The organism is Stenotrophomonas sp. P2112 (genome assembly GCF_041897515.1).
Taxonomy (GTDB): Bacteria; Pseudomonadota; Gammaproteobacteria; order Xanthomonadales; family Xanthomonadaceae; genus Stenotrophomonas; species Stenotrophomonas sepilia.
Genome location: NZ_CP169216.1, coordinates 1 through 114156, shown reverse-complemented (window position 1 = coordinate 114156; position 114156 = coordinate 1). Strand labels below are relative to the sequence as shown.

General features: G+C 67.3%; 95 protein-coding genes (1 of these 95 only partly in view). 37 read left to right on the top strand and 58 right to left on the bottom strand.

All coding sequences use genetic code 11. The annotated features are described in order from the left end of the window. The 7 genes from ACEPA4_RS00475 to ACEPA4_RS00445 form a co-directional block, all read right to left on the bottom strand. Window positions 1-786: the 5' portion of a YheT family hydrolase gene (locus ACEPA4_RS00475; RefSeq protein WP_050562730.1), read on the bottom strand. The gene continues 204 nt to the left of window position 1, outside the view; only the first 786 of its 990 coding nucleotides appear in the window; the start codon lies at window positions 784-786; its stop codon lies off the left edge, out of view. Between the two features lie 52 nt (window positions 787-838). Further along, window positions 839-1630 carry a 1-acyl-sn-glycerol-3-phosphate acyltransferase gene (locus ACEPA4_RS00470; protein WP_065185546.1) on the bottom strand — a complete coding sequence of 264 codons (792 nt, stop codon included), beginning with the start codon at window positions 1628-1630 and terminating at the stop codon, window positions 839-841. A 118-nt stretch (window positions 1631-1748) separates the two neighbouring features. Beyond that, window positions 1749-2183, bottom strand: coding sequence for a hotdog fold thioesterase (locus ACEPA4_RS00465; protein WP_049414459.1), 435 nt, complete (start codon window positions 2181-2183; stop codon window positions 1749-1751). Window positions 2184-2193: 10 nt separating this feature from the next. Next, window positions 2194-4251, bottom strand: coding sequence for a phospholipase D family protein (locus ACEPA4_RS00460; RefSeq protein ID WP_262090518.1), 2058 nt, complete (start codon window positions 4249-4251; stop codon window positions 2194-2196). Continuing rightward, complete coding sequence (locus ACEPA4_RS00455; RefSeq protein ID WP_005420984.1) at window positions 4248-4865, bottom strand: YceI family protein; 618 nt, start codon at window positions 4863-4865, stop codon at window positions 4248-4250. Before ACEPA4_RS00455 ends, ACEPA4_RS00460 begins: the two co-directional genes overlap by 4 nt. Before the next feature lie 4 nt (window positions 4866-4869). Next, the gene (locus ACEPA4_RS00450) at window positions 4870-5346 is read right to left on the bottom strand and encodes a histidine phosphatase family protein (protein WP_005420985.1); all 477 of its coding nucleotides are present in this window, start codon (window positions 5344-5346) and stop codon (window positions 4870-4872) included. Window positions 5347-5395: 49 nt separating this feature from the next. Further along, window positions 5396-6025 (bottom strand): ParA family protein, encoded by a 630-nt coding sequence (locus ACEPA4_RS00445; RefSeq protein ID WP_005420986.1) that lies wholly within the window; start codon window positions 6023-6025, stop codon window positions 5396-5398. 123 nt (window positions 6026-6148) lie between these two features. On the opposite strand from ACEPA4_RS00445, the gene ACEPA4_RS00440 reads away from it, so the two are divergent. Continuing rightward, window positions 6149-7633: an AAA family ATPase gene (locus ACEPA4_RS00440; RefSeq protein WP_005420987.1), complete on the top strand. Its 1485-nt coding sequence runs from the start codon at window positions 6149-6151 to the stop codon at window positions 7631-7633. A gap of 624 nt (window positions 7634-8257) precedes the next feature. On the opposite strand, the gene ACEPA4_RS00435 is transcribed toward ACEPA4_RS00440, so the two are convergent. Next, window positions 8258-8893 carry a tetratricopeptide repeat protein gene (locus ACEPA4_RS00435; protein WP_139726577.1) on the bottom strand — a complete coding sequence of 212 codons (636 nt, stop codon included), beginning with the start codon at window positions 8891-8893 and terminating at the stop codon, window positions 8258-8260. Between the two features lie 170 nt (window positions 8894-9063). On the opposite strand from ACEPA4_RS00435, the gene ACEPA4_RS00430 reads away from it, so the two are divergent. Beyond that, window positions 9064-12750 (top strand): indolepyruvate ferredoxin oxidoreductase family protein, encoded by a 3687-nt coding sequence (locus ACEPA4_RS00430; RefSeq protein ID WP_139726576.1) that lies wholly within the window; start codon window positions 9064-9066, stop codon window positions 12748-12750. 72 nt (window positions 12751-12822) lie between these two features. Here the strand turns inward: ACEPA4_RS00430 and ACEPA4_RS00425 are convergent, their stop codons facing one another. Next, window positions 12823-13437: a DUF938 domain-containing protein gene (locus ACEPA4_RS00425; RefSeq protein ID WP_005420993.1), complete on the bottom strand. Its 615-nt coding sequence runs from the start codon at window positions 13435-13437 to the stop codon at window positions 12823-12825. Between the two features lie 713 nt (window positions 13438-14150). Between ACEPA4_RS00425 and ACEPA4_RS00420 the strand changes: the two genes are divergently transcribed. Genes ACEPA4_RS00420 through ACEPA4_RS00380 form a run of 9 tightly spaced genes read left to right on the top strand, consistent with a single transcriptional unit; the run spans window position 14151 to window position 26501 of the window. Continuing rightward, window positions 14151-15782, top strand: a complete 1632-nt coding sequence (locus ACEPA4_RS00420) for a TldD/PmbA family protein (protein WP_164093493.1) — start codon at window positions 14151-14153, stop codon at window positions 15780-15782. A gap of 30 nt (window positions 15783-15812) precedes the next feature. Further along, the gene (locus ACEPA4_RS00415; RefSeq protein WP_164093492.1) at window positions 15813-17447 is read left to right on the top strand and encodes a TldD/PmbA family protein; all 1635 of its coding nucleotides are present in this window, start codon (window positions 15813-15815) and stop codon (window positions 17445-17447) included. 20 nt (window positions 17448-17467) lie between these two features. Continuing rightward, entirely contained in the window at window positions 17468-18802 is a 1335-nt protein-coding gene (locus tag ACEPA4_RS00410; RefSeq protein ID WP_065178690.1) for a TldD/PmbA family protein, read from the top strand. After that, window positions 18802-19509, top strand: coding sequence for a DUF4159 domain-containing protein (locus ACEPA4_RS00405; protein ID WP_005421001.1), 708 nt, complete (start codon window positions 18802-18804; stop codon window positions 19507-19509). The genes ACEPA4_RS00410 and ACEPA4_RS00405 overlap by 1 nt, the downstream gene beginning before the upstream one ends. 16 nt (window positions 19510-19525) lie before the next feature. After that, entirely contained in the window at window positions 19526-20509 is a 984-nt protein-coding gene (locus tag ACEPA4_RS00400; RefSeq protein ID WP_235646189.1) for a MoxR family ATPase, read from the top strand. 7 nt (window positions 20510-20516) lie between these two features. After that, a complete protein-coding gene (locus ACEPA4_RS00395; RefSeq protein ID WP_065178688.1) occupies window positions 20517-21413 on the top strand; it encodes a DUF58 domain-containing protein in 897 nt (298 codons plus the stop codon). Beyond that, window positions 21410-22531: a BatA domain-containing protein gene (locus ACEPA4_RS00390; protein ID WP_164093490.1), complete on the top strand. Its 1122-nt coding sequence runs from the start codon at window positions 21410-21412 to the stop codon at window positions 22529-22531. Before ACEPA4_RS00395 ends, ACEPA4_RS00390 begins: the two co-directional genes overlap by 4 nt. After that, window positions 22528-24696: a hypothetical protein gene (locus ACEPA4_RS00385; RefSeq protein WP_164093489.1), complete on the top strand. Its 2169-nt coding sequence runs from the start codon at window positions 22528-22530 to the stop codon at window positions 24694-24696. The genes ACEPA4_RS00390 and ACEPA4_RS00385 overlap by 4 nt, the downstream gene beginning before the upstream one ends. Continuing rightward, window positions 24693-26501: a hypothetical protein gene (locus tag ACEPA4_RS00380; RefSeq protein ID WP_139726571.1), complete on the top strand. Its 1809-nt coding sequence runs from the start codon at window positions 24693-24695 to the stop codon at window positions 26499-26501. Before ACEPA4_RS00385 ends, ACEPA4_RS00380 begins: the two co-directional genes overlap by 4 nt. Before the next feature lie 110 nt (window positions 26502-26611). On the opposite strand, the gene ACEPA4_RS00375 is transcribed toward ACEPA4_RS00380, so the two are convergent. Further along, entirely contained in the window at window positions 26612-27286 is a 675-nt protein-coding gene (locus ACEPA4_RS00375) for a hypothetical protein (protein ID WP_065178684.1), read from the bottom strand. Window positions 27287-27326: 40 nt separating this feature from the next. Continuing rightward, on the bottom strand, window positions 27327-27845 hold the full coding sequence (locus ACEPA4_RS00370) for a hypothetical protein (RefSeq protein ID WP_065178683.1): 519 nt from the start codon (window positions 27843-27845) through the stop codon (window positions 27327-27329). A gap of 215 nt (window positions 27846-28060) precedes the next feature. Between ACEPA4_RS00370 and ACEPA4_RS00365 the strand changes: the two genes are divergently transcribed. The 3 genes from ACEPA4_RS00365 to ACEPA4_RS00355 all read left to right on the top strand — a co-directional run bounded on the left by ACEPA4_RS00365 (window position 28061) and on the right by ACEPA4_RS00355 (window position 31968). Next, window positions 28061-30550, top strand: coding sequence for a DEAD/DEAH box helicase (locus ACEPA4_RS00365; protein ID WP_139726570.1), 2490 nt, complete (start codon window positions 28061-28063; stop codon window positions 30548-30550). Then, window positions 30547-31575, top strand: a complete 1029-nt coding sequence (locus tag ACEPA4_RS00360; RefSeq protein ID WP_164230192.1) for a ribonuclease H-like domain-containing protein — start codon at window positions 30547-30549, stop codon at window positions 31573-31575. Before ACEPA4_RS00365 ends, ACEPA4_RS00360 begins: the two co-directional genes overlap by 4 nt. A 78-nt stretch (window positions 31576-31653) precedes the next feature. Further along, entirely contained in the window at window positions 31654-31968 is a 315-nt protein-coding gene (locus ACEPA4_RS00355; protein WP_065197273.1) for an I78 family peptidase inhibitor, read from the top strand. Window positions 31969-32035: 67 nt separating this feature from the next. Here the strand turns inward: ACEPA4_RS00355 and ACEPA4_RS00350 are convergent, their stop codons facing one another. After that, a complete protein-coding gene (locus ACEPA4_RS00350) occupies window positions 32036-34027 on the bottom strand; it encodes a M56 family metallopeptidase (protein ID WP_262090513.1) in 1992 nt (663 codons plus the stop codon). Between the two features lie 3 nt (window positions 34028-34030). After that, entirely contained in the window at window positions 34031-34417 is a 387-nt protein-coding gene (locus ACEPA4_RS00345) for a BlaI/MecI/CopY family transcriptional regulator (protein WP_005421039.1), read from the bottom strand. A gap of 188 nt (window positions 34418-34605) precedes the next feature. Here ACEPA4_RS00345 and ACEPA4_RS00340 point away from each other — a divergent pair, with 188 nt between their 5' ends. Next, a complete protein-coding gene (locus ACEPA4_RS00340; RefSeq protein WP_005421041.1) occupies window positions 34606-35703 on the top strand; it encodes a serine hydrolase in 1098 nt (365 codons plus the stop codon). On the opposite strand, the gene ACEPA4_RS00335 is transcribed toward ACEPA4_RS00340, so the two are convergent. From ACEPA4_RS00335 to ACEPA4_RS00325, 3 genes are all read right to left on the bottom strand, one after another. Further along, window positions 35662-36474, bottom strand: coding sequence for a hypothetical protein (locus ACEPA4_RS00335; RefSeq protein WP_139726568.1), 813 nt, complete (start codon window positions 36472-36474; stop codon window positions 35662-35664). The two genes, ACEPA4_RS00340 and ACEPA4_RS00335, sit on opposite strands and share 42 nt — an antisense overlap. A gap of 3 nt (window positions 36475-36477) precedes the next feature. Then, window positions 36478-37893: an XVIPCD domain-containing protein gene (locus ACEPA4_RS00330; RefSeq protein ID WP_139726567.1), complete on the bottom strand. Its 1416-nt coding sequence runs from the start codon at window positions 37891-37893 to the stop codon at window positions 36478-36480. A 117-nt stretch (window positions 37894-38010) separates the two neighbouring features. Continuing rightward, window positions 38011-39117 (bottom strand): SDR family oxidoreductase, encoded by a 1107-nt coding sequence (locus ACEPA4_RS00325; protein WP_139726566.1) that lies wholly within the window; start codon window positions 39115-39117, stop codon window positions 38011-38013. Between the two features lie 196 nt (window positions 39118-39313). Between ACEPA4_RS00325 and ACEPA4_RS00320 the strand changes: the two genes are divergently transcribed. Continuing rightward, the gene (locus tag ACEPA4_RS00320; RefSeq protein ID WP_139726565.1) at window positions 39314-39622 is read left to right on the top strand and encodes a hypothetical protein; all 309 of its coding nucleotides are present in this window, start codon (window positions 39314-39316) and stop codon (window positions 39620-39622) included. Here the strand turns inward: ACEPA4_RS00320 and ACEPA4_RS00315 are convergent. Further along, on the bottom strand, window positions 39610-40668 hold the full coding sequence (locus tag ACEPA4_RS00315; protein WP_164093485.1) for a DNA topoisomerase IB: 1059 nt from the start codon (window positions 40666-40668) through the stop codon (window positions 39610-39612). The genes ACEPA4_RS00320 and ACEPA4_RS00315 overlap by 13 nt on opposite strands. Window positions 40669-40779: 111 nt before the next feature. Here ACEPA4_RS00315 and ACEPA4_RS00310 point away from each other — a divergent pair, with 111 nt between their 5' ends. The 3 genes from ACEPA4_RS00310 to ACEPA4_RS00300 all read left to right on the top strand — a co-directional run bounded on the left by ACEPA4_RS00310 (window position 40780) and on the right by ACEPA4_RS00300 (window position 47398). Then, window positions 40780-41169, top strand: coding sequence for an I78 family peptidase inhibitor (locus tag ACEPA4_RS00310; RefSeq protein ID WP_032954733.1), 390 nt, complete (start codon window positions 40780-40782; stop codon window positions 41167-41169). 173 nt (window positions 41170-41342) lie between these two features. After that, window positions 41343-45797, top strand: a complete 4455-nt coding sequence (gene gltB, locus ACEPA4_RS00305; RefSeq protein WP_235646186.1) for a glutamate synthase large subunit — start codon at window positions 41343-41345, stop codon at window positions 45795-45797. A gap of 155 nt (window positions 45798-45952) precedes the next feature. After that, a complete protein-coding gene (locus tag ACEPA4_RS00300; RefSeq protein ID WP_235649674.1) occupies window positions 45953-47398 on the top strand; it encodes an FAD-dependent oxidoreductase in 1446 nt (481 codons plus the stop codon). Here ACEPA4_RS00300 and ACEPA4_RS00295 read toward each other — a convergent pair. Beyond that, window positions 47384-49792, bottom strand: a complete 2409-nt coding sequence (locus tag ACEPA4_RS00295; protein WP_065185526.1) for an ATP-binding protein — start codon at window positions 49790-49792, stop codon at window positions 47384-47386. The genes ACEPA4_RS00300 and ACEPA4_RS00295 overlap by 15 nt on opposite strands. Before the next feature lie 167 nt (window positions 49793-49959). Here ACEPA4_RS00295 and ACEPA4_RS00290 point away from each other — a divergent pair, with 167 nt between their 5' ends. Further along, complete coding sequence (locus ACEPA4_RS00290; RefSeq protein WP_065178669.1) at window positions 49960-50826, top strand: methylglyoxal synthase; 867 nt, start codon at window positions 49960-49962, stop codon at window positions 50824-50826. 297 nt (window positions 50827-51123) lie between these two features. Here ACEPA4_RS00290 and ACEPA4_RS00285 read toward each other — a convergent pair whose 3' ends face one another. From ACEPA4_RS00285 to ttcA, 3 genes are read right to left on the bottom strand one after another with little or no spacing between them, the layout of a single operon-like run. Then, entirely contained in the window at window positions 51124-51903 is a 780-nt protein-coding gene (locus ACEPA4_RS00285) for a M48 family metallopeptidase (protein WP_065185525.1), read from the bottom strand. A 59-nt stretch (window positions 51904-51962) separates the two neighbouring features. Further along, complete coding sequence (locus ACEPA4_RS00280) at window positions 51963-52868, bottom strand: recombination-associated protein RdgC (protein ID WP_005421064.1); 906 nt, start codon at window positions 52866-52868, stop codon at window positions 51963-51965. A 36-nt stretch (window positions 52869-52904) separates the two neighbouring features. Then, window positions 52905-53825, bottom strand: a complete 921-nt coding sequence (gene ttcA, locus ACEPA4_RS00275; protein WP_170944947.1) for a tRNA 2-thiocytidine(32) synthetase TtcA — start codon at window positions 53823-53825, stop codon at window positions 52905-52907. Between the two features lie 91 nt (window positions 53826-53916). Between ttcA and ACEPA4_RS00270 the strand changes: the two genes are divergently transcribed. Next, entirely contained in the window at window positions 53917-54120 is a 204-nt protein-coding gene (locus ACEPA4_RS00270) for a YdcH family protein (RefSeq protein ID WP_005421068.1), read from the top strand. Window positions 54121-54242: 122 nt separating this feature from the next. On the opposite strand, the gene plsB is transcribed toward ACEPA4_RS00270, so the two are convergent. From plsB to ACEPA4_RS00245, 5 genes are all read right to left on the bottom strand, one after another. Next, a complete protein-coding gene (gene plsB / locus ACEPA4_RS00265) occupies window positions 54243-56879 on the bottom strand; it encodes a glycerol-3-phosphate 1-O-acyltransferase PlsB (protein WP_262090505.1) in 2637 nt (878 codons plus the stop codon). Continuing rightward, on the bottom strand, window positions 56879-57832 hold the full coding sequence (locus tag ACEPA4_RS00260; RefSeq protein WP_032954728.1) for a hypothetical protein: 954 nt from the start codon (window positions 57830-57832) through the stop codon (window positions 56879-56881). The genes plsB and ACEPA4_RS00260 overlap by 1 nt, the downstream gene beginning before the upstream one ends. A gap of 316 nt (window positions 57833-58148) precedes the next feature. Next, the gene (locus ACEPA4_RS00255) at window positions 58149-58970 is read right to left on the bottom strand and encodes a trypsin-like serine protease (RefSeq protein ID WP_065185523.1); all 822 of its coding nucleotides are present in this window, start codon (window positions 58968-58970) and stop codon (window positions 58149-58151) included. Window positions 58971-59188: 218 nt separating this feature from the next. Next, a complete protein-coding gene (pyrF, locus tag ACEPA4_RS00250; protein WP_005421084.1) occupies window positions 59189-59914 on the bottom strand; it encodes an orotidine-5'-phosphate decarboxylase in 726 nt (241 codons plus the stop codon). Continuing rightward, on the bottom strand, window positions 59911-60834 hold the full coding sequence (locus tag ACEPA4_RS00245; RefSeq protein WP_005421086.1) for a 5'-nucleotidase, lipoprotein e(P4) family: 924 nt from the start codon (window positions 60832-60834) through the stop codon (window positions 59911-59913). The genes pyrF and ACEPA4_RS00245 overlap by 4 nt, the downstream gene beginning before the upstream one ends. 101 nt (window positions 60835-60935) lie before the next feature. On the opposite strand from ACEPA4_RS00245, the gene ACEPA4_RS00240 reads away from it, so the two are divergent. Next, window positions 60936-61589, top strand: a complete 654-nt coding sequence (locus ACEPA4_RS00240; RefSeq protein WP_164093077.1) for a YceH family protein — start codon at window positions 60936-60938, stop codon at window positions 61587-61589. A gap of 88 nt (window positions 61590-61677) precedes the next feature. Here the strand turns inward: ACEPA4_RS00240 and ACEPA4_RS00235 are convergent, their stop codons facing one another. The 4 genes from ACEPA4_RS00235 to ACEPA4_RS00220 form a co-directional block, all read right to left on the bottom strand. Next, complete coding sequence (locus tag ACEPA4_RS00235; RefSeq protein WP_139726561.1) at window positions 61678-62202, bottom strand: GNAT family N-acetyltransferase; 525 nt, start codon at window positions 62200-62202, stop codon at window positions 61678-61680. A 91-nt stretch (window positions 62203-62293) separates the two neighbouring features. Further along, window positions 62294-62779: a DUF3592 domain-containing protein gene (locus ACEPA4_RS00230; protein WP_095378490.1), complete on the bottom strand. Its 486-nt coding sequence runs from the start codon at window positions 62777-62779 to the stop codon at window positions 62294-62296. Between the two features lie 20 nt (window positions 62780-62799). Then, on the bottom strand, window positions 62800-63564 hold the full coding sequence (locus ACEPA4_RS00225; RefSeq protein WP_164214006.1) for a DUF3592 domain-containing protein: 765 nt from the start codon (window positions 63562-63564) through the stop codon (window positions 62800-62802). Window positions 63565-63647: 83 nt separating this feature from the next. Beyond that, window positions 63648-65624 (bottom strand): UvrD-helicase domain-containing protein, encoded by a 1977-nt coding sequence (locus tag ACEPA4_RS00220; RefSeq protein WP_095378496.1) that lies wholly within the window; start codon window positions 65622-65624, stop codon window positions 63648-63650. Between the two features lie 99 nt (window positions 65625-65723). Here ACEPA4_RS00220 and ACEPA4_RS00215 point away from each other — a divergent pair, with 99 nt between their 5' ends. Both ACEPA4_RS00215 and ACEPA4_RS00210 read left to right on the top strand, forming a co-directional pair. Further along, window positions 65724-66395 carry an SEL1-like repeat protein gene (locus ACEPA4_RS00215; protein ID WP_005421099.1) on the top strand — a complete coding sequence of 224 codons (672 nt, stop codon included), beginning with the start codon at window positions 65724-65726 and terminating at the stop codon, window positions 66393-66395. A 124-nt stretch (window positions 66396-66519) separates the two neighbouring features. Continuing rightward, window positions 66520-67140 (top strand): thymidine kinase, encoded by a 621-nt coding sequence (locus ACEPA4_RS00210; RefSeq protein WP_005421101.1) that lies wholly within the window; start codon window positions 66520-66522, stop codon window positions 67138-67140. A 520-nt stretch (window positions 67141-67660) separates the two neighbouring features. Here the strand turns inward: ACEPA4_RS00210 and ACEPA4_RS00205 are convergent. The 4 genes from ACEPA4_RS00205 to ACEPA4_RS00190 all read right to left on the bottom strand — a co-directional run bounded on the left by ACEPA4_RS00205 (window position 67661) and on the right by ACEPA4_RS00190 (window position 71734). Next, entirely contained in the window at window positions 67661-69265 is a 1605-nt protein-coding gene (locus ACEPA4_RS00205) for a glucan biosynthesis protein (RefSeq protein WP_262090500.1), read from the bottom strand. A 105-nt stretch (window positions 69266-69370) separates the two neighbouring features. After that, window positions 69371-70183: a bifunctional DNA-formamidopyrimidine glycosylase/DNA-(apurinic or apyrimidinic site) lyase gene (mutM, locus tag ACEPA4_RS00200; RefSeq protein WP_005421105.1), complete on the bottom strand. Its 813-nt coding sequence runs from the start codon at window positions 70181-70183 to the stop codon at window positions 69371-69373. Between the two features lie 19 nt (window positions 70184-70202). Next, window positions 70203-70535, bottom strand: coding sequence for a hypothetical protein (locus ACEPA4_RS00195; RefSeq protein ID WP_005421108.1), 333 nt, complete (start codon window positions 70533-70535; stop codon window positions 70203-70205). After that, a complete protein-coding gene (locus ACEPA4_RS00190) occupies window positions 70532-71734 on the bottom strand; it encodes an acyl-CoA desaturase (RefSeq protein WP_072167421.1) in 1203 nt (400 codons plus the stop codon). The genes ACEPA4_RS00195 and ACEPA4_RS00190 overlap by 4 nt, the downstream gene beginning before the upstream one ends. A gap of 151 nt (window positions 71735-71885) precedes the next feature. Between ACEPA4_RS00190 and ACEPA4_RS00185 the strand changes: the two genes are divergently transcribed. Then, entirely contained in the window at window positions 71886-72707 is an 822-nt protein-coding gene (locus tag ACEPA4_RS00185) for an ABC transporter ATP-binding protein (RefSeq protein WP_053496707.1), read from the top strand. Between the two features lie 128 nt (window positions 72708-72835). Here ACEPA4_RS00185 and ACEPA4_RS00180 read toward each other — a convergent pair whose 3' ends face one another. Then, window positions 72836-74038: a DUF4785 domain-containing protein gene (locus ACEPA4_RS00180; RefSeq protein WP_164093675.1), complete on the bottom strand. Its 1203-nt coding sequence runs from the start codon at window positions 74036-74038 to the stop codon at window positions 72836-72838. 11 nt (window positions 74039-74049) lie between these two features. Beyond that, window positions 74050-74928 (bottom strand): hypothetical protein, encoded by an 879-nt coding sequence (locus tag ACEPA4_RS00175; protein ID WP_164263817.1) that lies wholly within the window; start codon window positions 74926-74928, stop codon window positions 74050-74052. 261 nt (window positions 74929-75189) lie between these two features. Between ACEPA4_RS00175 and ACEPA4_RS00170 the strand changes: the two genes are divergently transcribed. Further along, window positions 75190-76029, top strand: a complete 840-nt coding sequence (locus ACEPA4_RS00170; RefSeq protein WP_005421113.1) for a phosphatase PAP2 family protein — start codon at window positions 75190-75192, stop codon at window positions 76027-76029. Window positions 76030-76141: 112 nt separating this feature from the next. Here the strand turns inward: ACEPA4_RS00170 and ACEPA4_RS00165 are convergent, their stop codons facing one another. Beyond that, entirely contained in the window at window positions 76142-78412 is a 2271-nt protein-coding gene (locus tag ACEPA4_RS00165) for a TonB-dependent receptor (RefSeq protein WP_262090498.1), read from the bottom strand. 159 nt (window positions 78413-78571) lie between these two features. On the opposite strand from ACEPA4_RS00165, the gene ACEPA4_RS00160 reads away from it, so the two are divergent. Both ACEPA4_RS00160 and ACEPA4_RS00155 read left to right on the top strand, forming a co-directional pair. Beyond that, window positions 78572-79588 (top strand): TIGR00266 family protein, encoded by a 1017-nt coding sequence (locus ACEPA4_RS00160; RefSeq protein WP_171956344.1) that lies wholly within the window; start codon window positions 78572-78574, stop codon window positions 79586-79588. 234 nt (window positions 79589-79822) lie between these two features. Then, window positions 79823-80815 carry a patatin-like phospholipase family protein gene (locus tag ACEPA4_RS00155; protein ID WP_053496711.1) on the top strand — a complete coding sequence of 331 codons (993 nt, stop codon included), beginning with the start codon at window positions 79823-79825 and terminating at the stop codon, window positions 80813-80815. A gap of 39 nt (window positions 80816-80854) precedes the next feature. On the opposite strand, the gene ACEPA4_RS00150 is transcribed toward ACEPA4_RS00155, so the two are convergent. Continuing rightward, window positions 80855-81340, bottom strand: a complete 486-nt coding sequence (locus ACEPA4_RS00150; protein WP_262090495.1) for an Lrp/AsnC family transcriptional regulator — start codon at window positions 81338-81340, stop codon at window positions 80855-80857. Between the two features lie 125 nt (window positions 81341-81465). On the opposite strand from ACEPA4_RS00150, the gene phhA reads away from it, so the two are divergent. Then, complete coding sequence (gene phhA, locus ACEPA4_RS00145; RefSeq protein ID WP_053496712.1) at window positions 81466-82359, top strand: phenylalanine 4-monooxygenase; 894 nt, start codon at window positions 81466-81468, stop codon at window positions 82357-82359. A gap of 105 nt (window positions 82360-82464) precedes the next feature. Here the strand turns inward: phhA and ACEPA4_RS00140 are convergent, their stop codons facing one another. Continuing rightward, window positions 82465-83520: a LacI family DNA-binding transcriptional regulator gene (locus tag ACEPA4_RS00140; RefSeq protein ID WP_262090494.1), complete on the bottom strand. Its 1056-nt coding sequence runs from the start codon at window positions 83518-83520 to the stop codon at window positions 82465-82467. A gap of 239 nt (window positions 83521-83759) precedes the next feature. Between ACEPA4_RS00140 and ACEPA4_RS00135 the strand changes: the two genes are divergently transcribed. From ACEPA4_RS00135 to ACEPA4_RS00120, 4 genes are all read left to right on the top strand, one after another. After that, a complete protein-coding gene (locus ACEPA4_RS00135) occupies window positions 83760-84350 on the top strand; it encodes a cysteine dioxygenase family protein (RefSeq protein ID WP_065179059.1) in 591 nt (196 codons plus the stop codon). 111 nt (window positions 84351-84461) lie between these two features. Further along, window positions 84462-85100: a bifunctional 4-hydroxy-2-oxoglutarate aldolase/2-dehydro-3-deoxy-phosphogluconate aldolase gene (gene eda, locus ACEPA4_RS00130; RefSeq protein ID WP_065186797.1), complete on the top strand. Its 639-nt coding sequence runs from the start codon at window positions 84462-84464 to the stop codon at window positions 85098-85100. A gap of 96 nt (window positions 85101-85196) precedes the next feature. Next, window positions 85197-86225: an alcohol dehydrogenase AdhP gene (gene adhP / locus ACEPA4_RS00125; protein WP_262090493.1), complete on the top strand. Its 1029-nt coding sequence runs from the start codon at window positions 85197-85199 to the stop codon at window positions 86223-86225. A 149-nt stretch (window positions 86226-86374) separates the two neighbouring features. Continuing rightward, complete coding sequence (locus ACEPA4_RS00120; protein ID WP_188239568.1) at window positions 86375-86767, top strand: hypothetical protein; 393 nt, start codon at window positions 86375-86377, stop codon at window positions 86765-86767. Between the two features lie 71 nt (window positions 86768-86838). Here the strand turns inward: ACEPA4_RS00120 and ligD are convergent, their stop codons facing one another. From ligD to ACEPA4_RS00105, 3 genes are all read right to left on the bottom strand, one after another. Continuing rightward, window positions 86839-89325, bottom strand: a complete 2487-nt coding sequence (gene ligD / locus ACEPA4_RS00115) for a DNA ligase D (protein WP_262090441.1) — start codon at window positions 89323-89325, stop codon at window positions 86839-86841. 3 nt (window positions 89326-89328) lie between these two features. Then, window positions 89329-90249 (bottom strand): Ku protein, encoded by a 921-nt coding sequence (locus ACEPA4_RS00110; protein WP_065186799.1) that lies wholly within the window; start codon window positions 90247-90249, stop codon window positions 89329-89331. Window positions 90250-90412: 163 nt separating this feature from the next. Continuing rightward, on the bottom strand, window positions 90413-90811 hold the full coding sequence (locus ACEPA4_RS00105; RefSeq protein ID WP_032954739.1) for a hypothetical protein: 399 nt from the start codon (window positions 90809-90811) through the stop codon (window positions 90413-90415). A gap of 146 nt (window positions 90812-90957) precedes the next feature. On the opposite strand from ACEPA4_RS00105, the gene ACEPA4_RS00100 reads away from it, so the two are divergent. Next, a complete protein-coding gene (locus ACEPA4_RS00100) occupies window positions 90958-91302 on the top strand; it encodes a hypothetical protein (RefSeq protein WP_053496719.1) in 345 nt (114 codons plus the stop codon). 156 nt (window positions 91303-91458) lie between these two features. Here ACEPA4_RS00100 and ACEPA4_RS00095 read toward each other — a convergent pair whose 3' ends face one another. Continuing rightward, a complete protein-coding gene (locus ACEPA4_RS00095) occupies window positions 91459-93552 on the bottom strand; it encodes a TonB-dependent receptor domain-containing protein (protein ID WP_262090443.1) in 2094 nt (697 codons plus the stop codon). 171 nt (window positions 93553-93723) lie between these two features. Between ACEPA4_RS00095 and ACEPA4_RS00090 the strand changes: the two genes are divergently transcribed. From ACEPA4_RS00090 to ACEPA4_RS00080, 3 genes are all read left to right on the top strand, one after another. Next, on the top strand, window positions 93724-94926 hold the full coding sequence (locus ACEPA4_RS00090) for an amino acid aminotransferase (RefSeq protein ID WP_053496721.1): 1203 nt from the start codon (window positions 93724-93726) through the stop codon (window positions 94924-94926). A gap of 345 nt (window positions 94927-95271) precedes the next feature. Next, window positions 95272-96288, top strand: coding sequence for a class 1 fructose-bisphosphatase (locus ACEPA4_RS00085; protein ID WP_065186803.1), 1017 nt, complete (start codon window positions 95272-95274; stop codon window positions 96286-96288). Window positions 96289-96396: 108 nt separating this feature from the next. Further along, complete coding sequence (locus ACEPA4_RS00080; RefSeq protein WP_032957940.1) at window positions 96397-97104, top strand: 2OG-Fe(II) oxygenase; 708 nt, start codon at window positions 96397-96399, stop codon at window positions 97102-97104. 55 nt (window positions 97105-97159) lie between these two features. Here ACEPA4_RS00080 and ACEPA4_RS00075 read toward each other — a convergent pair whose 3' ends face one another. The 15 genes from ACEPA4_RS00075 to dnaA all read right to left on the bottom strand — a co-directional run bounded on the left by ACEPA4_RS00075 (window position 97160) and on the right by dnaA (window position 114150). Continuing rightward, a complete protein-coding gene (locus ACEPA4_RS00075; protein ID WP_262090445.1) occupies window positions 97160-98251 on the bottom strand; it encodes a PA0069 family radical SAM protein in 1092 nt (363 codons plus the stop codon). Between the two features lie 142 nt (window positions 98252-98393). After that, window positions 98394-99137, bottom strand: a complete 744-nt coding sequence (locus ACEPA4_RS00070) for a pyridoxine 5'-phosphate synthase (RefSeq protein WP_005421190.1) — start codon at window positions 99135-99137, stop codon at window positions 98394-98396. Window positions 99138-99146: 9 nt separating this feature from the next. After that, window positions 99147-99416: a hypothetical protein gene (locus ACEPA4_RS00065; protein WP_005421192.1), complete on the bottom strand. Its 270-nt coding sequence runs from the start codon at window positions 99414-99416 to the stop codon at window positions 99147-99149. Between the two features lie 40 nt (window positions 99417-99456). Further along, window positions 99457-100917, bottom strand: coding sequence for a cardiolipin synthase (gene cls, locus ACEPA4_RS00060; protein ID WP_065179064.1), 1461 nt, complete (start codon window positions 100915-100917; stop codon window positions 99457-99459). Window positions 100918-101099: 182 nt separating this feature from the next. Next, on the bottom strand, window positions 101100-101513 hold the full coding sequence (locus ACEPA4_RS00055; RefSeq protein ID WP_005411740.1) for a biopolymer transporter ExbD: 414 nt from the start codon (window positions 101511-101513) through the stop codon (window positions 101100-101102). A 3-nt stretch (window positions 101514-101516) separates the two neighbouring features. After that, window positions 101517-101942, bottom strand: coding sequence for a biopolymer transporter ExbD (locus ACEPA4_RS00050; protein WP_005421196.1), 426 nt, complete (start codon window positions 101940-101942; stop codon window positions 101517-101519). A 61-nt stretch (window positions 101943-102003) separates the two neighbouring features. Continuing rightward, the gene (exbB, locus tag ACEPA4_RS00045) at window positions 102004-102765 is read right to left on the bottom strand and encodes a TonB-system energizer ExbB (RefSeq protein WP_005411738.1); all 762 of its coding nucleotides are present in this window, start codon (window positions 102763-102765) and stop codon (window positions 102004-102006) included. Window positions 102766-102859: 94 nt separating this feature from the next. Further along, a complete protein-coding gene (locus ACEPA4_RS00040; RefSeq protein ID WP_171956535.1) occupies window positions 102860-103417 on the bottom strand; it encodes an energy transducer TonB in 558 nt (185 codons plus the stop codon). A 254-nt stretch (window positions 103418-103671) separates the two neighbouring features. Beyond that, a complete protein-coding gene (locus tag ACEPA4_RS00035; protein ID WP_005421200.1) occupies window positions 103672-104865 on the bottom strand; it encodes a lipopolysaccharide assembly protein LapB in 1194 nt (397 codons plus the stop codon). A 132-nt stretch (window positions 104866-104997) separates the two neighbouring features. Beyond that, a complete protein-coding gene (locus tag ACEPA4_RS00030) occupies window positions 104998-105804 on the bottom strand; it encodes a M48 family metallopeptidase (RefSeq protein ID WP_005421202.1) in 807 nt (268 codons plus the stop codon). 71 nt (window positions 105805-105875) lie between these two features. After that, on the bottom strand, window positions 105876-106721 hold the full coding sequence (locus ACEPA4_RS00025) for a CPBP family intramembrane glutamic endopeptidase (protein WP_032954741.1): 846 nt from the start codon (window positions 106719-106721) through the stop codon (window positions 105876-105878). Window positions 106722-106788: 67 nt separating this feature from the next. Continuing rightward, window positions 106789-109248 (bottom strand): DNA topoisomerase (ATP-hydrolyzing) subunit B, encoded by a 2460-nt coding sequence (gene gyrB, locus ACEPA4_RS00020; RefSeq protein WP_005421206.1) that lies wholly within the window; start codon window positions 109246-109248, stop codon window positions 106789-106791. A gap of 112 nt (window positions 109249-109360) precedes the next feature. Beyond that, complete coding sequence (gene recF / locus ACEPA4_RS00015; protein ID WP_005421208.1) at window positions 109361-110455, bottom strand: DNA replication/repair protein RecF; 1095 nt, start codon at window positions 110453-110455, stop codon at window positions 109361-109363. A gap of 987 nt (window positions 110456-111442) precedes the next feature. Further along, the gene (gene dnaN, locus ACEPA4_RS00010; RefSeq protein WP_005411731.1) at window positions 111443-112543 is read right to left on the bottom strand and encodes a DNA polymerase III subunit beta; all 1101 of its coding nucleotides are present in this window, start codon (window positions 112541-112543) and stop codon (window positions 111443-111445) included. 275 nt (window positions 112544-112818) lie between these two features. Continuing rightward, window positions 112819-114150, bottom strand: coding sequence for a chromosomal replication initiator protein DnaA (gene dnaA / locus ACEPA4_RS00005; RefSeq protein ID WP_014645405.1), 1332 nt, complete (start codon window positions 114148-114150; stop codon window positions 112819-112821). Window positions 114151-114156 lie beyond the last annotated feature (6 nt).

Sequence of the window (114156 nt, the reverse complement as noted above, 5' to 3'; positions counted from 1 at the left end):
CGTGGACAGGCGATCACCGGCAATCGAGTAGCCATCGAAATAGGCCTGCAACGAACCGAAACTGGTGTGGCGCTCGACCAGCCAGGCGGTCAGCGCGCGGATGTCCAGTTTCAGTACGCGGTCGTCGCAGTCGCTCAGTTCGGGGAACAGGTCGCGCTTGCGCCGCAGCGAACCGGCCCACTTGCGGCGGAAGTACCAGTCGTACATCGCCGGGCCGTTCTCGATGCTCTCCATGGTCAGCGCCGGGTCCAACACCGGGCATACCGAGGCCACGCGCAGCAGCGGCACGCCGGCCGCTGGCGCGCGCAGGGCCAGGCGCAGCACGAAGTTGCCGCCCAGCGAGTAACCGGCGGCCACCAGCGGCAACTGCGGCCAGCGCTGGGCGATATCGCCCGCGGCATGCACCACTTCGTCGATCAGGTTGGAGTGGAAGATGCCAGGGTTGAGATGATGGGTATTGCCGTGGTCGCGGAAATTCAGCCGCACCACGTCGAAGCCCTGTTCGAGCATGCGCGCGGCCGCCATGCGCATGTAGCTGGATTCGGCGCTGCCTTCCCAGCCGTGCAGCAGCAGGGCCATGCCTTTGGGTTCGCGGCCTTCGATGTGGCTGTGCCAGCCTTGCAGGCGCACGCCATCACCGCCGTCGAGGATCAGTTCTTCGCTGATCGCACCGGTCGCGGCCAGCAGCAGCAGGCCGCGCTGCAGGCGCATGCGGCTGGAGCTGAGCATCGACTGCAGGTGCGGATTGCGCAGCCAGCGCGGGGGCTGGTAGTCAGCCGCGTGCAGCGTCGGCGTGCCGGCGTCCAGGACGGGTGGCGGGATCAGGGCCACCGCACCCTCACTCGGTGCTCATGGCCGCCACGATGCGCGCGCGCGACGTCTCCGCGATGCGCCGACGGCCTTCCAGGTCCTGCGCACCGATCGGTGTCAGGAAGTGCACTTCTGCACGCCGCGCCGGCTCACCGAGCAGGCGCAGGAAATTGGCGAAGAAACTCTCGCCGGGGCCGAACGCGACAATGGTCTGCGCATCGCCCTTGAGCCCGTACACCAGTGCCACCGGCTGCACCGGCACGCCGGTTTCAACCGCAGCCTGGAAGATGCGGGCATGGAACGGGCCTACTTCGTGGCCGCCGCGGGTGCGCCCTTCCGGGAACACGCCCACCGCCTTGCCTTCGCGCAGGCGGTCAGCCATCACCTGCATCACGCCACCGAGCGATTCGGTGTTGCCGCGCTGGTGGAAGATGGTCTGGCCACGCGCGGCCAGCCAGCCGACCAGCGGCCAGCTGGCGATCTCGCGCTTGGCGACGAAGCCCATCATGCGCTGGCTGTGCAGGATGCAGATGTCGACCCAGCTGACGTGGTTGGCGACGAACAGCACGGCGCCGGGCAGCGGCGTGCCGATCTGCACCAGGCGGAAGCCGAAGATCCACATCAGCCCGCCCTGCCACCAGTTGACCACTTTGGCCCCCAGGGTCGCCTCGCCCACGCGCAGTTCGCCCCACGGCCGAAGCATGCCGATCAGGATGAGCGGCAGGAACACGATGATGTGGACCAACAGCAGCGGTACGCGGTACAGGTAACGGCACACACGCGCCACGCCGCCGCGGGGGGCCGGAGTGGGGGAAGTCATCCGCGCACGATACCGGAGGGCCGTCATCGCTGCCAGCCGATTTAGGCCATAACACCCATCGACCGGGGCAATCGGCGGGGAACGCTGGGTTCCGCTGCCGTCACCGGCCGTCCGGGACTCAGCCGTGGCCGGCCGCCACCACCGCCAGGGTCAGCCGCGAGATGCACACCAGGCGGCCCTGCTCGTCCTCGATGCGGATCTCCCACAGCTGGGTGCTGCGGCCGACGTGCAGTGCACGAGCGGTGCCGGTCACGGTGCCCGAGCGCACGGCGCGTACATGGTTGGCGTTGATCTCCAGCCCTACGCAGATCTGTTTGGCCGTATCCACGCACAGGTTGCCGGCGCTGCTGCCCAGGGTCTCGGCCAGCACCACCGACGCGCCGCCATGCAGGATGCCGTAGGGCTGGCGGGTGCGCTCGTCCACCGGCATGGTGGCCTGCAGCCAATCGTCGCCGGCCGCGCTGAAGACGATGCCCAGCGACTCGATCGCGGTGTTGCGGCTGAGCGTGTTGAGCTGCTCGAGGGAAACGGCTTCGCGGAACACCAGGGTCATGCGGGCACCTTCAGAGGATGGGAACGAGGCCGGCGCCGAATGCGGTCAGCATTCGGACCAGCAGCCATTTCGGGCCGACATTGACCTCGGGGAAATCGCCCACGGCGACATAGCAGCGGTGGAAGTCCGGGTCCTGCCGGGGCAGCGGCTGCGGGCAGTCCGGGCCGGGCTTGAACTCGTAGTCGGTGGCATAGCGCCACGGCCAGAAGTCGAGGATCGGCAGTGCCTCGGAGGCCTTGCCGACGCTGTAGTTGAGCCCGGACAGCACCGGCGGCTTGGCCCGCGGCGCCACCGTCCACGAGTTCTGCGGGTGGGTATCGCGCAGGATGCTCTCGGCCAGCTGCTCGGCGAAGGCCGGGTCGTCGATGATCACCGCACCTTCGGTGTTGTAGTTCTCGCTGCGCGGATCGAAGTTGTGGGTGCCGACCACGCCGATGCGGCGGTCGACCACCAGCGACTTGGCATGCAGGCCCATGCGCGCGCCCTTGCGGGTGACCGGCAACGGCTTGTTGACCGCCTTGCTGCCCAGGAAGGAGGGCCGGGTCTCGGTGCGCAGCAGGCGGGTCTCGACCTCGCTGCCGGCCGCGCGGCGGCGCTCGCGCGCGTTCTGGTAGGCACTGCCGGTGCGCGGGTGGTTCACCGGCCCCTGCTTGCCGGTGGGTGCCGGATGCTCATCGCGATCGCGGCTGTCGCCGGCATTGCTGCCCGCGGCGCTGCCGCCAATCAGCGGATTGCGCCCGCCGTCGTCGTCACCTCCGGGCGCGGCGATCGGATCTGGCAACAGGTTGCGGTAGTCGACCGGTGCATCCAGCGGGAACGGCTTGTATTCGAAGATGTTGAAGCCCAGTTCGCGCATGTTGCGCCGCTTGTACTTGTACGACAGCGCATACACGATCGGGTTGTCGGTGGCCGCCAGGCTGTTGCTGGACACCACCACCCGCGGCGGCTGCGGGCGCTTGCGCAGCTCGCGGAACAGCTTCTGCGCCGGCTTGGACAACACCAGGTACGGCGTCTGCAGGATCACCTCCTCCTGCGCGCCGGCGATCAGCGCATCCAGCTGCGGCTCGGTCACGTGCTGGCCCGCCAGTGGCGCATCGGCCTTCTCGCGCCGGTGCTTGCGTGGCAGGTCGGCGACATAGCGCACCGAGGCCACCGGCAACGCGGTATCGACGAAGGAACGGCTGACGAAGTCCATGTCATTGGCTTCGGCACTGACCCGCTGCACCCGCTCGGGGCGGCGGAAGCTGGCCGGCGGCAGGGTCGGCACGCCCTCGCGCAGCAGGGTGCGGCCGACATCGTTCAGGCGCTCGGCCGGCACGCTGCGCCTGGCATGCCAGAAGGCATCGAAGTTGGCGGCCATCGCCCGCGCCTCCGGGCCGGCGATCAGCACGTCGCGGTCGCGGAAGTTGTACTCGCGGTCCCAGTCGTAATAGTCGTCCTGGTAGTTGCGGCCACCGACCACGCCGATCGCATCGTCGATCACCAGCAGCTTGTTGTGCATGCGCTGGTTGAAGCGGCGGAAGCAGCACAGCACGCTGCCGGCATAGTCGAAGTAGTTCAGCCGGGCCTTGCCGAAGGTCGGGTTGTAGACCCGCAGCTGGAAGTTCTGGTGCGCGCTGGACAGCGCGCCGAGGATCTGCAGGTCGGAGATCGCCGAGAGCTGATCGATCAGCACGCGCACCTTCACCCCGCGCCGCGATGCAGCCAGCAGCTCGTCGATGACCAGCCGGGCGCTGTCGTCCTTGTCGAAGATGTAGGTCTGCAGGTCGATGCTGCGGGTGGCGCTGCGCAGCAGGTTCAGGCGCGCCACCAGCGCACCTTCGCCCTCGTCGAGCAGGGTGGCGTAGTGGCGCGGCTGTTCCGGGGTGGATTCGGTGAACGCCCGGCCGGCCAGCGCACGCAGCGGTGAGTCCTGCGCGCAGCGGTCGGCGCGCTGGCAGCCGACCACGGTCGAGCGCGCCTGCACGGCGATCGCTTCGGCGCGGTCGCGCTCGGCATGCGAAAGCGATGCACAACCGCTGCCCAGCAACACCGTTGCCAGCGCCAGTAAACGCAGCAGGAGGTTCACGGTTTCGGCGCCTCGCTCAGGCGCGCACGCAATACGAAGGTCACTCGGTCACTCAGGGCTAGCTGCCAGCTGTCCATTCCATACCGGCCTCGCTGCACGGTACCGCGGCTGACGACATCGCAATCATAGCCGGGTCGGGCGCACTCCGCCTTCTCGACCCGCAGCGACTCGGGATGGCTGACGCCGCGCAGGGTCAGCCGGCCGTTGATGTCGCCCCCCTGTTCCACCGTCTCCGGCCAGTACGGCAGCGAGTCGAACTCGACCACCGGATGGCGCCCTGCATCGAAGAACTCTTCGCCGCGCATCCAGCCGGTGTAGCGCGCCTTGCCAGGGATCTCCACCGAACGGGTGAACATCTTCAGGTGCACCTGGTGGCGCCCGTCGGACAGGATCTCGATGCGCCCCTCGAAGTGCGGGAATACGCCTTCGATGCGCTGGCCGAAACGGGTCCGCACCTCGAAACCGATCCGCGAGCGCTGGGTATCCAGGCGCAGTACCCGCGGCGCTTCGGCGGACACCGGCGGCAACGGGGTTGGTGGGGGCACAGCCGCCCAGGCCGGGCCAAGCGCCAGCAACGCGGGCAGCAGGAAGCGGCTGCGCCGCGCCTGGCTCATCGGATCACGGCCACCAGAACGCGTTCAGGCTGGCCACGCCCGGCTCGATCGAGACCTCGCGCGGGAAGCCGAGGACGGCCACGCCGCCCGGCGGCATGCCCCGGTAGTCGCTGCTGGTGCCGTCGGTCATCAGGGCCACCAGCTGCTCCAGGCCCGGGTTGTGGCCCACGATCAGCACCCGGTCCAGGTCGCGACGTTCGTCCACCAGCGCCGCCAGGGTGCCCGGGGTGGCTTCGTAGATCCGGTCTTCCAGGCGCTTCTCGACATAGCCGATGGCCGTCATCACCGCTTCCAGGGTCTCACGGGTACGTCGCGACGGCGAGCACAGCACGCAGTCCGGCAGCAGGTTGTTTTCCTTCAACCACTTGCCGGCGGCTTCAGCTTCGGCCAGCCCCACCGGCGACAGCGGCCGGTCGAGGTCGGCCTGGCCGGAAACGGCGGGTTCGGCATGGGCATGGCGCAGCAGGATCAGTTCACGCATCGCGGGTTTCCATGGAGAAGAGGATGCAGCAGGAGAAGTGAGGCAGGCATCAAAGCTTGAGCCAGGACAGCAGCGGTTCCCAGTCCGCCTGGTGTTCGCGCACCTGGGCGGAGCGATAGTCGAACAGGCTGCGGCCCAGGCCGGTCATGACCACGTAGCTCTGGCTGTCACGCAGCTGCGCGACCACCGGGTACGGCCATTCGGCCAGCATCTGCAATGCCTGCTGCGAGGTCTGGGTCCAGGGTTTGGTGCGGTTGAGGACCAGCCCTACCGGCAGCTTGCGGCTGTGCACGCGCGGGTTCTGGGCCAGGCTGTTGAGGAAGCCGACGATGGCTTCGATATCCAGCGCCGAGGGCAGCACCGGCACCACCACGGCGTCGGCCGCGTCCAGGAAATGGGGGATATCGTCGGCCAGCGCACCGGCGGGTGCATCAATGATGACGGTATCGGTACCGTCGGGCAGCTTCTGCGCCCACTGCTTCTTCCGATACACATCGATGGGGAGCACCGCGCTTTCCAGCCCGGCACGCCGTTGTGCCCAGCGGGTGCTGGAGCCCTGCGGGTCGGCATCGGCGATCACCGTGGCCTTGCCCTGCAATGCCGCGTACGCGGCCAGGTGGGTGGCGACGGTGGTCTTGCCCACCCCGCCCTTGGAACCGGCCACCAGGATCGTCTTCATGCCAGCCTCGCTTCCGGGTACGTGCCCCGAGCGTACACCGGCGGTGGTGACGGGAGGTAGCGCCGTGCTGAACCCGTGGCCATCGCCTTTGCTATCGTGGCGCCCCCGAAGGATCGAACCGGCATGAGCGAACTGCAGGACCTGAGCGCACTGATCCGCGCCAATACCCCCCTGATCGTGATCGAGACCCAGGATGAGGGGCGCATCGTTGAACTGTTCCGGCAGACGCTGATGCACGTGTGGCGGGCCCTGCACCGCTGGTCCATCACCGAGGGCCTGCGCCGCATCGACCTGGACCGCGAGGATCCGCCGGTCGGCCCGCCCGATGCCAGCGCCGCGCTGCAGATGATCCGCCAGGCTGATCAGCGCGGTGTCTACCTGCTGCTCGATTTCCACCCCTACCTGGGCTATGCCAGCCACCAGCGCGCACTGCGCGACCTGATCCAGCGCCGCCACAGCGAACCGCACGTGCTGGTGCTGATCGGCGCCAAGGTCGAGCTGCCGGCCGAGCTGGAAGCACTGGCGGTGCGCTTCAACCCGCGCCTGCCCGATGCCAACGCCCTGCTGAAGATGCTGCGCGAGGAGGCCGACGCCTATGCGCGCGAACACGGCGGCCGCCGCGTCGAGGTCGACAGCGAGGCGGTGAAGAAGATCCTGAAGAACCTGCAGGGCCTGAGCCTGGTCGATGCCCGCCGCATCGCCCGCCAGCTGATCTACGCCGATGGCGCGCTGCGCGACGACGACCTGCCGCAGCTGGCACGGCTGAAGTTCGAGCTGCTCAACCGCAGCGGCCACCTGTTCTTCGAGCACGACAGCGCACGCTTCGGCGACGTGGCCGGCGCCAACCGGCTCAAGCGCTGGATCAGCCAGCGCCGGGTGGCCTTCATCGCCGGCTCGGCACCGGCCGGCCTGGACCCGCCGCGCGGCATGTTGCTGCTGGGCGTGCAGGGCTGCGGCAAATCGATGCTGGCCAAGGCCACCGCCGCCGGCTTCGGTGTACCGCTGCTGCGCCTGGACGTGGGTGCGCTGTACAACAAGTACCACGGCGAGACCGAGGCCAACCTGCGCCAGGCGCTGGCCTCGGCCGAGCAGCTGGCGCCCTGCGTGTTGTGGATGGACGAGATCGAGAAGGGCCTGGCCAGTGGTGGCGAGGACGGTGGCGTATCGCGCCGCGTGCTCGGCTACCTGCTGACCTGGATGGCCGAACGCAAGGCGCCGGTCTTCATCGTCGCCACCGCCAACCAGGTGCACGAACTGCCGGCCGAGCTGCTGCGCAAGGGCCGTTTCGACGAGATCTTCTTCGTCGACCTGCCCACCCCCGAAGTGCGCGTGGAACTGCTGCGGCTGCATCTGGGGCGACGCCAGCTCAATGGGGACGACTTTGCACTGCCGGCGTTGGCGGCCGCGGCGAATGGTTTCTCCGGCGCGGAGATCGAGCAGGCGATCGTGGCCGGACTGTACGCAGCGCACGCCGAAGGCCGGCCGCTGGACACCGAGCTGCTGATGAACGAGATCCGCGCGACGAGGCCGCTGTCGGTGCTGATGGCCGAGCAGGTCGAGGCCTTGCGCGCGTGGGCGTCGGGGCGGACGGTTTCCGCGGACGATTGAGGTTTCCCGCGAACGGCGCAGCCCCTCGTGGTTGGTCGCTCAAAGCGACAGTCGTGGTTGGCCGGGTGGGTAGGCTGCGCAGGGGGCGCTGCAAGTACGTCCCTGTAAGCTCGGTCGCCGCATCCATGCGGCTCACGCCCCTGCGCAGCCTACCCACCCGCCCCCTGACAGTTTCCGGGGGCGTCCGCCACGGAGAAGAAAAAAGATGATCAAAAGCAAAAGCCGGTCGGCTGGCCGCTTTCTGTAGAGCCGAGCCCACGCTCGGCTGCATTTCGATCAGATATCGAATAGTTGATTCCGATGCGGATTCATCCACGCATGGCGTGGATCTACCCACCGCCGCCGATAACCTGTCGGGGTCGACGCGGTCTGGGGCTGCAGGACCGATGGCGCCATGGATGGCGCCATTGAGCCCCCATGGGTGAGGGCGCTTTGCTTGCGAAGCACTGCTTCGCAAGCGCCCGAACGCCCAGCCTCCAGCGGCTGGGCCGGGCCGCGGAGCGGGGTTTACGGCGTGTCCTGCCAACCCACACCACCCCGCCATCCCGCGGATTGCCCGCTGTTGCTGTTGCTTCGGCTGTTGCCTCTGCGGGTGCCGGGTGCAACCCGGCGCAACCCCCTCCCTCAGGGCCAGGCCGGCGGCGCGGCCGCCCAGGCCTGCTGCACTTCGGCCAGCGAGGCACGCTCGTCGTCGCGCCACAACGGCAGCAACTGCGCATAGCGGCTGCTGTCGCTCCATTGCGTCGGCTCGGTACGCACTGCGGCGGCATACCACTGCACCGCCTCCTGCTTCTGCCCGGCCCGCCACAGCGCCAGCGCATAGGTCGGTGGCAACCAGCCCGGCTTGCTCAGCGAACCACCGGCAGCGGCCTGCCATTGCTCCAGGGCGGCTTCGGGCTGGCCCTGACGCAGCAGGTCCCAGCCGTAGTTCCAGCGCACGCCACGGCCCAGGCTGCCCTGCACCGGCGCATCCTTCAGCGCTTCGCGATACAGCTGTTCACCCAGTTCGGTACGGCCCTGGGCAATGGCCACCGACGCCAGCTGCACGGTGGCCTCCACGGTCCGCCGGCCGCGCTCGCGCTGCTTGAGCAGCTGCGCCACCAGCTCATCCCCGTCGGACTGGACCACGATCATGGGCACGGCGGCCGCATCGCTGTCGAAATAGAACTCCTGTGGTGCCGGCACCGCCGGCGCGGCCCACACCGGGGCCGTTCCCGAGACCAGCAACATGCTGCCCAGGATCTTTCCTGCAACTGACATCCCTTCTCCCCAGGCCGCAACCGCAGCCCCCTCTCTCTCTCCCCGATCCTAACCCCAGCATGGCCGCCGGCGCGAGTGCCGGGGCGGCCGGGCCTCGCTGCTACAATTCGCGCCTTTCCCGTCGCGTGCCTGCACGCGGCCGGTGCCAGCCGATCCTGACCGGGCCAGCCATGACCAGTACCGCGCAACTCACGTCGCCCTCCTCCACCGACCTGATCGACCGTGACTACACGCTCGACCACAAGTACACCCGCAACGAGGGGCGGATCTATCTGAGTGGCGTGCAGGCGCTGGTGAAGCTGCCGCTGATGCAGCGGCTGCGCGACGCACACGAAGGCATCGACAGCGCCGGCTTCGTCAGCGGCTACCGCGGCAGCCCGCTGGGCGGCTTCGACCTGGAGCTGTGGCGCGCACGCAAACACCTCGACGCGGCCAAGGTGAAGTTCACCCCCGGCCTGAACGAGGACCTGGGCGCCACCATGGTGTGGGGCACCCAGCAGACCAACCTGTTCCCCGGCGCCAACGTGCAGGGCGTGTTCGGCATGTGGTACGGCAAGGGCCCGGGCGTGGACCGCTGCGGCGACGTGTTCAAGCACGCCAATGCCGCCGGCACCTCGCGCTACGGCGGGGTGCTGGCACTGGCCGCCGATGACCATGCCTGCCGCAGTTCAACCCTGCCGCATGGCAGCGAGGACGAGTTCGTCAGCGCGATGATGCCGGTACTGAATCCGGCCGGTGTGCAGGACATCCTCGACATGGGCCTGCTGGGCTGGGCGATGAGCCGCTATACCGGGCGCTGGGTCGGCTTCAAGACGATCGCCGAGACAGTCGAATCGTCGGCCTCGGTCGAGGTCGACCCGATGGCGCGCCGCATCGTGCTGCCGGAAGACTTCGAGATGCCGACCGGCGGGCTCAACATCCGCTGGCCGGACCCGCCGCTGGACCAGGAAATGCGCCTGCACCGCTATGCGGTGAAGGCCGCACAGGCGTTCGCCCGCGCCAACGGCATCGACAAGGTGGTGATGGACGCGCCGCGCGCGCGGCTGGGCATCGTCACCACCGGCAAGAGCTACCTGGACGTGCTGCAGGCGCTGGAATACCTGGGCCTGGACGAAGCCGCCTGCGCCGACATCGGCATCCGCGTGTACAAGGTCGGCATGACCTGGCCGCTGGAGCCGCAGGGCATCGCGCGCTTCGCGCAGGGCCTGGAAGACATCATCGTGGTGGAGGAAAAGCGTGCCTTCATCGAGCGTCAGATGAAGGAACAGTTCTTCAACTGGCCGGCCAGCTGGGGCCAGCGCCCGTCCATCGTCGGCAAGTATGACGAGACTGGCGAATGGATCCTGCCGTCCACCGGCGAGCTGACCCCGGCCACCATCGCCGGCGTGATCGGCCGCCGCATCCAGAAGTTCTTCAACAACGCATCGATCGAGCAGCGGCTGCAGTGGATGCAGGAGAAGGAAGCCGAGCTTGCGTTGCCGCGCGCCAGCTTCCCGCGCGTACCGCATTACTGCTCGGGCTGCCCGCACAACACCTCCACCAACGTGCCGGAAGGCTCGCGTGCGCTGGCCGGCATTGGTTGCCATTACATGGTGACCTGGATGGACCGCAGCACCGACACCTTCACCCACATGGGCGGCGAAGGCGTGACCTGGGCCGGGCAGGCGCCGTTCACCGATACCCCGCACGTGTTCCAGAACCTCGGCGACGGCACCTACTTCCACAGCGGCTCGCTGGCGATCCGCCAGGCGGTCGCCGCCGGCGTCAACATCACCTACAAGATCCTCTACAACGATGCGGTGGCGATGACCGGCGGCCAGCCGGTGGACGGTCCGCTGAGCGTGCCGGACATTGCAAAGCAGATGCGCGCCGAAGGCATCCACACCATCGTGGTGCTGTCGGACAACATCGGCAAGTGGACCGGCCAGCGCGAGCACTTCCCCAGCGACGTCGAGTTCCATGACCGCAGCGAACTGGACGAAGTGCAGAAGCGCCTGCGCGAAGTAAAGGGTGTGTCGATCCTGATCTACGAACAGACCTGCGCCACCGAGAAGCGTCGCCGCCGCAAGCGAGGCAAGCTGGAAGACCCGCAGAAGCGGGTGATGATCAACTCGCTGGTCTGCGAAGGCTGCGGTGACTGCGGGAAGAAGAGCTTCTGCGTGTCGGTGCTGCCGAAGGAAACCGAGTTCGGGCGCAAGCGCGAGATCGACCAGTCCAACTGCAACAAGGACTATTCCTGCGTGAACGGCTTCTGCCCCAGCTTCGTCACCGTGCACGGTGGCCAGCCGCGCAAAGGCAGCAAGCGCGATGCGTCCACGCTGCTGGACAACCTGCCGGCGCCGACCCTCCGCGGCAGCCTGGAACAGCCCTGGAACATCCTGATCACCGGCGTCGGCGGTACCGGCGTGGTGACCATCGGTGCGCTGCTGGGCATGGCCGGCCACCTGGAAGGCAAGGGTGCAACCGTGCTCGACCAGACCGGCCTGGCGCAGAAGGGCGGCGCGGTGACCACGCATATCCGCATTGCCCGTCGCCCTGAAGACATCCATGCCGTGCGTATCGCCGCTGGCGAGGCCGACCTGGTGCTGGGCTGCGACATGGTGGTGGTCAATGACTACTGGGCACTGTCGAAGGTGCGTGCCGGCCGTTCGCAGGTGGTGCTGAACACCTACGAAGCGATGCCGGGCACCTTCACCACCCGCCCGGACATGCAGTTCCCCGCCGCCGACATCATCGCCGGCGTGCGCGTGGCACTGGGCGGCCAGGAGCCGCTGCTGCTCGATGCCACCCAGCTGGCCACCGCGCTGCTGGGCGATGCCATTGCCGCCAACCTGTTCATCCTCGGCTACGCCTGGCAGCAGGGCCTGGTGCCGCTGTCGTTCGATTCACTGATGCGCGCCATCGAGCTCAATGGCGCCGCCGTGGCGATGAACCAGCAGGCCTTCGCCTGGGGCCGCCTGGCCGTGGTCGATCCGCAGGCCGTGCAGCAGGCGGCCGGCCTGGTGCGCAACCGCCATACCGATACCGAATCCACCCCGGGCCCGCTGCATCCGCTGCCGCCAGGCGAGTGGGAGGGCAATGAATGGGGTGCCACTGCGGCACCGCGCAACACCGGCGACGAACGCGAACTGCGTGGCCTGCCCTCGCACGGTGGCGACGTGGCGTTCCTGCCGCTGGACGACGCCCGCCTGTCGCGCTCGCTGGATGAAATGATCGAGCGCCGCGCCGCGTTCCTGGTCGAGTACCAGGATGCCGCCTACGCCAAGCGCTACCGTGACCTGGTAGCGCGCGTACGCGCCACCGAAGCCGACCGCATCGGCGGTTCCACTGCGCTGACCGAGACCGTGGCGCGCTACCTGTTCAAGCTGATGGCCTACAAGGACGAGTACGAAGTGGCGCGCCTGTACACCAGCGGTGACTTCCAGCGCCGCCTGCAGCAGCAGTTCGAGGGCGACTACCAGCTGCGCTTCCATCTGGCACCGCCGCTGTTCGCGAAGAAGGACGAGCAGGGACGGCTGTTGAAGAAGGAATACGGCCCGTGGATGTTCAAGGTCTTCGGTCTGTTGGCGAAGCTGAAGTTCCTGCGTGGCGGCCGCTTCGATGTGTTCGGACGCACCGAGGAGCGCCGCATGGAGCGCAAGCTGATTGCTGATTACGAGGCGACGGTGCAGATGCTGCTGGACGGGCTGGAGGATGACCGTCTGTCGCTGGCGGTGGAGATTGCCAGCATTCCCGAGCACATCCGCGGCTTCGGCCATGTCAAGGAAGCGCATTTCGAGCAGGCCAAGGCGCGCGAAGCGGCCCTGCTGGCGCAGTGGCGCAATCCGAAGGCGCTGCATATCGTGCAGGTGGCCTGAAGGTGGTGCCGGCCGCTGGCCGGCATCTTCCTGGCAATCGGTTGCCGGCCAACGGCCGGCACTGCCGGTGGTTCACCCCAACCGCCACAGCAATAGCCGGTTATTGGCCGGCATCGCCACGTCACCCAACCGGGTAAACCCGTTGTCCGCCGCCAGCGCCTGCACCGCTTCGCTGTCACGGATACCGCTGCGCGGGTCGCGCGCCTTCAGCCAGGCATCGAACTGCGCATTGCTGTCACTGGTATAGCGGCCGCCATAGTTGAACGGACCGTAGATCGCCAGCAGCGCACCGTGACGCAACAGTGGCGGCAGCGCGCCGAACAGCACCTGCACGTACTCCCAGCCCATGATGTGCAGCGTGTTGGCGCTGAATGCGGCGTCGAACGTGCTGCTTTCTGGAAGGTCCAGGCCCGTTGCCGGTGGCAGCTCCACCTGCAGCGCCACCGGCGGCAGCAGGTTCAGCAGCGCGGCCTCCGCACGCCAGGCTTCGATGCCGGGCAGATGGTCCGGATGGTCGCTGGGCTGCCAGCGCAGCCATGGCCAGCGCTCGGCGAAGAAGGCTGCGTGCTGGCCGGTACCACTGCCGATCTCCAGCACCCGATGGCGGTCGCCCATCCACGGGTCGAGTGCGGTGGCGATGGGTTCGCGGTTGCGCTCGCAGGCTTCTGAATACGGCTTGCTCGACATCAGGACGGTGTCCAGGCGGGGTCGGCCCCATTGTGCACGAGGGGGTGTCTGCAGGGCTTGCAGCCCTGCACCCGCCGGAGCCAGAGCCAGAGCCAGAGCAACGTCAAAAGCTGGCATTCCGTGGGATGGCAGGGTTGGTCCGGTTGCGGGGGACGCCGTAAACCCGTCCTTGGGGGCTTGGCCGCGGCATCCATGCCGCAGCCAAGCCCGCAGCCGGACCCACCCCGCCTTCGACAGTTTCCAGCGATCTGTTGGAACGGCTCTTGGGGTCAGATCCGTTTTCCGCAGGAAAACGGATCTGACCCCGGATTCATTTCGATATCTGACAGAAAAATCGTGTCGACCAAGGTCGACACCTACCAACAGCCGCAGGAATCTGTCAGAGCTGGGGCGGTGTCGGATTGCGGGGTGTCAGCCGCATGGATGCGGCTGCCAAGCCTCCATGGACGGATTCACGGCGTCCCCGCAATCCGACACCGCCCCGCCCACCCACGGAATGCCGCTCTGGCTCTGGCTTTGGCTCTGGCTCTGGCTCTGGCTCTGGCTTTGGCCGTTGCCGTTGCATTGAGCAGGTGCAGGGCTGCAAGCCCTGCCGAAACCCTCCCCAACCATGACTGCAGTCACTTGCCCGGTTGCGCCGCGCTGGCGAAAGTCGAGGAGTGGACGTGATCGGTCCGGCGCGTTGCCGACCGCAAGCGAGAGAGAGAAACGCTGTGCAACGACGTGAGTTCCTGGCTTTTTCCGGCCTGGGCCTGGCCGGCCTGCTGCTGCCGCATTCCCGTGCCATCGCCGCCGAGCAGCTGCTGGCGCCGGTCGATACCGCCCAGCGCCGGCGCTTGGCCGAGGTCGCGCTGGCCACCGCACGCACGGCCAAGGCCAGCTACTGCGATGTGCGCATCGGCCGCTACCTCAACCAGTCGGTCATCACCCGCGAGCACCAGGTCGGCAATGTGACCAACCGAGAATCGTCCGGCGTGGGCGTGCGGGTGATCGTCAACGGTGCCTGGGGCTTTGCTGCAACCCATCAGCAGACCGAGGCCGCCGTGCGCGCGGCAGTCGAGCAGGCGGCGGCAATCGCCCGCGCCAACGCCAGCATCCAGACCCGGCCGGTGCAACTGGCGCCGACGCCGTCGGTCGGCGAGGTGCGCTGGCAGACCCCGATCCGCAGGAACGCAATGGCGGTGCCGATCCAGGACAAGGTCGAACTGCTGCTGGCGCTCAACGCCGCCGCGCTGAATGCGGGTGCCGACTACATCAATTCCACCCTGTTCCTGGTCAACGAACAGAAGTACTTCGCCTCCAGCGATGGCTCGTTCATCGACCAGGACATCCACCGCATCTGGCTGCCGTTCACCGCCACCGCCATCGACAAGGCCAGCGGCAAGTTCCGCACCCGCGCCGGTCTGTCCTCGCCGATGGGCATGGGCTATGAGTTCCTTGATGGCGATGCGCGCGGCAAGGTGCATCTGCCGGGTGGCATCACCGCCTACCGCGATTCCTACGACCCGGTCGAGGACGCCATCGCCGCTGCCCGCCACGCCCGCGAGAAGCTGAAGGCGCCGTCGGTAAAGCCCGGCAAGTACGACCTGGTGCTGGACCCATCCAACCTGTTCCTGACCATCCACGAGAACGTCGGCCACCCGCTGGAGCTGGACCGCGTGCTCGGCTACGAAGCCAACTACGCCGGAACCAGCTTCGCCACGCTGGACAAGCGAGATGCCGGTTTCCGCTGGGGCAGCGACATCGTCACCTTCTTCGCCGACAAGACCCAGCCGGGCAGCCTCGGTGCGGTCGGCTACGACGACGAGGGCGTCAAGACCCAGCGCTGGGACCTGGTGCGCGACGGCATCCTGGTCGACTACCAGGCCACCCGCGATGAAGCCCACATCCTCGGCCGCGATGCATCGCATGGCTGCAGCTATGCCGATTCCTGGTCCAGCGTGCAGTTCCAGCGCATGGCCAATGTCTCGCTGGCGCCGGGCAAGCAACCGCTCAGCGTCGCGGACATGATCAAGGACGTGGAGAACGGCATCTACATCCACGGCCGCGGTTCGTATTCGATCGACCAGCAGCGCTACAACGCGCAGTTCGGCGGCCAGCTGTACTACCAGATCAAGGACGGAAAGATCGCCGGCATGGTAGAGGATGCGGCCTACCAGATCCGCACGCCGGAATTCTGGAATGCCTGCACGGCCATCTGCGATGAACGCGACTTCCGCCTGGGCGGTTCGTTCTTCGACGGCAAGGGCCAGCCTGGCCAGGTCTCGGCGGTCTCGCACGGTTCGTCCACCACCCGCTTCAACGGCATCAACATCATCAACACCGCGCGCAGTCTCGGCGCTTGAGCCACCCATCCTTCGATATGGAGAGCAGCCTTGCAAAGACGTGACTTCCTGGCCCTGACCGGGCTTACCGCGGGCGGGCTGATCATGCCCTCCTTCTTCGGCAAGGTGATCGCCGCCGAGCAGCTGCAGAGCACGCTGGACCTGGGGCTGAAGAAGCGCCTGGCCGATGCGGCGCTGGCTGCCGCCCGCCAGGCCGGTGCCACCTACTGCGACGTGCGCATCGGCCGCTACCTGCGGCAGTTCGTGATCACCCGCGAAGACAAAGTGCAGAACGTGGTGAACACCGAGTCCACCGGCGTGGGCATCCGCGTGATCGTCAATGGTGCGTGGGGCTTTGCCGCCACCAATGCGCTGGGCACCGCCGACGTGGCCAAGGCGGCGCAGCAGGCGGCCGCGATCGCCAAGGCCAATGCCGGCGTGCAGACCGCACCGGTGCAGCTGGCCAAGGCACCGGGCGTGGGTGAGGTGAGCTGGCGCACGCCGATCCACAAGAATGCGATGGAGGTGCCGATCAAGGACAAGGTCGGCCTGCTGCTGGACGTCAACGCCGCCGCAATGGGCGCCGGTGCCAGCTTCGTCAACTCGATGCTGTTCCTGGTCAACGAGCAGAAGTACTTCGCCTCCACCGATGGCTCCTACATCGACCAGGACGTGCACCGCATCTGGGCGCCGATGACGGTCACCGCCATCGACAAGAGCAGCGGCAAGTTCCGCACCCGATCGGGCCTGTCCTCGCCGATGGGCCTGGGCTACGAATACCTGGACGGCGCCGCCGCGGGCAAGGTGGTCAGCCCGAATGGCGTGGTCAACTACAGTTCTTCCTACGACATGAAGGAAGACGCCATCGCCGCCGCCCGGCAGGCGCAGGAAAAGCTGAAAGCACCGTCGGTGAAGCCGGGCAAGTACGACCTGGTGCTCGACCCGTCGCACACCTGGCTGACCATCCACGAGTCGATTGGGCACCCGCTGGAACTGGACCGCGTGCTCGGCTACGAAGCCAACTACGCCGGCACCAGCTTCGCCACCCTGGACAAGCGCGAACAGCGTTTCCAGTATGGCAGCGAGCTGGTCAACATCTTCGCCGACAAGACCCAGCCAGGCAGCCTCGGCGCAGTGGCATACGACGACGAAGGCGTGAAGTGCAAGCGCTGGGACCTGATCAGCAACGGCAAGCTGGTGGACTACCAGACCATCCGCGACCAGGCCCACATCCTCGGCAAGACCGAGTCCGACGGCTGCTGCTATGCCGACTCGTGGTCCAGCGTGCAGTTCCAGCGCATGGCCAACGTGTCGATGGCACCGGGCAAGAAGCCGCTGAGCGTGCCGGACCTGATCAAGGACGTGGAGAACGGCATCTACATCATCGGTGACGGTTCGTTCTCGATCGACCAGCAGCGCTACAACGCGCAGTTCGGCGGCCAGCTGTTCTACGAGATCAAGAACGGCCAGATCACCCGCATGCTGGAAGACGTGGCCTACCAGATCCGCACGCCGGAATTCTGGAACGCCTGTACCGCCGTGGCCGACGAGCGCGACTACCGCCTGGGCGGTTCGTTCTTCGACGGCAAGGGCCAGCCGGGACAGGTCTCGGCGGTCTCGCACGGCTCGTCCACCGCGCGCTTCAACGGCATCAACGTCATCAACACCGCACGCAGCCTCGGCTGACCGGTCAGGAGCCCTTACACATGAGTATCTTCACCGAAGCCCAGGCCAAGGCCATCCTCGACAAGGTCATCGCCCTGTCCAAGGCCGACGAGTGCACCGCCGTGCTGGCCGGTGCAATCAGCGGCAACATCCGTTTCGCGCTGAACAATGTCTCCACCAGCGGCATCGTCGACAACACCGAACTGGCGGTCACCGTCGCCTTCGGCAAGCGCGTCGGCACTGCCTCGATCAACGAGTTCGACGACGCCGCGCTGGAACGCGTGGTACGCCGTGCCGAAGACCTGGCCCGCCTGGCCCCGGAGAACCCGGAGTTCATGCCGGCCATCGGCAAGCAGAGCTACCGCGCCAGCCCGACCTTCAGCGAATCCACCGCCGCGATCGATCCGGCCTTCCGTGCCAAGGTTGCTGCCGATTCGATCGCCCCGTGCCGCGGCCACGGCCTGGTCGCCGCCGGCTTCCTGGAGGACGGCCAGGGCTTCCAGGCCACCGCCAACAGCAACGGCAACTTCGCTTACCAGCGCACCACCAACTTCGATTACACCTGCACTGTGCGCACCGAAGATGGCCGCGGTTCGGGCTGGGTCGGCCGCAACCTGAAGGACGCGGCGGACTTCAAGGCTGACCAGGACATCCGCATCGCCATGCGCAAGGCCACCGAATCGGCCGAAGCCAAGGCACTGGAACCGGGCAAGTACACGGTCATCCTGGAGCCGGCCGCAGCGGCAGGCCTGATCAGCTTCATGATGAATTTCTTCAGTGCACGCTCGGCCGATGAAGGCCGCAGCTTCCTGTCGAAGAAGGGCGGCGGCAACAAGCTGGGCGAGCAGGTCTACGATCCGCGCGTGACCATGATCGCCGACCCGTGGCATCCGGATGCACCGGTGCTGCCGTGGGACAACGAAGGGCTGCCGCGCGAACGCATGGCCATCATCGAGAACGGCAGGATCGCCAATCTGGACTACTCGCGCTTCTGGGCGCAGAAGCAGGGCAAGACCGCCAAGGCCTCGCCGGGCAACCTGCTGATGAGCGGTGGCGACAAGAGCACCGCCGAGCTGGTGCGCGGCACCCAGAAGGGCATCCTGGTCACGCGTACCTGGTACATCCGCATGGTCGATCCGCAGACCGTGCTGCTGACCGGCCTGACCCGCGACGGCACCTTCTACATCGAGAACGGCCAGATCAAGTACCCGGTGAAGAACTTCCGCTTCAACGAGTCGCCGGTGATCATGCTCAACAACATCGAAGAGCTGGGCAAGCCGGTGCGGGTGGCCGGTGATGAATCCAGCTACGTGATGATGATCCCGCCGATGAAGCTGCGCGATTTCACCTTCACCTCGCTGTCCGACGCGGTCTGATGGATCGCCGGGCCTGCCTGCGCTGGTTGGCCGCTGCCGCTTCGGCGGCGGCGCTGCCGGCCTGGGCACAGGCAGGCCCGCGCAGTTCGCGCTATGACTTCTGGTTCACCCGCCTGCAGTACGACTCCGGTGACTGGGACGTGGACGCGCGCATGCCATCCAACCTGATCACCTCGCTGATCGACTACACATCGCTGCGCGTGGACCCGCAGGAACACGTGGTGGCCCTGGCCGACCCGCGCATGCTGGAAGCGCCGTTCTGCTACCTGGCCGGGCACACGCTGGTGGAGTTCAACGCCGCCGAACGGCAGAACTTCGTGCGCTACGTGCGAAATGGCGGCTTCGTCTTCGTCGATGACTGCAACCATGACATCGACGGGCTGTTCGCCACCTCGTTCGAGGCACAGATGGGCCGCCTGTTCGGTCCGAAGGCATTGCAGAAACTGCCCAACAGCCACGCGCTGTACCGCAGTTTCTTCCGCTTCCCGGACGGTCCGCCCGCCACCAGCTTCGAACTCAACGGCTGGGGCGACGACCTGGTGCACGACTATCTGAAGGGCATCGAGGTCGATGGTCGGCTGGGCCTGCTCTACAGCAACAAGGACTATGGCTGCGAGTGGGACTACGACTGGCGCAACAAGCGCTTCCTGGCCGAAGACAACACCCGCTTTGGCGTCAACATCGTGATGTACGCGTTGAACAATTGACAGGACCTGCACGCCCATGAATTCCTCCGACCTCGATTCCCTGCTGCCGCGCCTGGATGAACTGCGCGCCGCGCTCGCACGCGCGGTGGTGGGCCAGCACACCGTGGTCGAGCAGCTGCTGATCGGCCTGCTGGCCGGCGGCCACTGCCTGCTGGAAGGTGCGCCCGGGCTCGGCAAGACCCTGCTGGTACGCTCGCTCGGCCAGGCATTGGAACTGCAGTTCCGGCGCGTGCAGTTCACCCCCGACCTGATGCCCAGTGACATCCTCGGCACCGAGCTGCTGGAGGAAGACCATGGCACCGGCCATCGCCATTTCCGCTTCCAGCAGGGCCCGATCTTCACCCACCTGCTGCTGGCCGACGAACTCAACCGCACCCCGCCCAAGACCCAGGCCGCACTGCTGGAGGCAATGCAGGAACGCACCGTCAGCTACGCCGGAACCACCTACGCGCTTCCCGCTCCGTTCTTCGTGCTGGCCACGCAGAACCCGATCGAGCAGGCCGGCACGTACCCGCTGCCAGAGGCACAGCTGGACCGCTTCCTGCTGCACGTGCTGGTGGATTACCCCAGCGAAGACGAGGAGCGGCGGATCCTGGAACAGACCACCGGCGGTGCCACCGACGCGGTGCCGAAAGTGATGGATGCCGAGGCGGTGATCGCCCTGCAGGGGGCTGTGCGGCAGGTGCATGTCAGCCCCGACGTGCTGGCCTGGATCACCCGCCTGGTGCGCGCCAGCCGCCCAGGCGAAGGCGCCCCGGCGGCGATCAACCAATGGGTGAAGTGGGGCGCCGGTCCGCGCGCCGGCCAGTCGCTGGTGCTCGCGGCAAAAGCGCGCGCACTGCTGCAGGGCCGCTTCGCCGCCACCCGCGAGGACGTGCAGGCGCTGGCCGCACCGGTGATGCGCCATCGCCTGCTTCTGTCGTTCGCCGCCGAGGCCGAGCAGAAGCGTGCCGACGACGTGGTCGCCGCCCTGCTGCAGGCCGTGCCGTTCCCGGGTTGAGCCACGCGTGAACGCCGGTACCCCGCTGACCTTGCCTCCGGAACTGCGTGCGCGCCTGCGCCTGCTGCGGCTGCGGCCGCGCCTGGCCAGCGGCGCCAGTGGCATCGGCCAGCACGCCAGCCGCAGCCGCGGTGCCGGCCTCGAATTCGCCCAGTACCGGGCCTACGAACCGGGCGACGAGCTGCGCCAGATCGACTGGAAGCTGTACGCGCGTTCGGACCGCTTCTTCGTGCGCGAATCCGAACGCGAAAGCCCGATCACGGTCTGGCTGCTGCTCGATGCCACCGCCTCGGCCGGCCAGGCCGATCGCGCGGCACCGCAGCGCACGCGCCTGGATCACATGCGCGGCGTGGCCGCCTGCGTGGTGGAACTGGCGCTGCAGCAGGGCGACCGTTTCGGCCTGCTGGCGATCAATGGCGATGGACTGCAGTTGGTGCCCGCAGCGAACGGCGCACGCCAGCGTGACCGCGTGCATCTGCAACTGCATGCCCTTCAGGCACGCGGCGGCTGGCCCGTGGCCGATCGCCTGCGCCCGCTGTGGGAGCGTGTGCGTCCGGGCGACCTGCTGCTGGCGATGGGTGATGGCTTCGACGCGGCCTGCATCGTGCTGCTGGAGCAACTGGCCAGCGCACGCCGTGAAGTGGCACTGCTGCAGATCCTCACCGCCGACGAGCGCGATTTCCCGTTCGACGCCGGCCATCGCTTCCGCGATCCGGAAACGGGCGAGGAACTGCTGGGCGATGGCGCGGCGATCCGCGCCGATTACCTGCAGCGCTTCGCCGACGCACGCAACGCATTGCAGTCGCGCCTGCAGGCCAGCGGCATCGCCAGTGCCACCGGCTGGCTCGACCAGCCGCTGGATCATCCACTGCAGGTGCTGTTCGGTCGTGGGGGCGGTGCATGACCCTGCTGTTCCCGTTGGGCCTGGCCGCGCTCGCTGCGTGGTTGCTGCCGCTGCTGATCCATCTGGCCCGGCGCCATCCGTACACGCCGCTGGATTTCGCCGCGCTGCGCTGGCTGCGTGCACAGATCCGCCCGCGCCAGCGCATCCGTTTCGATGACTGGCCGTTGCTGCTGGTGCGCCTGTTGCTGCTGGCTGCATTGGCCATGCTGCTGGCGCGCCCTGCGTTGGTCGGCCCTGCCCCGGTCCCCACTGCCTGGACGGTAGTGGCTCCCGGACTGGACGCGACCGCACTGCGCGGCACCGCCGAAGAGGGCAACTGGCACTGGCTGGCACCCGGCTTCCCCAGCATCGATCAGGCACCGCCGGCATCCAGCACATCGCTGCCCAGCCTGTTGCGTGAGCTGGATGCACAGCTGCCCGCCGGCACCGCGTTGACCGTGCACGTTCCCGATCCCCTGCCCGGTCTGGATGGCGCCCGCGTGCAGCTGTCGCGCGAAGTGCAGTGGCGGCCGCAACCGATACCGGCCACTCCGCAACCGAGTGCCGCGACGATGCCGCGTCTGCGCGTGCACAGCGATGCGCCGGCCGCCGCCCAGCACTGGGTGAACGCACTGCAGCGCGCGTGGGGCATGCAGGCGCCGCTCGCTCCTCTGTCGGCCGATGCCCTGCCCGAACGCGGCGAGATCGGCGTATGGAGCCGCAGCGATGCACTGCCGGCGAGCTGGCAGGCATGGCTGCGCCACGGCGGTCGTGCAGTGAGCGCCGGCAAGCCTGCTGGCGACGCCGGCATCCTGCTGCGCAACGCCGACGGCTCACCAGTGCTGTGGCAACAGCGCATCGGCCACGGCGTCCTGTTGTCACTGCCGGGCGACTGGGATGCCTCAGGCAACGCTGCGCTGCGCGACCCGCGGTTGCCGCGTGCCCTGCTGCTGGCGCTGCAACCGCCAGCGTCACCGCGCCTCGGCGATGCACAGGACCAGGCACCACGCCGGGCCGCACTGCCCGCCATAGCGCCCCCAGCGCGTGAGCCAACCACGTGGTTGCTGCTGGCCATCGTGCTGCTGTTCGCGCTGGAGCGCTGGATGGCCAGCAGTCGCCGGCGCAGGGGGGCCGCATGAACACCCTGCAGTACGCCTGGCAACGCGCACGCCGTCGCCGTGCACTCGTTACCCTGCTGCTGGGCCTGCCGTGGGCGCTGGCCGCGACGACGCTGGCGCTGCGCCTGGCGGGCTTCGATATCGCCTGCGTGGTCGGCACGGTCAGCGTGCTCGCCTGCGCAGCGCTCGCCACGGCACGTGCCCGCCAGCTGGACCCACAGTGGGTGCAGCGTCAGCTCGATGCCGGCGGTGCCAGCGAGGACAGTGCCGACCTGCTGTTCGCCGATATGGCAACGCTCAATCCGCTGCAGCAGCGCCAGCGCGCGCATGTGCTGGCCACGCTGGAGCGCGCGACACCGGACCTGCGTCCGCGCTGGCCGCGCAGGGCGTTGGCCCTGAGCTGGGTCGCAGGCCTGGCGATCACTGCGCTGGCATTCGGCTGGCCACGTTCCGGCCCCGGCTCCGCACCGGCGCGCACATCGGCGCCTGTCAGCATGGCTGCCGCCGGCCCGCTGCACCTTCAGTCCACCCGCCTGCGGATCGACGCGCCGGCCTATACCGGCCAAGCCACGCGCACCCAGAACGCGTTGGATGCCAAGGTCGCCGCGGACAGCCGGCTGTCGTGGTCGTTGCGCTTCGATCGCGCGCCGGACAAGGCATGGCTTCAGTTCCACGACGGCCGCCGGCTGCCGCTGAGCGAGCAGGATGGGCAGTGGCTGGCGCAGGATGTGGCGCGCGTGCCTGTGCTGTACCGCGTGGTGAGCGAACCTGCACTGGCCCAAACCCACCTGCATCGCCTGGATGTGGTCGCTGATCGTGCGCCCAGCGTGCGCGTGCTGGAGCCCGCCGCGACCCTGGTGCTGGGCACGCCCGGGCAACGCCAGTGGTCGTTGCGCTTCGAAGCCAGCGATGACTACGCCGTGGCCACGCAGGCAACGCTGTCGATCACCATTACCCAGGGCAGCGGCGAGAACATCACCTTCGTTCGCCGCAGTGTCGGCCTCACCGGCAGCGGCGAAGCGACTGCACGGCGTTTCGCGTACACCCTCGACCTGGCTGCGCTGGGCGCGCAGCCCGGCAGCGATGTCATCGCCCAGCTGGAAGTACGCGACAACCACGCGCCAACACCGCAGGCTGGGCGCAGCAGCAGCGTGATCCTGCGCCTGCCCAGCGCCGAGGTTGCACTCGGTGCCGAACTGGAAGGCCGCATCAAGAAGACGCTGCCGGCCTACTTCCGCAGCCAGCGGCAGATCATCATCGATGCCGAAGCGCTGATCCGGCAGCGACGCAGCCTCACTGCCGAGGACTTCGTGAAGCGCAGCGATGCGATCGGTGTCGACCAGCGCATCCTGCGCCTGCGCTACGGCCAGTTCCTGGGTGAGGAAAGCGAAGGCGCACCGAAGCCGCCGCCGACCAGCGACCTGCCCACCAGCGATGCGCCAGCTGCAGGCAGCCACGACACCGAGCACGAGCACAACCATGGCACCGAGGCCGGGGCACACGATGAGCATGGCCACGATCACGGCGGCAAGGCGTCCAATGCCGATTCGCCACCGGTGTTCGGCAGCGCCACCGATGTGCTCTCCGAATACGGCCACACCCATGACCATGCCGAGGCCGCGACCCTGCTCGACCCGCAGACCCGGGCCACGCTGAAGGCCGCGCTGGACCAGATGTGGTCGGCCGAAGGCGAGCTGCGCCAGGGCCGGCCAGAGCAGGCGTTGCCGTTTGCCTACAAGGCGCTGGGTTTCATCAAGCAGGTGCAGCAGGCCGAACGCATCTATCTGGCGCGGGTCGGGCCAGAGCTACCACCGATCGATGAAGGCCGTCGCCTCGGCGGTGATCGCGCCGGACTGGCCAGTCGTGAACTGCCGTTGGCCGCCCGAACCCCGCCCGACCGGGCCATCGTTGAAGCCTGGCAGCGCCTCGGTGATGACACCAGCGTGCCCGACCTCAATGCACTCGCTGCCTGGCAGCAGCACAATGCCGCCTACCTGCCCGATGCACTGGATCTGGCCGCCGCCATCGAGCAGCTGCGCATCGAGCCCGGTTGCCACGACTGCCGCCTGCGCCTGCGCGCACAGCTGTGGCGGGCACTGCAACGTCCACTGCCACAGGCGATGCGGCGCAGTGCGGCCGATGCGATGGGCCAGCGCTACCTCGATGCGCTGGAGGCGCAGCCATGACCCCCTCCAGCCCGAACCTGTGGATTGCGCTGGCACTTGCTGTGGTCGTGGTCATCGCCAGCGTGCGCCAGTTGCGTGGAAGCACAGCGCACCGAGGTCGCCGCTGGATCGGCATTGCGCTGCAGATCGCCGCTGCCATGCTGCTGTATGTCTGCCTCGTACCCCTCAATCGCCAGCAGCCCGCAGGCGAGTTGGTCGTGCTGGGAATCGATGCCGACCGGGCTGGCGCACTCCCGGCCAGCGAAGGCCCACTGTTGCTGTTGCCCGAAGCTGCCGATGTGCCCGGCGCACAGCGCGTACCCGACCTGGCCACCGCGCTGCGCCAGCATCCAGCCTCCACGCTGACGCTGGTCGGTGCGGGCCTGGCCGCGCGTGACCGCGACGCAGTACTGCCACGCGACGTACGTTGGCAGCCGACAGCACCGCCGCGCGGCTGGGTCGCCTTGCAGCCACCGGCCGACGCCGCGCCCGGCGCACGCTTCGAGGTACAGGCACAGGCGCGTGGCGTTGCCAGGGCAAAGGCGGAACTGCTCGACCCGGCCGGCAGCGTGGTCGATCGCGCGGATGTTGCCGAAGACGGCCACGTTCAGTTGAGTGGCATCACCCGCGCCGAAGGCCGCAGCGTATTCCAGCTGCGCCTGCTCGATGCCGACGGCCATGTGGTGGACAGCGCACCGGTGCCGCAGCAGACCCTGCCGGCGGCGCCGTTGCGCCTGCAGGTGCGTGCCAGCGCGCCGGGCCCCGAACTGAAGTACCTGCGCCGCTGGGCAGCCGATGCCGGCATCCGCGTGCAGGTGCAGGCCGATACCGGGGCCGGCCTGAGCGTTGGCGACGGGGCCTTGCCGCTGGACGCGGCGTCGCTGGCGCGCAGCGATCTGCTGCTGCTGGACGAGCGCAGCCTGGCGGCATTGAATGCCGCCCAGCTGGCCGCTGTGCGGCAGGCGCTGCGCGAAGGACTGGGGGTGCTGGTACGCAGTGCGGGCGCCCCTTCGGCCAGCGCGCGCCAACGCCTGCACGATCTGGGCCTGCCGCTGCGGGGTGATGGCAGCAGCCAGGTCCTCGAACTTCCCGGCGACGGCGAGAGCGCGGTCCTCGCCGCACGACGTGGCCCGCTCGCCGCGGGTACGCTGCCGACCGGCTACGGCGAAGAGGCAGACCGCAGTTCGCACGACGCCGCGCTGCCCACACTGGAAGCACTGGCGCTGCAGGTACCTGGCAGCAACGCGCTGCTGCACGATCGCATTGGCAAGGCTGTCGGTGGCTGGCGCGCTACCGGCAAAGGCCGCATCGGCCTGCTGCCCATCACCGACAGCTGGCGCTGGGTACTTGCCGGCCGCGATGACCGCCACGGCGAACTGTGGAGCGGCGTGGTTGCCACGCTGGCGCGGGCGCAGGGCAGCGCTGAGGCGTTGTGGTCGCCACAGCCGATCAGCTGGGCGGGCGAACGGCAGGCGCTATGCGGCGTGCAGGCGCCGCTGCTGGCCTTCAACGCACGCGGCGAAGGCACGCCGCTGATCGTCGATGGCGCGACGTCAGACCTGCGCTGCGCGGGCTGGTGGCCGCGCGAGGCGGGCTGGCAGCGCCTGCAGCACGGCGACGCTACCCTCTGGCGCTATGCATTCGACCCGAAGGACGCGCCCGCGCTGCATCAGCAGGCAATGATCGATGCAACCACGCAGGCGCTGGCGGGCAGCTCCCCGGCAACCGCGTCGCTGATGCAACCCGTGCCGGGATCGCGCTGGCCGTGGTGGCTGGCGTTCGTGCTGTGCGCATCGCTGCTGTGGTGGCTGGAGCGACGGCGCTGATCCTGGGGTCAGAACCCTTTCGCCAGCGAAAGGGTTCTGACCCCACCGATCGGATCGCGAACGGCATCCACGCATGGCGTGGATCTACCAGCCCCACCCTCATGCGTCCTTCAACGCGTTCCCGCGCGCCGATACACGCCATTGAAGCGCACGTTCATGCCACCGCATTCGCTGTTGTCGGCCACGATCAGCACCTCACCCAGCGAGTGCACACGCACCCGGCACGTATCCTCGGCGAACTCGACATCGGCACCCTGCGGTGTGGCACGCGCTTCCACCTGGCCCAGGTTCGGCCCATACGGGCGCTGTTCCGGCGTGGGGTTGGCGGAGGGCCAGTAGGCGTCGCCATCCACGTGCAGTTGCCCCCCCTGCACGGTGATGCGCAGGCCGTTGTCGCCATCTTTCCAGTGGCCCGTCCAGTCCTGCAGCGTGGGCACGGCCACCGGCAACGGCTGCAGCTTGCTGCGGTCGACCCAGCCGGCGCTGCCGCCCACCTTGTTGGGGAAGAACGCGCAGCGGTAGCGGCCCAGGTCGCGACCGGTCACCACCGTATCGCCGCTGACCACATAGCTGCGCTGGCGGCAGGCCGGTTCGCCCTTGGCGGGGCAGCCCTCCATGTCGCCGAGCAGGTACAGGCGCGGTGCATCGACCACCCGCGCCAGCGCGAACCGGCTCTGTTGGGAGGGGAACGCGCCATTGCGGCAGGCGCCGCCATCGGCGATATCGGACGCGAACGCGGAGGCCGGCAGCAACGCGGCCAGCAGGCAGAATGAACGCAGGGACATGACAGCATTACCGGTGGGGGAGCCCGCAGGATATACCGGCCTACTTCACTGGCGCTGTGTCGCCGGCATCCTGCTCCTGTGAGAACCGCAGCGCACGCTGCTGCTGTTCGGCACTGAGCTCTGGCGGTGGCCGCGCCACGGCCGCCTGGATCTGGTCGGGACCCCCGGTGAGTTTGTTGATGCCTTTGGCTGCCGCCAGCACACCCTTGACCACGCCCATCATGATGTAGCCACCGCCCATGCTGACCTGCTCCGGCGATGGCGGTTCGCTCCAGTCGCGGCTGAAACGGTTATCGCCGAACTTCACCGGGTTCTTGAAGCGGTACAGGTCCAGCGGCTCGTCATCGGGCTTGAGCGCACGCACTTCGCCGAGGGTGGTGACGTTGTCCTGCGGCAAGGTGGTGGAGATCGGTGCGGTGGGGGCAGACGGCGCATCTGCGGGGGGAACGGGTGCAGGATCGGGCACCGCCACCGGCGCGGCCTGCTGCGCCTGTGCGATGCCGGCCAGCAGCATGCCGGCCAGGAGTGCTCCCTGCGTTCCACGTCGTGCCACAGCCATCCACCCTGTTGGTTGTGTCCAGCGCCCAAGCATACGGATGCCGGCTTCAGATTTCGTTGCTGCACTGGCCGCTGTTCAGCCAAGGGAGATGCGGCCACACCACGGGACGCGAGCACTGAACGGTTCACGTCTCCGTGTGTGGTGTCTCACATCCTGAGACACGGATGTGGTGCCATGTGACCCCTCGCAATCCGTCCCGGCTCCCTCCCTCTTCCATGGCCTACGAACTCGCCAAGCGCACCGCCGATGCCGAGCAGAAGCTCGCCACCCGCGATGGCCTGCCCGCCCGCGATGGCGCGCTGCTCAGCGCGCGCCTGCAGCGCCGCTACCAGGACCGCATCACCGGCAGCTTCGCCATTCCCGGCCGTGAAGGCCGCTACGCGCCCGTTCCCGACTCGGTACCCCCGGCGCTGGCCGCTGCACTGAAGGCACGCGGCATCGAGCAGCTCTACAGCCACCAGGCCGAAGCCTGGGAGGCCAGCCAGCGCGGCGAGCACGTGGCCATCGTCACCCCCACCGCCAGCGGCAAGTCGCTGTGCTACACCCTGCCGGTGGTCAGCGCGGCCATGCAGGACAAGGCCAAGGCGCTGTACCTGTTCCCGACCAAGGCACTGGCCCAGGACCAGGTGGCCGAGCTGCTGGAACTCAATCGTGCCGGCGATCTCGGCGTCAAGGCCTTCACCTTCGACGGCGACACCCCCGGCGATGCGCGCCAGGCGATCCGCCTGCATGGCGACATCGTGGTGTCCAACCCGGACATGCTGCACCAGGCCATCCTGCCGCATCACACCAAGTGGGCACAGTTCTTCGAGAACCTGCGCTACATCGTCATCGACGAGGTGCACACCTATCGCGGCGTGTTCGGCAGCCACGTCACCAACGTGCTGCGCCGGCTCAAGCGCATCTGCGCGTTCTATGGCGTGCAACCGCAGTTCATCCTGTGCTCGGCCACCATCGGCAACCCGCAGGCGCATGCCGAGGCGTTGATCGAGGCACCGGTCACCGCCGTCACCGAATCCGGCGCGCCCACCGGGCCGAAGCAGGTGCTGCTGTGGAACCCGCCGGTGATCAACCCCGACCTGGGCCTGCGTGCCTCGGCGCGCTCGCAGAGCAACCGCATCGCGCGCATCGCGATCAAGTCCGGGCTGAAGACCCTGGTGTTCGCGCAGACCCGCTTGATGGTCGAGGTGCTGACCAAGTACCTGAAGGACATCTTTGACCACGACCCGCGCAAGCCGCCCCGCATCCGCGCCTACCGCGGCGGTTATCTGCCGACCGAACGCCGCGAGACCGAGCGTGCGATGCGAGCCGGCAACATCGACGGCATCGTCAGCACCTCGGCGCTGGAACTGGGCGTGGACATCGGCAGCCTGGACGTGGTCATCCTCAATGGCTACCCCGGCAGCGTGGCCGCCACCTGGCAGCGTTTCGGCCGTGCCGGTCGCCGCCAGCAACCCGCACTCGGTGTGATGGTGGCCAGTTCGCAGCCGCTGGACCAGTACGTGGTGCGGCACCCGGACTTCTTCGCCGAAGCCTCGCCCGAACATGCGCGCATTGCGCCGGACCAGCCGCTGATCCTGTTCGACCACATTCGCTGCGCGGCCTTTGAACTGCCGTTCCGGGTCGGCGATGGCTTCGGCCCGATCGACCCGGAAGTGTTCCTGGAAGCGCTGGCCGAAACCGAAGTCATCCACCGCGAAGGCGAGCGCTGGGAATGGATCGCCGACAGTTATCCGGCCAACGCGGTCAGCCTGCGCGCGGTGGCCGATGGCAACTTCGTGGTGGTCGACCGCAGCGACGGCCGCCAGCAGATCATCGCCGAGGTCGATTACTCCGCCGCTGCGCTCACGCTGTATGAAGGCGCCATCCACATGGTGCAGTCCACGCCCTACCAGGTGGAGACGCTCGACTGGGAGGGCCGCAAGGCCTACGTCACCCGTACGCATGTGGATTACTACACCGACAGCATCGACTTCACCAAGCTCAAGGTGCTGGACCGCTTCGATGGTGGCGTGGCCGGGCGCGGTGATTCGCACCATGGCGAAGTGCACGTGGTGCGGCGCGTGGCCGGCTACAAGAAGATCCGCTACTACACCCACGAAAACATCGGCTACGGTCCGGTGAACCTGCCCGACCAGGAACTGCACACCACCGCAGTGTGGTGGCAGCTGCCGCAGGCACTGCTGCTGCGCGCCTTCGCCAGCAGGCAGGATGCGCTCGATGGCTTCCTCGGTGCGGCGTATGCGCTGCACATCGTCGCCACCGTGGCGGTGATGGCCGATGCGCGCGACCTGCAGAAGTCGGTCGGCAACGGCGATGGTTCCTGGTTTGCGATCGCCGACCAGAGCGGCCGTGGCCAGTTGCGCGGCAGCGAGGGTGATCCTGGCGTGGTCGAACTGCTGCAGGAATTCGTGCCCACTGTGTATCTGTATGACAACTTCCCCGGTGGCGTTGGCCTCAGCGAGCCGTTGTGGCAGCGTCAGGCGGAGCTGGTGCAGCGCGCGCGTGAACTGGTGCAACGCTGCGACTGCAAGGCCGGCTGCCCGGCCTGCGTCGGCCCGGTGCTGGCTGCACAGGAAGAGGATGAAACCTCGCCACGTGCGCTGGCATTGCGCGTGCTCGACCTGTTCGACGCCGAGGCCTGCCGGCACGTGCCCGACGTGGTGGCGTCCGCGCGCGACCCGATGGAGCTGCTGGCACCGTGAGCCTGAGCCTGGACAAGCTGCGCCTGCTGCGGAAGCAGGCCGGCGACCCTAAAGCGGCCACGCCGGCGGCGTCGGACGTTGCCCCTGCGCCACCGGCACCACCGGCCGCCAACGATGCGCAGCAACCACCGGCCGAGCGTTCGGTGTTCGCCTGGGTCGAGCAGGAGATCCGCCACAAGCCCACAGGTGCTGCGGCGGCCACATCGGCACACACACCGGCCCAACTGCGGCGGCCGGAAGTGGGCAGCCTGCATCGCCTGCTCGGCATGCGCTCGCGGAGCGGCGCCATGCCGGCACGTGCCAGCGCACAGGATCGCCAGCTGCCGGGCGAGGAAATCGCGCCGGGTCTGTTCCTGATCGAATCGCTGCAACCTCAGCCGATCCCAACTGCCCCGCTGTCGCTGGCCTTCGCCAAGCGCGAAGACCAGCACGTGGCTGCACGCGATCTGCTGTTCTTCGACACCGAGACCACCGGCCTGGCCGGCGGCACCGGCACCCGTGCCTTCATGATCGGCGCGGCCGATTGGCATGTGTGCCCGCAGCGTGGCGAGGGCCTGCGCATCCGCCAGTTGCTGATGGCCACCATGGCCGCCGAGGACGCGATGCTGGCCACCTTTGCCCGCTGGCTGCAACCGTCCACCGTGTTCTGCAGCTACAACGGCCGCAGCTACGATGCGCCGCTGCTGAAGGCGCGCTACCGGCTGGCCCGGCAGCCGGACCCGATCACCGCACTGGACCATGTCGACCTGCTCTACCCCACGCGCCGTCGCTATCGCGGCAGCTGGGAGAACTGCAAGCTGTCCACCATCGAACGCCAGCTGCTGCGCGTGGTGCGCGAGGACGACCTGCCCGGCTCGGAAGCACCCGGTGCATGGCTGCGCTTCCTGCGCGGCGGCGATGCGGTGAACCTGCGCCGGGTGGCCGACCACAATCACCAGGACGTGGTGACCCTGGCCATGCTGCTGCAGCGGCTGGTGCGCGAGGAACAGCGCGAGCGCGAGACACTGGCGCTGGTCGGGCAGTAATGACACCGGGCCGCGTTGACATGCCCTGACGGTGGCAGCGGTGACACTGCCACCACCATCCACGCCTGGAGCCCGACGATGCGCCTCAATCCGCTTGCCCTGCTTGCCATTCTGCCACTGGCCGCCTGCAGTCACGCCGGCGGCAGCACCGCCCCCGATCCCACGCCGGCGCCCGTGGCCGACGCCGCGCAGGAATGCAAGCCGGAGGCGCTCGAGGCCTTCACCGGCAAGACGGCTGACGAAGCCACCATCAAGAAGCTGGTGGCCGCCAGCGGCGCGCGCGGTGCACGGGTGGTCAAGCCGGGCATGGCGGTGACCATGGACTTCCGCCAGGACCGCGTGACGGTGCAGGTGGATGCGCAGAACCGGATTGAGCGCGCCAGCTGCGGTTGATCGCCCCAGGGTAGTGCCGGCCGCTGGCCGGCACCCCACATTGCCGGCCAGCGGCCGGTACTACCGATCAGAGTCGCTCGGCCTTGCCACTGGCCAGGGCGCGCGCGATCACCTGCTGCGCCTGCTGCGACGCCTGGGCATGCACGCGTGCCTGGCGCTCGCCCAACGCGGCCTGCTGGCTGCCCAGCGCAGCCTGGCGGCTGGCCAGTTCAGACTGCTGGCTGGCCAGGCGCTGCATCTCGCGGGTGTCGCTGGCGCGCGCGGTTTCGTTGTCCACGTCCTGCATCGCACGACGTGCCTGTGCGGCGGCCTCACGTGCCGCCTCGCGGGCAACGGCCACATCGTAGGTCGCGCCCCGCGCCGCCTTTGCCGCTTCCGCCGCCGCCTCGCGGTTGATGTCATGCGCGGCCATCGCAGTGCGCGCGGCCTCGGCGGCGATCAGTGCGATGCGGCGCGATTCCTCGCCCTGCAGGCGGCCCATTTCACCCATCTGCCTGCCGAGTTCACCCTGCTGGCGACCCAGCACGCTTTGCTGCCGGCCCAGTTCGCTCTGCTGGCGGCCCAGCTCTACGGCACCGCTGTAGGCACGCTGCAAGGTCTGGATCAGCATCGGGTCACGCACCACGTAGCGCTTGTCACCCTGGCGGAACCACAACGCCGGGCCCTTGCCGAGCTGCCTGCGGGCCACCGTCACGTCGTCCATGCCGCCGTTGGCGAAGGTCGAATCACCATCAACCAGAACGAAGGCCTCCCGGGGCGACCTGCCCAGGTCGAGGCGACCGTAGGTGGTGATGGAGGTGGCGGCCGACGTCGTGCCTTCATCGTCTTCGGCCATGCCCGTGGCATCGTCGACATCGGCCACATCGGCATCGTCGGGCCCGGTCGCGTCAGCGGGTTCGGCCGGCGTGGCCGGTGCTGCAGACGCGGCCGGGGCCGCCGGCACGCCCGCGGCGGATGGCGGTGCGGCCGGAGCCTTGGGAGCCTTCGGCGGTGCTGGCGCCACGACCTTGGGTGCCGCCGGTGGCGCGGGCGGTGCCGGCGGCACCGGCGCTGCGACCAGTCGCATCGGCGCCACGCCCACCACCACCACCACAGCAGTCAGCGCCATCGCCAGGATGCGGGGGCAGGCCCGGCGCGGCTGCAGCGAGAGCAGGCGACGCTTGAGGCTGGTGGCATCCGGTGCGGCACTGGCCACGCCCAGGTGCGGCTGCGGTGCCACCCCCAGCTGCAGCAACAGACGGCCATAGGCCTGGCGGCTGGCAGCGTGCTGGCCCACCACCGCTGCGTCCACCGCTTCTTCGCGCGCTTGTGCATATTCACGCACCGACAGGCGCAGCAGCGGATGGAAGAAGAACAGGTGCTGGGCCAGCGCAGGCAGCAGGCCCCACTGCAGGTCCCGCCGCTGCAGGTGCTGCAGTTCGTGGGTCAGGGCCAGGTCGAGCGCGTCGCCCTGCAGGGCGTTCTCGCCAGCCGGCAACAGCAGCACCGGGCGGAACGGACCGACCAGCTGCGGTGCGTCCACCTGCGTGCTCATCCACAACCGCGGCGCAGGCCGCACACCATGTGCATCGGAAGCCAACTGCAGGGCCTGCACCAACGCCTGGTCCTCGCAGGGATAGGCCGCTGCCAGCAGCGCGCGACAGCGACGCCACTCACCGAGGGTGCGCAGGGCCGTCAACAGCACGCCGGACATCCACAGGCCGGCCAGTGCGATGGCCCACCACGCCACTGCTGGCGTGTCTGCTGCAGGCATCGGCATCGTCGCCAGCAGCTGCGCCGAGGCTTCCGGGGCCAGCGGATAGACCACGTCGGCAGCCGCATCGGTTGCGGTCATCGCCACCGCCTGCGGTGCGGGCAGCCAGGCCAGCTGCAGCGGCTGGCTCCAGAACAGGCCAAGCACGGCCTGCAGCGATACCAGCCACCACAGGCGGCAGCGGGTCGCCGCCGACAGTGACGGCAGCGCGCGGCACACGCCATATACCAGGGCTACCAGCAGCACGGTCTGCAGGCTGGTCCAGCCCAGGCGTTCCAGCATCGGGATCAGCATCGTGGTGTCCATGGCTCAGCCCTCGTGGCGACGCGATTGGAGTTGGGCGACCAGCGCTTCCAGTTCGGCCAGTTCGTTGTCGCTGACCTTCTGCCGCTGCGACAGATAGGCCACGAACGGCGACACCGAGCCCTGCAGGGTGTTGTCGACAAACTGCGCCACCGCGCCCTGCAGCACGCTCTGCGGGCCGCGGGTGGCCTGGTAGCGGTAGATACCGTCCTGTTGCCGGCGCTGAAGATACCCCTTCGCCCGCAGGCGCTCCATCATCGTCAGCACAGTGGAGCGGGCCAGCCCGCGGGCCTCGCCGTAGCCACTGGCGACCTCGCCGACACTGGCCGGCGCATGTTCATCGATGTACTGCAGCAGGGCCAGTTCCTGGTCCCCGATGGTCTTGCCGCGCATGACACCACTCCCTTGACTACACGTGTCGCCACTGTCAGCTTGACGACAGCTGTAGTCAACCCCCCGGAAGTCACGGGCCGACGAACGGTAGGGCACCGAGCGCTTAAACCTTCGACGCGCTGTCTGCATCCGATTCGCAACGCCCGCTGGAATTCCGCATGTTCCGCCCAACGCTCCGAGTCGTGCTCATGCTCATCAGTGCCCTGCCCTTCGCCGCCGTCTCTGCCAGCCAGGACCAGGCCAACGACCAGACCCGCCGCCTGATCCGCCAGATCATGCTGGAGCAGCGCATCCCCGGGCTGCAGGTCGCGGTGGTCAAGGACGGGCAGATCGTGCTCTCCGAAGCCTACGGCCTGGCCAACGTCGAGAACGGCGTGCTTGCCTCGCGGGACACCCGCTTCCCGCTCAATTCGGCCACCAAGGCGTTTACCGGCGTGGCTGCCGCGCAGCTGGCTCAGCAAGGGCAGCTGGATCTGGACGCGCCGGCCTCGCGATATCTGGGTGATCTTCCGCCAGCGTGGAGAGACGTACGCGTACACCAGCTGCTGGCGCATACCTCCGGCCTTCCGGACATCCTTGATGCGAACGGGCTGCTGGGCGGAGGTTCCGAAGCACAGGCATGGGCGGCGGTGACAGCTCGACCGCTGGAAGCGGCGCCTGGGCAGCGCTTCGCCTACAACCAGACCAACTACGTATTGCTGGCACGGATCATCGCGCAGCAATCCGGCATGCCCTACGAACGTTTCCTCGCCACCGGCCAGTTCAGCAGCGCGCGGATGGCCCGCACCACCTTCGGCGACAGCTACGACCTGATTCCGGATGCTGCGACGATGTACAGCCTGGCCCCGCGTGCCACCGACGATGTAGATGCGCCGTCCCGCCTGTCGCATTGGTTCTACGACATACCGCCTTCGCTGTGGGCGGGTGGCGGCATCCTCACCACCGCCGACGACACCGCGCGCTGGCTGGTCGCGCTGACCGAAGGCCGCCTGCTGCCGGAGACGGCCCTGCGGCGGATGTGGAGCGTAGAGCGCCTGGCGGATGGCCGTGCCGGCCCGTGGGCGGGTGGCTGGCCGGTGTTGCACGCATCGCCCGACCTTCAGGTGGCCGGTATCGGCGGTGCGCGCTCGGCCTTCGTGGTCTATCCCGAGCGCGGCGTGGCGGTGGTGGTACTGACCAATCTTGTCGGTGCCAATCCACAGCAGTTCATTCCACGCATTGCCGATTTCTATGCGCGCGATGCCTCAACGCCCGGTCACGAACGGGTCGCCCTGGCACGGCAATAGCGGGCTGTCATCGCAGGGCCATAACCCGGCCGGCACGGTCCTGGACACTTCAAAGTGATCCTGGTTCCAGCGCAGGAAACCGCCGTGCATGGCATTGCCATGGTCGAAGCTGCGTGCATCGGCGGTCAGTGGCTGTTCGGGGTCGGCTTCGGCCACCCAACGCAGCACGGGCACTTTGTCCAGCACGCCGATGAAGGCGAACAGATCGCCCGCGCCCTTGTCCTCGTAGGCCGTCATGGTCGCCGCATCGGGCAACCCGGCCTGCGCCAGGATGGATGCGGTGACATCCTGCAGCGGTGCGGCTCCCTCTGCGATGTAGGCGCGCATGCCCGTGGTGGTTGCCGGGCAGTCCTGCAGCTGCACCAGATACCCGGTGGTACCGCCACTGCCGGAGAACGACCGCATCCAGTAGCGGAAACGCGGCCCGCTGCTGTCGGTAACCATGAAGTCCTGCTGGCCACCCTGCGCTGGAATGGAAAGCACCTGCACCTTGCTGGCGCCCTCCACCTTGCACTTCAACTGCGCCAGCACCTGCCTGGCCGGTTCCGGCAGTGCTTCGCAGCGGCCGCCGGGGTGGGCGCTGCCAGAGGCTTCCGGCAGTGCGGGCAATCCGCGATCAGCGGGCAGGGTCTGCAAAGGCAAGGCCTCCGGTTTCGCCGGTGAGCTGGCGGCAGGCGCTACCGGTGCGACGCGCTCTCCAGCGGGCGCGCAGGCGCTGCAGGCCAGCAGCAGCATCAATGAAACGGTCAGACTCAGGTGTGATCGGATCATCACTCAACGCCCTCCCATCGCCGGCGCTTCCTGCTGCTGTGCCGGCGCGGGCACAGGTGCAGCCTGTTCGCGCGATTGCTGCTGCAGCTGGCGCAGGCTGGATTCCACTGCGGTCTCGCGCACCTCGGCCGCATTGACCCCTGCGCGCAGCGCCGCAGGATAGCCCGGACTGCCCTGCACCAGGAACAGTGTTTCGCCCGCCGCACGTCCAGCACTGGGATTGCTGGCCACGATCTGGTCGACCCGGGTGATGCCCGCGGCCTTCGCTTCGCGCAGCATCACCAGACTGTAGTCGTCGGCATGCTCGGCGTAGCGTCCACCCAGGGCGTGCAGGCGGGTGCTGATCTGCTGCTGCAGGGCATGGTCGCGATGCTGCGGCTGACGGGGATCGTCGTTGGCCGCGAGCGGCACATCCTGCCCCAGCTCGCGCGCCTGGCCGGGTGCAACCGAGGTCAGCACGTACTGCCAGCGGTTCTGCCCAGGCGTGCCGCGCACCGTCGACACGAAGTCGTCGTACTCGCCGCCGCCGATGGTCTGGCAGCCGGCCGAATCGGTGTTGGACCGGCTGCCGCGATGGATCTTGAAGGTGTCGTTGAGGTCCTGCACGCCCTGGGTATCGCGCGCATCGAACCAGCCGTCGCCATTGCTGTCGCGCTCCACCCGTCCGGTGCCCGCCGTGATTGCATCCTGCGAAGGACGCAGCGCGAACTCATCGGGATGGCCATTGCGTGGATGAGTAGTCGCGCGCATCTCCGTAGTGCCTTCGCCCAGGCGTCCGAGGTCCTTGACCCGGTCGCCGTTGACATCCTCACCCTCGGTCTTGGTGCGTGGCGCCACATTGCCGAACCCCGGGCTGCGCGGCGTGGTCTTGGCATGACCGTCGTACTGGGCGGTCGGCTCGGTCGTGGCCTGGTTGAACTCGCGCACATGGCCTTGGCCCTGCGCATCCTTCCACAGCACTACGATGCGGTCGTCGTAAACGCCACGCCCACGTGCCTCGGTGGTGCGGTTCTCGTCGCGCAGCCCCAGCACCACGCGGTCCTGCGTCGCCATCGCGTCATTCGCCGCGGTGTTGCCGCGCTGGGCCACGATGCTGCCATAAACGTCGTAATGCTGGGCCTGGCTCAGGCCTGCGGTCTCAGCCGCGTCGGGCATCCGTGGTGGACGCTCCGCGTTGCTCAGACGGTCCAGCATCGGGTTCACCGTCGTCGCATCAGCTGCGGCAACACCTCCGCTGCGCCGCAATGTCTCAAGCTCGGTGGCGGCGCGCACCGACACGTAGCGATCCAGCGCTTCCTGCACCACGGCGCTCTGCCCGTCGTGCAGGGCGTTCAGGCGGGCGGCTGCAGCGCGCGCGTCGTTCTGTCGCAGCAGGGCGACGACTTCGTTGGCCGCCGCATCGATATCCATCTCGGGCATGGTCGTTCCTTGGACGTGATCAGTACGGAGTCAGCCTACCCCAGCCACCTGCTGGGGCTTTTTGACGCACCGCACACCTTCGCCGCCACGCCGCATTCAGGCAGATCACGCCATCACTCAGCCCCGTGGCCCGCCCATCACCGGCAGGATCACCCCACTGATGTAACTGGCACAGGCCGGAGAGGCCAGGAACACATACGCCGGTGACAGCTCTTCAGGCTGTGCAGGCCGGCCCATGTCGCTGTCCTTGCCAAACTCCGCCACGTCTTCGGCCTGCTTGTCGGCGGGGTTCAGCGGCGTCCATACCGGCCCCGGCGCCACGCAGTTCACGCGGATGCCGCGCGGCAGCAGCTGGCTGGCCAGCGCCTTGGTGAACGCATGGATCGCGCCCTTGGTGGCCGAGTAGTCGATCAGCGCCTTGCTGCCGAAGATCCCCGTTTCCGAGCCGGTGTTGATGATGCTGGCGCCTTCGCCCAGATGCGGCAGTACCGCACGCGCCATCTGGATGTAACCGCCGATGTTGGTCTGCAGGGTTTCCTGCAGGTGCGCATCCTCCAGATCTTCCAGGCGCTCGCAGTGCAGTTGGAACGCGGCGTTGTTGACCAGGATGTCGATGCCGCCGAACGCCTTGGCCACCTGCTTGACGGCCTTGTTGCAGAAACGCGGATCGCGCACATCGCCGGCGATCACCACGCAGCGGCCGCCTTCGCGTTCCACGTGCTGGCGGGTGATGTCCGCGTCTTCGGCCTCGTCCAGGTGCAGTACCGCCACATCCGCACCTTCGCGCGCGAACAACACTGCCACCGCACGGCCAATGCCTGAGTCGCCACCGGTGACGATCGCACGCATGCCCTGCAGCTTGCCGCTGCCCTTGTAGTCGGGCGCAAGGAAACGGGGCGCCAGCTCCAGTTCGTGCTCGTGCCCGGGCTTGGCCAGCTGCTGTGCCGGCATCGCCTCCGGCTGCCGGCGTGCGCCGGCCTGGGTGGCGGTCTTCTTCGTTGCCTTCTTGGCCGCGCGGGCGTCCTTGGCCTTCTCCTGGTCCTGCAGGCGCCGCTGCCGTGCAGCGACGCGTGCCGCCCGTGGATCACTGGCGGCTGCCTTGCGGGTTGCGGTCTTCACCACGCGCGGGCGATCAGGGTCGGCGACCGTCTTGGTCGGGGTGCTGCCTTTGCGCACTTTCGGCGATGCCTTACGGCGGGCGGGGGTCTTGCTGGTGGTGGCCATGCAGGTCTCCTCGGGAGGGAAAGGGGCTGCCGGCCAGCGGCCGGCACTACCGGGGGGCGGCCCATGCCGCTCCTGCAGTGTCTCCACCCACGCTGTTGGCGGCGGTGAGCGCGCCGTGTCCACGATGTGCACGGCATTCATTCCGCCACCACGTCTGACGTCGCACCCTGCACGCAATCACACCAGGAGTGCCTCCATGAAACATGCCATCGCCACCGCCGCCGCCTGCTTTGCCCTTGCCGCCTGCAGCAGCACACCGATGGCCCAGGTGCAGCCGATCGACGGTGTGATTTCCGGCCAGTGCCATAGCGACAGGGTGCGCGGCGCGGTGGGCCTGGCCGCCTCGGACGCCACTGTGGCCCGCGCACGCGTGGACAGCGACAGCCTGCACGTGCGGGTCCTGCGCCACGACGGCCCGAGGGTGCCGCCGGCCAGCGAAGGCGGCGACCGCCTGATCATCGAGAAGGGCCGGACCAACAACATCGTTGCGATCTACTGCGGCTGACGACTGCGACTGAGCCGCCGCGCCCGGCGCAGCACTTTCAGGGTGGCCTGCTCCCACTGCCGCGGGCCGCGCAGGCCGGCCAGCGAGGCCAGCTCACCGCGCTCCCAGCCGGCAAACACGCACGGGTCGATGTAGGCCTTGCGGCACACGGCCGGCGTGTTGCCCAGCCGTGCCGCCACTTGGCAGACCACTTCGCGCTGCGCCTTGGCCAGCGCGCGCTGGCTGGCCGGTTCCGGCAGTTCGGTGGCGGCCAATGCCTGTACCGCCGCCAGCGTGCCGCCCCAGGTGCGGAAGTCCTTGGCGGTGAAGTCTTCGCCCATCACCTCGCGCAGGTAGTCGTTCACCGCGCCGGAATCCACCGGCTGCAGCGCGCCTTCGTCGTCGCGGTACTGGAACAGCGCCTGCCCGGGCAGCTGCTGGATGCCGCGCACCAGCGTGCCCAGCCGCCGATCGCCCACCACCACCTCGTGCAACTGCCCGGATTTGCCCCGGAAGCGCATGCGCACGCGACCACCGCGCAGCAGGTCCAGGTGGCGGTTGCGCAGCGTTGTCAGCCCGTAGGATTTGTTTTCCTGTGCATAGCTTTTGTTGCCCACCCGCATCAGGGTGTCGGCCAGCAGGGCCACCACCACCGCAAGCACCTTGTCGCGCGGGAAGCCGGGCTGCTTCAGATCGCGCGACAGCCGCCGCCGCAGCGTGGGCAATGCCTCGCCAAAGGCGATGATGCGGTCGAACTTGCCGGCATCGCGCTCCTTCGCCCAATCGGCATGGTAGCGATACTGCTTGCGTCCACGCGCATCGCGGCCGGTGGCCTGCAGGTGGCCATTGGCGTGGGCGCAGATCCACACGGCGGTATACGCAGGTGGAATCGCCAGCGCACGGATGCGCTGCAGGGTGGCGGCATCGCGAACCGCGTGGCCATCGGCATCGCGGTAACTGAAGCCCTTGCCGGCGCGACGCCGGCTGATGCCTGGCTGGGTGTCATCGACATAGCGCAGGCCGGCCGCGCGCGCGGCCTGTCGTTCGGGGGTAGAGGAGGTTGGCATGACCGCAGTGTCGCCGTCGCGATGCCGCGAACCTGTCGATAACAGAAGACAAACACGTGAGGGTCGGTTCGCCGCTATGCTCGGGCTTTCACAATCCCTTCCGGAGTCATGATGTCGTTCCCGATTCGCGCCCGTTCGCTCTCCGCCCTGCTGCTGCCGGCCGTGCTGGCCCTGACCGCCTGCCAGGCTCCGGCGCTGGATGAACAGGATTCGGCCACTGCCCATGCCCAGCAGGCGGCCGAAGCCGCCAAGGCACCGGCCGACGAAACCGGCAAGGCCACCGAGGCACCGCCGGTCGGCACCTGCGATGCCAGCCAGGTGCAGAGCCTGGTCGGCCAGGCCTACGCCGACGCGCTGGGCAAGCAGGCGCAGGAAGATGCCGGTGCCCACCAGCTGCGCGTCATGAAGCCCAATGACGTCGCCACCATGGAGTTCCTCGGCGACCGCCTGAACATCGAAGTGGACGACAAGGGCCTGGTCAGCGGCGTGCGCTGCGGCTGAGCCCGACCGCGCGCCGGCACGGGATGCCGGCGCGTTCTGTTGCACCTGCAACCGTGTATTGCGGCGCTGCAGCAACCTGTGATCTAGTCGAGGCATCCGGTGGCCTCACGATGCGCTCCAGGGAATGAGCGGGGACGAGTGTCGCCGCCAACCCTATACGCATCGAGGTAGAGATGGCCCCCCGCAACCGCCAAGGGCTTTACGACCCGCGCTCCGAGCGCGATGCCTGTGGATTTGGCATGGTCGCCCAGCTCGACGATCAACCTTCGCGCCTGTTGGTTGATACCGCCATCGCCGCGCTTTCGCGCATGACCCACCGTGGCGGCGTCGCCGCTGATGGCCTGACCGGCGATGGCTGCGGCCTGCTGCTGCGCCGCCCCGATGCGTTCCTGAAACTGCTGGCCAGTGAAGCCGGCATCGCCGTCGCCGCACGCTTCGCTGCCGGCCTGGTGTTCCTGCCGCACGATGCCGAGGCTGCACACGCCTGCCGCACGCAGCTGCAGGCGCAGGTCGAAGCGGTCGGCTGCAAGGTCGCCGGCTGGCGCGAGGTACCCACCGACGACAGCGTCTGCGGCCAGCTGGCGCGCGACACCCTGCCACGCATCGAGCAGGTGTTCGTCGATGCCGGCGTCGGCCAGGATGATGCCGGCTTCGCGCTGGCGCTGTTCCTGGCCCGTCGCCGCAGCGAACAGCAGCTGCGCGACCATGCCGACTTCTACGTCACCACCCTCACCCCGGATGCGATCAGCTACAAGGGCATGGTGCTGCCGGACAAGCTCAGCCGCTTCTTCCCCGACCTGCAACGCCGCGAACTGGCCTCCAGCGCGATCGTGTTCCACCAGCGCTTCTCCACCAACACGCTGCCGCGCTGGCCGCTGGCGCACCCGTTCCGGATGCTCGCCCACAACGGCGAGATCAACACCATCGAAGGCAACCGTCGCTGGGCGCAGGCGCGCAGCAAGGTGTGGAAGACGCCACGCTTCGACATCGCCGAATTCGATCCGGTGATCTCCATGCACGGTTCGGATTCGCAGAGCCTGGACAACATGCTGGAGCTGATGGTTGCCGGTGGCATGGAGCTGATCCAGGCGCTGCGCATCCTGGTGCCGCCGGCCACCCAGTCGCTGGAGTTCAAGGACCCCGACCTGGCAGCCTTCTACGAATTCCACGGCCTCAACAGCGAGCCGTGGGACGGCCCGGCCGGCATCGTCGCCTGCGACAGCCGCTACGCGGTGTGCACGCTGGACCGCAACGGCCTGCGCCCGGCGCGCTGGATGCTCACCGCCGACCGCCACTTCCTGGTCGCCTCCGAAGCCGGCGTGTGGGAAGTGCCGACCGAGCGCGTGGTGCGCAAGGGCAAGCTCGGCCCCGGCGAAATGGTGGCCATCGACCTCAAGCGCGGCGACCTGCTCGATTCGGACGCGGTGGACCGCATCAACCGCGGTCGCGCGCCGTACAAGCAGTGGCTGCAGCAGGGCGTGACCTACCTGCAGACCGAACTGATCGACCCGTCGCTGGTGGAAGAGCCGTTCGACGAAGCCACCCTGCGCAGCTATCACAAGCTCTACCAGCTCAGCAGCGAGGAAGTGGAACAGGTGCTGCGGCCACTGGCCGAGACCGAGCAGGAAGCCACCGGCTCGATGGGCGACGACACACCGATGGCGGTGCTGAGCCAGCGCAGCCGTCCGCTGTACGACTATTTCCGCCAGGCCTTTGCGCAGGTCACCAACCCGCCGATCGATCCGCTGCGCGAAGACTGCGCGATGTCCCTGTCCACCCAGCTCGGCAAGGAGACCAACATCTTCCATGCCGGCCCGGAGACGGTGAACCACGTCATCCTCAACTCGCCGGTGCTGAGCCAGCGCAAGCTGCGCCAGCTGCTGAAGATGGACCAGTACGTGCAGGCCAACCGCCTGCTTGATCTGTCCTACAGCGAAGACGAGGGCCTGCGTGCCGGCATCGAGCGCATCTGTGCCGAGGCCGAGCAGGCCGCGCGCGAGGGCATGGTGATGCTGCTGCTGTCCGACCGCTACCCGGTGGCCGGTCGGCCGATGGTGCATGCCCTGCTCGCCACCAGCGCCATCCACCACCACCTCTCGCGGCTGGGGCTGCGCTGCGACGTCAATCTGATCGTCGAAACCGGCACCGCGCGCGACCCGCACCACATGGCCTGCCTGCTCGGCTTCGGTGCCACCGCGGTATATCCGTACCTGGCCTACCAGACCCTGTTCGACCTGGGCCGACGCGGCATCCTCAAGCTCAGCAAGGGCGGCGAGCAGTCGCAGATCGGCCGCCGCTACCGCAAGGGCATCTACAAGGGCCTGTCGAAGATCATCTCGAAGATGGGCATCTGTACGGTGGCCAGCTATCGCGGCGCGCAGCTGTTCGAGATCATCGGCCTGGAACGCGAGGTTGTGGACATGTGCTTCCCGGACACCGCCTCGCGCATCGGCGGCGCCGGTTTCGCGCGCCTGGATGCCGACGCGCGCGAGCTGTGCTCGCAGGCGTGGGACGCGCAGCAGGACGTGGATGTCGGCGGCCTGCTGAAGTACGTGCACGGCGGCGAGTACCACATGTACAACCCGGACGTGGTCACCACCCTGCAGCGCGCGGCGCGCAGCGGCGATCCGCGTGCCTGGCAGCAGTACTGCGATGCGGTGCATGCGCGTCCGCCGTCGGCGCTGCGCGACCTGCTGGATCTGGTGCCGGCCGCCACGCCCGCGCCGCTCGATGAAGTGGCTCCGGCCAGCGAACTGTTCCCGCGCTTCGATACCGCAGCGATCAGCCTGGGTGCGCTGTCGCCGGAAGCGCACGAGGCGCTGGCGATTGCGATGAACCGCCTAGGTGGCCGCAGCAATTCCGGCGAAGGCGGAGAAGATCCCGCACGCTATGGCACCGCCAAGCGCAGCAAGATCAAGCAGGTGGCCTCGGGCCGCTTCGGCGTCACCGCCGAATACCTGGTCAATGCCGAAGTGCTGCAGATCAAGGTCGCGCAGGGCGCCAAGCCCGGCGAGGGCGGCCAGCTGCCGGGGCACAAGGTCAACGAGCTGATCGCACGCCTGCGCTATGCGCGCCCGGGCATCGGCCTGATTTCGCCGCCGCCGCACCACGACATCTATTCGATCGAGGACCTCGCGCAGCTGATCTACGACCTCAAGCAGGTCAACCCGACCGCGCTGGTGTCGGTGAAGCTGGTCAGCCATGCCGGCGTCGGCACGATTGCCGCAGGCGTGGTCAAGGCCGGTGCGGACCTGATCACCATCTCCGGCCATGACGGCGGCACCGGTGCCTCGCCGGTCAGCTCGATCCGCTACGCAGGTGTGCCGTGGGAACTGGGCGTGGCCGAAGCGCACCAGGCGCTGCTGGCCAACGACCTGCGCGGGCGCACCCTGCTGCAGACCGATGGCGGCCTGAAGACCGGCTTGGACGTGGTCAAGGCCGCATTGCTGGGTGCGGACAGCTTCGGTTTCGGCACCGCGCCGATGATCGTGCTGGGCTGCAAATACCTGCGCATCTGCCACCTCAACAACTGCGCCACCGGCGTGGCCACCCAGGACGAGCGCCTGCGCGAGAACCACTTCACCGGCCAGCCCGAGCGCGTGGAGAACTTCTTCCGCCTGCTGGCCGAGGAAGTGCGTGGCTGGCTGTCGTACCTGGGCGCGCGTTCGCTGGAAGAAATCGTGGGCCGTACCGACCTGCTGCGCCAGATCGACGCCGCGCCGCGCGACGGCGTGCGCGTGGACCTGTCGCGGCTGCTGGCCGACAGCCGCTACGAAGGCAGCCACTGCGCCGCGCAGCGCCTGTACGAATCGCCGGACAGCCTGGCCACGCAGATGGATGGCCTGCTGGCCCCGGCCATCGAGCACAAGCGCGGTGGCGAGCATCGCTTCCTGATCCACAACACGGACCGCAGCATCGGCACCCGCCTGGCCGGCGCGGTGGCGCGCGCGCACGGCAACCAGGGCATGGCCGAAGCACCGCTGGAACTGCGCTTCCGCGGCAGTGCCGGGCAGAGCTTCGGCGCCTTCAACGTCGGCGGCCTGCACCTGGAAGTGGAAGGCGAGGCCAACGACTACGTCGGCAAGGGCATGGCCGGCGGCCGGCTGGTGGTGCGTCCGCCGCGTGGCGCCCGCTTCGAGGCACGCAGCACCGCCATCATCGGCAATACCTGCCTGTATGGCGCTACCGGTGGCGAGCTGTTCGCCGCGGGCCGCGCCGGCGAGCGTTTCGCGGTGCGCAATTCGGGCGCGCTGGCAGTGGTGGAAGGTGCCGGTGACCACTGCTGCGAGTACATGACCGATGGCGTGGTGCTGGTGCTGGGCAAGGTCGGGCTGAACTTCGGCGCCGGCTTCACCGGTGGCCTGGCTTACGTGCTGGACGTGGACCGCGATTTCGTCGACCGCTACAACCACGAGCTGATCGACATCCATCGCGTCTCCGCCGAAGGCTTCGAGAACTACCGCCAGCACCTGCACCGCCTGATCGGCCGCCACCGCGAGCTGACCGGCAGCATCTGGGCACAGCAGATCCTGGACGAGTTCCGCGACTACATCGGCAAGTTCTGGCTGGTCAAACCCAAGGCCGCCAGCATCGAGTCGCTGACCGAAACCCTGCGACGCGCCGCATAACGGTAGTGCCGGCCGCTGGCCGGCAACCCAGGATCACGTAGTGCCGGCCGCTGGCCGGCATCCCAGGATCACGTAGTGCCGGCCGCTGGCCGGCATCCCAGGATCACGTAGTGCCGGCCGCTGGCCGGCATCCGGAAAACACCACAGAGTCCGCCATGAGCCGCAAGCACGCCTTCCAGTTCCTCGACCTGCCCCGCACCATGCCGCAGCGCATCCCGGTGGAACTGCGCACGTCCGGCGACTGGGGCGAGCTGTACGGCAAGTTCGGCAAGGAAGACGCCCAGTACCAGGCGGGCCGCTGCCTGGACTGCGGCAACCCGTACTGCAGCTGGAAGTGCCCGGTGCACAACGCCATTCCGCAGTGGCTGCAGCTGGTACAGGAGAACCGCATCCACGAGGCCGCCACGCTGTGCCACAGCACCAATCCGCTGCCGGAAGTGTGCGGCCGGGTCTGCCCGCAGGATCGGCTGTGCGAAGGCAGCTGCACGCTGGAGGAATTCGGCGCGGTCACCATCGGCGCGGTGGAGAAGTACATCGTCGATACCGCACTGGCCAGTGGCTGGCGCCCGGACCTGGGCGCGGTGCAGCCGACCGGCCACAGTGTGGCGGTGATTGGTGCCGGCCCGGCCGGGCTGGCCTGTGCCGACCGCCTGGCACGCGCCGGCATTGCCGCCGTGGTCTACGACCGCTACGAGCAGATCGGTGGCCTGCTGCAGTTCGGCATTCCCAGCTTCAAGCTGGACAAGGACGTGATCCATCGCCGCCGTGAAGTACTGGAAGGCATGGGCGTGCAGTTCCGCCTCGGCGTGGAGATCGGCCGTGATGTCAGCGTGCAGCAGTTGCTGGACAGCCACGATGCGGTGTTCATCGGCACCGGCGCCTACCGCTATACCGATGGTGGCCTGGTCGGCCAGGACCTGAAGGGCGTGCTGCCGGCGCTGCCGTTCCTGGTGCAGAACAGCCGCATCGTCGGCGGCGATGATCCGAAGGGCCGGCCGATCGCCGGCTGGGAAGACACCATCGCCCTGCCCGACCTCAACGGCAAGCGCGTGGTGGTTCTGGGCGGTGGCGATACCGGCATGGACTGCGTGCGCAGTGCGGTGCGGCTGGGCGCGGCCAAGGTCACCTGCGCCTATCGCCGCGACGAAGCCAACATGCCCGGCAGCGCGCGCGAAGTCGCCAATGCACGCGAGGAAGGGGTGCGCTTCCTGTTCAACCGGCAGCCGCTGTCGATCGAAGCCGGCGCCGACGACGAGGTGATCGGCGTGACCGTGGTCGAGACCCGGCTGGGCGAGCCCGATGCCAATGGCCGCCAGAACGCGGTGCCGATCGAAGGCAGTGAGTCGCTGCTGGAAGCAGACGTGGTGATCATCGCCTTCGGCTTCTCGCCGAGCGTGCCGGCGTGGCTGGCGGAACTGGGGGTGGAAGGCCAGCCCAATGGCCGCATCCTCGCCGGTGGCAAGGACCGCCTGCCGTTCCAGACCGCGCATCCACGCCTGTTCGCCGGTGGCGACGCGGTGCGTGGTGCCGATCTCGTGGTAACCGCGGTGGCCGAAGGCCGCGACGCCGCTGCCAGCATCGTCCGCCTACTGGCACACTGAGTCCGGCAACAGCAGCACTTCCAACAGCGCGCGCAGTTCGTGCACCTCCAGCGGCTTGGCCAGGAAATGGTCGATGCCCGCATCACGGCAGGCCTCACGGGTGCGCTCCAGCACGCTGGCAGTCAGCGCAATGATCGGGACCCGCGCACGGGTGGCGCAGGCGTCGCTCCGGATCGCCCGGGCCAGCGCGAAGCCATCCATGTGCGGCATGTGGCAGTCGGTGATGACCAGGTCGAACGGTTGCGCCTGCCAGGCCTCCCATGCCTGCAGGCCGTCGCTGCAGGCGTGCACCTGCAGTCCCAGCTCGCACAGACGTTGTGCCAGCAACTGCAGGTTGGTCGGATGATCCTCGGCCACCAGCACCCGCGCCGGCGGCAACGGTCGTTGCGCGGGCCGTGCCGTCGCCGGGCACGCAGCGGGGGCCGCACAGGCCGCCAGGTCCAGCTCCAGCCACACGGTGGTGCCCTTGCCGGGCACGCTGCGCAGGTGCAGACGCCCGCCCATCGACGTCGCCAGCTCGCGGCAGATCGACAGCCCCAGGCCACTGCCGCCGAAACGGCGCGTGGTCGACGCCTCGGCCTGCTCGTAGGCGGCAAACACCGCCTGTTGCCGCTCCACGCTGATGCCCACGCCCGTATCGGTCACCTGCAGGCGCAGTCGCTGGCCGCCGTCGCGCTGCTGCAGCACGCGGACCTGCAACACCACGCTTCCCTGCAGGGTGAACTTGAGCGCATTGCCGGCCAGGTTGAACAGGACCTGCCGCAGGCGCAGCCCGTCAGCCAGCGACCAGGGCTGCAACGTCGGGTCGATCTCGCTGCACAGGTGCAGCCCGCGGCTGGCCGCGACGGGCATCAACAGCTGCTGCACCGCGCCCACCAGCGCCGCCAGATCGGTCGGACGCAGCTGCAGGGGCGCCGGTTGCAGGCGCTGGCTGTGCAGCACATCGTCGAGGATCTGCCGCAGCATCTGCGCAGCGTCACCGACGGTGGTCAGCACCTGCCGCTGGCCCGCATCCAGGTCCGTGCCAGCCAGCCGCTCCAGCATGCCCAGCAGGGTGCTCATCGGCGTGCGGATCTCGTGGCTCATGGTCGCCAGGAAATGGCCCTTGGCCAGTGCCGCCTGCTCGGCCGCGCGGCGCGCCTCGGCCAACGCCGTTGCACGCGCCTGGGCTTCGCTGACGTCCATCCAGTAGCCGCTCCACTCCACGCTGCTGTCATCGCACGGCAACGGTCGTCCCTGTGATCGGACCCAGCGCCAGCCCTGTGCCGACCGGGTGCGGAAGGTGACGTCGATCGGACCGCGCACGAGCGCGGCCGCTTCGATGCTCGCCATCACCCGGCTGCGGTCACCGGCATGCACGGCCGCCAGCAGCTGCAGATGGTCGATCCGCTCAGTCTCCACGGCTACGCCGAACAGCGCCTGCACGTCGCCGGCGATCTGCGCCAGGCTGTAGTGGCCGGTTGCCGAACGGCGCGCCTGGTAGACCACCGCCGGCAGGTTCGCGGTGACTTCATGCAAGCGCTGCTCCAGCACCCGGCGACGCACGCTCTCGCGATGCACGCGCCAGTAGCCGAAGGCATGCAGCAGTATGAGCGCGAGCAGGATCAGCGACACCGGCACCAGCCAGCGCAGTGCCGAACCGGCGGGACGCGCACGTGGCAGTTCCGGCAGCCAGGCACTGCGAACCGATGCCCGACGCGCATCGCCCTCCCGCTGCAGCTCCCGGTCGAAGGCAGCGACCACCGCGGCACAGGCCGGTACAGCGGCCAGCACCAGTGCATCGCCGAAGCCAGCGGGTGCTGCGATCACCAGAGGGTCACCCGGCACGGCGCGAAGCGCGGCTTCGACTTCGGCGAGATTGGCCACCACGGCATCGACCAGCCCGGCGCGCAGCAGTGACAGCGCGTGGTCCAGCGGCGCCGGTGCCAGCAGCTGCGCACCCGGGGCCTGTTCGGCCAGCAATGCGTCCAGCGGCAGCCGGTCCGGGCTGGCCACGCTGCGGCCACGCAGTCCCTCCAACCCCAGCACTGGCGCTGCACCCTCGCGCCGCACGATCACCTGTGGCACTTCCAGGTAGGGGCTGCTGGCCACCCAGCCGGTCGGCAGCTGTGCGCGCGGCCAGCCCAGCAGCACCTGGGTGCCAGCCGGCAGCGGGTCATCGGTGAGCACCGCTGCGGGCAACGGCCGCGCATGCTGCACCGCCTGCGGGCCCAGCAGCGGCAGGTAATCCGCAGCCAACCCCGCAAGGTCGCCCTGCGCGTTGTATGACAGCGGCGGCCGATCGGAACGCCATGCCACCTGCAGTGGACTCGCACAGCCGGACGCAGCAGCGATGCCGGGCAGCAACAGCGATGCCATGACAGCGGCGACGGCGCGGCGGCCGGCGACATTCACGGTAGACATCCTCATTTCGCGGGCAGGAACCACGGCCGCGCAGCGGTACCGCTGCCAGCCACGCTAGCGAGGCGCGCTTCCGCGACAATGAGAAAAATTGGAAAAACATCCCTATCGGCGAATGCCGACATACACTGCCGCTTCTACCCGTCCCTACGGAGCGCTCGATGCGTATCGGCCTGGCCGCCAACCGTCTCCATCACCACGATGCGCGCGCCGCGCTGTTCCGCTGGCTGCGTGCCAGCGAGGCCGGGCTGCGTGAACTGGGCGTATCGCTGCACGCGGTCGGGCGCACCCACGATGCGATCGAACGGCAGGGCTTCCTGGCCGGCTACGGCGGCCTGCACCGCTACCCCTACGGGCGCGAGGGTGGCCTGATGAAACTGGTGGCCGAAGTGGTTGGCATGGGGCCGGATCGCACCCTGGACGGTGCGATCTACCTGATCGACCCGGTCGATCCTTCCTCGGTGTTTCCGGAGGCAACCGCGCTCAAGCGGCAGTGCGTGATCCACGGCAAGCCGTTCATTTCAACCGTGGCCACTGCGCGTGACTGGATCGAGGTGGAGCGCATCCACGCCGGGCTGGCTGCTGATGCCGGTGCCGACGATCTGCATGCCTTCCAGCACCAGACGCTGGCGCTGATCGCGCACGACGCGATGAAGCCGGCGATGCTGGCCTTCGCTGACGAGCACTTCGATGTGCTGGCACGGTTCGGCGAGCGCGTGGCGACCGGCACCACCGGCCAGCGCTTGAACGAGCTGGCCTGGAGCCGCGGCTGGCCCAGCGATACGCCGTGGGTGACGCGCTACCAGAGTGGCCCGATGGGCGGCGATGCGCAGATTGCCGACCGTGTGCTGGAGGGGCGCTGCCAGCGCGCGATCTTCTTCGAGGACCCGCATGTGGCACGCCAGCACGAGGCCGATATCCAGCTGCTGGAGCGCGCGGTGACGACGGTGACCGACCAGGCGGTGTGCCTCACCGCGCCGCGGGTGGCGGCACGCTGGGCGGCCGCGGCGGCATTGCGGGCGGGGTGAGGGTTTCGGCCAACGGCTGCGCCCCTCGTGGTCGGTCGTTCAAACCAGAAGCCGTGCTCGGCCAGGCGGGGTGGATTGCGCAGGGGTCGCTGCAAGTACGTCCCTGTAAGCTCGGTCGCCGCATCCATGCGGCTCACGCCCCTGCGCAACCCACCACGCCCGGCCACGGACAGATTCCGGTGTGCCCACCACGGAAGAAAGAAAGAAGAGCAGGAGCGGGTCGCGCGCTGCGCGCGCTTGTGTAGAGCCGAGCCCATGCTCGGCTGCATTCAACGGCAGCCGAGTGTGGGCTCGGCTCTACAGCAGCTGGCGTAGCATGGCTTTCAGGCGCCGACCTTCCAGCTGGAAGTAGTCGCGCTGTTCGCGCCAGGCAGGGAAACGTTGTTCGACTTCATGCCAGAACGCGGCCGAATGATTCGGCTGGATCAGGTGGCAGAGTTCGTGCACCAGCACGTACTCGAACGCTTCCGGACGACCCAGCACCAGGGCCAGGTCCAGGGCCATGCTGCCATCGGGGGCCAGCGAGCCCCACTGCGAGGACATCACCTTCAGGCGCAGGCGGCTGGGAGCGCGCGGCAGGGTGGGCAGGTACTTCGGCAGCCAGCGGCCGACGTCGGCGCGGGTCTGCGCTTCATAGAACTCGCGCAGCAGGCGGCGCAGGGTGGCGTCACCACCACGGGTCGGCCACTGCACGCAGGCACCGTGCCCGTCGATCTCCAGCCGCGCGTAGCGGCCTTCCTGCCAGCGCAGCGGCAACAGTTCACCGCGCAATGGCAGCACGCCGTCTTCGCCGGGCTGCAGCGATGCCGGCAGGCCCTGCCCCTGGTACTGCCGCAGCTGCAGCGCCAGCCAGTCGCGGTGCTGTTCCAGGAAGCGCTCGCCCATTACCAGGCTTGCGCGCGGTGGCAACGTCAACCGCGCGCCACGCTCGTCCACGCTCAGCTTGATGCGGCGCGCGCGCGGATCGCGCACGCGCAGCACCTCGATCTCGGCATCCTCCAGGCGCAGGCGAACGGTGTCGCGCTGTACGGTGGCGGGCGGGGGCGGCGTGATCAGGCGGCGCAGCAGACGGCTCATGCGCCCAGCATAGCGCTGCTTCGGGCCGCCGGATGACCGGCGACCGTCGAGCTGCCTGTTCAGTCAGCCTTGCTGAGCTTGAACGCTTCTTCCAGCAACAGGAACAGGCGGCGGATCTCGGCGCTCTGCAGGGCGAAGCGGGCATCGAACTCGGCACGGCGGCCGTCTTCGTCGGCATGCTCCAGCTGGTCCAGGGCGCCGTCGAGGAACTTCAGCTTGCGCACGATCAGGTCGTCGCCGATCACGAAGGACAGGTTGTCCTCGAAGATCAGCGCCAGCTTGGTCACCTGCTTGCCGGCGTCCAGGTGCTTGTCAATCTCGTCGCAGCGCAGTTCCTGGTGCTGGCACTTGACCACCGCGCCGCCTTCGACCGGATCCTTCATCTCGCACTCTTCGCCCAGGCTCAGCCCGGTCGGCAGCGGCTCTCCGGCGATCCAGCCGGTCAGGATCGAGCGCGGCGCGACTTCGGCGTTCAGCGGCATCGCCGGGAAGCTGCCGAGCAACCCGCGGATGTCGGACATGAAGTATTCGCCGGTCTTGCGGCTGGAGGTATCCACCGCCACGTAGCCGTGCTGCAGGTCGATGAAGGCGTCGTTGCGCGAGGACTTCACGAAGGCGCGCGGCAGCAGTTCATGCAGCAGGTCGTCCTTCATGCGCTTGCGCTCGCGGCCACCCGGGCGCCGCCCTTCCTTCTCCTCGATCTCTTCCAGCTTGCGCTCGAGCAGGTCGTTGACCACCGCCGCCGGCAGGATCTTGTCCTCGCCGCCCACGGTCAGCCACAGGTGTTCGGCGATGCGGTGGGACAGCAGTTCCTTCTCCTCGCGGCCGAACGGCGAAATGAAGCCGCGCGAATTCATTTCCAGCGCGCCAACAGGCTTGAGCACGGCGTGCGGCAGCAGGGTATCGACTTCGGAAAAATCGGTGGTGGTCGGGAAACGGAAGAACGTCAGGTTGCGAAAGAACATGGAATTCCGGATGGCGAAGAGGAAGGGCGACCGACCTTAAACGGTGGGCGTCTCGGGATCTGCGTCGGCATCGGCCGGGGAGCCGGCCAGCCAGGCATGGGCGTCGGGCAGCGGCGTGTCGTCGCGACGGCCCAGCGCCATGAAGTCGAACAGGGTGGTGTCGGCCAGCTGCGAGGGCCGGACTTCACCCATGGCGCGCGCGATCTGCTCGATGCGGCCCGGATGGTCCTTTTCCCACTGCTTGAGCATCAGGCCGACCTGGCGGCGCTGCAGGTTCTCCTGGCTGCCGCACAGGTTGCAGGGAATGATCGGGAACTGGCGTGCCTGCGCGTAGTCGACGATGTCGCTCTCGCGCACGTAGGCCAGCGGCCGGATCACCACGTGCCTGCCGTCGTCGCTGCGCAGCTTCGGCGGCATGCCCGCCAGCTTGGCGTGGTGGAACAGGTTCATGAAGAACGTGGCCACCATGTCGTCGCGGTGATGGCCCAGCGCGATCTTGGTGAACCCGTGGGTCTCGGCGTAGTTGTACAGCGCGCCACGACGCAGGCGCGAGCACAGCGAACACATCGTCTTGCCCTCCGGGATGACCCGGCTGACCACCGAATAGGTGTCCTGCTCGATGATGTGGTACGGCACGCCCAGCCCTGCCAGGTACTCCGGCAGGATGTGCTCGGGGAAGCCCGGCTGCTTCTGGTCCAGGTTCACCGCCACCAGCTCGAACGGCACCGGCGCCTTCTTCTGCAGCTGCAGCAGTACGTCCAGCAGGGTGTAGCTGTCCTTGCCGCCGGACAGGCAGACCATGACCTTGTCGCCGGCCTCGATCATGCCGAAGTCGGCAATCGCCTCGCCGACCTGGCGGCGCAGGCGCTTGGCCAGCTTGTGCTGCTCGCGCTCGGCCACGCGTGGATCGCGGGCGGCGCGCGGCTGGGGATCGGGAAGGGAAATCACGGCACTCATGGGTTCCATTCTAACGGCTCGGAGCCGCCCCGGCCGGGGATCGGGTTTCCCCTCTCCCGGCAGTCATCAACGCTGTGTATGCTCGGAGGCTGTGGATACCTACAGCCCCGCCGAGATCGTCGAGCACCTCGCCGCCCTGCGCGCCGAGCACCGCCTGCTGGATGAACAGATCACCCGCATGGCGGCCAACGGCGAGGACGAACTGGAAGCCAAGCGCCTGAAGCGGCGCAAGCTGCAGCTGAAGGACTGCATCGCCAGGCTGGAAAGCCTGCAGATTCCCGACGAGCCGGCCTGAGCCGGGTCCGGGTGGGTGCCAACCTTGGTTGGCCTCCCTCTCCGGTAGGTGCCAACCTTGGTTGGCACGGGTGGAAGTGTGCGGACCAAGGTCCGCACCCACCGCATTGTCCGGCGCGACCTTCAATCCTGCGGCGCAGGCTCGTCCGGGCGCGCTGCTTCCGGGCTGACCCGCTCGATGGTGTGGCGCAGCTCGCGCCCCAGGATGAACTTGGCGTCCTTGGCCCAGGCATCCAGGCGTTCGTCGAACAGCAGCTTGCTGTTCTCGTCCGGCCACACCAGGCGCAGTTCGCGCAGCTTCTGGATGAAGCCGCGGAACAGGGCCTTGTCGAAGAACTCGGGAGCGGCCGGCGCATAGAGCAGGCTCAGGCGCTGCGCGGCCTGCTGGCACAGGCTTTCCAGCTCGGCCGCACCGAGCACGCCCGGGCCGTTCTTCACCAGCACCGAGATGGCGATGTAGTAGCGCTCGAACGCCTGCTGCAGCGAATGGCCGATCGCCCGCAGGCGGAACACCTCGTCGGTCTGCCCGGTGTTGCGCGCCAGGATGCCGCCGTCGTCATCGTTGACGTTCTGCAGCAGGCCTTCGCGCACGAACACGTCGATGGTGCGGTCAATGCGCTGCGCAAACTCGTCCTCGCTCCACGGCAGGAACAGCTCGGCCTGCAGGAACGGGTACACCGTGCGGCCCAGCTGGACCAGGCCGGTACGGCTCATGCGGCGGTTGTTCTGGAAGCAGCAGGCCACCCACGACGATGCGGTGAACAGGTGCACCACGTTGTTGCGGAAGTAGCTCAGCAGCACCGCGGTGTCGCCGCTGACGCTGAGCACATCGCCGAGCGGGTGCTTGATGCGGGTGAGGACGTTGATCTCCTCGGCATGGGCGATGATCCGCTCCGGCGAGTGCGGGGTCACCGTCACCCGGTCCGAGTACGGCATCTCGACCAGCAGCGTCTTGCACAGCTCGATCTGCGCGATCAGGTCGGCCTCGCCCATCGCGTGCTTCGGCGTGGACAGCAGGGCCAGCGCCAGCAGGTTGATCGGGTTGACGTCGGCAGCGCCGTTGATGCGTACCTGGATGCGTTCGGCCAGCGTATCCACCGTGGTCGACAGCCAGGCCGGCTTCTCGTCCTCGGGCACCGCCTCGCCCTTCCACTCCGGGGCCTTCTCGGCCAGCACATCGTTCAGCGCGATCGGCTCGCCGAAATTCACCACCACCTGGCCGTAGTTCTGCTTGAGCACCTTGGGGATGCCCCACAGCAGCGACCAGATCGACTCCTTTTCCTTCGGCCGGCCGGACAGTTCGTCCAGGTAGCTGCCGCCCTCCATCAGCTTCTCGTAGCCGATGTAGATGGGCTGGAACAGGACCGGCTTGCGCGGCTGGCGCAGGAATGCACGCAGCGTCATCGAGATCATGCCGCCCTTGGGCTGCAGCAGGCGCCCGGTACGCGAGCGGCCGCCTTCGACGAAGTACTCCAGCGAATAGCCACCGGCCACCAGCTGCGCGACGTACTCACTGAGCACCGCAGAGTACAGCGCATTGCCACGGATCGAACGGCGGATGAAGAAAGCACCGCCCTTGCGCAGCAGGGTGCCGACCACCGGCAGGTTCAGGTTGATGCCGGCCACGATGTGCGGCGGCACGATGCCACGGTCGTACAGCAGGTAGGACAGCAGCAGGTAGTCCATGTGGCTGCGGTGGCTGGGCACGTAGACCACTTCGTGGCCCGGCGCGGCGGCCTTGAACTTGTCCAGGTGGTGCACCAGCACGCCCGCATAGATGCGGTTCCACACGTGGCTGAGCATGAAGCTGGCCGAGCGCACCACCGGGCTGGAATAGTCCGCAGCGATTTCCCAGGCGTAGGCGTGCGCCTTCTTCCAGGCATCGGCCGGCTTCGAGTTGTCGCGCTTGGCCTGTGCGGCGATCGCTTCGCGGACCGGCTCGGCGGCCAGCACCTGGTCCACCAGCAGGCGCCGGGTCGACAGGTCCGGGCCGATCACCGATTCACGGATGCGGCGGAAATGGGTGCGCAGCACGCGCTGCAGCTTGCGCACCGTGCGCTCCGGCTCCAGGCCTTCGTCGACGGTGCTGCGCAGCGAGATCGGCGGGGCGAAGCGCACGATGGTATTGCGCCCGTTCAGCAGCAGCCCCAGCAGGCGGCGGAAGCGGCCCACCAGCGCCCAGTTTTCCGAGAACAACACCGCGAACCAGCCGCTCTGCTTGTCCGGCGCGCGGCCGACGAAGATCGACACCGGCACCAGGTGCACATCCAGGTCATCGCGCACGCGGTGCGCCTGCAGGACCTTGGCCAGCGAATCGGAGTGGGTCTTGGCGCCGCGCTGCTCGGGAATCAGCGAGTTGCTGGAGCTGCGCCGCGACAGCGCCAGATAGGCGCGCTTGCGGCCGGTCGGATCACCGGCCAGCGGCACCAGCGGCGACGGCAGGCCGGCCTGGCGGCAGGCCTTGTCCAGGATCAGCGCGTTGGACAGGCCGTAGTCTTCCAGCACGTACATGACCGGGCGGCCATCGTTGTACTGGCCCGGGTCTTCCGGCTCGATCTTCAGCGACAGCCACGGCTCGATCAGGCGGCCCAGCAACCGCGCCCACAGCGGGCGGCGGGCAGCCGGACGCGCGTGCGCGGGCGGCGGTACCGGGTTCGGGCCGGTACCGGTCGAGGGGGACGCCGGCACCGTATCGGCGGGCGTCGACTGGGATTCTTCGCCGGGGAACGGCAGCGGGTTCTGTTTCGACATCGGCGCCATTATGGCTTAGCCGGCGGTGTTGCCGCTTCCCCACCCTCGGCGGGGGCTTCAGCCGGTGCTGGCGACGCAGCCGCGCGGGCCGCATCGGCCTTGCGCAGCAGCGCATCGGTATCGGCCAGGGTGCGGGTCAGGTACCAGTGGCCCTCGCGCCGGCTCAGTGGCAGCTGCAGGGTCATCTCGCGACCGGCCAGGTCGTAGTGCAGGCGCACCAGCGCATTGTCGCCCTCTACCGAGAGCAGCTCGCCGCGCACGCTGCGCAGCGCGTCGTCCACGCCCAGCCCGTAACTGCCGAGCACCGCCTTGAGGGTGTGGATGAACGGCGCCAGCTGCTGCAGGCTGCCTTCCATGCCGGCCGCCTGCAGGCCGGCTTCGTCATCGAAGCCGACCTTGCTGGCGGCGCCGACCAGCGCGGCGATGGTGCTGCGGGCACGTGCGCGGTCGCTGATCGGGGCAGCCTGCGCCCACCCCGCCAGGGTCTCGACCAGGGCGATGTAGTGGGCCTGCTGGCTGGGCGTGTAGCCCTTCTGGTGGCGCAGGTACTGCACGCCGAAGTTGCCCATCGACTGTGCGGCCTGGCGCACGGCGCCGGCCTGGCCAGCCAGCTGGCGATCGAAGCTGCGCTGCAGTTCGGCGCTGGCACCGGGCTTGCGCAGTGCGGCCAGCATCGGCAGCAGCTGGTCGCCCAGTGGCAGCTCGGTCAGCGGCCACTGGCTGTGGCCCTCCACCCACGCCTGCTGCAGGCGCTGGTACTGGCCCGGCGGCACCGACAGCTTTGCGTAGCCGACCAGATCATCTTCGGCCAGGCGCAACGCCATCGCCTGTACTGCAGCCACCGGCTCGGCCGCCGGCCTGGCCGGATCGTTGGCAGACTCGCGACACCCCGCCACGGCCAGCAGCAGCATGGCCGCCAGCCCCCATCCACGCGCAGACTTTCCTCGCACCGCCACGCTCATGCACTCGGACTCCCCGGACCGGCCCGCATCTTGCGGCCTGCGACGTGACAGCGGCAAGCCGGGACGTCACGGTTTCCAGCCGAGGGGGGTCAGATCTCCTCTGCTGCGGCAGAAGGGATCTGACCCCAGCGCCGCCACCGGGATAAAAAAAGAGCCCGGATCACGGGGATCACAGGCTCTTCAAGCCGGCGCGGGGCCGGAGGACAGTGTTGTGGCACATGTCCGGCCCGAGGACCGGATGGCGGCGATCCTACGCTGCCGTTCAAGTTAAGGCAACACTTCACGTAATGCCATGTATGTATTTGATTTTATTGTATCAATCGCGTTGCCAAACCGCTTCGATGAAATCTACGGCGTGTTTTTCGGCGATTCGGGCATAAATCCCCGGATAGCCGGCCAGCGCACAGCCCTCGCCCCAGCTGACGACACCGAACTGGGTCCAGCCTTCACGCAGGCGCAGCAGCAGGGGGCCTCCGGAATCCCCCTGGCAGCTGTCGATGCCCTCGCGGCCGGCGCAGATGACCTTTCCACGTGACAGTTCACCGCCGTAGGCCTGCTGGCATTCGGTGAAGGAAACGAACGGCACCTGCGCGGTCTGCAGCTGAGTCGGATAGACCCGGCCATCGCCGATGTCGGTGTCTCCCCAGCCGATCACCGTGAATTCACGGCCCGGCTTGAGATAGCTGGCGTCGGGCCGCAGCCGCAGTGCCACCGGCTGTGCGCCGTCCAGCGGTGCGCTGAGCTGGATCAGGGCGACGTCGTGCTCCAGCGAATTGCCGCTGTTGAATGCCGGATGGACGTGGATCGCCTTGACGTTGGACGGTCGTGGCGCGGCGTCGGTGGACAGGGTCGTGACCTTGCCGACAACGGCGATGCCACCAGGCGCTTCGCGCTGCATGCAGTGCGCGGCCGTCAGCACCCACGAGGGCGAGATGAGGGTGCCCCCGCAGAAGTGGCGGTCGTGGTCCGAATCGCCGTCGAAGATGCCCTGGATGCTGACCATGAACGGGTACTCGTCGGCCGGCGCCGCTTCGCCGCCGATGATGCGCGGCGCATCGCGCAGCTGCGGCGCAGCGATGGCGGGTACGGCAGACGCGGCCAACAGCAGGCCGATGAACAAAGAGGTGCTGCGATACATTTCCCTGTACTCCTCTGTCGATGGTTGGAACCGGTGCGGCCGCGGTCCGTACCGGTGCATCGATTGGGGAGCAGTGGAGAGGCCCGCAGCGCGAACGTGCGCACAGTTCTCGTGGCTGGCGCTGCGTGCGACAGATGCAGCCCCACAAATGCGAACGCCATCCCGCATGGATCGGGATGGCGTTCGTGGTGCCAGCGTGACCGGCGTCGGTGGTGGGCTCAGCGTGCAGCCAGAGCCGACGCGATTTCCTGCTGGATCGCCCGCGCTGCGGCCTGCGGATCGGCGGCCAGGCGGATCGGGCGACCGACCACGATGGCATCGGCGCCATCGGCAAAGGCCTGCGCTACGCCAACGGTACGCTTCTGGTCATCGCCGACCGGGCCACCGGGGCGGATGCCAGGGCAGACGATCGAGAATCCGCTGCCGGTGGCAGCGCGGATCGGGCCGGCTTCCTGGCCCGAAGCGATCACGCCATCGATGCCGGCGGCCTGGGCAGCCAGCGCGCGCTCGACCACCACGTCCACCGGTTCGCGGTCGATGCCCATCTGTGCGAGGTCGGGGCGCCCCATCGAGGTCAGCACGGTCACTGCCAGCAGGCGCATGTCGCCGCTGTTGGCGGCCGCGCACGCCTCCATCATGGCCGGGTGCCAACCATGGATGGTGGCGTAGCTGACCGGCCACTGCGACAGGCGCTTGATCACCGCCGCAGCGGTGGCCGGAATGTCGAAGAACTTCAGGTCGACGAACACGCGCTTGTCGCGGCGGGCCAGCTCATCGAGCACCTGGAAGTACTCGCCGGAGGCGAGCAGTTCCATGCCGATCTTGTAGAACGCCACGCTGTCGCCCAGGCGGTCGACCCACGCCAGCGCCTGCGCGCGGTCAGGCACGTCCAGCGCGAAGATCAGGCGCTCGTCATCGCGCAGCGGCAGCGGTGCGCGGCTCATGGTGCGTAGTCCAGCGCGGCGCGCTTGGCGTCGTGGCGGGCCTGGCGCGACTGGCTGTAATCGTTGTTGAACTGCGCCGGCTCGAAGCCGCCGTAGGTCGGGTTCGGCAGCATCCACCAGCGCTCGCCGAACCAGTCGTGGTACTGCTGCAGCAGGGCGTCACGGCCTTCGTTGGTGTTGGCGGTCACTTCCACGAAGTCACCCAGCTGGTCGCCGAACTGCATCAGCACGCGGTACTTCTGCCCGGCCAGGCGGCGGCGGCAGTTCTTCTCGCTGCCAGCCTGCTCGCAGCCTTCGACCACGGTGCCCAGGCCCAGGAACACGCTGTCATCGGCCACCGGCAGGCCCTGCTCGCGCAGGTTGGCCAGGGTCGCGTCCTTCAGGTGCACAGCACGGTTGGAGATGTACAGCAGGGTCACGCCCTTGGCGTTGGCCGCCTTGGCGAAATCAACCACGCCCGGGATCGCCTTGGCCTTCTTTTCGGCCACCCACTGGTCCCAGCTCAGCTCGTCGTATTCCTTGCCGTCGCGCACCAGGCGCGCCTGGTAGGGCGAGTTGTCCAGCACTGTCTCGTCCACGTCCAGCACCACGGCCGGCTTCAGGCCCTTGGCCTCGTTGCCGCGTTCTTCCGGCACCAGAGCATCCCAATGGGCTTCCTTCAGCGCCACGTCCAGGTGGTCGGCGGCGGCGCGGTAGGTCTGCTCGGTGATCGCCCTGTACTCCTGCGCACGCTGCATCCACAGCACGGCGTTGAGGTTGTCGTTGGCGGTGGCATCACGCGCGCCATCGGCCTTGGCGGCGGACGCCGGGGCCTGCGGCGCCGCGGCTTCAGCGGCAGGCGCGTCCACGCGCTTGCAGGCGGACAGGCCCAGCGCCGCGGTGGCGAGCAGGGTCAGGGACAGGGAAACAGGACGACGCATGGATTCACCGGCAATCAGATATACCGGCGCATTTTACCGGCAAAGCCGGCCCTGGGACGGCTATGCTTGGTGGTTGACCCGCTGCTCTTCCGGAGGCCGCCATGACCGATTCCACCCAGACCCCTGACGTCCCCCTGCTCGATGCGGTGCAGGCCCGCCTGCTGGGCTGCCTGGTGGAGAAGGAGGCAACCACACCGGACACCTACCCGCTGACGGTCAATGCGGCCCAGTCGGCCGCCAACCAGAAGACCGCCCGGGAGCCGGTGATGAACGTCGACGCCGGCAGCGTGCAGCACGCGCTGCGCCAGCTGGAAGCACTGGGCCTGGCTCGCCAGCACTTCTCCTCGCGCGCCGACCGCTACGAGCACCGCCTGCAGGCCGCGCTGGACCTGACCCGGCAGCAGACCGTGCTGCTGGCGCTGCTGTTGCTGCGCGGCCCACAGACCCTGGGCGAGCTGGTGTCGCGCAGCGAGCGTCTGTACCGGTTCGCGGATATCGACGAAGCCCGCCACGCCGTCGAGCGCCTGCAGCAGCGCGCGCTGCTGGTGGTGCTGCCGCGCGCCAGCGGCCAACGCGAAGACCGCTACATGCACCTGCTGTGCGGTGAAGTGGATGGCGCGGCGCTGGCGGCCAAGTACGCCAGCAGTGGCGGGGGCAGCAGCGATGCGGCCGATCCGGGCCTGGCCGAGCGCGTGGCCCAGCTGGAAGCGGCCGTGGCCGAGCTGCAGGCGCAGCTGGCAGAACTGCGCGGTTGAGGTCCACATCCGGTAGTGCCGGCCGCTGGCCGGCAACCCGGTGATGCCTGGATGCCGGCCAGCGGCCGGCACCTACGATCATCAGGGATCAGACCTCCGCCGCTCCCGGCGTGGCATACAGCCGGCTCGGACTGTCCACGCCCGGCAGCTGGATCACTCCGCGCTCCTGCATGCCCAAGCCCAGCAGGATCTTCCCGGACACCACGTTGTCCAGATCGGTAATGCCATACAGATTCCGCAAGCTCAGCGCTCCGCGTGCATGCGCGAACACCGCACGCGCCGCCTCACCGGCGTAGCCCTGCCCGGCAAATTCCGAGAGCACCGCATAGCCGATATCCGGCCCCGGCAGGCCATCACGCCGCACCAGGCCGGCGTTACCCAGCCACGCGCCATCGGCCAGGCGCTCGATCGCATACATGCCGAAGCCGTTCAACGCATAGCTGCGCAGCACGCGCAGCGCGATGTACTCCCGCGCCTGCTCCTCGCTGCGCACGTTGCGATCACCGATGAAACGCAGGAAGCCTGGATCGTTGAGCAGTGCCAGCATCGGCGCAGCATCCCGGTCTGGTTCCAGGCGGCGCAGCCGCAGGCGTTCGCTTTCGATGGGATGCATGGGTGGGCTCCGGAAGGAATACCTCGATTTTGCAACGCCAGCGCCCGCCGTGCAGCACGCTCAGGCCAAGTGGGCCACTACGATGCTCAGCCTAGCCACATGCCCCGTCACGCGGGCCGAACAGGATCGGCCAGTAGCGCACGCACAGGCGATGGACGCATGCGGCGATCAGGCAGAACCCCATGCCCATCAGCGCCAACAGCAGCGGTGCGCCCCAGCGCAATCCCGGGTGCTGGATACGAGCCTTGGAAGGCATGCCGCCGGGATACAGCACCTGTACCTGTTCGCCGACCACGTACAGTGGTGCCCCGGTAGCAAAGGACGCGGTGAACTGAATCATCTGCCCCTGTGCGGTCTGGAACCTCACCACCGGGCGATGCAGGGTGATGTCACGTGCGGGCATCCCCTCCATTTCCGACCGGGCATCCTCTGCCTGGACGGCCACCACCGTTCCGGTTACGGAAACGGCCTTGCGCGCGAAACGCTGGACGTCCACGAACAGCCAGGCGGCGGCCAGAAGGGTCAGCAGGCCCACGGCAAAGAAAAACAGCAAAAAACATCTGAGGAGGGTGGGCATGGTGCTGCCGGGTTGATCGATCAGCGTGCAGGTGCCGGCGCTGATCGAATGAAGGAGGTATCGACATGGTAGTAGCGCGGATTGCCCGGCATGACATGGACATCCAGTTCACGCCCACTCACCTGTGCACGGGGATCGGCCCAGAGATACGCACTGTGGAAGACATGCCATCGAGTGGTTTCAGGATCGCGCCAGGCGCAGACGATGACGAACGGATGCCTTCCCCCCGAAAATACTCCGCGATCGCGCTTGATCGCCCGGACCTTGGCTTGCACCCGTGTCCCGTGGCGAAGGAGCTGCCTGCGCCGCCATGCCCTCGCCGCCTGCGGCAGGCGCAGAAGTCCCGCCGCCAGCAGGAATGGGCCGCCGCCCAATCCCAGTATGACGCTCAGGCCCCAGGGTGATGAGAGCGAACGCACCAGGGCCTTGTCCGGGCGGTCCGGCAGGTACAGCACATCTACATGATCGCCCGTCATGTAGGCACGACGGCTGGTACGACCTGCGAAGAACCGCATCACTTGCCCGCTGCTGGTAGTGAAGTCCACCCAGTACAGGAACTTCACCCCTGAAGTGCGCGAACCACCGCGATCAACGCTGACGGCATCCACATGGGTGATCCTGCCATCGGCAATGACCGCCGCATCGAGGAAGCGCCTGGCCCCAACGTAGGCCAGAAGCGCTGAAACAAGCAGGACCAGGCCCAGCCCGACGAAGGTACGGGTGAGAACAGGAGGGATGTCGTTGGACACGATGAAAGACACGGCGCGCACTTCGGGTGCGCTCACACTAGGCCTTAACCCGATGCAGGCTCAAGGCCAGAAGCGTCAATCGGACGGATTGGAATACCACTTTAGTGGCTTTTCGATCCTCAATCGAACAGCGCCTCGATCGCCGCCAACCCCGCGCTCGCCCGTTCCTTCTTCCGCGCCGCATCCGCCACCGGGTCCGCGCCATCGCGCTGGATCTCCTCGGCCGGGATCTCATCGAAGAACCGGCTCGGCTTCAGCCGCACATGCTCGCCGAACTTGCGCGTGAGCTTGCTGTAACTCATCCACAGCTGGATCTTGGCGCGGGTGATGCCCACGTACAGCAGGCGACGTTCTTCCTGCAGGTTGCCCTCGTCCAGGCTGACCTGGTGCGGCAACACGCCGTCCTCGCAGCCGACGATGAACACGTACGGGAATTCCAGGCCCTTGGAGGCGTGCATGGTCATCATGCGCACCTGGTTGCCGCCCTCGTCCTTGTCGCTGCGCGAGAGCAGCGCCAGCTGGCCGGCCAGGTCGGCGGCGGTGGCACCGCGCGGGCCGCCCTCGAACCACTGCGCCAGTTCCTCGATGTTGTTCGCCCGGCGCTGGTAGCTGGCCTCTTCCTTGGCCTGCTGGCGCAGCTCGCTCAGCAACCCCGATTCCTTGGCCACCTTGCGGATCATGTCGCCGGACGTCACCTGGCGCATCTGCGCCCGCAGGTCGCGCAGGATGTCGGTGAAGCGCGCCAGGCTGTTGGCCGCGCGCGGCGGCAACTGCTGCAGGGCGCCGATGGTCTCGGCCACATGCGCCATCGGCATGTCCTTTTCCTGCGCCAGCTCGGCCAGCCTGGCCAGCGTACCGGCACCCACATCGCGCTTGGGCGACTGCACCGCCCGCATGAACGCGGTGTCATCGTCCGGGTTCACCAGCAGCCGCAGCCAGGCCAGCGTGTCCTTCACTTCCTGGCGTTCCAGGAACATCGTGCCGCCGGTCAGGTGGTAGGGGATGCGCAGCAGCTGCATCGCCTTTTCCAGCGGCCGCGACTGGAAGTTGCCACGGAACAGGATGCAGAAATCACTCCACGGCACGTTGCGCGACTGCGCCACGAAGGCGATTTCGGCGGCGACCTTTTCCGCTTCGTGCTCACTGTTGCGGCACTCCCACACGCGGATGCGCTCACCGTCGGCCTGGTCGCTCCACAGCTTCTTCAGGTGTTCGTGCGGGTTGTTGGCGATCAGCGCATTGGCTGCACGCAGCACGCGGTTGGAGCAGCGGTAGTTCTGCTCCAGCTTGATGATTTCCAGCGTGGGGTAGTCACGCCCCATCTGCTGCAGGTTCTCCGGGTTGGCGCCACGCCAGGCGTAGATCGACTGGTCATCGTCTCCCACGCAGGTGAAATTGCCCTTCTCACCAGCCAGCTGCTTGAGCAGGCGGTATTGCGCGTCGTTGGTGTCCTGGCATTCGTCCACCAGCAGGTAGCCGATGCGCTCGCGCCAGGCCAGGGCGATCTCGGGGTTCTCTTCCAGGATCTGCACCGGCAGGCGGATCAGGTCATCGAAATCGACCGCATTGAACGCGGTCAGCCGCAGCTGGTAGCGCTCGTAGACGCTGGCCGCTTCCTTCTCGCGGTTGCTGCGTGCGGCGGCCATCGCCTGCTCGGGCGACAGCCCGGCGTTCTTCGCGCGCGACACCAGGTTCTTCATGTCCTCGATGTCATCGGGCTTGGCGCCGTGCATCAGGTCCTTGATCTGCGCGGCGGCATCATCGGCATCGAAGATGGAGAAGCCGCGCTTCAGGCCCACGGCGGCATGTTCGATCTGCAGGAACTTCAGGCCCAGCGCATGGAAGGTGCAGATGGTCACCTCGTCGGCGTCCTGCTCGCGCAGGCGCTTGGCCACGCGCTCGCGCATTTCCTTGGCCGATTTGTTGGTGAAGGTGATCGCCGCGATGCGGCGCGCCGGATAGCGGCCACTGCCGATCAGGTGGGCGATCTTCTCCACGATCACCCGCGTCTTGCCGCTGCCGGCGCCGGCGAGCACCAGCAAGGGGCCTTCGATGTGCAGGACGGCGGCGGCTTGGGGGGGATTGAGACCGTGCATGGGGACAGGATTGTAGCGGGGTGCCGGCGGGCCGACCTGACTTGCATGACGCCTGGCCCTAAGGTATTGAGTCGACTCCGGAACACAGGAGCGTGGTCCATGTCCTTGAACATCATCGCCCGCCCGCTGGTGGCTACCCTGCTGGGCCTGCTGGCCGTGCCTGCGGCCGGGTCCAGCCCGGCACCGCCTGCCGACGCCTATGAAACGATCGTGCTGCAGTCGCACGAGTTCCTCGTCTACCATCCGGACCTGCGCTTCCGTGGGCTCGGCATGCAGGCCCGCGAGCGGGGCCGCCACGAAGAGGCCCGCAACGACTTCCGCAATGCCGCGCGCTACGGCGACAAGCTCTCACAGGCAGCGCTGGCCGACATGCTCTGGAACGGGCAGGGCGGTCCGGTCGACCGCGCCCTGGGCTATGCATGGATGGACCTGGCGGCCGAGCGCGGCACCGAGTGGCTGGTGGTACAGCGCGAACGCTTCTGGGAGGCGCTGTCCGCCGACGAGCGCGAGCGCGCGGTACGCGAGGGCCGCGCGCTGTATGCCGAGTTCGGCGACCCGGCCGCGACGCCGCGGCTGGAACGTGAACTGCGGGCCGGCAGCATGCGGCAGACCGGCAGCCGCGCCGGCTGGAACGGCGCCATGCGCAGCCAGGGCCGTGGCGATGCGGGGGCCCGTGTGCTGCAACCGGAAAAGCACCAGTTGGCGCGCTACTGGGACCCGGTGGCCTACCGGCAATGGCAGGACGAGGAGCTGGCCAGATCGGGGCGATGAGCCACGCCTGCCAGGCCATCGTTGCCTCGGCGCTGCTGGCACCGGGGTACGCGACAGCCGGCACGTGATCGCCCGGCCACGGCCGATCCGCGACGGCGGGCCGGGTGGCGACTAGAATTGGCCGATGGCCAAGCTCTACTTCTACTACTCGGCGATGAACGCCGGCAAGACCACCACCCTGCTGCAGAGCGCGCACAACTACCGCGAGCGCGGCATGCGGGTGGCGATCCTGACCCCACGCCTGGACGATCGTGCCGGCGCCGGCGTGGTTGCCTCGCGGATCGGCCTGCGCGCTGACGGCATGGCCTTCGACCGCGATACCGACCTGCAGCGCTGGGTGGAGCAGGATCTGGCAGCCAACGGCCCGATGGGCTGCGTGCTGGTGGACGAGGCGCAGTTCCTGACCCGCGCCCAGGTCTGGCAGCTCAGTGAGGTGGTCGACCAGCTGCGCATTCCGGTGCTGTGCTACGGCCTTCGTACCGACTTCCGCGGCGAGCTGTTCGAAGGCAGCCAGTACCTGCTGGCCTGGGCCGACGAGATGCAGGAGATCAAGACCATCTGCCACAGCGGCAAGAAGGCGACGATGACCGTGCGCGTGGACGAGCATGGCCACGCCGTGCAGGACGGCCCGCAGGTGGAGATCGGTGGCAACGAGCGCTACGTGTCGGTCAGCCGCGCGGAGTTCAAGAAGATCACCCGCGGCGAAGGCCGGATCGATCCGGCGCAGGCGCCCCTGCCGCTGTAAGGGGTGTTCTTTTGCAGGGCTTGCAGCCCTGCACCTGCTTCAAGCCGAAGCAACGGCAACAGCGGGCATTCCGTGGAATGGCGGGGCGGTGTCGGAGTGCGGGGACGCTGCAAGTACGTCCCTGTAAGCTTGGCAGCCGCATCCATGCGGCTGACACCCCGCACTCCGACACCGCCCCACCTCTGACACAATCCCGCAGCTGTTGGTGGGTGTCGACCTTGGTCGACACATCTGTCAGATATCGAATGAAATTCCGGGGTCAGATCCGTTTTCCTTCGGAAAACGGATCTGACCCCATGAGCTGTTCCGACAGATCGCGGAGGTCTGTCGAAGGCGGGGTGGGTCCGGTTGCGGGGGCGTGAGCGCCATGGATGGCGCGACCGAGGCTACATGGACGTATTTACGCCGTCCCCCTCAACCGGACCCACCCCGCCTTCCTACAGGAAACCAGCTTCTGCCGTTGCTTCGGCTCTGGCCTCTGCAGGTGCAGGGCTGCAAGCCCTGCAAACCCAATCCCCACTTAGTACAGCGTGCGCTCCGGCGCACCGGCCGGCGGCGGGGTGTACTGGTACAGCCAGGTCTCGGTGAGGGTCTTGCCACCACTGCGCAGGAACAGGCGGATGTCGATCTGCTCGGTACTGCCTTCCGGCGGCACCAGGTCGAACATCGCGCGATAGCCGTTGATCTCGCGCAGCGGGCGCGCCGACACGATCTCGACCCGGCCACGGCTGGCTTCCACCACCGCTTCGACCTCGGCCTTGTCGATCAGCCTGGCCAGTTCGCCACCTTCGAAGTCCACCGCGAAGCGCCAGCTGAAGTACTCACGCTTCTTGCCGACCACACCGCCCAGGCCGGTGCGGCTGGCCACGCAGTGCGCCAGCGGCGGGCGCGCCGGCGGTTCGGCGCCCCAGTACAAGCGGTAGCCGACCAGCAGCTCCTGGCCCGGCTGCGGCTTTTCCTTCGGGTTCCAGAACGCCACGATGTTGTCGAACGTCTCGTCCACGGTGGGAATCTCCACCAGCTGCACCGAGCCCTCGCCCCATTCGCCCTTCGGCTCCACCCACAGGCACGGGCGCTTCTCGTAGAACACGCCGTCGTCCTGGTAATGGTCGAAGTTGCGGTCGCGTTGCAGCAGGCCGAAGCCACGCGGGTTGCGGTCCACGAACATGTTGAAGCGCAGGTTGCGCGGGTTCAGCAGCGGGCGCCAGATCCATTCGCCGGCACCGGTCCACAGCGACAGGCCATCGGTATCGTGGATCTCCGGGCGCCAGTCCCAGCCCATGCGGCGGTCGTTCTCGCCCACCTGGTACATGCTGGTGCACGGGGCGATGCCCAACCGCTCGATCGCCTTGCGCGGGTACAGCGCGCTGTCGATGTCCATCAGCAGCACGTCACCGTTGGTGATCGCGAAGCGATAGGCACCGGCCACGCTGGGCGAATCCAGCAGGCCATAGACCACGATCGTCTCCGAATCAGCCGACGGCTGTTCCAGGTAGTAGGCGATGAAATCCGGGAATTCCTCCGGCTTGCCCATGCCGGTGTCGATCGCCAGGCCACGCGCGGACTGCCCGTACTGGCCCTCCTTGCCGACCGCGCGGAAGTAGCTGGCGCCAAGGAAGGCGGCGAAGTCGCGGTCGGTGTCCTTGCGGGTGTTCAGGCGGAACCCGGCGAAGCCCAGATCGGCCGGCAGCTCGCCATCCTTGATGCCGCTCTTGCCGTAGTTGAACGCCGCGCCGTCATAGGCCAGTTCCTGCGCCTTGCCGTCGACCACGTCGAACATGCGCACCGGCGAATGGAAGTACAGGCCCAGGTGGAAGAACTTGGCCTGGAACTTGCCGGGCTGGTCGGCCCACAGCGCATGGTCCTGGCGGTAGCCAATCGACTGGTACTGGTCCCAGTCCAGGCCTTCCAGGCGGCCCGGCAGCACCCGCTTGTGGCTCTTGTAGGGTGCCTGTGCCAGCGCGCACGCCTGGCCCTTCAGGGTGGCGAAGTCGAACGGCTGCGGTTGGCCGAGGCGGCGCAGGCCCATCTGGCCGCTCCTGCTGGCCGCGCACGCGGGCAGGGACGGAAGGCCGAATGCAGCCAGGGCGAGGGAGGCATTGCGGATGAAGTCGCGTCGTTGCATGCAGGCGCGTCAGGCACAGGGAGGAAGGTCGGCCATCATAGGCAGACAAACGTTAACGGGCAGCGGAGACGCGCCCTGCCCGTTCAGCTGCCGCTGGTCGCCGGCTCAGCGCTGGCAGTGGCTGCACCAGACGCTGGCGCGCTGGCCGATGGTGGCGTGCTTCAGCGCGCGCCCGCAGTTCGGGCACGGCAACCCGTCGCGGCCGTACACCAGCAGCTCCTGCTCGAAGTAGCCCGGCGCACCGTCGGGGCTGATGAAATCGCGCAGGGTGGTGCCGCCGCGGGTGATGGCGTAGCCCAGGATCTCCTTCACCGCGTCGGCCAGCCGCTGGTAGCGTTCTCGCGAGATCTTTCCTGCCTCGCGCAACGGACTGATGCCGGCCTTGAACAGGCTCTCGGCGGCGTAGATGTTGCCCACGCCCACCACCACCGCCTGGTCCATCAGGAAGGTCTTCACCGGCGCGCTGCGGCCCCGGCTGCGGGCGAACAGGTAGTCGCCGTCGAACGCGTCGTCCAGGGGCTCCGGGCCCAGCCCCTGCAGCAGCGGGTGGATCTCCCCAGCCGGCTGCCAGAGCAGGCTGCCGAAGCGGCGCGGGTCGTTGAAGCGCAGCAGGCGGCCGTTGTCCAGGCTGATGTCGACGTGGTCATGCGCCCGCAGCGGGGTATCACCGGGCAGCACGCGCAGGCTGCCGGACATGCCCAGGTGCAGTACGGCGCTGCCGATGGCGGTATCCAGCAGCAGGTACTTGGCGCGCCGGCGGATGTCCTCGATGCGTTGCCCCGGCAGCAGCTCGGCCACTTCCGGCGGAATCGGCCAGCGCAGATCGGCGCGGCGCAGGATCACGCCATGCACACGGCGGCCCTGCAGGTGCGGCGCCAGGCCGCGGCGGGTGGTTTCGACTTCGGGCAGTTCAGGCATGGTGCGATTCTACGCCCGCTCAACGCGGCGGCGCGGACAGCTCGCGGGCATCCAGGAAGCCATCACCGTTGGCATCCTGCTTGTGGAAGCGCTGCACGATCACCTGCCGCTGCTGCTCGCGGCGGATTGCCCTGCCCTTGCCGCCGGGCAGCTCGTCGGCGCTCAGCACGCCATCACCGTTGCGGTCCATGCGATCGAAGGCATACAGCATCCACTGCACGTACTCGGCCTCGCTGACCCTGCCGTCGCCATCGCTGTCCATCCGCTGCAGATAGCTGGCGGTGTCGGTGACCTGGGCCAGCGCCGCACCCGGCAGCAGCGCCGCCAGCAGAAGCCCGTACCCTGCCCTCACGCGCCCACCAGACTGTAGCCCTTCAACCGTGCGGCGTAGGCCTGCAACGCCGCGATACCGCTTTCCTCGGCCTCGCGGCACCACGCCTGCAGCTGATGCAGGCGCTCGGCGGCGTCGTGGCCACGGGCTTCCAGCAGCGCAGCCAATCGCCCGCGGTACTCGACCAGAGTGCGGATGCGCGGCCGCTGCGCCACCCATGCGCTGAGCTGGGCGCGGCTGTCGGGCTTCAGCCAGCGGCCATCGTTGACCAGGCCACGGCGCAACCGGCGTGGCAGCAGGCGGCGCAGCTTGGCCCCGGCCTGCGCGGCCTCCTCGCGCAGGGCTGGCATGAACACGTTGCGCTGGTAATCGGTCATCGCCTGGAAGCGGTGCGACAGCAGCGCCTTCAGCGTTTCGGCATCGGGCACGGCGATGTTCGGGCGCACGTCCATGGCCGGCGCCACCCGCAGCACCCTGGCCAGGCGCAGCGCCTGCAGCAGGCGGATCGCACTCCAGCCGATATCGAACTCCCAGCGCCGCATCGCGAAGCGCGCCGAACTGGGGAATGCATGGTGGTTGTTGTGCAGCTCCTCGCCACCGATCCAGAACCCCCACGGCGTGAGATTGGTGGAGGTATCGGCCGACTCGTAGTTGCGGTACCCCCACCAGTGGCCCAGGCCATTGACTACGCCCGCCGCCCAGAACGGGATCCACGCCATCTGGATCGCCCACAGCGCCACGCCGGGCAGGCCGAACAGCACACTGTTGATCGCCAGCAGCACTACCGGCCCCAGCGTGGCGTGCGGGGTATACAGGTGGCGCTCGATCGCGTCGTCCGGCGTGCCGCGCCCGTACTGCTCGATGTCCGCGCGCATGCCGCGCGCTTCGCGGTACAGCTCCACGCCATGCCAGAACACCTTGCCGATGCCGCGGGTGACCGGGCTGTGCGGATCGTCCTCGGTCTCCACCTTGGCGTGGTGCTTGCGATGGATGGCCACCCACTCGCGGGTGATCATCGACGTGGTCAGCCACAGCCAGAAGCGGAACACGTGCGCCAGCGCCGGATGGAAATCGACCCCGCGATGGGCCTGGCTGCGGTGCAGGTACAGGGTTACCGAGAAGATGGTGATCTGGGTGAAGACCAGCAACACCGCCAGCATGGCCCACCCTCCCAGGCCGAGCACACCACCGGTCAACAGGGACATCAGGGCATCAGACATGGCAGCTCTCCGGATCGACGCGGGGATGGCAGACATGATGGGCGCTTGCGTTGCAAACTGCATCCCTGCGGCGATGTATCGCATCGCCATCCGTGGCACCGTTCACAGTTGGGGACCTGAGTTGTCGAGCCTTGATCCACGCGCCAGCACCATGACTGCCGCCCCGCCCGTTGCGGAGCTGCCCCCCTTGATCGAACTGGACCGCGCCACCGTGGTGCGCGGCCAGGTGAAGGTGCTGCACGGGCTCAGCCTGCGCATCGCGCAGGGCCAGCACACCGCCCTGCTCGGCCCCAACGGCTGCGGCAAGTCGACCTTCATCAAGCTGATCACCCGCGAGCTGTACCCGCTGGCGCAGGTCGACGGCTCCGTGGCGGTAAGGGTGCTGGGGCAGAACCGCTGGCAGGTGGACCGGCTGCGATCGCAGCTCGGCATCGTCACCGGCGATCTCAGCAGCAATCTGGCCGACATGCCGGGCCTGACCGTGGAACAGGCAGTGCTGTCCGGCTTCTTCGCCAGCTACGTGGTGCCGGCCTTCCGCGAAGTGACCGCCGATATGCGCGCACGTGTGGGCGAGACACTGGCGATGACCGGCGCCCTGTCCCTGCGCGACCGCGCCTACGCCGAGTTGTCCGCTGGCGAGACCCGCCGCGTGCTGATCGCCCGCGCGCTGGTCAATCGGCCGCAGGCACTGCTGCTGGACGAACCCTCCACCGGGCTGGACCTGGTCGCCCGCGAGCAGCTGGTGGCGACCATGCGGGTGCTGGCGCAGCAGGGCATCACCCTGGTGCTGGTGACCCACCACATCGAAGAGATCATTCCCGAGATCGAGCGCGTGGTACTGCTGCGCGATGGCCGCGTGCTGGCCGACGGCACCCGCGCCGAGCTGCTGCGCAACGAACCGCTGTCGGCGGTGTTCGGCGGCGCGATCACCGTCTGCGAGCAGGAAGGCCGGCTGACCGCATACGCGGGGTGATCGACATGCCGTTGTAGAGCTGAGCCCACGCTCGGCTGCTCCTGATCACGGCAAACGGCCGCCAAACATGGGCTCGCCTCTACACAAGAGGGAGCAGCGGGCCGGACCTCGGCCCGCTGCACGCAACCTCAGAACCGCAACGCCAGCGCACGCGACTCGATCGGTGCCATCCGGCTCTGGTCCTGCAGCTGCAGGTCGCGCAGCTCGTACGGTGCGCCAAAACCGGCCGGCAACGCGGCCTCGCCGAACGGCAGCACCAGCTGGCCGGCGCCTGGGCCATCGAACCACGCGGCTGCATGTGCCTGCGCGACCGGCTTCATCCGGCCATCGCGGGCCGTGGCATACAGCGTGCCGCGTGCCTCGTAGCGGCCTGCCGCAGCCACCTGCAGCGGCAGCGCCACCTGGCGGCTGGACGGGTCCGGTGCTGCCTGGCCACTGAAACGCGCGGTCGGCCGTGCCACCGCGAAGGCCACCTTGCCATCGCGCAGCACGCCATCGGCCTGGGCGAACACCTGCAGCTCCCACAGCCCCTGCACGGTGCCGATGTCGGTCGGGATCCGCACCTGCGCGCGCAGGCTGCCATCGGTGGTGCGCAGCAGGCGCTGCGGCCAGCTGCGGCCATCCGGTGCGACCAGCAGGGCTTCACCCCCCAGGCCGCCACGACGCGATGCCAGCTGCGCGGTGGTGGCGCCGTCTTCCAGCAGGCGTGCCTGCAGCTGCACGTTGCCACCGGCCAGCACCTGCGCCTGGTTGGCCTGCACTTCCAACCGCAGCGGGCTGTTCGGCTCCAGCACCTGCACCACATAGCGGCCCTGCGCCTGCGTGCTCTGCAGGGTGTACGCACCGGCGGCACTGGTCGCGCCGGTGCGCAGCATGCTGCTGCCATCACTCACCGGCATGCCGGCATCCTGAAGCGCGCGCGCATCGACACTGCGGGCCACGCTGCTGCGGCCAGCCGGGTCGCGCACCTGCAGGGTATTGGCCGGCAGCGCGCGGGCTCCTGCGGCCGGACTCAGCTGGATCACCGCATCGGGCGCCGTCAGCGGCAGGTCCAGGCCGCGCTGCAGCTGCGTGCCATCGACCTGCTGCCAGTAACTGCGGCTGACCGAGGCATATGGCGTGGCCGCCTGCAGCGGCTGCGCCGGGTCCAGCGCCCAGGCAAACGACAACGGCGCGTGTTCGCTTTCATCGGCAGGCAGCGGCGCGGCCACCAATGCGGCAGGCACCTGATCGCCCGCGCGGGCCGCCTGCAGAGGCTGCGCGGCCTTCGCGGCGGAAAGGGACAGTACTGCCAGCACCGCACTGGCCAGCAGGGTGGAATGGGGCGTCATGGTCATCTCCCTCACTGGGTCAGGTCGTTGCGCAGCAGGGTGCCGAGGCCGAAGCACTCGCGCCGGCTCTGGTTGTGGCTGAGCGGTTCTGCGCCCTGGGTGCGCGCTTTGTCGGTGAACCAGGTGGTACCGGCCGCCTTCTGGCTGCTGCACTCCAGGAAGCCATCGGAGCAGGACGACAACCAGTTCTGGGTGAACTCCAGGCCAACGTTGGCGGCATAGCCACCGCAGTAGCTGTTGCTGTCCCACACCGCCGATTCCACGTCACTGCCGACCACCGCGCGGAACGGCCTGGGCAACGCCGGGCGACCGGCCGTGCCGTACAGGTTCTGCGCGTTGTAGGTGGCCATGCTGGCCACCTGCTGCTGGCGTACCGCGTCGTTCTTGTAGCCCAGCAGCCAGCCCAGTGACGTTTCGAAGGTATTGCCGTTGAGCACCGCATCGGCCAGTGGCGTGCCCGCCGAAGACGGTGCCAGTGCGTTGACCTTGCGCACCGTGCGGATGATCTTCGGATAGCGGCTGTCGTACGTCGGATTGGACAGGATCCAGCGCATCACGTTGCCGCCGTTGGAATGGGTAATCACCACCAGCTGGGTGATGCCACGGCTGTCGATGAAACTGGTCAGCTGGTTGGCCAGGCAACCGGCGGCCTCCGGTTTCCACATGTACTGGGTGAAGTCACAGTTGATGACCACATAGTTGCTGCTGTTCGGCAGGCCCTGGCGCACGGTGTCGATGATCGCCGGCTGCCAGTAGTCCTGGGTGGCATTGGTCTGCGCGCCGGTGCCATGCACGAAGGCCACGCCGACCACGTCGGCGGCCTGCGTCGGTGCTGCTGCCAGCCCCAGAAGCAGGGCCAGGACGGTACTTCCTGTTGCGGTGCTGCGCATCGCTTCTCTCCCTCTGTCTTCGGATCCCCCCGACCCGGCTGGAACTGGACGGCCCCTGGTGCCTGCCGATGTGCCGATGCTCACGGTGCGGCCGCGTGAAAGTCCGTGCGCTGCGCCCGGATTCAGCAGACTGGCACGCTTCGATGACGTTCTTCATCTCCTGTGATGACCATGCCGGGTCTGGCCGTATGACCGATGGCCACTGCGGTGCCGCGCACGGGCTGCGATCATGACGCGATGTTTTTCCTCCGGAGCCCGTCCATGTCGCTGATTTCCCACCCTGCCCGCCCGCTGCTCGGCCTCGCCGTTGCCGTGGCCCTGGCCGGCTGTGCTGCCACGGCCACCAAACCGACCGCCGTCGAAGCCAACATCACCACCAAGGCCGTGGGCTATCTGGACAAGAGCGCTGTTCCGGCCAGCCTCGATCTGGTGCCGGCACCGCCGGTGGCCGGTTCGGCCGCCCTCGCCCTGGACGAACAGGTCAGCCGTGAAGCCCGCGCGCTGCGAGGCAGCCCGCGTTTCGCCCAGGCCGGCATCGATGCGGAACTCGGCTTCCCCGAAGGTGCAAACCACTTCTCCTGCGCCGCCGACATCGACGTCGATGCGGTGAAGACTCCGGCGCTGTATCGACTGCTGGAGCGCAGCCGGATCGACGCCAGCGCCGCTACCAAGGCAGCCAAGAACCACTACCAGCGCCCGCGCCCGTTCATGGTCAACGGTGAGCCGACCTGCTCGCCGAAGGACGAGGATGGCCTGCGCAAGAATGGTTCCTATCCATCCGGCCACACCTCGATCGGCTGGGCCTGGGCACTGATCCTGTCGGAGATCGTGCCGGACCGCGCCGATGCCATCCAGGCCCGCGGCCGCAACTACGGCGAGAGCCGCCTGGTATGCAACGTGCACTGGCAGAGCGACATCCTCGAAGGCCGCTTCATGGGTGCCGCCGCCGTGGCCCGCCTGCACGACAACGCCGCGTTCAACAAGGACCTGCTGGCCGCACGCAAGGAGATCGCTGCCGCGCGCAAGGCCGGCCTGCACTCCAGCCGCGACTGCACCACCGAGAACGCGGTACTGAAGGTGCGTCCGCAGAGCGCGCTGTAGGCGCCTGCGCGATCGGTCATTGCCGGCCAGCGGCCGGCACTACCGGTGGGTGCGAAGCAGAAGGGCCGGCATTGCGCCGGCCCTTCTTCATTGCACTACCGCAGCGACCGCATCAGAACTTCGCGGTGAACTCCACGCCCCAGGTGCGCGGCTCGTTGAGGAAGCCGGTCAGGTTGTTGAAGTCGATCGCACCGACCACGCGGGTCTGGTTGGTCAGGTTGCGGCCGAACACCGCCACGTCGTACTGGCCATACTCCCAGTTGTAGCCCAGGCGCAGGCCGCCTTCCAGCGAACTACGGCCGCGGAATTCCGGCGACTCGTAGATAAAGAAGTTCACCGCGCTGCGGTAGGCCCAGTCGGTGTAGGCGTACAGCTCGCTGCCATCGCTGAGCGGGAAGCCCACGCGCAGGGTCGCGTTGTGGATCCACTTCGGCGCCTGCGGCAGCGGGTTGCCGTTCACCAGCGCGTAGGTCTGGCCGTTGATCACCGTGGTCGGGTCGGTGATGGTGCAGCCGCCGCCGCAGATCGCCACCGCCAGGTTCTTGTCCTTGATCTCGGTGTCGTTGTAGCTGCTGCCAAAGGTCAGCAGGACGTTGTCGGCCAGGTAGGCCTCCAGGTCCAGCTCGACGCCCTGGCCGATGGTCTTGTCGGCGTTGAGCAGGGTGGCGGTGTTGTTGGAACCGCCCACGGCGATCAGCTGCTGGCCATCGACGTCGTAGCGGAACACGCTCAGGCCCAGGCGCGCGCGGCGCTCGAACAGGTCGGCCTTGATGCCGGCCTCGTACGAGATGACCTTCTCCGAATCGGCCTGCGACAGACCCGGCGCAAAGGCCAGGCGGCCCTGGATCGACGGCGCGCGGAAGCCCTTGGCCACGCGGGCGTAGGCGTTGATGTCGTCGGTGAGCTTGTAGACGCCGCTCAGGTCCCAGCTGACGTCGTTGACGTCGGTGTTGGCCAGGTACGGGCCACTGACCGGGGTGCCGAACGGAACCGCCTGCAGCACGCTGGCGCTGAAGTCCTTCTTGTCCTGGGTGTAGCGCACGCCGGCACGCAGCTTGAAGCGGTCGGTGACGTCGAAGTCACCCGAGGCGAACACTGCCCAGGCCTTGTTGCGCTGGTTCTGCACCACGTGGCCGGTCTGCGGATTGCCCGGGGCCAGCGAGTCGTAGTTGAAGTTGTTGATGGTCACGTCTTCATCGAAGTAGAAGACGCCGGCCTGCCAGTCGAAGCGGCCCCACTCGTTGGACTCGACGCGGAATTCCTGCGTCCACTGGCGATGGTGCGGCAGGCCATCAGCCGACTCCGAGGAGAACGGAATCAGGCCCGGGCCGTAGTTGCCGGCACCGAGGAAGGCCGCACCGTAGCCACCGTCGATGTCACCGCGGTTGAGCGATTCGGCGGTCTCGTAGCCGGTGATCGAGTGCAGGGTCACCGAGCCGAGGTTCCACTGCAGGCGCGCGCTGCCACCCCAGGTCTCCAGGTCGGAGAAGTTGACGCCGTCGTTGGCCACCTTGTCGCGGTCGAAGTTCTCGACCAGCGAATTGCCACCCTTCTGGATGATGTTGGCGCGGAACAGGCGGGCGGTGCCGTTGAGCTTGCGCTTGTGCAGGTTGAACAGCGCTTCGAAGTCATCGCCTTCGTACAGGAACTGCACGCGGCCTGCCGCTTCGTCATAGCCTTCGAAGCCGCTGTTGGGCGCGCCCACACGGGTGTTGTCGACCCAGTCGTCACGACGCTGGTAGATCGCCGAGACGCGCGCCGACCAGCGGTCGGTCAGCGGGCCGCCGTAGGCGCCCTGCACGTTCCAGCTGTTGTAGCTGCCGTAGCCGACGCGGATATAGCCGTCGGCATCCTGCGACGGGCGGGCCGAATCGAACTTGACCACGCCGGCCGGCGTGTTGCGGCCGAACAGGGTGCCCTGCGGGCCACGCAGCACTTCCACGTTGGCCAGGTCGAACAGCGGGAAGCCCTTCAGCAGCGGGCTTTCCTGCACGACGTCGTCGTATACCAGCGACACCGGCTGCGAGGCATTGAGATCGAAATCGGTGTTGCCCAGGCCGCGGATGTAGAAGCGCGGGAAGGCACGACCGTAGGACGACTCGATGTTGAGGCTCGGCACGCGTGCGGCCAGGAAGCGGATGTCATCGCCGGCCGAACCGAGCACATCCAGCTTCTCGCCCTGGATAGCGCTGACTGCGACCGGTACGTCCTTGGCGTTCTCGACACGGCGCTGCGCGGTGACCTGCAGGGTGTCGAGGGCAACCGGATCCTTGGCGGCAGGGGTTTCCTGGGCGGCTGCTACCAGCGGCAGCAGGGCGGAAAGAGCGGCAACGAGAGGGCGCGCGACCGGGAAGCGGCCACGGGAAGTGCGGGTCGGGGACATGGCGGTAGGCTGTGTTTGGAGGGGTGGTAAAACGGCGCTACCAGATAATTGTTGCAATACAGCACCTGCCCCGCAAATGCCGGCCGTTCATGGCCCCGTCGCCCTGCCCCCGGGGCGCTCGCTAGACTCGGGGTTTTCCAGCGCCGCGGAGCCGCCGCAATGACCCAGTGGTACTTCCATGCCTCGGCCCAGGCCGACCGAATCGGACCGCTCGATGACCCGGCCGCGCGCCGTTACGCGCAGGCCAACCCGCGCGCGCTGGCCTGGTGCCAGGGCATGAGCGGATGGACCTCGATTGCCGAAGTGCCTGAACTGCAATCCGCGGCCCCGGGCATGCCCCACACCCCACCCCCGGTCCCCGCCGCCGCCAGCGGCCGCGCCGACGACATCGAATTCCGCATCGTCGGCCATGAAATGCAGTTCGTGGAAATCGAGCTTGATCCCGGCGAGAGCGCCATTGCCGAGGCCGGCGCGCTGATGTTCAAGGACGCCACGGTGCAGATGGATACCGTGTTCGGCGCCGCCAATGGCGACCAGGGCGGCGGCTTCATGGGCAAGGTGATGGCTGCCGGCAAGCGCGTACTGACCGGCGAAAGCCTGTTCGCCACCGTCTACACCCAGAGCGGCCATGGCAAGGGCAAGGTCGCCTTCGCTGCGCCCTACCCTGGGACGGTGCTGGCGATGAAGCTGGACCAGCACGGCGGCCGCCTGATCTGCCAGAAGGACAGTTTCCTGGCCGGCGCGCGCGGCGTGCAGATCGGCGTGCAGTTCCAGCGCAAGATCATGACCGGCCTGTTCGGGGGCGAGGGTTTCATCATGCAGAAACTGGAGGGCGACGGCTGGGTGTTCATCCACGCCGGCGGCTGCGTGGTGGAGCGCGAGCTGGCCGCCGGCGAACGCCTGGACGTGGATACCGGCTGCGTGGTGGCCTACCACCCGACGGTGGACATGGACGTGCGTCGGGTGGCCGGCATCAAGAGCATGCTGTTCGGCGGCGAAGGGGTGTTCCTGGCCACGTTGACCGGCCCCGGCAAGGTCTGGCTGCAGTCGCTGCCGTTCTCACGCCTGGCCGGCCGCATGTGGATGGCCGCACCGCAGGGCGGCGGCCAAGGCCGCGGCGAAGGCTCGGTGCTGGGCGGCCTGGGCCGGATGCTGGATGGCGATAACCGCTTCTGACCGCCTCCGGTCGTGCCGGCCGCTGGCCGGCAACCTCATGGACCTTGGCGCGCATCCCGGTAGTGCCGGCCGCTGGCCGGCAGCCCCGTGGACCGTTGCCAGTTTCCCTATGGTTGCCGGCCAGCGGCCGGCACTACCTTTATGAATGGGCGATATTTCCCACCCTGCCCGCCCCGCCGCGGCTTCGGTATGCTGGCGCCCTTTCCTGAATCCGGCGCCGCGCGCGCACTGCCGATGAGCCTGTTCCGCCCCCGCATGCTGCTGTCCGTCGCCCTGATCGGCCTGCTGGCCGGCTGCGGTGGCGATCCGGTCCGCCCCACGCCACCGCCTGCGCCGACCGTGGTCCCGCAGGCCAAGCCGGTGAAGATCGGCATCGCCCTGGGCGGCGGCGCGGCCAAAGGCTTTGCCCATATCGGCGTGATCAAGATGCTGGAGGCCAACGGCTTCGAGCCGGCCGTGGTCGCCGGCACCAGCGCCGGCAGCGTGGTCGGCGCCCTGTATGCCAGCGGCATGGATGCCTTCCAGATGCAGAGCAAGGCCGTCGCGCTGGACGAAGCCAGCATCCGCGATGTGCGCCTGTTCTCCGGTGGCCTGGTGCAGGGCCAGAAGCTGCAGGACTACGTCAACGAGCAGGTCGCCAACCGTCCCGCCGAGCGCCTGAAGAAGCCGTTCGCCGCCGTCGCCACCCAGCTCGAAACCGGCGAGCGCGCAATCTTCGTGCGCGGCAACGTCGGCCAGGCAGTGCGCGCATCGAGCAGCATCCCCGGCGTGTTCGAACCGGTGAAGATCGGCGGCCGCAACTACATCGACGGTGGCGTGGTCAGCCCGGTGCCGGTGGATGCCGCACGCCAGCTCGGCGCCGACTTCGTGATCGCCGTGGACATCTCCAGCAAGGCCAGCGGCAAGGCGCCGACCGACATGCTGGGCATCGTCAACCAGTCCATCTCGATCATGGGCCAGCGCCTGGGCGAGCAGGAACTGGCGCGCGCCGACATCGTCATCCGCCCGAAGGTACTGGACATCGGTGCCGCCGATTTCAGCCAGCGTGGCACCGCGATCCTGGAAGGCGAAAAGGCTGCGATGGCAGCGATGCCGCAGATCCGCGCCAGGATCCAGCAGCTGCAGCGCGCGCGCGCCGCAGCAGCCGCACCGGCACCGGTGGCCGCGCCGAAGTGCGAGGAAGCCTCGCGCCTGGGCAAGCTGATGGGCCGCAAGGACAAGTGCTGATCCATTGAAGCCAGGCCACCGGGCCCGCCCGGTGGTTGCTCAGGACTCCAGCTGCGACAGCGGCAACGCCTGGAAGCCCTTCACCGTGCGCAGCACGAAGCTGGAATTGGCATCGGCCACGCCACCGGCATTGAGCAGCCGGTCCAGCAGGAAGCGCGAGAAGTGCTCCAGGTCGCGCACGTAGACGTGCAGCAGGTAGTCCATGTCACCCGTCAGCGCGTGGCAGGCCACCACCTCGTCCCACGCCTGCACGCTGTCCACGAAGTGGCCGATGGCGGCCTGGTCGTGCTTTTCCAGCTGCACGCGCACGAAGGCCTGCAGGCCCAACCGCAGCTGCCGTGGCTCCAGCCGCGCGCCATAGCCGACGATCACGCCCTCGCTTTCCAGCCGCTGCAACCGCCGCAGGCAGGCCGAAGGAGAGAGATTCACCCGCGCCGCCAGTTCGGCGTTGGTGGCGCGCCCATCCCGCTGGATTTCGGCCAGCAGGCGTACATCCGTGCGATCGAACTGGACTTTTCCGGCCATTGTTGCCCCGCAACATGGTGAGTACGCAAGGATATTGCGCCAACAAGGCCAATCGGCGCAACTTTTGCAACCCTGTTGCGCGTCCCCTGCCCTAGCATCATGGGTATCCCATCCAGGAGTGCCGCATGGACCTCGCCCAGCCCCGCCGCGTCGAACACCAGCAGACCGACAAGGGCTACGTGCCGGTGTATACCACCGCGCTCGTCGAGCAGCCATGGGACACTTACAGCGCCGACGACCACGCGACCTGGAGCACGCTTTACCAGCGCCAGCGCGAGCTGCTGGTCGGCCGTGCCTGCCAGGAGTTCCTGGATGCGCAGGACGAGATGGGCATGAGCGCACACATGATTCCGCGCTTCGACCAGCTCAACGAAGTGCTCGGCGCCGCCACCGGCTGGACCCTGGTCGGCGTTGAAGGCTTGTTGCCGGAACTGGATTTCTTTGACCATCTGGCCAACCGCCGTTTCCCGGTGACCTGGTGGATCCGTCGCCCGGACCAGATCGACTACATCGCCGAGCCGGACCTGTTCCACGATCTGTTCGGCCACGTACCGCTGCTGATGAACCCGGTGTTCGCCGACTACATGGAGGCGTACGGCCGTGGCGGCGTCAAGGCCCACGCGATCGGCCCGGATGCACTGCAGAACCTGACCCGCCTGTACTGGTACACGGTGGAGTTCGGCCTGATCGATACGCCCGAGGGCCTGCGCATCTACGGTGCCGGCATCGTGTCGTCGAAGGGCGAGTCGCTGTACTCGCTGGAATCGGCCGCGCCCAACCGCATCGGCTTCGACCTGCAGCGGATCATGCGCACGAAGTACCGCATCGACACCTTCCAGAAGACCTACTTCGTCATCGACAGCTTCGAACAGCTCATGCAGGCGACCTCGCCGGACTTCACCCCGATCTACGCGGCACTGGCCAACCAGGCGCATCTGCCGGCCGGTGAAGTGCAGGGCGACGACCGCGTGTTCCAGAAGGGCACCGGCGAAGGCTGGGCCGACGGCGGCGACGTGTAAGCACACAACGCGCACGGCTTTGCACTGAAAACGGCGCACATGGGTGCGCCGTTTTCGTTGTTGCCTGCCTGCGCCACTGCAGCGACGGAGGTGAGGGCAGGGCACTCAGGCGTCCACGGCCCGGCAGGACCCGCGCACCATCAACTGCGGATGCACGCTGGCCGCGGTCGGCGCGTCGGGAACGTCGGCCTGGACAAGCATGGCGGCGGCGGTGCGGCCGATATCGGAGACGTGGCGACGCACCGACGTCAGCGGCGGCCACAGCCGCGATGCCAACGGGCTGTCGTCGTAGCTGACGATCGACAGCTGCTGCGGCACCGCGATGCCTGCACGCAATGCCACCTGGTACACGCCTGCGGCGATTTCGTCGTTGCCGGCGAAAATCGCACTGGGGCGTTGCTCGCCCATCAGCAGCCGTTCGGCGGCATGCACGCCGGACTCGAAGGTGTCGCCCGCTTCCAGCACGCGCTCGCCGGGCAGGGTCAGGCCGACCTGCGCCAGCCGATCAAGGAAACCATGCGTCCGTTCGCGCGCGGCACGCCGGTCACCCGGTCCGGTGATCACCGCGATGTCGCGGTGGCCAAGCGAAAGCAGGTAGCCCGCCGCAGCGGCAGCACCATCGCGGTCATGGGTGACCACGGCATGGTTCTCATCCTCCGAGGCATGCGCGTTGATGCGCACGTAGCGGCAGTCGATGTCATCGAGCATCTGCGCCAGCGCAGCCGATTCGGACGCACGCGGCCCCAGGATCACGCCGTGCAGCTTCTGCTGCTGCACGAAACGGCGCACGCCCTGCGGGCATTCCGGATCCTGGCTGTCGCAGGGGTGCACCACCAGCTCATAGCCGGTGCCGCGCAGCGCGTCCAGCGCGCCGTGCTGCAGGTCGACAATGCATTGGGCACCCGGGTCGTCATACACCAGGCCGATCAGGAAGGAGCGGCGGAATGCCAGCCCGCGCGCGAGAGGATCGGGCACGTAACCGACCTCGCGCATCAACGCCTCGACCTTGTCGCGGGTGTCCTTGCGCACCAGCGGCGAGTTGTTGATGATTCTTGAAACCGTTTTCTTGGAAACTCCCGACAGTCGTGCGATGTCGTTGATCGTGGCAGCCTTGCCCTTCGATGCCGGCACCGCGGCATCGCTAATAGTTCGCACTGACATGTATAGAACCAGGTAAGTCGGAGAATTCTAGCCTTGCGCCCGTCGGGCGCGAAGTTGCGGAATGTCGCAGCGGATCTGAATCGTGTCGTGTTCGACAGGTTCTGCTGCGCAAGGTTCCATTGTGATCGCTCTACTGCTTCTGCATCTGAACCGTTCTTCCGCGCGTATTCACCCTGGATGTGGACGCGACGCGCGCGAACGCCAACATTCCCTTAACCATGCTCCGCTACATTCGTGGCATGGACCTGCAGACTTCTCCGTTTCCGCCGTTCCGCGGCCGCGACCGGTTGATCGCCGCAGTCGACGCGGCGATGAGCTCCGGTGATCCCGAGCGCATCACGGCCGACCTGCAGCTGGCGCTGCAGGAAGCCATAACCGACAACCGCATCGAGTTGCCCGAATGCGTGCATCGGCCGGTCAGCGATCATTACGCGCGACGTCCGCTGTACCACAGCCGCGAACACGGCTACAGCGTGATTGCCATGAGCTGGGGCCCAGGGCAGGGCACGCCGCTGCACGACCACGATGCCATGTGGTGTGTGGAGGGCGTGTGGTTGGGCGAGCTGGAGATCACCCGTTACGAGCTGCTGGAGTGCGCCGGCGAGCGCTGGCGCTTCCGCCGCCACGCCGCGCTGCGCGGGGGCTGCGGCAGTGCCGGCAGCCTGATCCCCCCGCATGAGTACCACACCCTGCGCAATGCCAGCGATGAGGCACTGGCGATCTCGGTACACGTGTACGAGGCGCAGATGGAGCGCTCGGCGGTGTTCGATCCGCTCGGTGGCGACTGGTACCAGCGCCGCATCCAGGCGCTGCAGGCCGACCCGGCCTGAATCCGGCGCGGTGCGGAGCAGGGCACCATCGCGGTCCGCATGGCATCATGCGCCGCTGCGCTGCCGGCACCGGCAGCATCCGCGATGCCCTGGCGGGCAAGGAGCAAGACGATGTCCAGCGCTGATCCGCGCCTGCGCGCGCTGTTGAAGCTGGCACCGGTGATCCCGGTGTACACCCCCGAAGATGTGAATGAAGCGGTCGAAGTAGCCCAGGCACTGTTCCGTGGTGGGCTGCCGGTGATCGAGGTGACCCTGCGCACGCCGCAGGCGCTGGATGCGATCAAGGCCATGGTCGAGGCCGTGCCGGACGCGGTGATCGGTGCCGGCACCGTACTCAACGCCGCGCAGATGCAGGCGGCGAAGCAGGCCGGTGCGCGTTTTGCCGTTTCCCCCGGTGCCACGCCGGCACTGTATGCGGCCGCGCGTGATGCCGATCTGCCGTACCTGCCCGGTGCTGCCACCGCTTCGGACCTGATCCAGGGCCTGGAGCACGGCGCGGACACCTTCAAGTTCTTCCCGGCCGTGCAGGCCGGCGGCGCCGCGCTGCTGGCCGCCTGGCACGGCCCGTTCGCCGATGTGCGCTTCTGCCCGACCGGCGGCATCAGCGCGCAGACCGCGCCGCAGTTCCTGCACCTGCCCAACGTGCTGTGCGTGGGCGGTTCGTGGCTGACCACCCCGGCGCTGCTGCAGACCCGCGACTGGGACGCCATCGAGCGCCTGGCCCGCGAGGCCTCGGTGCTGGCCAGCTGAACCTGCTTCGCGGATCTTCAAAGGTTTGATCGTGATCAAAGCGCCGGCCTCGCGCCGGCGTCATTCTGTGGGCAAGCGCACTACGGAGATCCGAACATGAATTCCACCATGAAGGCCGCTGTCGTGCGTGAGTTCGGCAAGCCACTGGTGATCGAGGAAGTCTCGGTACCGCGCCCGGGGGCGGGCGAGGTACTGGTCAAGATCGAGGCTTGTGGCGTCTGCCACACCGACCTGCACGCCGCCGAGGGCGACTGGCCGGTGAAACCGAACCCGCCGTTCATCCCCGGCCACGAGGGCGTGGGGCACGTCGTGGCCGTGGGAGGCGGGGTAGGGCACGTCAAGGAAGGCGACAGGGTCGGCATCCCCTGGTTGTACTCGGCGTGTGGTCATTGCGAACACTGCCTGGGTGGCTGGGAAACACTGTGCGAGACGCAGCGCAACACCGGCTACTCGGTCAACGGCGGCTTCGCCGAGTACGCACTGGCCGATGCCAACTATGTCGGCCTGCTTCCGAAGGAGGTGGGCTTCGTCGAGATCGCGCCGGTGCTGTGCGCCGGCGTGACCGTCTACAAGGGCCTGAAGGTCACCGACACCAAGCCCGGTGACTGGGTGGCGATTTCCGGCATCGGTGGCCTGGGCCACATGGCGGTGCAGTACGCTCGCGCAATGGGCCTGAACGTGGCCGCGGTGGACGTGGACGATACGAAGCTTGCACTGGCGCGCCAGCTCGGCGCGCAGGTCACCGTCAACGCGCGCACCACCGACCCGGCCGCCTTCCTGAAGAAGGAAATCGGTGGCGCACACGGTGCACTGGTCACGGCGGTGTCGCCGAAGGCGTTCGAGCAGGCACTGGGCATGGTGCGCCGTGGCGGCACTGTCTCGCTCAATGGCCTGCCGCCTGGCAACTTCCCGCTGGATATCTTCGGCATGGTGCTCAACGGCATCACCGTGCGCGGCTCGATCGTCGGTACCCGGCTGGACCTGCAGGAATCACTGCAGTTCGCCGCCGAGGGCAAGGTCGCGGCCACGGTCAGCACCGACCGCCTGGAAAACATCAACGACGTGTTCGCGCGCATGCATGCGGGCACCATCGAAGGCCGCGTGGTGCTCGACTTCGCCGCCTGACCGCCTGTGCATGGCCGCCGTCGCTCCGTCCCCCTCTCCCACGGACGCGGCGGCCATGCCGATTCATCGGATCGGATCCACACACATTTCGGTAGTGCCGGCCGCTGGCCGGCATGCCGGGTTCTCCGCCGCAGCCGTACAATGCGCGCATGCCTGGCGTGCTCAAGACCCTGTTCCTGTCCCTCGTTGCCCTGATCGGCGGTGTGCTGTCGCTTGGGCTGGTCAGCAGCGTCGCCAGCTGGCTGCCACCGTTGCTGGGCCTGTCGCCGGACAACAACAGCGTGCAGCTGGGCTGGGATCTCACCTTCAGCGTGCTCGGTGGCATCGCCGGGGTTTCCTTTGCCACCTATTACGCGCCCTGCTGGCCGCGATCGCACGGCTTCTCGATCTGGTCGCTGGTCGCGCTGGGCTGTGGCTACGCCATGTGGACGGCGGGTGCGGATTTCCCGTTCTGGTTCGTCATTTCACTGCTGGCGTCGCTGCCGTTGCAACTGCTGGCCGGCTGGTGGTTCGGCCGTCGCGCCTCGCGCGATCCGCGCTGAGCGCATGCAGGTAGTGCCGGCCGCTGGCCGGCAACCTCGGCCATCCTGCCGTTGCCGGCCAGCGGCCGGCACTACCGCTTCAGCGACGGCAGCGTCTGCTTCAACTGCGCGATGCCCTGCCATGGGTCACTCTTCAGGCGTTGCGCCCTCGCCAGCGCTTTGCCCATGGGAAATGCGTCGGCGGCACTGATACGAGCCAGTTCATCCCAGCGCAGCGGTACTGCCACACCGGCGGAATCGCGAGCACGCAACGACCACGAGCACACGCTGGTGGCACCCCGCGTATTGCGCAGCCAGTCGATGAAAATGACGCCGCCACGCTTGGCCTTGCTCATTGTCGCCACGTAGCGGTCGGGCGCCCGCTCCGCCATCGCCCGGGCGAACGCCTCACAGAACGTCTTGGCCTGTTCCCAGTCGGCCTTGGGCCGCAGCGGCACCACCACGTGCACGCCCTTGCCACCGGACAGCCGCACGAAACTCTTCAGGCCGACTTCCTGCAGGCGGTCACGGACATCACGCGCAGCAGCTTTCACCTCTGCCCAACCCACCCCTTCACCGGGATCGAGATCGAACACCAAGCGATCCCGGTGCTCGGGATCGGCCACGGTCGCGCCCCACGGATGCAGCTCCAGGGTGTTCATCTGCACCAGTTGCAGCAGGCCCCGCACATCGTCGATGTAGACGTAGTCCTCGCGGCCGCTCTTCTGCTGAAGGGGCACCGCGTGCACGGCATCGCCCAGGCCGGGGCCATGGTGCTTCTGGAAGAAGCAGGCCTTGCCCACGCCATCCGGGCAGCGCAGCAGTGACAAGGGCCGCCCGACAATTTCGGGCAGGATCCAGCGCGCCACGCGCTGGTAGTAGTCCGCCACGTCGCCCTTGCTGAGCTTCTGCCTTGGGAACACCACCCGCTCTGGATGGGTGATCTGGACCTCGCCCCCGGCTTCAGCACTCGAGACGGCCACTCCCAGGTCCTCCTTCTGCTTGTCGCTGCGCAGCCGCTTGAAACTGGCCTGGCGCAGCAGGCCTTCCTTGCCCCAGCCACGGAATGCCACCTCCGCCACCGTCACCGACTTCACCCAGCGCACGCTGGCGGCGCGGAACGGCACGTGCGCCGGCAGCTGCAGCACAGGCGCCTTCACCGCCAACGGCTGCAGCGCCTTGTGCAGCGCGCGCAGGCTTTCGTCGTCGAAGCCGGTGCCAACGCGGCCCACATAGCGCAAGCCGCCCTTGTCCGGCGTCGCCAGCAGCAGCGAGCCGAACCCCACCCGGGAGCCCTTCGGTGCCGTGTAGCCGACAATCGCGAACTCCTCGGTGTCTTCGTGCTTCACCTTCACCCAGCTGCGTGCACGGGTGTTCACGTAGGGCGCATCCACCTGCTTGCTGACGATGCCTTCGAATCCCGCCTTGCCGCTGGCATCGAATACCTGCGGGCCATGGTCGATCACGTGCTCGCTGAAGGCCAGGGTTCCGGGCGTGGGACCGATGAGATCCTTCAGCAGCGCCTTGCGCTCCAGCAGCGGTGAACGACTGATGTCCACGCCGGCCACACCCGGCAGATCGAAAACGATGTAGCGCAACGGTTGCTTCGAACTCCCGTCGATCACGCGCTGCAGCGCGGCGAAGTCGCTGCGTCCATCCCGGTCCAGCACCACCAGCTCACCGTCCAGGCGCGCATCCCGCACCGGCAGTGCCTGCACGGCCTGTACCACCTCGGGGAAATCACCGGTCCAATCCAGGCCGTTGCGGGAGCGCAGCGTCACCTTGCCTTCGTGCAGATCGGCCAGCAGGCGATAGCCATCCCACTTGATCTCATGCAACCAGCGCTCGCCGTCCGGTGCACTGTCGCGATGATCGGTCAACTGTGGCTTGAAAGCACGCGGGTAGGGCGTGTCACGCGCGCCATCCAGGTTCAGCGCTCGCGCATGCCAACGCGCATCGGCCTTGCGGGTCGCCGATCGTGCAGCCGGTGCGGCGCGCGTTGACTTGCCCACCGTGCGCTTGCTCACTGCGGATGTGCGTTTCGGCATGGGGGATTGGAGCAGATCATCTGCTTCGGCATCACGTGCTTCCTCGTCGTCGCGTTTGATCAACAACCACTGTACCTGGCGTCCCTTCATCGCTGTGCGCACCAGCTTCCAGCCGCCAGCCAGACGTTGCCCATGCAGCACGAAGTCGATCTTTCCCGCTGCCAGTGCCTGCAGTGGATCGCCTTCGCAGGCCCATGTGCCGTGATCGAAGACCTCCACGTGGCCAGCGCCGTAGTGGCCTTCGGGAATATCTCCTTCGAAACCGGCGTAGGACAGCGGATGGTCTTCCACTTCCACGGCCAGCCGCTTGTCACCAGCGCGAAGCGAAGGACCCTTCGGCACCGCCCAGCTTTTCAGCACACCGTCCATCTCAAGGCGGAAGTCATAGTGCCGCGAAGTGGCATGGTGCAGCTGTATGACAAAGATCGGCCGCCGCTTCGGGTTGCCGTGTGCGGGTGTGTCGTCAGGTTCCGGTGTCTGCCCGAGGCCACCGCCAAGCCGGCGCTTTCGCCGGTACTGGTGCAACGACATGGCTCAACCTGCCTTGCGCCGTGCAGCGGTTTTCTTTGCGGCCTTCTTCGTTGCCTTCTTTGCGGCTTTCTTTACCGTCGGCTTGGTGGCTGCTTTCCGCGTTGCCGTCTTCTTCGCCGGCGTACGCTTGTTCGCGTCCAGGCTCTTCTGCAGCAGCGCCATGAAATCGACCACGTTGGTGCTGGCATCCTCGCGCGGTACAGGCTCATCCTCCACCCGGGTGGTACCGCCCTTGGACTTGATGCGCTTGTTCAGCACCTGCTGCAGGCGTTCGCGGAATTCGTCGTGGTACTGCGACGGATCCCAATCACCGGACATCGACTCGATCAACTGCTCGGCCATCGCCGTTTCCTTGCTGCTGATGCGGTAATCGGCGAGCTTTCCGGTGGGCAGCTTGTAATCTTCGGGATCCACCAGTTCCTGCGGATAGCGCAGGATCATCAGCACCAGCGCGTCCGCGTGCGGCATCACCGCGCACAGGTATTCGCGGGTACGCACCACCACCCGGGCGATGCCCACCTTGCCGGTACTGCGCAATGTCTCGCGCAGCAGCACGTAGCCCTTTTCGGCCTTCTTGCCGGGCACCAGCAGGTAGGGTTTCTCGAAGTAGCGCGGGTCGATCTGCGCGGCGTCCACGAACGATTCCACCTCCACCGCTTCGTGGCTTTCCGGTGCCGCAGACCGGATATCGCCTTCCTCCAGCACGACATAGCTGCCCTTGTCGTACTCATAGGCTTTGACGATGTCCTTCCATGGCACTTCCTCGCCGGTATCGGCGTTGACCCGCTCGAAGCGGATCGGCTTGCGGTCGCGGGAGTCGAGCATGCGGAACTGCAGATCGACCTTGCGTTCGCCTGACATCAGCGACACCGGCACGTTGAGCAGGCCAAACGACAGCGTGCCGGTCCAGATCGGGCGGGCCATGGGCGTACCTTTGGCGGGGCAGGGCATCCAGCTTCGGATGGGCGGTGTAAACCACCCGTGTCGATACCGTGCACGTGGGTTCTACGGAGAACGGCAGTGCCGGCTGCGGGCCGGCAGAGCTCGCGGCCTGAAGTTTCCTGAGGTTGCCGGCCAGCGGCCGGCACTACTGCAGCAGCGGCCTCACCGCCGCCGCAGGAATATGATCCAGCGCGCGCCAGGCGTCTTCCACCACCGGCCGTGCCTGCGACCAGCTCAACCGCGACTGCCCGCGCATCTGTTCCCAGTGTTCGGCCAGTTCCTCACAGGTATCCGCGGCGTCACCGCGCGGCCAGTCCGCAGCGTGGGTGGTCAATGCGAAGGCATAGACCGGGCATAGATCGCGCCAGTTGCGGTGGTTCTGCCCGCGACGCTCTTCGTAGTCGCTGAGCATGTACTGCAGGTAGTCCTGCGCCACCGCCTGCGGATCTTCATGGCGGCGCGTGCGGCGTTGTGCGGTGCGCTGGCCGAGCGGATCGAGCAGGGCGTTGAACACGGACGGTGCGGGTCGTTCAAGACGGGGCATGGCCGGCTCCTGCAGCGGGGGCGGGTGGGCAGGAATACGCGCGGTGCTGTTACCGGGGGGTGAGCGAGATGTTCATGACGCCGGGTTCGCGGCGGCTTTACCTGTGGCGCGGTGTAGTGGGAGCCCCGAGCGCAGGTAGCCAGACCATGAGCCGAGAGAATTCCCGAGACCCGTTGCGGGAAAACCACCCGCCCATTCCCGGTGAACAGCGCGGCAAGCGCGATGCCGACAATGCCGACTACCGCGGCACCGGCGCACCTTTCTACGACGCCGAGCACGGTGGCGACCATCTGCCGGTGAAGCACGAGGCTGAACAGGCCGCCCAGGACCGCAAGGATGGCGGCGACCGCCATCGCGGCGGCCAGGAAAGCCCGCTCAAACGTCGCGAACGCAAGCAGCGCGCCAGCGACAACCAGGACGAGGCGCTGGAGGAGACCTTCCCGGCCAGCGACCCGACCTCGCCGTTCGTACCGGCCAAGGCGCCCGACTGACGGGTAGTGCCGGCCCCTGGCCGGCAAGGTCTGGGCTGCCCTACACAGAGCGATGCCGGCCAGCGGCCCCGATTTACGGGTAGTGCCGGCCGCTGGCCGGCAACCTCCTGACGTCGTGCACGGCGCGATGCCGGCCAGCGGCCCGCACTACCCCTTTCAGCGCCACGACCATTGCAGGCCGACGTTGGCTCGCCGTCCCGGCCCCGGTTCGTAGAAGCGCCCGTTGCCGTCGTTGACGATCACCGAGCCGATGTAGGCCTGGTCCAGCACGTTCTCCAGCCGGGCGAAGGCGCGCAGCTCGCCACCTGGCAGTGTCCAGAGACGACCGGCTTCCAGGTTCAGCAACGCGTAGCCCGGCGCCCGCTCCGTGGCCACGTCGTTGACCAGGGTATCGGTGCTGGCGGCGGCCTCCAGCGCCCACTGCCAGTCGGCCGGGGTCCACTGCAGCCGGGCAAACGCCTGCTGGCGCGGTACGCCGGGCAAGCGGCTGCCAGCGGAAACCCAGGTGTTCGAGGTCAGGTACGGCGCACGCACCTGCGCCTGCAGCCAGGTCCAGGCCACCTGCAGTTCCAACTGTTCTGCCAACGGCTGCCGGTAGCGCAGTTCCACGCCCTGGCGGCGGGTGCGGCCGATGTTGCGATAGGTGCTGCGTCCGCCGATGTTGCTGGCAACTGCCAACTCATCGTCGGTATCTGCGCGGAACAGGCTGATATCGAGCTGGGTTCCGTCCTGTGCATGCCATTTGCTGCCCACCTCCAGGCTGCGGCTGCGCGCCGCCGCCAGATCCAGCGCCAGTCCCGCCTGCCCGTCGGCGCGATACCCCAGCTCGTTGAAGGTGGGCGTCTCGAAGCCACGGCCCACCGCCGCGTGCAGCCGCCACTGCCGGCTGGCCGCGAAGCTGATCCCGGCCACCGGCGTGGTGGCCTGGTAGCGGCGGTGGCCGCTGTCGTCCGGGTTGCGGGCGGTGATGTAGCGATCGTCGGATTCGAAGCGCACGGCGCTGCGACGCACGCCAGCCAGCAATGACCAGCGTGGACTCCACTGCCACCACGCCTGGGCGAACTGATCGACGTTCTGCACGGTGTCGATCTGGTCTCTGCGCAGCTGCCCACGCACGCCGAGAGCGCTGCCGATGAAGTTCTCATGGCCGGTGCGATGCTGGCGCTGGCGGTCGGCGCTGAGCCCGGCCACCAGATCCAGCAGCCGGCCGGCGAGGTCGCCGTGCCAGCCCCAGCGCGCGTCCAGCCCGCCATAGCCGCCCTCCAGGTCGATCACCCCGCCGGCATGCAACGGGCTGTTGGTCTGAGCTGCCGGCGGGATCGGCAGGTACTGGCGTACCGCGCGCTGGCCGGCATAGCCCATCAGCTGCCAACGCTGCGCCCTGGTTTCACGGGTCCAGCGCAGGCCGGCCTGCTGCTGGCGCACCGATTTACGGGTGTTGTACTGGTGCGCCACGGCGGTGGCCTGGCGCGGATCGGCCGCCACCTGGGCACGGCTCAGGCCCAGCGGGTCCTGCGCATCGGGGGCATCGAAGGCATTGAGCAGCAGCTCCAGCCGCCCCCCGCCGAGATCGCCACCGATACGCGCAGCGAGCGATTCGCGGCGGGCACGGCTGTGGTCGCGCCAGCCATCGGTGCGGAAGTGATTGGCGGCGATGTTGTAATCCAGAACACGGCCGGCACCCTTCAGTTGCGCGCCGACGCTGAGCGTGTTGTCGGCACCCGCGTTGACGCGCAGCCGCCACGGGTCGCCGGCCTGGCCCTGTGCGCTCCAGACCTGCAGCACGCCGCCGGAGGAATTGCCGTACAGCGCCGAGAACGGTCCGCGCAGCACGTCGATCCGTTCGGCACCGAGCAGGCTGGCATGCGACAGCTGGCCCTGTCCGTCGGGCATGGTCGCCGGCACCCCGTCGATCAACACCCGCACCCCACGCACACCGAAGGTCGAGCGCGCACCAAAGCCACGGATCGACAGCTGGGTGTCCTGCGCGAAGTTCTGGCGGTCACGGGCGACCAGGCCCGGGACCCCGGCCAGCGCCTCGGACAGCCGTGCGCCGGCGCCGGCGCGGCCGGCGTCGATCCAGACCGTGTCCAGGCTGGCCGGCAACGCGAACGGGTCGATGCCCGGCACCCGCGCTGCCTGCACCTGCACGCTGGGCAGGGCGGTCGGTGCGGGCCCGGCCACGGCCGCCCAGGGCGACAGCAGGAGGATGGACAACGGCAGGCAATGGCGACGTGCGGCGGGATTCATGATTCAGGTTGATGGATCAGGCGGCAACGCACGCCATGGTACGGGGCTACGGATGACGACGGCGGCGGCCAGGCCCGGCAGGCTTTGTTACGATGGGCTGTTTCCGGCTGCAAGGCCGCAGACCGCGTAGCGCACTTCCTCCCCCTTTCCGTCTACCGAACGAGTACCGCCGTGTCCTTCTTTGCAAACGTGGAACTGGTCCCAGGCGACCCGATCCTGGGCCTGACCGAGGCGTACAACGCCGACAGCCGCCCGACCAAGGTCAACCTGGGTGTGGGCATCTACTACGACGAGAGCGGCCGCATCCCGCTGCTGCGCGCCGTCAAGCAGATCGAGCAGCAGCTTGCCGCTGACGCCAAACCGCGCGGCTACCTGCCGATCGATGGCCTGCCGGCATACACGCAGGCCACGCGAGAGCTGGTGTTCGGCAAAGACTCGCCGCTGCTGGCCGCCGGCCGCGTCACCACCGCACAGACCGTCGGTGGCAGCGGTGCGCTGCGCGTCGGCGCCGACGTGCTGAAGAAGCTGCTGCCGCACGCCACCGTGGCGCTGAGCAACCCGAGCTGGGAGAACCACCGTGCGGTGTTCAGCGCGGCCGGTTTCGAGGTGCTGGATTACACCTATTTCGATCCGGCCAGCCATGGCGTCGACTTCAACGGCATGCTGGCCGACCTCGGCAAGCTGGAAGCCGGCACCGTAGTGCTGCTGCACGCCTGCTGCCACAACCCCACCGGTGCCGACCTCACGGTCAGCCAGTGGAAGCAGGTCGCGCAACTGCTGAAGGACAAGCAGCTGTTCCCCTTCATCGACATGGCCTACCAGGGCTTCGACAAGGGCATCGAGCAGGATGGCGCCGCCGTGCGCATCATCGCCGAAGCCGGCATCGACAGCTTCATCGTCGCCAACTCGTACTCCAAGTCGTTCTCGCTGTATGGCGAGCGCGTGGGTGCGTTGTCGATGGTGGCGCCGACCGCTGCTGACGCCAAGGCCGTGCAGTCGCAGGTCAAGCGTGTGATCCGCACCATCTACTCCAGCCCGTCCACCCACGGTGCCGCGCTGGTGGCCGGCGTGCTGACCAACCCGGAACTGCGCGCGATGTGGGAGCAGGAGCTGACCGAGATGCGCGAGCGCATCCACGCCCTGCGCCAGGGCCTGGTCGAAAAGCTGGCCGCTGCCGGTGCGCCGCAGTTCGGCTTCATCAACGAACAGGCTGGCATGTTCTCCTACTCGGGCCTGAGCCGTGAGCAGGTCGAACGCCTGCGCGACGAGTTCGGCATTTACGCCGTCGGCACCGGCCGCATCTGCGTGGCCGCGCTGAACCAGAACAACCTGGAATACGTCGCCAAGGCCGTGGCCACCGTCGCCAAGGGCTGAAGCAACGCACCAGTGGTTTGACAACAAAGGCGCCGAAAGGCGCCTTTGTTTTTGCTTCTGCTTTGCCTCTGCCTTTGCCACACCCTCCGCGCTCGCGGCGAACCCTGAAGCGCAGGGCGAGGTACACCGTGGCCAGGACCGTGAGGCGCATGGATGCGCCGACCGAGCCCCCATGGATGGGTTTACGGCGTGTCCTGGCCACGGTGTACCTCGCCCTGTGCCTCCATGAAGGAAGGCGCCACGAGCGCAACGCATCTGGAAACGATTACGCCTTCCCGCGCTCACGCACGCCCCCGCCAGACGGGCGACAATAGGCGTTTTCCCGCTGCCGAGACCTGCCCGACCATGTCCCGTACTTCGTTGACCCGCTTCCTGATCCAGGAACAGCACGCCGGCCGCATCAATGCCGACCTGCGCCAGCTGATCGCCGTGGTCGCCCGCGCCTGCACCAGCATTTCCATCGCCGTCAGCAAGGGCGCCCTCGGTGGCGTGCTCGGCGACGCCGGTACCGGCAACGTGCAGGGTGAAGCACAGAAGAAGCTGGACGTGATCAGCAACGAGATCCTGCTCGAAGCCAATGCCTGGGGTGGCCACCTTGCCGCCTGCGCCTCGGAGGAAATGGACCACAGCCAGCCGGTGCCGGACATCTACCCGCGCGGTGATTTCCTGCTGCTGTTCGATCCCCTCGACGGCAGCTCCAACATCGACGTCAACGTCTCCGTCGGCACCATCTTCTCCGTGCTGCGTTGCCCGACCAACGTCGAGCTGCCGGGCGATGACGCCTTCCTGCAGCCGGGCAGCAAGCAGATCGGCGCTGGCTACTGCATCTACGGGCCCAGCACCCAGCTGGTGCTGACCGTCGGCCATGGCACCCACGCCTTCACCCTGGACCGCGAGAAGGGCGAGTTCGTGCTGACCACCGAGAACATGCAGATTCCGGCGGCCACCCAGGAATTCGCCATCAACATGTCCAACCAGCGTCACTGGGAAGCGCCGATGCAGGCCTACGTCAGTGATCTGCTGGCCGGCAAGGAAGGCTCGCGCGGCAAGAACTTCAACATGCGCTGGATCGCCAGCATGGTGGCCGACGTGCATCGCATCCTGACCCGCGGCGGCATCTTCATCTACCCGTGGGACAAGAAGGATCCGTCCAAGGCCGGCAAGCTGCGCCTGATGTACGAAGCCAATCCGATGGGCCTGCTGGTCGAACAGGCCGGCGGCGCCGCCTGGACCGGCCGCGAGCGCATCCTCGACATCCAGCCCGACCAGCTGCACCAGCGCGTGCCGGTGTTCCTGGGTTCGCGCGAGGAAGTGGCCGAAGCGGTGCGTTACCACCACGCGCACGACGAAGCGCAGGGCTGACGGCTCGACGCCTGACGGCGGTCATGGCAGTTCGATGACATGACCGCAGGGTGACACCGCGGGCGGCAAACGGCACCATCAAGCCGTTGCCGCCGAAGGAATGCACGCATGCACGAGCAGGGCCCGGTCGATTTCATCGAAGTCATCCACAACGCCGTCCCCAGTGAGGTCTGCGCGGCCATCGTCGAGCGCATGCGTGCCACGCGTGGCCTGCTGCCCGGTGCGGTGGGCAGTGGCGTGTTCCCCGAACTCAAGCACAGCAAGGATCTGCGCATCAGTGGCCTGGACGGTTGGCAGGACGTCGACCAGCAGCTGCAGATCGCGGTGTTCAACGGCCTGCTGACTTATCTACGCCGTTATCCACAGGCATTGATCGCGCCGCTGATGTTGCAGATCCAGGACAGCAATGGCCAACCGCGACGCCTGTCTGCCGAGGACTTTCCCGACATGCCGCAACAGCAGCTGGCCGACCTGGCCCGCACCTGCCTTCGTCCGGGTGCGATCAACCTGCAGTGGTACGCCGCGGGCGAGGGTGGCTACCCGTACTGGCACTGCGAGCTGTACCCGAAGGATGCGCAGGCCGAGACCCTGCACCGGCATGTACTGTGGACGCTGTACCTCAATGACGACTTCGACGAGGGCGAAACCGAGTTCCTGTTCCAGGGGCGGAAGATCGCGCCGCGCACCGGCAGTTTGCTGATTGCGCCGACGGCGTTCACCCACACCCATCGCGGCAATCGGCCACAGGGTGGCGACAAGTTCATCGCCACCAGCTGGATCCTGTTCCAGAGTGCGCAGAAGTTGTTTGGGGGGTGACGCCGAACTGCTCGTCGGCCTTGATGTACAGTCGAGCCATGCTCGACTGATGGCCTCAGAACAACGACCCTTGCGGCGAATCCTTCTTCAGCGGCAACGGCTTCTGGAACCGGCTGCAATCCAGCTTCGGCCAATGGCTGTTCTGCGCATTGAATCCCAACCGCTTGCGCGCCAGCTTGAAGCGGTTGTTCAACAGATCGGCATACACGCCCTGGCCGCGCATGCGGGTGCCGAACTGGCTGTCGTAGTCCTTGCCACCACGCAGCTGCTGGATGGTACTCATCACGTGCGCGGCGCGATCGGGATGATGGGTATCGAGCCAGTCGCGGAACAGTGGCGCCACTTCCAGCGGCAGGCGCAGCAGCACGTAGCCTGCGGTACTGGCGCCTGCATCGTGCGCAGCCTCCAGCACCGCTTCAAGTTCGCTGTCGTTGATCCACGGAATCACCGGTGCCACCATCACGCCCACCGGGATACCCGCGTCATGCAGGCGCTTCATCGCGCGCAATCGTGCATGGGGTGCTGATGCGCGCGGTTCCAGCTTCGCGGAGAGATGCGGGTCCAGCGAGGTCACCGAGAAATGCACACTGACCAGGTTCTCCGCCGCCAGCGGCGCGAGCAGATCAATGTCGCGCTCGACCAGTGCGTTCTTGGTGATCAGCGAGAACGGATGCCTGGTTTCCAGCATCACTTCGATCAGCTGGCGGGTCAGCTTGAACTTGCGCTCGATCGGCTGATATGCATCGGTGTTGATGCCCAGCGCGATCGGCTGCGGCACGTAACCGGGTTTCGACAGTTCCTTGCGCAGCAGCTGAGGCGCATTGGTCTTGGCGAACAGCTTGGTCTCGAAGTCCAGGCCAGGTGACAGGTTCAGATAGGCATGGGAAGGGCGCGCGAAGCAGTAGGAACACCCATGCTCACAACCGCGATACGGATTCACCGACTGGCTGAAGCCGACGTCTGGCGAAGTGTTGCGGGTGATGATGCTGCGCGCGGTCTCGGCGCGCACCTCGGTGCGCAGGCGCGGCGCGAGGAACTCCTCGCTCTCATCGACCGCCCAGCCGTCGTCCACCGCCTCGCTGACGGTGCTTTCGAAGCGCCCAGCAAGGTGGGACGTGGAACCTCGGCCCTTGATCGCAATACCCATTGCGGCAGGGTACGTCGCCACCGTCTCAATGGCTGCGACGGCTGTCTGAAGGGTTCAGGGCAAGTCTGAGCCGAGCGTGGGCTCGGCTCTACAGTGGATACGGATACCTTGTAGAGCCGAGCCTACGCTCGGCTGCAATGCATCAAAGCAGCGCCAAGTACCCGCGCACGGTGGCATCCAGCCCGTCATACAGTGCCTCGCCGATCAGCGCGTGGCCAATCGACACCTCCAGCACGTCCGGCACGTGGCCCAGGAAATCGCGCAGGTTGTCCTGCGACAGGTCGTGCCCGGCGTTGACGCCCAGGCCCACCGCCTGCGCCCGCCGCGCCGCAGTGGCGAACAGTTCGAGCATTGCCGCAGCGTCGCCCGCCGCATGCGCCTCTGCGTAGGGGCCGGTGTACAGCTCGATGCGGTCGGCACCGACCTCGGCGGCCTGCTCCAGCGACGGGTTGCCCGCATCCACGAACAGGCTGACCCGGCAGCCCATCGCCTTCAGTTGGGCAATCAACGGGCGCAAGCGCTCGGCGTCGCGTTCGAAGTCGAAACCGTGGTCGGAGGTGATCTGGCCATCGCCGTCGGGCACCAGGGTGGCCTGCGCCGGACGGGTCTGTTCGCACAGCGGCAGCAGCCCCGGGTACCCCTCGCGCGGCGGCGCAAATGGATTGCCCTCGATGTTGAATTCAACGCCACGGGCGCGGGTCAACGTGGACAGGGCGAGCACGTCCTCGGCGGTGATGTGGCGGCGGTCCGGCCGCGGATGCACGGTGATGCCATGCGCGCCGGCATCCAGGCAGGCCTGGGCGGCGCGCACCACGTCCGGTTCGGCACCGCCGCGCGAATTGCGCAGGACGGCGATCTTGTTGACGTTGACGCTGAGCTGGGTCATGGAACGGAACTACTTGGAAAGAGGGGACGGATCGTTGTCGTTGGCGTCATCGTTGCGGCGCGCCTGGGCCTGCTCGCGCAGGCGGCGCAGTTCCTCGGCATCGATCAGGGTGGCCGGGTCGCGCTGCAGGTCGCCGAAACGGGCCACGTAACGACCGCGTACCCAGGCCAGCAGGAAGCCGAGCGCAGCCAGCAGGCACAGGGTCATCAACCCCGCGCTTGGGGTCTTCAGCGCGAAGGCAAAGCAGCCCAGCGCCAGCAGCAGGTACAACCAGTACATAGTCGGGCTCCCCGGATGATCGCCGCAGTGTAGCGCTGCATCACAGCAGCGGCGAGGCCAGCCGGGCGAAGGCCTCGGGCAGGCGGTGCAGCCACAGCGAGCGCCCGGCCTGGTCATGCACCCGGGTGGCGCAATCGAATTCACCCTGCAGCAGCTCGGCCAGGGCCGCCACGCGGTCCCGGTCGCTGATCATCATCGACAGCTCGAAGTTCAGGCGGAAGCTGCGGTGGTCGAAGTTGGCACTGCCGACAATGCAGACGTCGTCGTCGGCGATGAACGCCTTGGTGTGCAGCATGCGCGGGCCGTACTCGTAGATCTTCACGCCGGCATGCAACAGCTCATCGAAGTACGAGCGCGCGGCCTGGGTGACGAACCACGAATCGCTCATTTTCGGTACCAGCAGGCGCACGTCCAGGCCGCCCAGCGCGGCCGAAGTCAGCGCCATCCGCGCCGCTTCACCCGGCACGAAATAGGGCGTCACCAGCCACACCCGTTCGTGCGCTTCCTGGATGGCGGCGACGTGCAGCCGGTGGATCGTCTCCCAGCCCGAATCCGGGCCGGACACCAATACCTGCGCGTTGATCGCGCCATCCCCGCGCAGCGGCATATCGGCCGGCCACAGGCGGGCGATATCCATCCGCGAGGGTTCCTGGCCACTGGCGTAGAGCCAGTCCTCGGCGAACACCAGCTGCAGACTGCGCACCACATGACCGCGGATGCGCATGTGCAGGTCGCGATAAGCGTCGGGCCTGCGGCTTTCGTCTTCCTCGTCGGTGATGTTGATGCCGCCAGTGAAGGCCAGGCGGCCATCGACAATCACCAGCTTGCGGTGCGTGCGCAGGTTCAGCCACGGGCGCTTGAACGGTTTCAGCAGCTGCCGTGGGTGGAACCAGATCGCTTCACCGCCGGCGTCGAGCAGGGGCTGCAGGAAACGGCGGGGCAGGGCGGATGAGCCCACCGCATCCAGCAGCAGGCGCACCTGCACACCGGCACGTGCGCGCTCGACCAGGGCATCGCGCAGGGCGGTGCCTGCGTGATCCGGATTGAAGATGTAGTACTCCAGATGGATGTGATCGTGCGCCTGTGCAACGGCTTCCAGCAAGGCAGCGTAGGTCGCCGCACCGTCCACCAGCCAGGTCACTTCGGTGGCACTGCTTGGGGCCAGTCCGGTCGTTGCCTGGGCAACCTTGGCCAGTTCGGTGCAGTCCGAATCGGGCGGGCAGACATCGCTGTAGTGCTCCATGCCCGAGCGTGCACGGCCACGACGCAGCCGTTGCCGCTTCACCTTCTGCGGGCCCAGCAGGTAGTAGATGAAGAGCCCCAGATAGGGGAGCAGTGCCAACGAAAGGATCCAGCTCAGCGTGGCCACCGGCTCGCGCTTCTGCAGCATGATCCAGCCCGCCAGCGCGAACAGGTACAGCAGGTAAGCCACCGCCAGGATCGTGCCGAGGTGGGCGATACCGTCGAGCCAATGGCGCAGGGAATCGAAGAGGGCAAGCATGCGCCGATCATAGCGGCGCATGCTGCCGGATGGGGTCAGATCCCTTTTCCGAAGGAAAGGCGTTCTGACCCCATCCCATGTGCCAGGACGAGATCCCATGTGCCAGGACGAGGACAAAAAAACGCCCCTGTCTCCAGGGGCGTCTGCAGTCGCGTCATGACTGTTGTGTTGCGGTGTCGCGTTTACTGCTGCACAAAACCGATCTTCTTCATCTGAGCATTCTTCGCGGCGGCCAGAACCTTGGCCATCACGTCGTACTCGGAATCCGGGCTGGCGTCGATGCGCAGTTCCGGCTGGTTGGTCGGGTCACGCTGGACCTCCTGCTCCATCCGCTGCTGCAGCTCGCTGGTATTGATCGGGCTGTTGTTCCACGAGACCTGGTTGCTGGCGTCGATCTTCAGTTCGATCGGCGGCGGCGGTTCGACCAGCTGCGGCGGTGGGTTGAGCACACGCTGCGGCAGGTCCACGGCGATCGGGTACGTCATGATCGGCGCGGTCACGATGAAGATGATCAGCAGAACCAGCATCACGTCCACGAGGGGCGTGACGTTGATGTCTGCCATGGGGCCCTTGCCACCACCACTACTGAATGCCATGGCTTATTGCCCCTTTTCTTTGGTCGCAACGAAGCCGACGTCCAGCATGCCCTGTTCCTGCGCGACCTTGGTCAGGTCGTTGATGACGCGCATCTTGGTGGTGCGGTCACCACGCAGGTTCAGCGGCGGCTGCGGGGTCTGCTGTGCGGCGGTCGCCAAGCGGGACTCGAGAGTCTGCTTGTTGATTTCTTCGTCGTTCCAGTAGATCGAGCCGTCTTCCTTGACTGCCAGCGTGATCGGGTTCGGACGCTTTTCAGCATCTTCCGGCTTCTGGATCAGGTTGGCTTCCGGCAGATCCACCTTGACCTTGTGGGACATCAGGGGCGCCGTGATGATGAAGATGATCAGCAGCACCAGCATCACGTCCACGAGGGGCGTAACGTTGATGTCGGCCATGGGGCCGCCGCTGTTACCACTACTGAAAGCCATAACGGGCTCCGTCTAGATCTTGGTGACTACTTACTTCGTCGCTGGGTGACGCGCGCCGCAATCAGCGGACGCGCGAACCGGTGGCGAAGAAGTCGTGCAGGTCGTGCGCGAAGGTATCGAACTTGCTGATGGTCGCGCTGTTGATCTTGCTGAAGAAGTTGAAGGCGAACACGGCCGGGATTGCGACGAACAGACCGATCGCGGTCATGATCAGCGCTTCACCCACCGGGCCGGCAACGGCGTCGATCGAAGCGGAGCCGGTGGCACCGATCTTGATCAGCGCGCCGTAGATGCCCCACACGGTACCCAGCAGACCGACGAACGGAGCGGTCGCGCCGACGGTAGCCAGCAGGGTCATGCCCGACTGCAGCTTGTTGCTTTCGCGGGTGACGGCCTGACGCAGAGCGCGGTCGACGAACTCCGAACGGCTCAGGTTCTCACCGACGCCGCCGGTAGCACCGCCTTCAGCGCGCTGGTGGTGGGCGGCTGCCTGGGCAGCGTCCAGGGCGATCTTCGAGAACGGCTCCGAAGCCGGCTGCTCTTCCATCGCACGGATGGCGTCCTGCGCGTTCGGGGTGTCCCAGAACAGGCTGACGACGCGATCAGCGGCGCTCTTCAGGCGGGTGGCACGGAAGATGTTGATGACGGTCCAGTACCAGGACATGGCCGACATGGCGATCAGGGTCAGCAGCACGACCCAGGAAACCGCGAAATCACCCGGCTTGGTGGTCATTTCGTGGATCAGGTGCTCGAAGCCCATCTGCGACAGGGCGTTGGACGGATTGCCCCCGGCAGCAGCGGCGATGAAAATTTCCTGCAGCATGACGCTTACCTTTGTTGTGTGTGGTGATAAAGGGTGTAGCTAAGCTAAACAATCGAACCGGGAGCGGGGGTGGCCAGGCGGACACCCGGGCGCATCAGTTCAGCGCAAAGTTGACCGGGACGCGAACGCGACCTGCCGTCTTCTTACCGCCTGCTTCAGCGGCGTTGAAGCGCCACTTGCGAGCCGCTTCCATCGCAGCACGGTCCAGGTCGCGGTTACGGCTGGACTTTTCCACCGTGACATTGGTGACGTTGCCGCTGGCATCGACATCAATGATCAGGATCACTTCGCCCTGGATACCTGCGCGGAAGGCTGCCGGCGGGTAGCGCGGCGGATTCATGGCCTTCGACGAGATGTCCACGCTGGCCTCGATCGAGGTCGGCGGTGCCGGCGGCGCCGGAGGCGACGGCGGGGTGACGATATCGTTCGGGCGCGGCTCCGGCACGTCGACAACCGGCGCCTGCGGCGGCGGCGGTACGGGCGACGGCTTCGGCGGCGACAGATTCTTCACCGGCGGTGGCGGAGTATCCTGCGGCGGCGGCGGCGGCGGCGGCGGTGGGGGCGGCGGCGGCGCGTCGACGATGGTCACCATGACGTTGCGCTCCTTCTCCGCGACGGCCTTGGGAGCCACGGCGGGAATCAGGAGCATCATGAAGGCGGCCAGATGCAGGGCAATTACAAACGCGATGCCGACGATGCGAGGCCAGCTCAGCCCCTTGTCATCGGGTTGTTCGTACCGGTGAACGACTAGTTGTTCCGTCATGCGCCAAGAGCTCAATAGTGGGGCCGGAATCCCGGGGGCGGGATCCCTGATCAGCGGTGCATGACACCGCAGGAACCTCCAAGCTTATACCAATCCTGAGCGCCTGCGCATCAACTGAGCAGGCATTCAGGCGTTATTCCTACTTACTTCAGGTTGATGATTTTTTTGGCATCAGCCTGGTTCTTCACGCCCTTCGCCAGCGCCTGCTGGGCGGCCTGCTTGGCCTCGGGGACGCGACCTTCGGCATGCAGGACGCGTGCCAGGTTCAGGTAGGTCTCACCGTCCTTGGAGAGCGGGGCGGCCTTCTGCCACGCATCGATCGCCTGCGGCACCTGGTCGGAGTAGTAGTAGGACTGGGCCAGCGCCAGGTAGACCTGGTAATCCGGCTTCAGGATGCCCTTCTGCAACCCTTCGTTGATGACCGCGATGACGTCCTTTTCCTTGTTCTCGGTGTTGGCATAGATCGAGTACAGCTGCTTGTACTCGCGCTCTTCGGTGAGCTGGCCGCTGCTGCGCAGCTTGTCCATCACCGCGGCGGCCTTCGGCATCTGGTCAGCCTGCATGTACATGTTGGCCAGATTCAGCTGGGCCTTCTTGTCCGACGGGTTCTTGGCCGCCAGCGCTTCTGCGGCCTGCACGGCCTCACCGGTCTGGCCGGCTTCGGAAAGGGCCGCCATCAGCAGCTGGTTCCAGTTGTCCTTCGGCTCGGCAGCGCCCGCGATGGCCTGCTTCAGCACCGGGATCGCTTCCTGGTAGCGCTCCAGCTGGTACAGCGCCTGGCCCTTGGCAATCAGCTCTTCCGGCTTGGTCGACTTGCTCTCGGCGAAGTACTTGTCCAGGGTGGCCAGGCCTTCGGCAGTCTGGTCTTCCTGCAGCTGCAGCTGGCCCAGCATCAGCATCGACTGGAAGTGGCCGTTGTTGTCCAGGCCGTTGAACTGGATGACCTGCTTCAGGTAGGCGATGGCGGCCGGGGTGTCGTCGGTCTGGTAGGCGGCCTGCGAGGCCAGCTGCGCGGCCAGCGACTTGTCGTACTCGTTGGAGGCGCTGTCAGCCAGGATCGCGTCAGCCTGCGTGCGCGTCTCCGGGAACTTTTCCTTGTTGTAGCTGTCGATCATTTTCTGCAGCTTGCTGCCCATCTTGGCCGAGGCCTTGGCGGTCGGCTCCTGGCGGGTCGCATTCGGGTACAGCGGTTCGGCCTTGGCCTGCTTGCTGCTGCCGCCGCGGCTGCCACGGTCGGAGGAACGCGAGGACTGCGCGAAGGCATCGGTGACCACGGCGCCGGTCAGGGCGGTCGCGACGAGGACGGAAAGCACAGCTTTGTGGTTACGGAAAATCATCGTTCACCTCGATCGAACCGCCGGATAGCGGCAAAGTCGGACTGTCAGAAAAATCTGAGCCGCCAAACGTATCAGAAACAGATGGCGTGAGAAATCGTTTTATGTGCTGCAATACAGCATAGAACTGCGCACTCATCCGCACTTTGGCCGCAGCCCGGCCGCCTGGGCCTGCTGATAGACCGGCGCCAGGCCCGGCGCGTCGCGTCGCAGCTCCTGGATCCGGTTGGCCGGATCGGGGTGGGTGGACAGCCATTGCGGGCTTCGACCGCCGCTGGCGGCCATCATGTTCTGCCACAGATCCACGGCCTGGGCCGGGTTGAATCCGGCCTGCGCCATCAGCCGCTGGCCGATCACGTCCGCCTCGCTTTCCTGGGTCCGCGAGCCGGGCAACAGGAAGGCCGCCTGCGCGCCCATGCCGCCCAGCTGATTGACCGTATTGGCGGCACCATCGCCATAGGCGGCACCGGCCAGCGCGCCCAGCACGGCCAGGCCGGTCTGCGCGCCCATCTGCCGGGTAATGCGTTCCTCGTGGTGACGCGCGATCACGTGGCCGATCTCATGACCGATCACGGCAGCCAACTGGTCCTGGTTCCTGGCGACGGTGAAGATGCCGGTGTTCACGCCCACTTTGCCGCCGGGCAGGGCAAAGGCGTTGGGTTCCTTGTCGACGAATACGGCAGTCTCCCACCGTACCCCACGGTACTGAGGCGGCAGCTGTGCGACCAGCGCATTGACCACGCACTGCACGTAGCCGTTCTGGCGGCCATCGGTGCTGATCTTCTCTTTCTGCTTGGTCTCGGCAAACGCCTGCGCACCGAGCTGGTCAAGCTGTGCCTGCGACACACCGCCCACCATCTGCCGTCGTCCGGTTGGCGAGGTGGTGGTTGCACAGGCACTGACCAAGGTGGTGATGACTAGAGCCAGCAGCAGTTGTTTCATGGGTCCGCCCCCGTGTTCATGTGCGCAGTGTGTAGCGTACCTGCTTAATCTTTCGTCAAGCGGGCACGGCGTTACGTTGACCCCAGGAACACCATCGCGGCGAGCGCAACCGCGTTGTTCAGCGCATGCGCGGCAATCGCCGCCCACAGGGTGCCGGTGCGGCGGTACAGCCAGCAGAAGGCGGCGCCCATGCCACCGTACACCAGCCACAGCTGCGCCATGCCGAGCAGCGAGTTCTTGCTGACACCGGGCACTTCATGGACCAGGGCGAACGCCAGGCTGCTGAGGATCAGGCCCAGCCAGGGGCGGCCGGCTTGCCACAGGCGCCCGAACAGGACGCGGCGAAACAGCAGCTCTTCGTAGGCGGGGGCGAGGACGACCGCAAACAGCACCAGGAACAGCGGGAAGCGAGCGATCGCGCTCTGCATCAGTTCCACGTTGGTGGGCACCGGCTCGATGCCGAACTGCTTGGAAAGGAAGGCGATGCCGTTGCTGCCGAGCACGATCAGCGTGGCCACCAGCAGGGTCCAGCCCCAGGTGGACGGCCGCAGCAACGCCTGTCGCGACGCCATGCGTTCGCCGGCGCTTGCCGGGCGTCGCCAGAAGTACAGCAGCAGCGCGGCGCCACCGGTGGCGATCAGGGCCATCAGGATCTGCGCCAGGGCACCGGGCTGGCCCACTGCCGCGCCGACAGCGTCAGGTGTCAGTCCGCCATTGGCCTCCGCGTTGGCGCGGCTGACCACGATTGCACGGTAGAAGCCCCAGAACAGGCCGGAGACCATGCTCAGGCCGACCAGGGTAACGGCGGCGATGCCCAGGTCGATGAAGAAGCCTGCCAGCGGTGCAACGGCGCGCGGTGGGGTAGACACCGGCGGAACCGGGGGCGGGGCGGCGGAGACCGGGGTGGATGCGGACATCAGGTACCTGTGTTCAAGGGACGAAGGCCGGTGCAGCTCCCCGCGCACCGGCCAGGTCCCGATTGTGTCAGATATCCAGGTTGGCGACTTTCAGCGCATTGTCTTCGATGAAGTCGCGACGCGGCTCGACGACATCGCCCATCAGGGTGCTGAAGATCTGGTCGGCAGCGACCGCATCCTCGATGCGCACCTGCAGCAGGCGACGGGTCTCCGGGTTCACCGTGGTATCCCACAACTGCTCCGGATTCATTTCACCCAGACCCTTGAATCGCTGGATCTGGCGGCCGCGCTTGGCCTCCTCGAGCAGCCAGTTCTGCGCCTTCGCGAAGCTGTCGACTTCGATCGACTTGGCGCCGCGGGAAATCGTTGCACCTTCGCGCACCAGGCCGTGCAGCAGCTTGGAGGCCTGGTGGATCGCACGCAGTTCGCCACTCTCGAACGCCGACATCGGCAGCACCTGGATGTGCTCCTCGCCCATGTGGCGACGGGTCACCAGCACAGCGGCGGGGCGTTCCTCGTTGGCGTCCTGCAGTTCCAGGCTGAAACGCGGGCTGCCCAGGCTGCCCTGGTTGAGTCGCTTGGCCAGCGCATCCAGGCCTTCGCCTTCGCCCGCATTGCGCAGGCTGTCCATGTCCATCGGCACGAAATCGACCAGCGCTTCGAGCAGGTTGCGGTCATAGCGGTGCGCGTTGCGTTCGATGGAATCGAGCGCGGCGGCGTACGCCAGCAGCAGCTTCTCCAGTGCCAGGCCTTCGATGCCCGGTTCGCCGGTGGCTGGCACCAGCGCGGCGTTTTCCACCGCACTGCTGGCCAGGTAGCTGTCCAGCGCCGGATCATCCTTCAGGTACAGCTCCTGCTTGCCCTGCTTGATCTTGTACAGCGGCGGCAAGCCGATGTAGACGTAACCGCGCTCGATCAGCTCCGGCATCTGACGGTAGAAGAACGTCAGCAGCAGGGTGCGGATGTGGGCGCCGTCGACGTCGGCGTCGGTCATGATGATGATCTTGTGGTAACGCAGCTTGTCCGGGTTGTACTCGTCACGGCCAATGCCGGTGCCCAGCGCGGTGATCAGCGTACCGACCTGGTCGGAGGACAGCATGCGGTCGAAGCGCGCGCGTTCCACGTTGAGGATCTTGCCGCGCAGCGGCAGCACCGCCTGGTTCTTTCGGTTGCGGCCCTGCTTGGCCGAGCCACCTGCCGAGTCACCCTCGACGATGAACAGTTCGGACAGCGCCGGATCCTTTTCCTGGCAGTCGGCCAGCTTGCCCGGCAGGCCGGCGATGTCCAGCGCGCCCTTGCGGCGGGTCAGGTCGCGGGCCTTGCGGGCGGCTTCACGTGCACGCGCGGCGTCGACGATCTTGCCGGCAATCGCCTTGGCTTCGTTCGGGTTTTCCTGCAGGAACTCTTCCAGGCGCGCACCGAAGGCGTTTTCCACCGCCGGACGCACGTCGGAGCTGACCAGCTTCTCCTTGGTCTGGCTGGAGAAGCTGGGATCCGGCACCTTCACCGACAGCACCGCGATCATGCCTTCGCGCATGTCGTCGCCGGTCAGGTTGATCTTGGCCTGCTTGGCGATGCCGTTCTGCTCGATGTAGTTGTTGAGCACGCGGGTCAACGCACCACGGAAACCGGCGAGGTGGGTACCGCCGTCCTTCTGCGGGATGTTGTTGGTGAAGCAGTACATCGTCTCCTGGTAGGAGTCGGTCCACTGCAGCGCCACCTCCACGACGATGCCGTTGTGCTCGCCGGTGACGGAGATGACATTCGGGTGCAGCGGGGTCTTCAGCTGGGCCAGATGCTCCACGAAGCTGCGGATGCCGCCTTCGTAGTGGAAGTCATCGCGACGGCCGTCGCCACGCTCGTCGGCAAGGACGATCTTGACGCCGGAGTTCAGGAACGACAACTCGCGCAGACGGCGGGCCAGGATGTCGTAGTGGAATTCCACGTTGTCGTGGAAGGCGACGGTGGACGGCCAGAAGCGCACGGTGGTGCCACGCTTGGTGGTGGCTTCCAGCTTGGCGAGCGGGGTCACGGCTGCGCCGTTGCTGAATTCCTGCTGGTAGTGGGAGCCGTTCTGGAACACGTCCACCAGCAGCTTCTGCGACAGCGCGTTGACCACGCTGACGCCGACGCCGTGCAGGCCGCCGGAAACCTTGTAGCTGTTGTCGTCGAACTTGCCGCCTGCGTGCAGGACGGTCATCACCACCTCGGCGGCGGAGACCTCGCGACCGAGCTTGGCGCTCATCTGCTCGTGCTTGCCGGTCGGAATGCCGCGGCCGTTGTCGGACACCGAGACCGAGCCGTCAGCGTGGATCGTCACCGCGACATGGTCGGCGTGGCCGGCCAGCGCTTCGTCAATCGAGTTGTCGACAACCTCGAACACCATGTGGTGCAGACCGGTGCCGTCATGCACGTCACCGATGTACATGCCGGGTCGCTTGCGGACAGCCTCCAGGCCTTCCAGGGCGGTAATGCTGTTGGCGTCGTAATTGCCGTTGTTTGCCGGGGTGTTCTGTTCGTCGCTCATTGCGCTTGCCGTAGGCTCCGCAGGTCGGGCACCGCTTGGGGCGATGTGCCGAGAATGAAAGGATTCCAACCCGAATTATACCAGCCGGGGTCGAGTGGCCCTGATGTGCCCACTATGGCACAGCCACGATCTGTGCATGTTCCACGTGGAACCGGGCGATCTGGGTCAATTCCTGCAGGGCCGCCGGAGGCTCAGTAGCGGTGACGAAGATCTGCGCCGGGCCGGTGAGCAGGCGCTCCAATACCCGCGCCTGGTGGGTCCGATCCAGTTCGGAGGCCAGATCGTCCAGTGCGATCACCGGCCATTCGCCGCGCTGTTCTGCATAGTCCTCGGCCTGCGCCAGCAGGCACGCCAATGCGGTCAGCTTGGCCTGACCGCGTGACAATGCATCGCGACCAGGAATGCTGTGGAAATCCACGCTCCAGTCCGCCCGGTGCGGCCCAACCGAGGTGTACCCGGCCTGGCGGTCACGATCCCGGGCCAGAAGCAGAGCATCTGCCAGGGGAAGCTCATGCCGACGCCAGCCCGGACTGAGTTCCAGGGCCTGGATGCCGAGTTGCGGCGCCAAACTGGCAGCCAGCGCCACGGCACGCTGCTGCAGCCGCTCGAGGTAGTGCTGACGCCGGCTGGTAAGGGGCTCTCCGGCCTCAGCCAACTCGTGATCCCAGGTGTCCAGCATCCGCGACGGGCCGCCCTGCTTGAGCAGGGCATTGCGCTGCTTCAGCGCCCTTGAATAGCGGCGCCACAAGGACAGGAAATCAGGTTCCACGTGGAACAAACCCCAATCCAGGAAGCGACGGCGGGGCTCGCCACCGCCGCTGACCAGCGCATGGCTGCCGGGCTCAAACGTCACTACCGCCAGCGCTGCGCAGAGGTTGCCGAGCTGAGCCACATCTTCACCGTCCAATCGTCCCTTCCAGTCCTGCCCACTGTGGCGCAGGCCGGCCTTTCGGCGATGCGGCGCGTGGTCGGCACGCTGTTCGTCCCATTCCACGAAGATCTCCAGCGCCTCCTGGCCCTGGCGCACCAGTCCATCGCGAACCCTGCCGCGGAAGCTTCGGCCATAGGCCATCAGATGCAGGGCCTCCAGCACGCTGGTCTTGCCGGCACCGTTGTCGCCAGTGAGCAGGTTCAGCCCCGGCTGGGGCAAGAGATCCACCGCACTGAAGCGACGCAGTTGGTGCAAGGCGAGGCGGCGGATAAGCATGGGGCGCGAACGACCATCCGCTCGAGGCGGTAGAGGGGAAGGGAATCCATCAGCTTACTGCATCGGTCAAGCCGGACGCGCTGCCCCCGCATCGATGCGGAGCAGAAGCTCCCGCGCACCAACTGATCGCGGGTTCCACGTGGCGCCGGTTCACCCGCATGCCCGTTTCCAGCTCCGGACGCAGCTGAAATTCCTTCAATTCTGCACAGGGTTGCGGGGCGTGGCCCGCCAGATTTCAAGATTTCAGGACCACGGCCGCAGGTGTTTGATGAGCGCTTGCCCGGCCGGGTGAGCGGGCGGGCGCCCGGATTCCTCCAAATCTGAGATCCGATGCTCTGGGAGGTTCCACAGATTTCAAAGAATCCGGACCATTCGTTTCACGCTGTCCACAGCGGGACTGTATGACTTATACACAAGGTATGGGCAATCTGTGGATAAAAAAGCCCTTTTGCCTGGGTCTGGAAACTATCCACAGGTTCCCCCCCAGCCTGAGGCGCCTCTATACAGGGGGTTTCACCCTCATAAATTCCTTTTAAATCACGTAGATAACAAATTTTTCCACGAAATCTGGCTCTACCATCACCACCACGCTTTAGATTTATACCCAGATTTAGAAGCTAGGCTTGGCCCGATCTGTCCCGAATGGGTCCTGTGGACAGAGAGGATTTCAGGAACAGCGAGCACGGTCGCCGCAGCGTGGATGCGCTTCGGCATCCGACCAGACAGGTCCATAGCAACTGCGTTGAGACCCCAGGTACCGGCCCCGATCAAACATGATTCGGAGGCAGTCCCTGGCATCGACTCAAAGTCCCGTCGCCAGTTCGGCGTGGGAAGCAAAGCGCACGCAACCGGGTTCATCAAGGAAGATGGTGTCCGTTCGAATTCCGTGCTGGAAAGGGTTCAGCCCGATGATCCACGTGGAACGTAAAAAAAAACGCCCGGGAGCTTCCCGGGCGTCGTTATGTTCCACGTGGAACCGGGCTGATGTCAGAGACGCAGCGGCATGACCACGTGGCGCGACTTCTCGCTGCTGGACTCACGCACCAGCGCCGAGGAGTTGGAGTCGCGCAGCTGGATGATGACTTCCTCATCGCGCAGGGCGGAGAGGGCATCCAGCAGGTAGTTCACGTTGAAGCCGATGGCCAGATCGCTGACCGTGGTATCGGCTTCGATCTCTTCCTGGGCTTCCTCCTGCTCCGGGTTGTGCGCGCTGATCTTCAGGTTGCCCGGCGACACTTCCACGCGGATGCCGCGGTACTTCTCGTTGGACAGGATCGCAGCGCGCTGCAGCGAGGCGCGCAGCGCTTCACGATCAACCTTCACTTCACGGTCGGCACCGATCGGAATCACCGCTTCGTAATCCGGGAAGCGGCCGTCGATCAGCTTGGAGGTGAAGGTGACATCGTCGCGCTTGACGCGAACGTGGCTGCGGCCGACTTCCAGCTCGATCTCGCGATCACCACTTTCCAGCAGGCGCTGCAGCTCGGTCACGCCCTTGCGCGGCACGATGATCTGGCGCTTGGAACCGCTCGGCTTGGCCAGGTCGGTTTCACACAGCGCCAGACGGTGGCCGTCGGTGGCAACGGTACGCAGGGCGTCACCGCGCAGATCGAACAGCAGGCCATTGAGGTAATAGCGCACGTCCTGCTGCGCCATCGCGAACGCGGTGCGCTCGATGAGCTCCTTCAGGGTCGCTTCGCCGATGGCCACGCGCTCAGTGGCTTCCACTTCGTCAACCGACGGGAAGTCATTGGAGGGCAGGGTTGCCAGGGTGAAGCGGCTACGACCGGCCTGCACGGTGATCTTGTCTCCGGTCTGCGAGACGGTGATCCGGCTGCCATCGGGCAGGGCGCGGATGATCTCGAACAGCTTGCGGGCGGGAATGGTGGTTTCGCCGTCCTGGGCGTCTTCAACCGCGATCCGCGACACCATCTCCACTTCCAGGTCGGTACCGGTCAGCGACAGCTGGCCGTTCTGCACCTGGACCAGGAAATTGGCCAGAACCGGAAGGGTCTGGCGGCGTTCGACCACGTTGACGACCTGTGCCAACGGCTTGAGAAAGGCTTCGCGCTGCAGTGTGAAACGCATGTGGTTCCGTGCCCCTATGCTTTAAAAAATGTGGAATAAATCAAAAGCTTGGTGGTGCTGGTAGAGACAGAATCGCTGGAAAACAATGCTAAGTCTTTGTAAATAAAGGAGTTTCAGGCATCGAAACCCTCTGTATTACCGACCCCCAAGGGGTGGGGAAAGCTGTGGATAAATTCGACGGGATTTCAGACGCCATTTTTATCCACAACGTGTCCCGCGCTTGCTACCGGATTCTGCACCGTTTTGTGCGATGACGCCTCATCGGCATCCGTGCATCATTCGCTCAGCTTCCGGATCAGCTTGTCCCAGTCTTCGCGGAGCTTGCCGTCGGTTTCCATCAGGGTCCGGATCTGGCGGCAGGCATGCAGCACCGTGGTGTGATCGCGACCGGCAAAGGCGTCGCCGATCTCGGGCAGGCTGTGCTCGGTCAGTTCCTTGGTCAGGGCCATGGCGACCTGGCGGGGGCGAGCGAGCGAGCGGGTCCGACGCTTCGACAGCAGATCCTTGATCTGCAGGCCGTAGTAGTCGGCAACGGTTTTCTGGATGTTGGGAATGCTGATCGCCTGCTGCTGGGCGCGCAGCAGGTCGCGCAGGGTTTCCTGGGCGAATTCGGTGGTGATCGCGCGGCCGGTGAAGTTGGCGCGGGCGGTCAGGGTATTGAGCGCGCCCTCGAGGTCGCGCACGTTGGAGCGCATCTTCTTGGCGATCAGGAACGCAACATCATCGGGAATCTCGGCACCGCGTTCGCGCGCCTTGGCCAGCACGATCGCGGCGCGGGTCTCGAAGTCCGGCGGTTCGATCGCGACCGACAGGCCCCAGGCAAGCCGCGACTTCAGGCGCGCTTCCAGGCCTTCGACCTCGCGAGGATAGCGGTCGCAGGTCAGGATGATCTGCTGCTTGCCATCGAACAACGCGTTGAAGGTGTGGAAGAACTCTTCCTGCGTGCGGTCCTTGCCGGCGAAGAACTGGATGTCATCGATCAACAGCGCGTCCACCTGCTGGAACTGGCGCTTGAACTGATCCATGGTCTTTTCCTGCAGGGCCCGGATCATGGCGCTGAAGAACTGTTCCGAACGCAGGTACAACACCTTTGCACCTGGATTGGCCTGGCGCATGGCGTTGCCGGCGGCGAACATCAGGTGGGTCTTGCCCAGGCCCGTGCCTCCGTACAGCAGCAGCGGGTTGTGCGCCCGGTCGCCCGGCTTCTGCGCTGCCTGGAAGGCGGCGGCCAGGCCCAGCTGGTTGCTGCGGCCTTCGACGAAGTTGGCGAACGTGTAGTGGCTGTCCAGGTTGCCGGCGAACGGCACCTGCGGTTCGCTGGACACATGCGCCGACGGCGTGGAAACCGGCGCGTTCTGCGCCTCCACGGGGCGCGGGCGCGAGCCGATTTCAAGAAAAACGTCGCTGAAACCGGCGAAATGCGCCAGCAGCTCGCGGATCCGGGCCAGGTACAGCTCGCGGACCTGGTCGACGATGAAGGCATTCGGTGCATACAGCACCAGGCTGTCCACGCGCAGATCGGCCTGCAGCGGCTTCAACCAGGTATGAACGTCTTCCGGCGGGAACTCCGCTTCGAGGCGCTCGAGACTACGGGACCAGGCATCCATCAGCAA

What these genes read in the sequence shown, in the direction of transcription:
- ACEPA4_RS00470 (WP_065185546.1), bottom strand. Translation starts at nt 1,630, where the DNA reads ATGACTTCCCCCACTCCGGCCCCCCGCGGCGGCGTGGCGCGTGTGTGC.
- ACEPA4_RS00465 (WP_049414459.1), bottom strand. Translation starts at nt 2,183, where the DNA reads ATGACCCTGGTGTTCCGCGAAGCCGTTTCCCTCGAGCAGCTCAACACG.
- ACEPA4_RS00455 (WP_005420984.1), bottom strand. Translation starts at nt 4,865, where the DNA reads ATGAGCCAGGCGCGGCGCAGCCGCTTCCTGCTGCCCGCGTTGCTGGCG.
- ACEPA4_RS00450 (WP_005420985.1), bottom strand. Translation starts at nt 5,346, where the DNA reads ATGCGTGAACTGATCCTGCTGCGCCATGCCCATGCCGAACCCGCCGTT.
- ACEPA4_RS00445 (WP_005420986.1), bottom strand. Translation starts at nt 6,025, where the DNA reads ATGAAGACGATCCTGGTGGCCGGTTCCAAGGGCGGGGTGGGCAAGACC.
- ACEPA4_RS00440 (WP_005420987.1), top strand. Translation starts at nt 6,149, where the DNA reads ATGAGCGAACTGCAGGACCTGAGCGCACTGATCCGCGCCAATACCCCC.
- ACEPA4_RS00435 (WP_139726577.1), bottom strand. Translation starts at nt 8,893, where the DNA reads ATGTCAGTTGCAGGAAAGATCCTGGGCAGCATGTTGCTGGTCTCGGGA.
- ACEPA4_RS00430 (WP_139726576.1), top strand. Translation starts at nt 9,064, where the DNA reads ATGACCAGTACCGCGCAACTCACGTCGCCCTCCTCCACCGACCTGATC.
- ACEPA4_RS00425 (WP_005420993.1), bottom strand. Translation starts at nt 13,437, where the DNA reads ATGTCGAGCAAGCCGTATTCAGAAGCCTGCGAGCGCAACCGCGAACCC.
- ACEPA4_RS00410 (WP_065178690.1), top strand. Translation starts at nt 17,468, where the DNA reads ATGAGTATCTTCACCGAAGCCCAGGCCAAGGCCATCCTCGACAAGGTC.
- ACEPA4_RS00405 (WP_005421001.1), top strand. Translation starts at nt 18,802, where the DNA reads ATGGATCGCCGGGCCTGCCTGCGCTGGTTGGCCGCTGCCGCTTCGGCG.
- ACEPA4_RS00400 (WP_235646189.1), top strand. Translation starts at nt 19,526, where the DNA reads ATGAATTCCTCCGACCTCGATTCCCTGCTGCCGCGCCTGGATGAACTG.
- ACEPA4_RS00390 (WP_164093490.1), top strand. Translation starts at nt 21,410, where the DNA reads ATGACCCTGCTGTTCCCGTTGGGCCTGGCCGCGCTCGCTGCGTGGTTG.
- ACEPA4_RS00385 (WP_164093489.1), top strand. Translation starts at nt 22,528, where the DNA reads ATGAACACCCTGCAGTACGCCTGGCAACGCGCACGCCGTCGCCGTGCA.
- ACEPA4_RS00380 (WP_139726571.1), top strand. Translation starts at nt 24,693, where the DNA reads ATGACCCCCTCCAGCCCGAACCTGTGGATTGCGCTGGCACTTGCTGTG.
- ACEPA4_RS00375 (WP_065178684.1), bottom strand. Translation starts at nt 27,286, where the DNA reads ATGTCCCTGCGTTCATTCTGCCTGCTGGCCGCGTTGCTGCCGGCCTCC.
- ACEPA4_RS00370 (WP_065178683.1), bottom strand. Translation starts at nt 27,845, where the DNA reads ATGGCTGTGGCACGACGTGGAACGCAGGGAGCACTCCTGGCCGGCATG.
- ACEPA4_RS00365 (WP_139726570.1), top strand. Translation starts at nt 28,061, where the DNA reads ATGGCCTACGAACTCGCCAAGCGCACCGCCGATGCCGAGCAGAAGCTC.
- ACEPA4_RS00355 (WP_065197273.1), top strand. Translation starts at nt 31,654, where the DNA reads ATGCGCCTCAATCCGCTTGCCCTGCTTGCCATTCTGCCACTGGCCGCC.
- ACEPA4_RS00350 (WP_262090513.1), bottom strand. Translation starts at nt 34,027, where the DNA reads ATGGACACCACGATGCTGATCCCGATGCTGGAACGCCTGGGCTGGACC.
- ACEPA4_RS00345 (WP_005421039.1), bottom strand. Translation starts at nt 34,417, where the DNA reads ATGCGCGGCAAGACCATCGGGGACCAGGAACTGGCCCTGCTGCAGTAC.
- ACEPA4_RS00340 (WP_005421041.1), top strand. Translation starts at nt 34,606, where the DNA reads ATGCTCATCAGTGCCCTGCCCTTCGCCGCCGTCTCTGCCAGCCAGGAC.
- ACEPA4_RS00335 (WP_139726568.1), bottom strand. Translation starts at nt 36,474, where the DNA reads ATGATCCGATCACACCTGAGTCTGACCGTTTCATTGATGCTGCTGCTG.
- ACEPA4_RS00330 (WP_139726567.1), bottom strand. Translation starts at nt 37,893, where the DNA reads ATGCCCGAGATGGATATCGATGCGGCGGCCAACGAAGTCGTCGCCCTG.
- ACEPA4_RS00325 (WP_139726566.1), bottom strand. Translation starts at nt 39,117, where the DNA reads ATGGCCACCACCAGCAAGACCCCCGCCCGCCGTAAGGCATCGCCGAAA.
- ACEPA4_RS00320 (WP_139726565.1), top strand. Translation starts at nt 39,314, where the DNA reads ATGAAACATGCCATCGCCACCGCCGCCGCCTGCTTTGCCCTTGCCGCC.
- ACEPA4_RS00315 (WP_164093485.1), bottom strand. Translation starts at nt 40,668, where the DNA reads ATGCCAACCTCCTCTACCCCCGAACGACAGGCCGCGCGCGCGGCCGGC.
- ACEPA4_RS00310 (WP_032954733.1), top strand. Translation starts at nt 40,780, where the DNA reads ATGTCGTTCCCGATTCGCGCCCGTTCGCTCTCCGCCCTGCTGCTGCCG.
- gltB (WP_235646186.1), top strand. Translation starts at nt 41,343, where the DNA reads ATGGCCCCCCGCAACCGCCAAGGGCTTTACGACCCGCGCTCCGAGCGC.
- ACEPA4_RS00300 (WP_235649674.1), top strand. Translation starts at nt 45,953, where the DNA reads ATGAGCCGCAAGCACGCCTTCCAGTTCCTCGACCTGCCCCGCACCATG.
- ACEPA4_RS00290 (WP_065178669.1), top strand. Translation starts at nt 49,960, where the DNA reads ATGCGTATCGGCCTGGCCGCCAACCGTCTCCATCACCACGATGCGCGC.
- ACEPA4_RS00285 (WP_065185525.1), bottom strand. Translation starts at nt 51,903, where the DNA reads ATGAGCCGTCTGCTGCGCCGCCTGATCACGCCGCCCCCGCCCGCCACC.
- ACEPA4_RS00280 (WP_005421064.1), bottom strand. Translation starts at nt 52,868, where the DNA reads ATGTTCTTTCGCAACCTGACGTTCTTCCGTTTCCCGACCACCACCGAT.
- ttcA (WP_170944947.1), bottom strand. Translation starts at nt 53,825, where the DNA reads ATGAGTGCCGTGATTTCCCTTCCCGATCCCCAGCCGCGCGCCGCCCGC.
- plsB (WP_262090505.1), bottom strand. Translation starts at nt 56,879, where the DNA reads ATGGCGCCGATGTCGAAACAGAACCCGCTGCCGTTCCCCGGCGAAGAA.
- ACEPA4_RS00260 (WP_032954728.1), bottom strand. Translation starts at nt 57,832, where the DNA reads ATGAGCGTGGCGGTGCGAGGAAAGTCTGCGCGTGGATGGGGGCTGGCG.
- ACEPA4_RS00255 (WP_065185523.1), bottom strand. Translation starts at nt 58,970, where the DNA reads ATGTATCGCAGCACCTCTTTGTTCATCGGCCTGCTGTTGGCCGCGTCT.
- pyrF (WP_005421084.1), bottom strand. Translation starts at nt 59,914, where the DNA reads ATGAGCCGCGCACCGCTGCCGCTGCGCGATGACGAGCGCCTGATCTTC.
- ACEPA4_RS00245 (WP_005421086.1), bottom strand. Translation starts at nt 60,834, where the DNA reads ATGCGTCGTCCTGTTTCCCTGTCCCTGACCCTGCTCGCCACCGCGGCG.
- ACEPA4_RS00240 (WP_164093077.1), top strand. Translation starts at nt 60,936, where the DNA reads ATGACCGATTCCACCCAGACCCCTGACGTCCCCCTGCTCGATGCGGTG.
- ACEPA4_RS00235 (WP_139726561.1), bottom strand. Translation starts at nt 62,202, where the DNA reads ATGCATCCCATCGAAAGCGAACGCCTGCGGCTGCGCCGCCTGGAACCA.
- ACEPA4_RS00230 (WP_095378490.1), bottom strand. Translation starts at nt 62,779, where the DNA reads ATGCCCACCCTCCTCAGATGTTTTTTGCTGTTTTTCTTTGCCGTGGGC.
- ACEPA4_RS00220 (WP_095378496.1), bottom strand. Translation starts at nt 65,624, where the DNA reads ATGCACGGTCTCAATCCCCCCCAAGCCGCCGCCGTCCTGCACATCGAA.
- ACEPA4_RS00215 (WP_005421099.1), top strand. Translation starts at nt 65,724, where the DNA reads ATGTCCTTGAACATCATCGCCCGCCCGCTGGTGGCTACCCTGCTGGGC.
- ACEPA4_RS00210 (WP_005421101.1), top strand. Translation starts at nt 66,520, where the DNA reads ATGGCCAAGCTCTACTTCTACTACTCGGCGATGAACGCCGGCAAGACC.
- ACEPA4_RS00205 (WP_262090500.1), bottom strand. Translation starts at nt 69,265, where the DNA reads ATGCAACGACGCGACTTCATCCGCAATGCCTCCCTCGCCCTGGCTGCA.
- mutM (WP_005421105.1), bottom strand. Translation starts at nt 70,183, where the DNA reads ATGCCTGAACTGCCCGAAGTCGAAACCACCCGCCGCGGCCTGGCGCCG.
- ACEPA4_RS00190 (WP_072167421.1), bottom strand. Translation starts at nt 71,734, where the DNA reads ATGTCTGATGCCCTGATGTCCCTGTTGACCGGTGGTGTGCTCGGCCTG.
- ACEPA4_RS00185 (WP_053496707.1), top strand. Translation starts at nt 71,886, where the DNA reads ATGACTGCCGCCCCGCCCGTTGCGGAGCTGCCCCCCTTGATCGAACTG.
- ACEPA4_RS00180 (WP_164093675.1), bottom strand. Translation starts at nt 74,038, where the DNA reads ATGACGCCCCATTCCACCCTGCTGGCCAGTGCGGTGCTGGCAGTACTG.
- ACEPA4_RS00175 (WP_164263817.1), bottom strand. Translation starts at nt 74,928, where the DNA reads ATGCGCAGCACCGCAACAGGAAGTACCGTCCTGGCCCTGCTTCTGGGG.
- ACEPA4_RS00170 (WP_005421113.1), top strand. Translation starts at nt 75,190, where the DNA reads ATGTCGCTGATTTCCCACCCTGCCCGCCCGCTGCTCGGCCTCGCCGTT.
- ACEPA4_RS00165 (WP_262090498.1), bottom strand. Translation starts at nt 78,412, where the DNA reads ATGTCCCCGACCCGCACTTCCCGTGGCCGCTTCCCGGTCGCGCGCCCT.
- ACEPA4_RS00160 (WP_171956344.1), top strand. Translation starts at nt 78,572, where the DNA reads ATGACCCAGTGGTACTTCCATGCCTCGGCCCAGGCCGACCGAATCGGA.
- ACEPA4_RS00155 (WP_053496711.1), top strand. Translation starts at nt 79,823, where the DNA reads ATGAGCCTGTTCCGCCCCCGCATGCTGCTGTCCGTCGCCCTGATCGGC.
- ACEPA4_RS00150 (WP_262090495.1), bottom strand. Translation starts at nt 81,340, where the DNA reads ATGGCCGGAAAAGTCCAGTTCGATCGCACGGATGTACGCCTGCTGGCC.
- phhA (WP_053496712.1), top strand. Translation starts at nt 81,466, where the DNA reads ATGGACCTCGCCCAGCCCCGCCGCGTCGAACACCAGCAGACCGACAAG.
- ACEPA4_RS00140 (WP_262090494.1), bottom strand. Translation starts at nt 83,520, where the DNA reads ATGTCAGTGCGAACTATTAGCGATGCCGCGGTGCCGGCATCGAAGGGC.
- ACEPA4_RS00135 (WP_065179059.1), top strand. Translation starts at nt 83,760, where the DNA reads ATGGACCTGCAGACTTCTCCGTTTCCGCCGTTCCGCGGCCGCGACCGG.
- eda (WP_065186797.1), top strand. Translation starts at nt 84,462, where the DNA reads ATGTCCAGCGCTGATCCGCGCCTGCGCGCGCTGTTGAAGCTGGCACCG.
- adhP (WP_262090493.1), top strand. Translation starts at nt 85,197, where the DNA reads ATGAATTCCACCATGAAGGCCGCTGTCGTGCGTGAGTTCGGCAAGCCA.
- ACEPA4_RS00120 (WP_188239568.1), top strand. Translation starts at nt 86,375, where the DNA reads ATGCCTGGCGTGCTCAAGACCCTGTTCCTGTCCCTCGTTGCCCTGATC.
- ligD (WP_262090441.1), bottom strand. Translation starts at nt 89,325, where the DNA reads ATGTCGTTGCACCAGTACCGGCGAAAGCGCCGGCTTGGCGGTGGCCTC.
- ACEPA4_RS00110 (WP_065186799.1), bottom strand. Translation starts at nt 90,249, where the DNA reads ATGGCCCGCCCGATCTGGACCGGCACGCTGTCGTTTGGCCTGCTCAAC.
- ACEPA4_RS00105 (WP_032954739.1), bottom strand. Translation starts at nt 90,811, where the DNA reads ATGCCCCGTCTTGAACGACCCGCACCGTCCGTGTTCAACGCCCTGCTC.
- ACEPA4_RS00100 (WP_053496719.1), top strand. Translation starts at nt 90,958, where the DNA reads ATGAGCCGAGAGAATTCCCGAGACCCGTTGCGGGAAAACCACCCGCCC.
- ACEPA4_RS00095 (WP_262090443.1), bottom strand. Translation starts at nt 93,552, where the DNA reads ATGAATCCCGCCGCACGTCGCCATTGCCTGCCGTTGTCCATCCTCCTG.
- ACEPA4_RS00085 (WP_065186803.1), top strand. Translation starts at nt 95,272, where the DNA reads ATGTCCCGTACTTCGTTGACCCGCTTCCTGATCCAGGAACAGCACGCC.
- ACEPA4_RS00080 (WP_032957940.1), top strand. Translation starts at nt 96,397, where the DNA reads ATGCACGAGCAGGGCCCGGTCGATTTCATCGAAGTCATCCACAACGCC.
- ACEPA4_RS00075 (WP_262090445.1), bottom strand. Translation starts at nt 98,251, where the DNA reads ATGGGTATTGCGATCAAGGGCCGAGGTTCCACGTCCCACCTTGCTGGG.
- ACEPA4_RS00070 (WP_005421190.1), bottom strand. Translation starts at nt 99,137, where the DNA reads ATGACCCAGCTCAGCGTCAACGTCAACAAGATCGCCGTCCTGCGCAAT.
- ACEPA4_RS00065 (WP_005421192.1), bottom strand. Translation starts at nt 99,416, where the DNA reads ATGTACTGGTTGTACCTGCTGCTGGCGCTGGGCTGCTTTGCCTTCGCG.
- cls (WP_065179064.1), bottom strand. Translation starts at nt 100,917, where the DNA reads ATGCTTGCCCTCTTCGATTCCCTGCGCCATTGGCTCGACGGTATCGCC.
- ACEPA4_RS00055 (WP_005411740.1), bottom strand. Translation starts at nt 101,513, where the DNA reads ATGGCATTCAGTAGTGGTGGTGGCAAGGGCCCCATGGCAGACATCAAC.
- ACEPA4_RS00050 (WP_005421196.1), bottom strand. Translation starts at nt 101,942, where the DNA reads ATGGCTTTCAGTAGTGGTAACAGCGGCGGCCCCATGGCCGACATCAAC.
- exbB (WP_005411738.1), bottom strand. Translation starts at nt 102,765, where the DNA reads ATGCTGCAGGAAATTTTCATCGCCGCTGCTGCCGGGGGCAATCCGTCC.
- ACEPA4_RS00040 (WP_171956535.1), bottom strand. Translation starts at nt 103,417, where the DNA reads ATGATGCTCCTGATTCCCGCCGTGGCTCCCAAGGCCGTCGCGGAGAAG.
- ACEPA4_RS00035 (WP_005421200.1), bottom strand. Translation starts at nt 104,865, where the DNA reads ATGATTTTCCGTAACCACAAAGCTGTGCTTTCCGTCCTCGTCGCGACC.
- ACEPA4_RS00030 (WP_005421202.1), bottom strand. Translation starts at nt 105,804, where the DNA reads ATGAAACAACTGCTGCTGGCTCTAGTCATCACCACCTTGGTCAGTGCC.
- ACEPA4_RS00025 (WP_032954741.1), bottom strand. Translation starts at nt 106,721, where the DNA reads ATGTCCGCATCCACCCCGGTCTCCGCCGCCCCGCCCCCGGTTCCGCCG.
- gyrB (WP_005421206.1), bottom strand. Translation starts at nt 109,248, where the DNA reads ATGAGCGACGAACAGAACACCCCGGCAAACAACGGCAATTACGACGCC.
- recF (WP_005421208.1), bottom strand. Translation starts at nt 110,455, where the DNA reads ATGCTTATCCGCCGCCTCGCCTTGCACCAACTGCGTCGCTTCAGTGCG.
- dnaN (WP_005411731.1), bottom strand. Translation starts at nt 112,543, where the DNA reads ATGCGTTTCACACTGCAGCGCGAAGCCTTTCTCAAGCCGTTGGCACAG.
- dnaA (WP_014645405.1), bottom strand. Translation starts at nt 114,150, where the DNA reads ATGGATGCCTGGTCCCGTAGTCTCGAGCGCCTCGAAGCGGAGTTCCCG.